This is a genomic window from Vibrio metschnikovii CIP 69.14 (genome assembly GCF_000176155.1).
Lineage (GTDB): Bacteria > Pseudomonadota > Gammaproteobacteria > Enterobacterales > Vibrionaceae > Vibrio > Vibrio metschnikovii.
Genome location: NZ_ACZO01000002.1, coordinates 1 through 113727, shown reverse-complemented (window position 1 = coordinate 113727; position 113727 = coordinate 1). Strand labels below are relative to the sequence as shown.

Sequence of the window (113727 nt, the reverse complement as noted above, 5' to 3'; positions counted from 1 at the left end):
GTATTCACGCAGCGATAAGTGCTTATGCACTTGGGTTTCCCCATTCGGAAATCGTAGACTCGAGTGGCTTTTACTGCCTCATCTACGCTTATCGCAAGTTAATACGTCCTTCATCGCCTCTGACTGCCTAGGCATCCACCGTGTACGCTTAGTCACTTAACCATACAACCCCAAAGGGTCTTTGGCTTCTTGCTTTCACGAAAGTGAAAACAAACAAGCGACCAAGTTGTCTCGCGTTTAATTTACATGAGTGCGAGACAGATTTTGCCGGACTCAATTTTGAAAAGCATCCGAAGATGTTTTTCACCAAGCACACTTGAATGTGTATTTTTGGTCTTTATCAAAAGATAAAGATTGAGAACTTTACAAGTAACCCATCAATGAAGATAAGTTACTTTGTCAGCTTTCCAAATTGTTAAAGAGCAAGATTTGTCGTTACAAAAACAACCAAACCATTTCTAAAGATTCTGTCTAAAAACCCTTAAAGATGGTGGAGCTATGCGGGATCGAACCGCAGACCTCCTGCGTGCAAGGCAGGCGCTCTCCCAGCTGAGCTATAGCCCCATCGTTAAGTGGTGGGTCTGAGTGGACTCGAACCACCGACCTCTCGCTTATCAGGCGAACGCTCTAACCACCTGAGCTACAGACCCACTATTCTCTTTTATCTAAACCAAATCAATCTGTGTGAACACTCATCAATGCACAATCTTTACGTAAGGAGGTGATCCAGCGCCAGGTTCCCCTAGCGCTACCTTGTTACGACTTCACCCCAGTCATGAACCACAAAGTGGCAAGCGTCCTCCCGAAGGTTAAACTACCTGCTTCTTTTGCAGCCCACTCCCATGGTGTGACGGGCGGTGTGTACAAGGCCCGGGAACGTATTCACCGTGGCATTCTGATCCACGATTACTAGCGATTCCGACTTCATGGAGTCGAGTTGCAGACTCCAATCCGGACTACGACGCACTTTTTGGGATTCGCTCACTATCGCTAGCTCGCCGCCCTCTGTATGCGCCATTGTAGCACGTGTGTAGCCCTACTCGTAAGGGCCATGATGACTTGACGTCGTCCCCACCTTCCTCCGGTTTATCACCGGCAGTCTCCCTGGAGTTCCCGACATTACTCGCTGGCAAACAAGGATAAGGGTTGCGCTCGTTGCGGGACTTAACCCAACATTTCACAACACGAGCTGACGACAGCCATGCAGCACCTGTCTCAGAGCTCCCGAAGGCACTCTAGCGTCTCCGCCAGATTCTCTGGATGTCAAGAGTAGGTAAGGTTCTTCGCGTTGCATCGAATTAAACCACATGCTCCACCGCTTGTGCGGGCCCCCGTCAATTCATTTGAGTTTTAATCTTGCGACCGTACTCCCCAGGCGGTCTACTTAACGCGTTAGCTCCGAAAGCCACGGCTCAAGGCCACAACCTCCAAGTAGACATCGTTTACAGCGTGGACTACCAGGGTATCTAATCCTGTTTGCTCCCCACGCTTTCGCATCTGAGTGTCAGTATCTGTCCAGGGGGCCGCCTTCGCCACCGGTATTCCTTCAGATCTCTACGCATTTCACCGCTACACCTGAAATTCTACCCCCCTCTACAGTACTCTAGCCTGCCAGTTTCAAATGCAACTCCGAGGTTGAGCCCCGGGCTTTCACATCTGACTTAACAAACCACCTGCATGCGCTTTACGCCCAGTAATTCCGATTAACGCTCGCACCCTCCGTATTACCGCGGCTGCTGGCACGGAGTTAGCCGGTGCTTCTTCTGTCGCTAACGTCAAAGAATACCGCTATTAACGATACCCCCTTCCTCACGACTGAAAGTACTTTACAACCCGAAGGCCTTCTTCATACACGCGGCATGGCTGCATCAGGCTTGCGCCCATTGTGCAATATTCCCCACTGCTGCCTCCCGTAGGAGTCTGGACCGTGTCTCAGTTCCAGTGTGGCTGATCATCCTCTCAGACCAGCTAGGGATCGTCGCCTTGGTGAGCCATTACCTCACCAACTAGCTAATCCCACCTGGGCATATCCTGACGCGAGAGGCCCGAAGGTCCCCCTCTTTGGTCCCTGTTCATTATAAACAAGGGCATCATGCGGTATTAGCCATCGTTTCCAATGGTTATCCCCCACATCAGGGCAATTTCCCAGGCATTACTCACCCGTCCGCCGCTCGTCAGCAAAGAAAGCAAGCTTCCTTCCTGTTACCGCTCGACTTGCATGTGTTAGGCCTGCCGCCAGCGTTCAATCTGAGCCATGATCAAACTCTTCAATTTAAGTTCTTTTTGGCTCAATGAATACTGACTCTAAATTACCTAGCTCCTATAAATAGAAGCGTAATTCAAAGCTATTATCGTTCCAACAGAACGATAATGAATTGACTGTGCCGATAGTGCTAAAAGCGCTATCAATTTGGTCACTCAGTTCATTGAAACCGAAGTGCTTATTGCTAAGTATTTTGATTATCATCAACGAGTGCCCACACAGATTGATTGGTTTAAATTGTTAAAGAGCTGGCTTGCGAATCTCTCGTTGAGCTTCGAAGCGGAGGTGAATTCTAGCGAGTTAATTTGAAGAGTCAAACACTTTTTCAAATTTTCTTTTTTAGAAGCTTTCCCTCAACCAACACTGCCTGAAGCCTTGCGGCATCTGCCGTGTCAGTGAGGGCGCATTATAGGGAGTTAGTTTAGCTTAGCAAGTACTTTTTTCTATTAATTTTCCGTTCGCTCAAAAAGCCATCGGATCATTAATTTTTGAATAAAATTCCAACATTTGAAGAGGGTCACAGCAATCGATTGGAAAAACTCCAAGCATAAACGTAAGATTCATGTGTCTATATTGTTAATCTTAGATACGCCTCTTACTTTCATTCTGATTAAGTAGTATTTCAATATGAGCTCGAATAAATCTACATTATTTATTGTTGCACTGGCTATCATTGGTGCACTGGTTTTTTCTCTATTATCGATTCATCCCGCGGTAAGTTTTGTTATTGGTGTTATTTCTGCCGCGATCACTCTGCAAGTTTTATCAAATCCTTCCGTAGTATCAGTGAATGCTCCATCAACCGATGAGTCATCCAGTAATACAAAAACGCTTTACGTCGGAAACCTACCCTATAAAGCTAATGAATCGGATGTGCGTGATTTGTTTGCTCAATACGGTGATGTGTTTGCGGTCCGATTAATGAAAGATAAACGCACAGGAAAACGCCGAGGGTTTGGATTTGTAGTCATTGCCACGGCCCATGCCTCTGCGGCGATTAATGCACTCAATGAAAAAGACTATATGCAGCGCACACTCAAAGTGAGAGTTGCTAATGATCCAAAACATCCAGATGAGGAAATGGACGAACAGGATTAAAGTCCATTTTAATTAAGTTCGCATTCAGAGCGCTCTCTTTCCAAGGGGGCGCACTGGCGAAAATCGTGTGCGGATGCTGATGCTTTAAGCCAGGTTCTACATCAAGCAACTGCTGTACCCGACGAGCTATCGCCTGACCAGAATCAATCAACATCACATCATCACCTAATACTTGTTGAATCTCTGCTTTAATGAGTGGGAAATGGGTGCATCCTAATACCGCAACATCTATCCGCTGAATCAGTGGACTTAAAATCGTCGCCAATTCCTCTTTATCGACTTCTTGCCCGCGCAGCTTCTCTTCCGCCATATCAACTAAACGTGTCGACCCAAGCAGTTCAACACTTTTTTTACTCGAAAAATTACGGATTAAATCATGAGTGTATTGTCTTGTGATCGTTGCGGGGGTAGCAATCAACCCAATCGCTTTATGGGCAACGAGTGAGGCTGGCTTTATCGCAGGAACCACGCCTACAACCGGAATGGATAATTTGGCACGCAGCATCGGGAGTACAATAGTACTAGCGGTATTACAAGCTATCACTACTAAATCAAAAGATTGCTGTTTGACTAATGAAATAATTAAACGCTCAACACGGTTAAGCAAAACTTCCTGCGCTAACTCGCCATAAGGATACGCTGCATTATCAAACAAATAGGTATAATCAAGCTGTGGTAATAGTGAAACTATCTCTTGATAAACTGACAATCCACCAACACCTGAGTCAAAAATTAGAACCTTATGTGACAACTGTTGCTGCATACTACACCCCAAGAAGAAAGAGTCAGTGATCATACTCCCTCTTTATCATTAGGCAACCACTCTCACTGTAATGAAATAGTAATATTATGAGTATGGTTTGTCAGATAGATCTAAAAATAAGACCGCCTTACAGCGGTCTTATTTTTTAGAACTGGTAACTGGCGTTTAGGTAAAAGGCCCGCTCTGGGGCACGATACCCGAGCGCACTTTGATACTGCTCATTAAAGAGATTTTCTATCCGACTACGAATGACCATGGTATCACTTAACCAGTAGCCTACAGACACATCCCACAGGTTAGTGGAGTGAATATAATCGTTACTGGTTGGCTCTGGTGTAGGCAAGTCTAGGCGCTTACCCGTATAGGTATAAGTTGTATTTATATCAAAGTTACCCAATTGTATGGCAGTCATCCACTTGTAGTTTTCTTTTGCCCGACGAGCCAACTGCACATGATTATCATCTTTATGATCTTTGTACTCCGCCACTAAAGTATGATTGATTGGACCAGTATCAAAGTTCACTTCCAATTCCACCCCTTTAATTCGTGCATCGGTATTCAAAGTGCATCCTCCCCAATTCACCACATCACACACGGCACCGTTAGGATCAGAATACCAGATAATCAAATTATCCACCTGGTTGTCATAAGCCGATACACTCACTCGCGCTAATGGATAAGTGATATAGAATCCTATCTCACTATTCTTAGACTTTTCTGGTTCAAGATCAGGTGCCGTTGATAAATCGGTGTAACTCGGTGCTTTAAATGCTGTGCCATAGCTGGCCCGCATACGATAATGATCGTTAACTTGATAACCGGCAGCGAAAGACCAAGTGGTGTAGTCATCATATTTATCATGCTTATCGTGACGAATATTCGCTTCAAAAACCCAATCACTCACCGTCAGTTTGCCAGAACCAAAAATACCGTAGGTATCTCGGCTTTCTCCCGCCAACACATGACGACTACCATAACTGAGCGCATCATGGTCTAATTTTTCCCAGCGGCCATCAATACCCGCTCCAAGTTTAATAATGTCATTCAGCTGATAAAGGTTCGCCCATTGCGTCTGGGTAAGAGCGATGTTCGCCTTGGTATTAGCATTATTTTTACCCTCGCTTTGGGTATAATCGAGTTTTTCTGTTTGCTGATAATTAAGCATCAACAAACTTTTTAAGCGCTTCCCTTCGTAATTCATCTTCCCAGCAAAACTCTGGTTATCGGAAAAACTGTGGTAGAGCGTACCGGAAGAATTGTATTCTACATCACTGTCAAACCAGCTAGCTGATACATACCCCAACCAGTTCTGATTGAAGCGATGTTCATAGCCTCCCATCAAATTCTGGCTTTCATAACCATAGTCCACACCTGTCTGCGAACTTTTTATATCGTAACCATCGGTTTTCTCAAAACCTGCAGAAAGTTGTAGATGCCCCAGCTCATTCACATCCGTCCTCGTGACCACTTCACCTTTACGGGATTGGTTGCTGCCAACACCAAGCGTCACTTGCTTGAGATTATTTCCACGATGAGAGCGAGTGATAATATTGATCACACCACCGATAGCATCAGATCCATACATCGCGGCACCAGAGCCACGAATCACCTCTAAACGCTCAACTAAGCCAATTGGAAAACGATTAATGGCAACCCCACCAGCGGCTGAATCAATCCGAACTCCATCCACTAAAATGAGAACATGACTGCTATTGGTACCTCGCATAAAAACAGAAGCCGTATGCCCTCGACCACCATTTTGAGCTATCTCGATTCCGGGTACTCGACGTAAAACCTCCGTCAAAGATCGCGCTTGATATTGTTCAATTTCTTGGCGTTCAATCACCGTTGTTGCCGCCAGTACCGATACCTGCTTTTGCTCAAACCGATTGGCTGTTATCACCATGGTCTCATCAACGGGTAAACTTTGGGCATAGGTAAGAGAGCAATAAGAGAGCGCTGACATCATCGCCAGGCTTAGATAAGATTTATTCATTATGTTGTTATCCTAAAACGCGTAGATTCTCCTGAGCAAAACACCACTGCTGACCCAGTTGCTGGCAGGTATTCGGACTCGAGAGCGTTAACCTAATAACTCGACTTCCCACCATTAGGCAGTGTCTTGATGAGCGTTCGTTCTCCCTTACCGCTGCGCGTCAGTTCTGGATTTACACCAGATTCCCTTTTCAGAATTTAGCCATCTAGGCAGCTAAATATCACCAGCTATAATGATACTATTGACCAATGGTGAGCTTGTCTAGTATCGCTGATGATAATCAAGTGATTTGTCATTACCTTAAACTTAGTAAATCAGCAACAAAACTGGACATGTAGGTCAGATTGAATAAAATCTGCGCTCTTTCAATAAATGCACCAGTAAAAGGTAATACCATCATGGCGACGCTTGACGTAAATCCTGAACATTATTCAGCACAACTGGCTGAGAAAATCACCCGCCTTACTGAAATGTTTCAGCCCTATCACGTCCCAAAGCTAGAAGTATTTGAATCTCCAAAGCAATATTACCGGATGCGCGCAGAATTTCGGGTTTGGCATGAAGGGGATGAAATGTATTACGTCATGTTTAATCCAACCACTCGTGAAAAGTATCGAGTTGATCAGTTCCCCGCCGCCAGCCGTTTAATTAACGACCTAATGCCACTGTTAATAGAAGCGATGCAAGGTAATAAAACATTGCGTCACAAACTGTTTCAGGTGGATTTTTTATCAACCTTGAGTGGCGAGCTATTAGTTTCTTTGATCTACCATCGTCAGCTTGATGAAGCATGGACATCTGAGGCTAAGCAACTCAAACAACGACTGAACGATGAAGGCTTTAATCTCAACGTGATCGGACGAGCTCGGAAAATGAAAATTGTCCTAGACCGAGACTACGTCGTAGAAAAACTACACGTTAACGATAAAGCTTATCTTTACCAACAAGTTGAGAATAGCTTTACCCAACCCAACGGAAAAGTTGCCGAGAAGATGCTCGAATGGGCAGTAGACTGCACGCAAGAAAGCCAAGGTGATCTACTAGAGTTGTATTGTGGCAATGGTAATTTCTCGCTCGCTCTCGCGCAAAATTTCGATCGCGTATTAGCGACAGAATTAGCGAAGCCTTCAGTAGAGTCCGCACAATACAATATTGCCGCGAATCATATAGACAATGTGCAAATTATTCGTATGTCTGCGGAAGATTTTACTCAAGCGATGGAAGGCAAACGCGAATTTAATCGCTTAAAAGAGGCTGGCATTGATCTTAAAAGTTACCGCTGTAACACCATTTTTGTTGATCCGCCGCGTGCAGGAATGGATGTTGATACCTGTAAAATGGTACAAGGGTATGAACGCATTTTGTATATTTCTTGTAATCCTGAGACCTTAAAAGAGAACCTAGATATTTTATCTACTACGCATAACATCACTCGCTTCGCTTTATTTGATCAATTCCCGTACACCCACCACATGGAAGCAGGTGTAATGCTAGAACGTAAAGCATAAAAGAAATTAACGAGCCTAGCGGCTCGTTAATTTTTGCGTCCGATAAAGCCGAGCTTTTTACCGATCCACCACAAAAGTCCTAGTACCACAATCACTGAGAACAACATTGATCCGGAGTCGGGGTATTGAGCCTTCATAAACGCCGAGTGGCCAAAAGCTCCGACAAAAAAACAGGCTAAACCAACCAACGGAATATCGTCTGCTACTGGATGACGTAAATAGTCTTGGTATAACATTTGTACCGATAACACGAGGGCAATCAGTGGAAAGAGGGAGAAAGAGACTTCGCTGATCGTCAGCCATGATAACAGTGCGTCACCGCACATGCCACTAATTAAGGCAAGTAGCAATGTTTTACTATTGGAAGTGGGTGATGTTTCGTTACTCATTACTCTATCCCATTTTTTAGTCGATTACGTTCACGCTCTTTGCGATACCAAAGCGCCCCTTTCGCCATCATACGCAACTGCATGATTAGTTGCTCTGACAATTCATCACGCGCTTGTCGTTCTAGATCTAATGCTTGTGCGCCGGAGCTAAAGACTAACGTCACTGACGCTTCAGCTTGGATGACCGCTTCTTCTCGTCCCATACCGGTATTGATCAGGTATTCGGTCAGCTCAGCAGAAAAATGTTGAATTTCACGCACTACTGCGGCGCGAAACTCAAACGAAGTGCCAGAACGTTCGCGCAACAGTAAACGAAACACATTAGGACTACTTTCAATAAATTCCATAAAGGTTTCCACTGACGTACGTATGACACTGCCCTCTTTAACAATTCTCTGCCGCGCTTGACGCATCAGTTGACGTAGCAGCAGTCCACCTTCATCAACCATGGTCAACCCTAACTCATCCATGTCTTTAAAATGTCGATAAAAAGAGGTCGGGGCAATCCCAGCTTCGCGTGCGACCTCACGTAAACTTAAATTAGAAAAGCTGCGATCCGCACTCAATTGGCTAAACGCTGCGTCAATCAATGAACGACGAGTTTTTTCTTTTTGTAGCGCGCGAATTCCGGTAGATTTCATACTGAACCTATTCTCATAGCCTTATCATCAACCGCATACTATAACGCGAAACGCACCATTGTCGATCCCAGCTTGCATAGCAGTGTCAGCATTTTCTCAACCATTCAACAACACAAAAATACCACACTTAAATTCTCCAGCCGCTATCCTATAAAATGTCGTGATCCTAAACACCCTATCGGGGAAATGAGATTTACCTAGCAACACAATCAGTTACAATCTCGCTACAGCACTGATAAGCATCGATAACAACAAGGATATCCTATGACACAGAAGCACCAGTTTGACGTTATCGTCATCGGCAGCGGACCTGGCGGAGAAGGCGCAGCAATGGGATTAGCCAAAGCTGGCATGAATGTCGCGATCATAGAAAAGGAAAGCACCGTCGGCGGCGGTTGTACACACTGGGGAACCATTCCCTCGAAAGCTTTACGTCACGCCGTCAGTCGAATCATTGAGTTCAACAGTAACCCGCTGTTTTGTAAAAACAACACCAGCATACACGCCACATTTTCATCCATTCTCGGTCATGCAAAAACCGTTATCGATAAACAAACTCGCTTACGACAAGGCTTTTATGACCGAAACCAATGTAGCTTAATTTTTGGTAGCGCCGAATTTATCGACCCTCACACTGTCGCAGTTCATAAACACGATGGCAGCATCGAGCACTATCAAGCCGATAAATTTGTGATTGCCACTGGCTCTCGACCTTACCAACCGAATGATATCGATTTTACCCATCCTCGGATCTACAACAGCGATTCGATTTTAAATTTAAAACACGATCCACAGCATATTATTATTTATGGCGCAGGGGTGATTGGTTGTGAATACGCCTCTATTTTTAGAGGGTTAGGCGTAAAGACCGATCTGATCAATACTCGCGATCGCTTATTGGCTTTTTTAGATAATGAAATTTCTGATGCGCTCTCTTACCACTTTTGGAATAGTGGCGTGGTGATTCGCAACGATGAAACCCATCAGAAAATTGAAGGTACTGATGATGGTGTAATTGTCCACTTACAATCGGGTAAAAAGATGAAAGCGGACTGCTTGTTGTACGCTAACGGTCGTACGGGTAATACCGATCAACTGAATTTATCAGCGGTTGGCCTCGCCGCCGACGCCCGTGGTCAATTAACCGTCAACCACAATTATCAAACCGATGTCGAGCACATCTATGCGGTTGGGGATGTGATTGGTTACCCAAGCCTTGCCAGTGCTGCTTACGATCAAGGCCGTTTTACCGCCCAAGCGATTACTCAGGGCCAAGCCGTGAATAAGTTGATCGAAGATATTCCAACGGGTATTTACACCATTCCAGAAATCAGTTCTGTGGGTAAAACTGAGCAAGAGCTCACCGCAGCGAAAATCCCTTACGAAGTAGGACGATCCTCATTTAAGCATTTAGCACGCGCACAGATCTCTGGTAAAGATATCGGTAGTTTAAAAATTCTCTTTCATCGCGATAGCAAAGAGATTTTGGGTATTCACTGCTTTGGGGAGCGCGCGGCAGAAATCATCCACATTGGACAAGCAATCATGGAACAAAAAGGCCCTGCTAATACCATCGACTATTTTGTCAACACGACCTTCAACTACCCCACCATGGCTGAAGCTTATCGTGTTGCCGCGCTCAATGGATTAAACCGCTTGTTTTAACCATGGTTTGTTTTAACCATGGCTTATTTTAAAAATGGTTGATGACGGCGACTTAAACAAAAGAGTCGTCGTCAGTTTAAGCTGTCTCTTCCTGAGCTAGAGAAAATCGCCTCGCTGCCACTGGCGCTTTAATACCCAACCTAAACTCAGTCCGCGCAGCGCCATAAACGTTAACATCGCTAGCCATAAAGCGTGGTTTTGCCAAGCAGAAAAAAGTATAAATACCAGAAAAAAACCACTGGCAGCAATAAACATGCTGTTACGCATCTCTCGCCCTTTCGTGGCACCAATAAATATCCCATCGAGTAAAAAACACCACATCGCCACCAGCGGCATCGCGACTAACCACGGCAGATATTCCTGAGCGGTCTGCTGTACACTTGGAATAGACGTAATTAAACCAATCAGGTTCAAGCCTGAAAACGCAAAGACGGCCGTTAGCCCAAGGCAAATTAGTAAGCTCCAAAACGTACTGCCAATAATAGAAGCTTTAAGTTGCGACGGGCTTTTCGCTCCTACCGCTTTGCCCACCATCGCCTCAATCGCGTATGCAAAACCATCCATGCCGTAAGAGATCATCATCAAGAAGCTCATCAGCACCGCATTTGCAGCGACAACTTGATCACCAAAAGCCGCGCCTTGAAAAGTCATAAAACTAAAGGCAGCCTGCAAACATAACGAACGCAAGAAAATATCACGATTTAAACGTACAAAACGACTCATCCCTTGAGTACTTTGCAATAATAAAGCCCAAGGTGATGGTAAACCTTTAGCACGCCAAAAGCGCCAGACACACCATAAACCAAAAGCCATACCAAGGTAATCGGCGATCACTGAAGCCAACGCGACGCCAGAGACTTTCCAACCAAAACCGAGCACAAACAGGACATCGAGCACAATATTGGTCAGATTGGTGATGATCACCATCCACATTGGCGCTTTAGCATTTTGCGTCCCCAATAACCAACCAAGCAGCACAAAGTTGATCAATACGGCCGGCGCACTCCAAGCTCGAATCATAAAGTACTGCTGAGCATAATGTTTCACTTGCTCACTGGCTTCACTTAAGGCAAAAACGCCTTCACCAATCAAACGGTGCAGTAACAAAAAGACCGCCGCAAATCCAAGAGACATCAGTACGCCCTGTACCCAGACTAAAGCCAACTGATTACGGTCATCAGCGCCATAGGCTTGTGCTGTTAATCCGGTCGTCGACATGCGTAAAAAGCCCAATAACCAGAAAGAAACGCTGATCAGCATGCCCCCAAGCGCGACGCCACCGAGATACCATGCGTGCTGTAAATGACCAATCACCGCCGCATCGACCAAGCCAAGTAATGGAATGGTAATGTTGGACAACACCATAGGAATGGAAAGCAGTAAGACTTGACGATGAATGGTGCGGTTGGTAAGAATTTGGACTAGCGACGCCACATAGAAACCCTCTTAAGATCGGCCATCCAGTGTACCGAAAATAATCAGCATTCCCAAGTGATGACGACGGACAGCGCTCAATGAACATCAATCCCAATAACGCCAAGACATTACCAACGAACTTGGACCACCACGGGGGTTAGGCGATGTTTGAATCCGTTGATTTTACTCACCAAACGTTGCCAAAGTTTCCAGCGATGGCAATGGCGGTCAAGGGGCGATAACAGCAAGGCGCTATGTGCCCAAGGCAAAGCATTGAGTATCGCTTGATCCGGTTTAGCAAAACCATGTTGATAATGACCAGAGCCCATTTTTTGTCCAAGACGTGTCATGGTTTTATCACCCGCCAGTACTAAACAAGCGCGAGCATTAACGAAATGCAGCCCCAACGCACGAATAAAAGAGGAAATCTGCTTTGCGTGGCAATCTAATAACGCATGTTCACATAAGATCAATACCGGAGCCGAATCAGGAATGATTAACCGCTCTAACCAGTCAAGATTATCGACACTACCGCAGCAATGCTGATAACGCTCACTACGATGAAACAGTTTTTGCCGCCATAACAAATGCTCACTCACATCGACTTCCACCCAGTGACAGCGCCCATTATCGACTCGGTAAAAACGCGTATCTAAACCAGCGCCAACATTAATGATCCAGCCATCAGGATGGGTCGCTAAAAAACGATGAATTTGCTGATCGCACAGTCGAGCCAGCGTAACATGCAATAGCTGTTTTTGCGGAATGTCGCCCGCGAGACAGTCTGGCGCAAGGTGACAACGCTGACAGGCACGAGCGGCTATCGGATCATAGACCAAGCCATCATCGACGAAACTTTCACGGCTACGCAACCAAAGCGGCTGCAGTAAACGAGTGGGTACTTGATAACGTGGTGATGAATGAGTGTACTTAGAGGGCATTATCATCTTCCTTATGTCACCATAAAAAGATGATAATGAATATCAATTAGATTGGCAAGCTAATGCGTGATATTTGAGCAGGGGTCACATCCAATCAGTATTACGGATAATACCAACGGCAATCCCTTCAATCGCTAAATCTTGACAAGTTAAGTCAACTTCAATCGGTGCAAAAGCGTCGTTCTCAGCATGCAGCCACACTTTCGCGCCTTTACGCTCTAAACGTTTGACCGTCACATCTTCTTCGACACGAGCGACAACAACTTGCCCATTACGCACATCCTGAGTTTTATGAACCGCGAGCAAATCACCATCCATAATACCAATGTCCTTCATGCTTTCCCCCTGAACACGGAGTAGAAAGTCGGCTTGAGGTCGAAACATACTCGGATCAACATGATAATGCGCTTCGATGTGCTCTTGCGCGAGGATCGGTTCACCAGCCGCGACTCGGCCGATCAAAGGTAAACCAAGATCTTGCTCAGCATCATTGGCAGCCCCTACTAAAATACGAATCCCACGTGAAGCACCGGGAACAATTTCAATCACTTGTTTACGAGCGAGAGCTTTTAAGTGCTCTTCTGCCGCATTGGCTGAACGAAAGCCCAGTTCGCGAGCGATTTCAGCGCGAGTGGGTGGCATTCCGGTTTCTTCGATCTTACTTTTAATTAGCTCGAAGACTTGTTGCTGGCGTGGCGTTAACGGCTTCATGACTCACCTGTCTTTTTATACAGTTAACTGTGAGTATATCCAGTAATTCACGAAAAGCAAAGTGGATTGCTGCTTTTTTGATTACTCCACCGCCCGTCACGGCTGGGCAGCGTTTCGAACAGGAATCATGAAACAAATCAAACCTCTAGTAAGCAATCAACTGACATGACGGAATAGTATTAAAAGGTTTGACCAGTTTCTGGTATTCTTGCGCTTCAAAAAAAGACACCGACTCAAATCGATCGCTCTCGGTTTGAGTTTTAGTACAGCATCTTGAGGCCTTGAACTCTTATGTCTTCCGGACACTCATTTTCTCGCTCTTTATTAAAATTACCGCTATCGGTAATGGTAAAAGGCACGGCGATCCCATCGAACCCGATTGATGATTTAGCCATTGATCTGCATAAACCGATTGTTTATGTCTTACCGTTTCGCTCGAATGTTGATCTACTGACGTTACAAACTCATGCGCTCAATGCGGGGCTCCCCGACCCACTGACCCCACTGACCATTAATGGTCAAACGCTAAAACGTTATGTTTTTATCGCTTCTCGTCCAGCGCTACTGCAAGACGACCATAATGTGCCTAACGAATCGATTACTACCTTTTCTGAACTGTTAGCCTTACATAAGCATGATTCTGAATTGGATGTTCAAATGATTCCTGCAAGTGTGCTATGGGGAAGACGTCCGGGTAAAGAGGGACAAGAAAAACCTTACTTACAAGCTCTAAACGGGTTACAAAAAGCCATCGCCGTGGTGATCTCTGGACGTGACTGTTTGGTCCGTTTTAGCCCTGTAGTTTCATTGCGTTACATGGCCGATGCTCACGGTACCGATAGTTCAATTGCCCATAAACTCGCACGTGTGGCACGCATTCACTTCTCTCGTCAAAAATTAGCCGCTTCCGGCCCTAATTTACCTCAGCGTCATCAGTTATTTTCAAGACTAATGACCTCCCCTGCGATAGAAAAAGCGATTGCCGATGAAGCCAACCGTAAAAACATCTCATTAGAGAAAGCTCGTAAAGAAGCGCATAATATTTTGGATGAGATCGCCGCCGACTTTTCATACTCTTTAATCAAAAAAGGGGATCATGTTCTTGGCTGGCTATGGAATCGCATTTATCAAGGGCTGAACATCAACAACGCGGCCACCGTGCGTCGACTCGCTCAAGATGGTCATGAAATTGTCTATGTTCCTTGCCATCGTAGCCATATGGATTATCTTCTACTCTCTTATGTGCTCTATCACGAAGGGTTAGTTCCTCCGCACATTGCCGCAGGCATTAATTTAAACTTTTTCCCTGCCGGACAAATATTCCGCCGTGGCGGAGCATTTTTTATCCGTCGGAGTTTTAAAGGCGATCCTCTTTATTCGACGATTTTCCGCGAATACCTGGCAGAATTGTTTGCTAAAGGCTACTCGGTAGAATATTTCAGTGAAGGTGGCCGCTCACGTACCGGACGTTTACTGCAAGCCAAAACCGGCATGTTAGCAATGACCATTCAAGCCATGCTGCGTGGCTTGAACCGTCCTGTAACCCTAGTGCCCGTCTACATTGGCTATGAACACGTGATGGAAGTGGGCACTTACGCCAAAGAGCTGCGCGGTAAACGCAAAGAAAAAGAGAATGCAGGCTTAGTGTTTCGCACGCTACGTAAACTACGTAACTTTGGCCAAGGCTACGTTAATTTCGGTGAGCCAATCCCTCTTAATCACTATCTTAATGAACATGCACCAGAGTGGACTCAAGACATTGATGCCATGGGGGGCAGCAAACCCCAATGGATGATGCCTATCGTTAACCAATTAGCGACCAAAATGATGACACACATTAACGATGCTGCTGCAGCCAATGCGATGACCTTGTGTGCGACCGCATTATTAGCCTCAAGGCAACGTGCATTAGCTCGGGACAATTTGGTCAAACAAATCGATTGTTATTTAGCGCTACTACGCAATGTTCCTTACTCGACGACCTTTACCGTACCTAGTGATAGCGCAGAGCAATTGGTCACCCATGCTGAGTCGTTAGATAAGTTTTTGGTTGAAACCGACAGTATTGGCGACATTATCTCATTAGATCGTAACCAGTCGATTTTGATGACTTATTATCGTAATAACATCATTCATTTACTGGCACTACCATCGCTAATTGCGCAGATGTTGATCCGTCAGCAATCATTATCGATCAGTGCTATCCAGCAAACCGTTGCTCAAGTCTATCCTTTCCTTAAGCAAGAGCTATTTTTAAGCTATGCCGAACATGAATTGGATGAAATTGTTGAGCGTTACCTATCCGAGCTTGAGCGCCAACACTTAGTGACGATTGAACAGCAAACGGTAACCATCAACCAAGCTCAGACACAAGTCTTGATGCTCCTTGGTCGAACGATTTCCGAAACACTGCAACGTTATGCGATTGCCTTGAATCTACTGGTTGCTAACCCAGATTTAGCCAAAACGGATCTCGAAGCTAAGAGCCAAGAGATTGCTCAACGGCTGGGACGACTGCATGGGATTAATGCGCCAGAATTTTTTGATAAAGGTGTTTTTGCGGCGCTGTTTGTCACTTTAACCGAACAAGGCTACTTAGGTCATGATGGTTATTGCCAATTGGAAAAAACTCAGCAGTTTGCCGATGCGCTTTACCTGATGCTCTATCCTGAAGTCCGTTTAACCATTCAAGAGAGTATCTGTCAGGTCGAGTGGTAACGAGTTAACGTCATCACGGTTACAGACGCTGGTTATCACTGACACAATAACACTAAGGCATCCCACGGGATGCCTTAGTCGTTGATCATCGAGTTACCACCACAGTGAGAGTATTAACCCCAGTGTAATGACCATACCGACATAGTTATTGTTCAAAAAAGCATGAAAGCAAGGCATGCGTTGTCGATGACGAATTAAATGCTGCTGATACACAAATAAACCACTGGCAATTAAAATCGCCCAGTAATAACTGGCTCCTAGCGAATAAACCCAACCCAGTGCGATCAATAAAACGATCGTCATCAGTTGCAACACACCAATGATCGCTTTATCACGACGACCAAATAAAATCGCGGTGGATTTCACTCCAATCAACAGATCGTCATCACGGTCAACCATCGCATATTGAGTATCATAAGCAATCGTCCACAGCAGGTTTACCCCAAAGACTAACCAGATGATTGGAGGCAAGGCATTGGCTTGAGCGGCCCATGCCATCGGAATCGACCAACTGAATGCTAAGCCCAGAAAAAGCTGAGGTACTTGAGTATAACGTTTCATGAAAGGATAGATGAAAGCCAGTAACACCCCGACTAAAGAGAGTTTTATTGTCAAAGGATTCATGGTTAGTACCAGTAAAAAAGACAGGATCACCAAGACTAAAAACAACCCAATCGCTTCCTTCTCACTCACTTTCCCAGTAGGTAACGGACGTTGAGCTGTGCGCTTCACATGCCCATCAACATGACGATCGGCAAAATCATTAATCACACAACCGGCGGAACGCATCGCAAACACCCCAACCACAAACACCACAAGTATGTGGAAATCCGGCATTCCTTGCGCTGCTAAAATCAGCGCCCATAACGTTGGCCATAACAGCAACAACGAACCAATAGGTCGATCCATACGCATCAGTTGCCAATAGGCATGCACTTTTGCTTGGTTCATTTACACACTCTCCTTCGCGTAAATTGGGCAATCGGGCAAAAATAATTCAGCGACTAACATCGGTTTATGATTCATCCATAATCGTGAACGTCGCGCAAGTAACGGGCCATCCGAGGTCATCGCCCAGCCAACTTGTAATCCATCCCGTCGAACATGATCACTGTTAAAGACGGTAAGGCCAAGCGGAATATCCCCTTGTTGAGTCAAATCCTCTGGCTGATCTTGCAAAGAGCTTTGAGGAATGAGTGTACGACCGAAGACCCAGGGTCTAGTATCTCCGGCTAAAATAACCTGACGTAATAGACACGTTTCTGCCGTTAACCACGTCACTTCCGTAAAATCCAGTTGTGCTGGTGCCAGCCACTGGTTATGGTGCTGAATAATACTCAGTCGCTGACAATACTGAGCCATCAGACGCGATAACGACCCTTGCTCTAATAGCCAAGATTGGGCGTTATCCGTAGGATAAGTAAAATCTTCCGGCCATTGCCAATTAACTTGGCGTAATGAAGAAAGATAGAGCGGAGTCATTCTATTCATACTAGTATTCAATATGACGCTTAATCGTCATACAATAACGCCGACATGCAGGTAAACCGAGCAGCGTTCAGACTCTATTAAGCATTTTATTTACAATCAGATGCGCTATTGTAACAAGAGTCGGGCGATTCGAATATCGTGAACAGAAGAAAGAACAGGCACAACTATGCTTAAACGTTATCTAGTCCCAATAATGCTCGCCTTTGGCCTGCTAGCCCCCTACTCTGCGATGGCGAGTACGGAGAATAGAACTCAATTCGCCTATTTTACATTAGAGCCGGAATTGACCACCAACTTCCATACCCGAGGTAATCGTCTTGGCTATATTCAGGTCAGAATTGATATTATGGTCGCCAATAGTGCCGATCTACCATTAATCGAGCTCCATCAACCACTCATTCGTGATGCGGTCATTGAGCAGCTTGGTAAACAAACCGAGGATTCCATCCGCTCTCTTGCTGGCCGAGAAAACTTACGAAAAACCCTCGTCGAGGATTTAAACAATATCTTATTGCCTGAAACCGGACGTACACTGATCGCTGATTTACTGTTTACCAAATACATTTATCAATAAAACAGAGTCAACGAATCTCTCACGGTCATCGAACTATCGCTCAATGGAACGCTTTCGATGACCGACTTGCATCGTGTAAACCCAATAACATACCGCTAACTAATCCGACCAAGTGCGCCGTATTGGCGATCGCCATAAATGGCTGAACAAATCCCAACACCAACCAAATCAGCATAAAACCAATTAACGGTTTAGGCATCTCTAAACCAAGTTGAGGCGCTCGCCAGCCCAACAGCCATAAATAACCCACCAAAGCATACACAACCCCAGATAAGCCACCAAAATTCGCGCCTTCCACCCAGTATTGTCCAGCACCAGAGAGAGCCGCAGCGATCAATGCTAGCTGGGTGAGTTTAAGACTACCAAGCCGCTTTTCAATATCACCGCCAAGCTGCCACCACCACAGTAGATTAAACGCAATATGCATGATGGAAAAATGCAGCAGCGCATGGCTAAACCAACGCCATAATTGCCATTGTTGACCCGCGAAAGCCGGAAAATGCAACGCCGCAAACACCTGACGAGCCAAACCAAGCTGTTGTAAAACAAAAATCCCGATGCAGACCATCATCACCAGTAATGTGATTGGCCCAGCTTTGCCTTTTACCAGTGATAGAAGACTCGGGGCTTGATAAGTAAACGGCGTTGGTTGAGTATTGGCTACCTGCCAAGAAGCCGCTTGATATTTACTGTCTTGAGGATAACGCAAAAAATGCTGTAGTTCGCTGTCGGTTTCTATTTGGTGCTGCTCATCGATGAGCCATAAAGAAACCTGACCACCTTCCTCTGGCTGCATCTGAATCTCGATATGCCGTGAGGCCATGTAATCAATGAAAGCTTGTGCCATCCGAGGATGAGCTAAGGTGATCAATTTTATCATTTGGGTTAACTCGTTGTTGTCGGTAAATGAGCGTGATGCCAGGCTTCAAAGCCTCCATCAATACTATACACCTGTTCAAAACCTTGGTTAACCAAGTATTGAGCCACACCTTGACTACTAATACCGTGGTAACACATGACTAAAATGGGCTGTGTGAATTCATGCTCTTTAATAAAAGCATTGAGCGTGTCATTGGTTAAATGAAACGCATCCCGAGGATGAGCTAACGCAAAAGACTGCGGATCACGGATATCAACCAGCGTGGCCTCCGTTTGTTCAAGTAACTGTTGTGCACTGATAACATCAATATGTTGAAATGGGTCCATGAAGTGATTCTCGTTAAGCCATAATTAGTTAGCACACATTGTAACCTAACCCACATTGAACAAGTACATAACGACTGTGGGGTTATGCTCAATAATCTTCACGCATTATATTGTGGATAATTCTGTGGATTGCGTTGATAAGGTATCTCAAGAGAAAATGATCCACTACATGTTGTGATGATCTTTATTTTTCTGTGTGTAAGAAAAACATATCCCCAAATAGAAAACAGCGTTCAAGCCTTGATTTATCGCCACTAATGATCATTCGTGATACTTTTCATCACAGAGTTATCCACAGAAAATCGACCCGGTGTTGATCACTGTTTTCGATCCCAATAAAAAAGCCGAGATCGATTGATCTCGGCTTTCTGCTCATTGATTGTCTAGCGGTTAAAAATCACCGACCGCCTCTTTGAGCTTTTTCATCGCATTCTTTTCTAGCTGGCGAATCCGCTCAGCAGAAACTTGATAAAGATCCGCTAATTCTTGCAAGGTCGCCTTTTGGTCATCCAGCCAACGAGAGCGCACAATATGCTGACTACGTTCATCCAAACTTGCCAAAGCTAAACTAAGGCGATGATTGGTATGATTCTCCCAGTTTTGCGCTTCGATATTTTCCGCTAAATCCGATTGCTTATCTTCCAGATACAGCACTGGCGCAGTGTAAGCATTCGGGTTGTCGTCATCTTCAGCAGAAAATTCAAACGTTGAATCGAGCGCCGCTAAACGAGATTCCATTTCTCGAACTTCAGCAGGTTCAACCCCGAGTTCACGAGCAACGGTTTCAACTTCACCGTTATTAAACCAACCGAGACGCTTTTTCGATTTACGTAGATTAAAAAACAATTTGCGTTGCGCTTTAGTGGTCGCAATTTTCACGATACGCCAGTTGCGTAACACGTATTCATGAATTTCGGCTTTGATCCAATGCACCGCAAAGGAGACCAATCTTACGCCGACCTCTGGGTTAAAGCGTTTGACCGCTTTCATTAAACCAATGTTTCCCTCTTGAACAAGATCCGCAATCGGTAACCCATAACCCGAGTAGCCACGAGCAACATGAACAACAAATCGAAGATGCGATAAGATCAACGTTTTCGCCGCTTCAATATCACCTGAGTAGTGCAACCGCTCAGCCAGTTCACGTTCCTCTTCAGCCGTTAGCATTGGGTAGCTGCTGACTGAACGGATGTAGCTATCTAAGCTATCTTGTGAAATAAGAGCCATTGGGTACGCTTGGTTAGTCATTCAAATCCTCATCAATCTGTGATTTTGAGTTAATTTTAACCTGACAATCTTGAACCGAAAATGAATTGGTTTCAAGCCTTGATTGCCGATAATTTTACTCTCAGCTCTGGGAGCCGATCAATAAGACCGCGCTATTTTATAGCGGTTCAATTTCTTTTAAATGCCGCTGCGCAGAAAGACGCGCCGCCAAACACCCCAACAGAGTTCCTAGCATCAGTAGCAATAACGACTCATCCCAATTAAGGCCAATCAATCGAAAACGGCTATCATAAAGTGTCGCTAATTCAGCCACAGCACCATTGAGGATAATGGTTACTAAAGCCGTTAACAGCCAAGCGGATAAGCTACCCAGCAAACCAAGCCACATCCCTGAATACAGGTAGGGACGTAGAATATAACTGTCCGTCGCGCCAATCAGTTTCATGGTTTGAATCTCATCTTTATTGGCTTGAACATTAAAACGCAAAGTATTACCGATGATCAAAAAGATCGATGACAACATCAGTATCGATAGACTAACCACGATGATCATCGCTAAATGTCGAATCGCATCTAACCTCGCTAACCAATCTTCATCTAATCTGACATCGGTAACGTTGGCTTGCTGACGAGCCTCCTCAGCAATCCGTTTGATTTGCTGATTGTCTTCAACACTAGGAGTAATGACGAGTACCCCTGGTAGGGCGTATTCATCCAGTAAACTAATGGCCTGATCAAACCCAGCATATTGACTGAGTTCAGCTAAACCTTGCTGTGGGGATATATAATCAACCAAAGCGATATCAGGGCGACTTTCTAACTGATCTTTTAATATCATCACCCGCGATTCAGGTGTCCCTTGTTGAAGATAAACACTCACTTGAGAAGGACTGGTGACATTCACCGCAACCGAAGCGATATTTTTCGTCAATAGATATAAGCTGGCCGGTAACGCTAGCGCCATTGAGATCACCGCTAATGTAAGCAAATTACCCAGTGGACGTTGCCATAATGCCGAAAATGCCATTTTGGCTTGCTTACTATGAGTGGTAATAAAGCTGTCTCGCGGGGCTCTGGGATAAGGCTGGCTGCGTTTTTTAGGATTGACTTTATTGCTGACCATACTCTTCCACCTCACTCAAAAAGCCTTGGTTCAACTCAAAATGACGATACTGAGGTCGAGATTGCACCAAGTTAATATCATGAGTTGCCAATAAAATCGTCACACCTGCGCGATTAAATTCTTCAAAGAGCCGTAAAATACGATTCGATAAATCAGGATCTAAGTTACCTGTCGGCTCATCCGCCAACAATAAGGTCGGCCGGTTCACTACCGCGCGAGCAATACCAACGCGTTGCTGCTCACCGCCCGATAATTGGCTAGGTAGACAACGGGCTTTGTCTAGTAAGCCGGTTTTATCTAATGCTGCTGAAACGCGCCGCTTGATATCTTGCTCTGCAATCGATTCGATACGCATGGGTAAAGCGACATTATCAAATACCGTTCTGTCCATCAGTAGGCGATGATCTTGAAACACAATTCCAATATTGCGCCGTAAAAAAGGAATGTCGCGGTTAGGAATACGAGTAATATCATGACCATTAAAACTAATTTTACCGTCACTGGGACGCTCAATCGCACAGATCAACTTAAGTAAGGTGCTCTTACCCGCTCCAGAGTGTCCGCCTAAAAAAGCCATTTCACCCCGACGCAGATGAAAATCGACTTTTTGTAACGCTTGCCGACCGCCACGATAAGCTTTACTGACTTGTTGAAACTTAATCACCCGTGATCCCTCTATGACACATAACACATCGCTGGCTAAAAATATTAACGGCGACAGGCAGGCCGGTCAGCCATGCATGATCGCCGGATTCAACACCGTAGTGGTTACTCTTCTCGGCTAAATAGCGCGTCGATAAATTCTTGGGTAACAAACGGACGCAAATCATCAATCCCCTCACCAACGCCAATATAACGGATGGGTATTTGAAATTGGTCAGCAATAGCAAAAATAACGCCGCCTTTCGCGGTGCCATCCAATTTAGTCAAAGTGATCCCGGTGAGTGGCGCGGCTTGGCTAAACAACTTGGCTTGGCTAATGGCATTTTGTCCGGTTCCCGCATCAAGGGTTAACATGATCTCGTGTGGCGCTTGCGGATCAATTTTCTTCATTACACGGACAATTTTTTTCAGCTCTTCCATTAAATTGGCTTTATTTTGTAGTCGACCTGCCGTATCAGCAATCACCACATCAATACCTCGAGCTTTAGCAGCTTCAATCGCATCATAAATCACCGAAGCGCTATCTGCTCCCGTATGTTGAGCAATAACCGGAACGTGATTACGCTCTCCCCAGACTTGCAATTGCTCAACAGCCGCGGCGCGAAACGTATCCCCTGCCGCCAGCATGACTTTTTTACCTTGCGCTTGGAATTGTTTGGCTAACTTACCAATCGTTGTGGTTTTACCGACCCCGTTAACACCGACCATTAAAATCACATAAGGCATGGTTTGGCTATCAATCTGCAACGGTTTTTCTACTTTGGCCAACATTTCTGCCATTTCTTGCTTTAATAACGCGTACAGCGCTTCACCGTCACGCAACTGCTGACGAGACGCTTTTTCGGTTAAACTGGTAATGATTTTAACCGTAGTTTCCATTCCTACATCAGCCATCAATAATTGCTCTTCAAGCTCTTCGAATAGCTGATCATCGATTTTTTTACCTTGAAACAACCCAAAAAAGCCAGCGCCGATATTTGCTTTAGTACGACTTAAACTCCGTTTAAGACGCACAAAAAAGCTTTCACTCGGTTTTTCTTGCTCTTGAATTCTAGGCGGTATTTGTTCTGTTTCTGTTTCTGTTTCTGTTTCTAAAAAAGCGTCTAAACTGGCTGCTTCTTGCTCAACGGGTAAGGTCGATGTCTCTAAAGCGGTACGCTCCGCTTCGGTTATTGACTCTGATTCTTTCTCTTCTGCTATTGTTGTTGTGTTTGGTTGTTCATCCCCAAACCCTAACCATGACAATAAGCCACGTTTCTTTTTTTCCGTCATTGGGAGCTATCCTGAATTTGACATAACGATGACTCTTTTCTTGCAAGATTATCCTTTTAAGAAAAGAAAAATGACAAAGCAGTGAAAACTTTCTCGTTCGCTTGATAAACTTTGTCATAATATTGAATTCTGCTGGCTATTTATCTCAATGTTTACATACAAGCTAAATAGATCAGTCATATAGTAACACTTAATTCACGGTCAAAAAATCTATGCTAAAACGTCGCCCGCAAACCCTATCACAAAAACGCCTCCCCAGTGGTCATGTTCGCATTATCAGTGGATTATGGCGCGGCCGAAAATTGCCCGTGCATGACGCACAGGGCTTGCGACCCACCACTGACCGAGTCAAAGAAACCGTGTTTAATTGGTTAGCGCAAGACATCGCAAAAGCAAAATGTTTAGATTTATTTGCCGGTTCAGGCAGTTTGGGATTTGAGTGCGCCTCCCGTCAAGCAAACCTAGTGACCATGCTCGAACTCAACGGGGCAGCCTATCATCAATTAAAGAGTAACATCGCTCGCTTACAAGCCAATAACATCAATGCTGTGCATGGCGATACTTTGCAGTATCTCAAACAATCCGCCAGCGCCTATGATGTCGTTTTCATTGATCCTCCTTTTCATCAAGGCTTGATCAACCACGTTGTACCGTTACTTGAATCCAACGGCTGGTTAGCAGAACAAGCGATTATTTATATTGAATGTGAAAAAGAGCTCTCATTGAATGAGCTACCTGACAACTGGCAACTGCATCGAGAAAAAACCGCTGGCCAAGTGTGCTACCGTTTATACCTCAGACAAGCGACGTCGGTATAACGTACGTCACCGACGATCGCTATCATTTAATGGTGCAAGATAAATAGCACTGATAGGGAGCGGAGCTATCCGCTCTCGATTACGCCATGCCCATGTAGCTTTTCACACCATTAAGGAACATTTGGGTCGAAATCATCACCAGTAACAAGCCCATTAAGCGTTCGACAGCTTTTAACCCCCGCTCGCCCAATACACGATGGAAAAAATTGTAGAACATTAAAATAACAAAAGTTCCTGACCAGGCAAGAATCACCGCCGCAGAGAGCTCAAGCATATGTTGGGGATGCTGAGTTGAAAGTAAAAGTAGCGCGGCAATGACAGAGGGCCCTGCAATCATAGGGATCGCCATCGGTACTAAGAATGGCTCTTCTCCTGCCGCTAAGCCTGTAATGCTACCCGCACTGGGAAAAATCATTTTAATCGCAATGATAAACAGAATAATGCCGCCAGAAATACTCAAGGTTTCAGGCTGAACATGCAAGAAACCGAGAATCGATCGCCCTGCAAACAAAAATAGCATCAGAATCACTAAGGCAAAGAATAGTTCGCGGATCAGCACTTTACGGCGACGTTTAGGATCAAGATGCTTAAGAATGGATAACACAACAGGCAGGTTACCCAGCGGATCCATGATCAAAAATAACATGGTTGCCGCCGATAAAATTTCCATAAAACCTCAATAGACACAGGGTGTGATAAATGGGTATGTCCGTGGCAAGGGAAAGGTTGAATTAAAAAAGTAAAACAACAGAAGCGACCATCAAAGATTGAGCGAGCAGATAACTCCCTGAAATCCAGTACTGTCCCCAAGGTAAAGAGTGTCGATAATCATGAATAGCCAATAATAACGCCGATAAAATAAACAGTAAGCTACCAACAAACCCTGCCAAAGATGCCAAAGAGGGGCGCTGCAGCAATACCTCACCGGACGCCCAAGCTAATTGTACCAGCACCAGCCCCATTATCGTAACCGGAAAAAGTAAAGTATCGATTTGTGGCAGAAGAAGAAAAAAAGTCACAATGCTGGTTGCAATCAATAAAGCGGGCAGCCACCACACCATATTACCGGATAATTGAATCCAAAATGCTTTGCTATAACAGAGCTGAGCAAATAGAAAGCCTAAAAAGCACAATTTAGGTCGCAAATGAAACGTATGTAATCCATCCGCCAACATAGCAATAACTAGGCCGATTGTTATCCATATTGCAGGCATAGAGCGAGAAAATAGTGGTTCAGTGATCATCGCTAGTAATAGCACTAAACTGACCATTTTAAACAATACGGCTTGCCGTCTATGATGGTTTTCCAACGCAGAAATGCTGATGAATCCCGATAATGCCACAGAAATCCAGCTCCACATGTCGATACCTCTTATCAATTCTGCCGCCAGTGTAGGCATGTCATCCATGAAGTCCAGAAGTGAACTGCAAAAATTGGATCTTGATTGCGATTCGATAGCGGTAAATTTACCATTGAAAACTTATCAGCATTTCTACCTTGTTGACTATTCTTTCACTGAATAAGCCCCGACACACAACCAACAAAACATAAAAAACATCGTTTTAAAGCAAAAAAAAGCAACCAGAAACCCATAAAAAATCAAAGTTAAAAAATAAAAACAAAATAAAATAACAATTAAAATCATACACTTAAAAAATTAAAATACAGAAAAAATTAATCTTAAACTAAAATAAAATAAAACATATTAAAATAACAACAAAAAACAAATATCGACTCATCCAACCAGAGACAAATGATAACTCATATCATTAACCTATTGGTTCATTCTTAAAAAAACATCAATTAACTGAAAAATGACAAAACTCGCCAAGTAGTCACCAAAACCAGAATAAACACATCATACAAACATTAAAATAACATTAAAAAAAACAACAAATTCAAAAACTTAAATTAAAAATGAATAATTCATTGCCAATAAGAATAAGAGACAACCAGCTCATAAACCTCGCCTTACCAAGCCAGAATCGGATAAACCATCACACTTTAAAGCCAACTTTCAAGGCTTTCAGCAAGATCCCCTTGATCAAGTCAATAAAGCAAGCTATTCTGATTACATAGATGAAACAGACAACAAAGGAGCAGTGTTATGATTTCTTCATCTCAAAAACAGGGATTGGTAATGATCGCGGTCATCGTAGGCTTAATGACACTGCCACTACTTTACTAACCCTTTGTTTAAAAAATAAAAAACACATATAAAAAAGGACACTAGGTGTCCTTTTTTATATGTGTTTTTTATTAACATGAGTAACAGATAAACCGAACGATACCGCTAGCCTTCCTTAACTTATCGATAAGGTTTATTTTTATTAATCGACAGCATAAGTCTCTAATCTAAAGCGTAAGATTCAGTCTCTGTGCTAGCTCTTGGGTAAAAAGTGGGGGAAAAACTTAGATAACTCATCCCAATGCAGGTAATAAAACGTTACCGCCGCCATCGTCATTAATAACATCAGCATCACAGCAACACGCCAAATAAAGCGCCCACTACGTGGAGCGAGTTCTTTTTCACACTGAAGGCACGCAAGTAAAAACGCTTTCCTATCCGGCAAATGAAAATGATCTTCATGAACAATTTTATTGCGAATCGTAGCGATGTATCTCAGCTTTTCAATAATATCATGCGGTAAACGCTCCTCGCAGCTAGAAATTAACTGATGTAACCCTTTACCTTGAGCATGATAATGCTGACGCAATAAGGTTTCTAATCTTCTCGTTCGTAATACGACTTGTTCTATCTCGGACATATCTGCCTCCTTGCTTATACCCTTGCTACTTGAAGCTGCAACGGTGTTGGCTACATTCGTTACCCCCAATCATAGAGTCTGTCTATGCTCATGGAGATGAACTCACTTGCTGCCTACCTGCAACTCCAAGTGGTTTGGGTATACACTACCACGATCCTATTGTTACCGATCGTCAAGCGTGGCACGACTGAATTGTCGTGCCAGAAAAAATCTCACCACCAAAATGTGAACTCAACCGAAAAATCTTGTTGTTCAATGCTGAGTTAATCACGCAATTTCGTTTCACTCCCCCTAAAGTCAACCACTTCGGTAAACTCAGTCTTCACTCTTTGTCTTTGGCTACTATCGAGCCCCGTAATGAGTTTAGCTCAGCGGTTTTTCCGGAGAATATCATGTCACCTTCTCTGTTACTTATCGTAACTATACTGGCCCTATTATTGATTGGCTTATGGTTATTTAGTCGTTTTTTTCGTCAACATTTTCAAGGTGAAAATGCCCCTGAACGTACCGCCTTCGTCACCGTTTTAGACAAACAAATCGTGATTATAGATAACCCACTTCCCGAACAAGAGGAACAAGAATATTGGATTTATGTCCAAAAGGGGACATTGGGCCCGAAACGAGAATTTCAAATTGGCCCGCATTACTACCACGCTTTAAATCCAGGCGATCAAGGCATACTAACCTACCAAGGACGAAAATTTCTCCACTTTGCTTTGAAAACTTAAGGCAGTAACCAACGAGTGGTTGTCGACCTTGATAAAGCATAACTGGTGAGTAATGCCCCCGCGCCACTCAATAATACCCAAAGTGGGATGACCCATAAGGGATGACCGTCATACCATGCGTAGGTTTTCATTGGCCATAGGAAAATCGGATGCAATAAATAAATGCCCAAACTGTGCTGGCTGATGATCACCACCCAACGCTGCACTGCACTTGGTAATCTTTCAGCTAATGAGCGACACAACACAAAGACCATGATCGCCGCAGCAACGACATTAAGCGTTTTATACGATAACCAACGCCCAACCGTATACCGTCCGTGTGTCAGACTCAATTCCAGTACCGCTTGGACCGTCATATACAGTGCAAACGAGCCTAGAATGACGACTAATAATAGGCTAAAAGACGATAGCCGCAGCTTTTGGTACAGCAGGTAACCTAGAGGCAAATAACCGCTATAGAGCCAAATCTCATGACTCCATGGCCCGTCAATACCGAATAAGTACAAGCCTGTTGTCATTAACCATATCGTCACCAAACTGTACCAAAAGCCATCATCAACTCGATTGACTAACCAATGTAAACAAGGAATAAGTAAATACAGCGGGATAAAATAGTAAAAGAACCCTAAATGGTAATAGGTCTCTTGATGAGGGCTATCGAGCAACGTTTGTTTTACTAGGTTGAGGTCAAATCCGCGAATACCCCACCCGCTTAAGTAAGCGTAAAACAGCGACCAAATAACAAAGGGAACCACCACTTTGCCTAATCTTCGCTGAAGGTAATAGCGTAACTCAAATGGCCTTGGGTCGCTCAGCATCAAGGCGCCAGAAATCATAATAAAAATCGGCACAGCCCAGCGACTAAGGCCATTAATCGTCACCGCACTGATCCATTGTGGATCAGCAATGGTCCCCATCATCGACCGATAAGGCGCTAAGACATGAATCGCAATCACTGCAACGGCAGCAACACAACGCAATAAATCAAAAAAAATCACTCGCTTAGTCATAACGTGCTCTAGAGGTGGTGAATAAGCAACAATCCCGCTCCCCCTAGAGCATAGACTGATGGACTTAGGGTTACCCAAAATAGAAAAATAACTATAACGGATGGATTTAAAAGAGAGGTAAAAATAAAGCTAATCGTCTGTCAATGGTGAGTTCATCAATCAAAGCGCAACCCAGTTCCATCGGTTTAACCTATTAAAACAATACCCACAACCCATTTTCTTAACACCTCATCGGGCGATAACATAGCTTCAACGTTTGCAAAACAGCAAAATCTTGTCATCGATTACCATCGATCGTTATAAAAATATTAATGAGGTGAGTGTATGAAAACCAATCTTATCGGCCTAGACAGTCATCAAAGCCAGCAACTCGCTGCATCCTTAAACCAGTTATTGGCTAATTACCAAGTGCTGTACATGAACACTCGTGGTTACCATTGGAATATCAAAGGCAAAGCTTTTTTTGAGTTGCACAGTAAATTTGAAGAGATCTACACCGATCTGCAAAGCAAAATTGATGAGTTAGCTGAACGCATCTTAACGCTCGGCGCTCAGCCCTTGCACAGTTTTAGCGCCTATTTACACGCCACGGAAATTGAAGAACACACTAACGCCACCGATGGTCAAACGACCATGCAAGGGCTGGTGAACGGCTTTGGTGCATTAATTACTCAGCAACGCGCGATCCTCGCTTTTGCCGCTGAAGTCGGCGATGAAGGCACCAGCGCACAAATGGGTGACTACATTCGCGAGCAAGAAAAACTGGTCTGGATGCTTAACGCTTGGCTGCAATAAACCGAAGTCACCGTTTAAACAGATCACGATTACTGAATCATTAAACCATCCATAAATAATCACCACCCTTTTGACCGGCGCGTATTCCCTCCCCAAAGACAAGGATGAATAAGCGCACGGTCTTTTTTATTGGCGGAACAAATTCATTAACACAGTGAATGGGCACAGCACCAATATTGTCATGCCTTTAATACAAACGATTTGGCGTTGCAGGTAGGCATTGCAATTCTGGTTGACTGGCTTATGCTAGCCAAGTCGGTCCTTTGCAGACGGCACCTCATCATCCATAGATTAGATAAGCGCATGCAAAACTCTTATACTCAAGAAGCCCAATTTCAATACGCGATGCAGCACGATATCGCACAATATTGGCAATCTCGTCAGCAAGGTTATCACTTGACGTTGGATAATAAACGGCTCTATTGGTGCTCGCTTACCGCGGCGCAGCATAATAAAGTCATTGTCATTGTTAATGGCCGTATTGAGTCAGCGTATAAGTATCAAGAACTGTTTTATGACTTATTTCGCCAAGGGTATGATATTTACTCTTTTGATCATCGAGGACAAGGACTGTCAGAGCGACTGCTTGCTGACCCACAAATGGGCTATGTCGCGCAGTTTGATGATTATGTGCGTGATATGGATGAACTTATCACTAGGTTTCCACTACAAAACTACGCGCGACGCTATCTGTTGGCTCACTCAATGGGCGGCGCCATTACCACACGCTACCTAGAAAGTTATCCAAACCAGCCTTTTGATGCGGTTGTACTTAGCGCCCCCATGCTGGGGATCAATATGCCTTGGCAGTTGCGGCCAATCGCCTTCACTCTGACCAAGCTGCTCAGTGCTACCTATGCGACTCCCCATTACGCTCCCGGCTATGGCGCTTATCTGCCAAAACCTTTTGCCACTAACCAACTTACCCACAGCGCTGTTCGCTACCAATGGTTTCGTGAGCTGTATGAACAACAGCCACAACTAAAATTGGGGGGACCAAGTGCACATTGGGTTTGGCAAAGCCTACTGGCGATTAAACGTTGCTTTACAGAGATGAAAAGTATTCGTCTCCCCTTGTTATTGCTGCAAGCAGGACAAGATACGATTGTCAGTAATCACGCTCAAACTCGCTTCATGACGCAATTAGCACGCACCAACCCTCAAGCCAAGATCGAGATTATTGATGGCGCAAGGCATGAGTTACTGTTTGAAAGCGATCATTACCGCACTCCCGTGTTAGATAAAATCCTGGCTTTTTTTGCACAGCATTCCCAATAATGACCACGCCTTGCCAATAGAGGAAAAGAACCCGTTCTAGGTTTACCCTCTTTTGGACAATCATTTTCACTTACACTAGTCTGCCACAGTTATGCCTTGGCATTTTAGCAGTACAACGAGGGTTTTATGACCACTGAACAAACAACACCGGTACGTATTGTCGCTTCCGATCTCGATGGCACCTTGTTAGCGCCTAACCATCAATTAAGTGAAATCACCAAGCAGACGCTGCACGCTCTTCATCAACAAGGTTTTACTTTCGTATTTGCTACCGGACGACATCATATTGATGTTGCTGGCATTCGTGAAATTGCTGGCATCCCTGCCTATATGATCACCTCAAATGGCGCTCGTGTGCATGATCAGCATGACAAAGAACTGTACAGTAAAAATGTACCTGCAGAGTTAGTCCAAGCGATCATCGATCTGGTCAAACACGATGACGATATTTATGTGCATATTTATCGCGATGACGACTGGTTACTCAATCGTGAAGATGAAGTACTGCGCCATTTCCACGAAGACTCCGGCTTTACTTATCAAGTCTTTGACGTCAATGCAGCCCCGAATCAAGGCGTCGCTAAAATCTTCTTCACTAATACCAAACAAGATCATGAGCAGCTCGTCCACTACGAAAACTTAATTAACCAACATTTCGCCGGACAGCTGAGTGTCGCTTTCTCAACCCCTTGGTGTTTAGAAGTGATGGGAGCGGAGGTATCGAAAGGCGAAGCGCTACAAGCGATTGCTCAATCTCTAGGCTTAACACTTGAACACTGTATCGCGTTTGGTGATGGCATGAACGATGTGGAAATGCTTTCAATGGCAGGTAAAGGATTAGTGATGGGAACGGCACATGAAAAAGTATTTCGCGCCTTACCCAATAACACCGTTATCGGCAGTCACGCCGACGACGCCGTCGCTCATTACCTACAGCAGCACTTACTGGGTCATAACCAACAATAGCTGTCAACAAACCACGTGAAGTCAAACAAAAGGGGATAATCACGCCTAACTCTGGTTGTGTTCATCCCCTTTATAACTCGCTCCAAAAGAAAGCAATAAACAATATCAACCCTTCACCCCTTCTTGGGCGATGATCGCTTGCCACTCTGACTCGCTGAGTGGCATCACCGATAACCGATTCCCCTTTTTCACCAAAGGCAATGCCGCCAGTTCCTGCAGTAGTTTTAGCTCTGACAGTGGGATCAAACGTTGAGTTTTACGTACAAACTCAACATCAACCATCAACCAACGCGGTGACTCTGGGCTCGATTTAGGGTCGAAATACGCGCTGTTGGCATCAAATGCAAAATGATCAACATAAGCTTCCCGTACCACTTGCGCAATGCCCGCCACACCAATATTCTGACAAGATGAATGATAAATCAGCACCTTATCACCTTCTTTGACAGCATCGCGTAGCCAATTTCTTGCCTGATAATTGCGTACCCCTTCCCAAGGCGAAACCTTTTGTGTTCGTAAAGTGTCAATAGAGAAGGTATCCGGTTCAGTTTTAAACAACCAATATGCCATAATGAAGCCCTATATTTTTGTATGTTCTGCCACGAGGAAGAGAGAACATGAAGCAGCTAACCACACTAGCCGCCCTTTTTGCGCTGCTTGCTATCCAAGCGTGTTCATCACCACCACCTGAGCAATCAGCAGTGGCGCCAAGTTCGGAGCCGATCCCTGCGACTCTCGATAACCCTGCCAGTGTAAAAATGCAAACCTTTATCCTGCGTGGCGAAGTCGTTCTCGGCCCAGATGTCAGCTCATTAACCCCTTGTGATAGCAATAACCAGTATTGGTTAGACTTATCACCGGAACTCAAACAACAAGCGAGAGCAGTGGCTCATCAACCTTATCAAGCTCTCTATGGTGAGGTCATCGGTTATCTGATGCCACCGAGTCAAACGGGATTTAATGGTGATTATACCGCACGCTTTGTCGTCCAGCAGATCAACCAGCTGAGCGCAGAAAACCCTCAGCGCTGCCAGCATCCCTCACGTCCGACCCGCGCTTTTGGTACGGAGCCGTTTTGGTCCATTCAATTCACGCCTCAAGGGCTAGAATTTCAGCCTTTAGGCGGCGATAAACAGCATTTTATGATTGAGAATAGCCAACTGTCGACTCAGCAACGTCATTATCAGTTTCCAGAAGGCCAGCTCAGTTTAGTGCGTGCCGTTTGCTCCGATAACATGAGTGACACGCTTTACAGTTGGCGATCAACCTTAACTTTATCCGCAACCACTTATCAAGGCTGTGCAACATTGAGCAACGTCGATACCACGCAAACTTGGGCGGGTACCTATTTTGCAAGTGCCAGTGATCAACGCGGCTTTGGCGTTACGCTAGAGCTGAACGCTGATCACAGTGCCATCACACGCTATCGTTATTTGAGTGGCGAACGGGAACTGGTTGAAAAAGGTTATTGGCAACAGCTCAATCCTAAGCAAGTGCAAGTAGTCATGACCCACCATCAACAGCAATACTTATTATCAGAACGGATTTACACCCGTGATGGCTTCCAGTTGCATGCTGATAAAGAAAAAATTGGCCACCAAGTCTATCCGATTAGTGAAGGGGGCCTGACGCTCTTTCAAGCCAAAAGCGTCACTGACGAGCAAGCGACCTTCCATCGACCAACCTTAAATGACCGTCCGCAGTCTATCCCCTCTCGCGGTGATTATGATGAGCAAGTCGACCAAGCGATCAAACGCTATTTTGCTCTGCACAAGACCGACCCAAGTCATGTCCATTATCGCTGGTTGAAGTACGACTTAAATGGCAACCAAACACCAGAGTTGCTCGTTCAACTGGACTGGTGTCAGCAAGATCAATGCACCTTACTGATTTTCGAGCAAAAAGCCGGTGAGTGGCGTTTTAACAGCCGTATCAATCAGGTCGCCACGCCTTTTCAACTCGGTAAGCTCGCTCATCATGGCTGGCAAGATCTGATTTTACCTCTCAGACGTGATCAGCAAACCCAGCATTATCAATTAGCCTATAATGGCATCAGCTATCCGGTCACCACTCGCGGCGCTCAACCGGCACAAACAACACAGATCAGCGGTGTCACGCTGTTTGCCGATGGATTAGCACCCAAAAGTGGAGTGAAATTATAATGGCTTGCTTAGAATGTGGTCTCAAATGGCAATGTCTTTGCTCTGCGGTTCCATCGCTCACCGGCCCATTAGCCCTCTCGTTACTGATGCATGAAAATGAATATCAACGTGAGACCAATACGGGTCGCTGGCTGGTTAAAGCCTTGCCCGATTGCGCAGACTATCTCTGGCAGCGACGCACGCCGCCCCCTGCCTTGCTCGAACGCCTCAATGATCCAGGCTATTACTCGCTGTTAATTTATCCCAGTGAGCACAGTGAACCTGTCGAGCAGCATCTGCAACATGCACAAGATAACGGGCAAATCCCTCACTTTATTGTCTTAGATGGCACTTGGCAGGAAGCGAAAAAAATGCTGCGTAAAAGTGCATGGTTAACGCTACCGCATGCCCATTTAACGACCATGCAAACCTCTCACTACCAGCTAAGACGTAACCAGCAAACGGGACATTTATGCACCTTAGAGGTAGCCAGTGAATTGCTCAAGCACATCCACCAACCTCAGCAAGCGCAGGCATTGACCGATTTTCTCGACACATTTATGAAAACCCTACAGGCCGACAAAAGTGGCCATCGATTACGCGAGCACTCGCTGACGTAAGCGCACAGGCTGACCTAAGTAAAAACCTTGCAGGTAATCAACCCCCATGTCTTCGCTTATCTGACAGACGGTTTGGTTATGGACAAATTCAGCCACCGTTTTGGCATTCAAAACTTGGCAAAGTTTGATCAATTGCTGAGCAATTTTACGCTGCTTAATATCTTGATCGATATTACAAATTAAGCTGCCATCTAGCTTAATGACTTGCGGCTCTAATTTAATAATCTCGTCAATATTCGAGTAACCACTGCCAAAATCGTCAACAATAATTCGCACGCCTAAACGCTTAAAGTGCTCACATACTTCAATCATCTGGCCATAATCTTTAATCTGTTCATTTTCGAGCACTTCTAACCCCACTCGCGATGGATCAGCCAGCGATTTCACGGCTTCCTCAAGACGCAGTAGCGTGCGTTCACTCATTAAATCTTGCGGAGAGAGATTAATAGAAAATGCTTCATGACGATCACGCATGATATCAAAGGTGCTTTTTATCATTTGCCGACTTAAGCGCGTGTAAAGATGACTGCCTTCGATGATCGGCAAAAATCGTCCCGGTAGAATAATCTCCCCGTCGTCTTCAATGCGCACCAAACACTCATAAGAAGCCAGTTGATGAGAATGAGTATGTACGATCGGCTGGCCGTACACCAACACATTATTATCCAAAACCGCCCGGCTCACACAGGATAACCAGCCCAATCGTTTTTGACGTAATTCATCTTGAGCACGTAATCGCGTCGCACTGCAAAAATGCCGATTACGCTGAAAGGCATGTCGACGTGCTTCAATCGCGCGTAGCAATAAATCATCCGCATCTTCAGCCGGAAATTCTTTACGGCTGACTAATCCCGCGCACAACGAAACAGAAACATAATCCACTTCCGGTAAACCATAAGGTTCAAAATTGACATGCTCAAGCTGCTCAACAAATTGCGAAAACAGACGATGAATCTCTTCTTCATCGCGATCAGCGCTAAACACCGTCGCCCACTCGCCAACACCAATCGCATACAGTGAACTTAGGCCTAGCAGATGTTCAGTCAGGTAATCTTGGAAATGGCCGGTTAAATCAACCAATAACTGATCACCAACTTGATAACCGTATTTTTCATTAATCTGATGGAAGTTGGTCAATTTTAGCGCGAGTAAATGTTCACCATTCACCATCTGTAATAGCCGTTCACGCAGCACCACTCGATTAGGTAAACCAGTACGTCGATCGACTCGATAGCTCGCGGTAAGCAAGGAAGCTTGATCTTGAATCTTCTGGGTCAAATCACGATTCATCTCGTCCAGATCATCTAACGCATTACGAATCAGACTGAATAACGGGGCAATTTCATCGTGTTTGGTGACATAGGCAGGGCTTAACGTAGTCTGAGCTGGCGTGCCTTCACGCAGAGCGAGATAGGTCATACTGTGATGAAGCATGCGTTGTGATTGTCCGTCATGCCACCACTCACCCGCTAAATAGCCACCATGAGTGGCCGCTTGGTTTTGTAAAGGCAGCAGTTCTTGGTTACCAGCAATAAAGTCCAAACGTGAAGTACAACTGTAAATCACGATTTGCTCGGCTTGGAATTCACGTAGTCGCTCAGCACCGATCGAGATTTGTTCCAAGGTTATCGATGGATGATCAAAACAAAACCGCACCTCATCCCCTACCGCTAATGGCGCATTAAAAAGTAAGCTCCCATCTTGTTCGGCAAGCGGCATGTATACGTCTTGTAAAGTGGCCTCACCTTTCATTAGCGGGAAATGGCTCAATCTCTCCAGCGGTACCGATTGACCATTGCCCAAGTAACGGTCATACAATTGACGAATCGGTATATCATCGATACGTTGTACCATGCAGCCATTGGCAGCCGTGACCCGAAAGGTTCGCCCAACCGGATTCCACTCCGTATAAGCCCCAGTTTGAACGTGTAAGCTCTCGCTATGCAAAGCAACACTCACCATCGCTTGATGATATAACTGTCGCCCGAGCAACACCCATTGCCCTTGTTTCGTTTCGGTGGCTAACCCCCCAGCGACGACAATCCCCGGAGCAAAGGTATTCAAGGCATGAAAACGCGCCTTATCATCAATGTGAGTTTGACTGACAAAACACACCATTAGCTGAGAGTCGGGCTGTAACATTAAGCCATCAATTAACGCTTGGGTGTCTTTTCTTCCAGAGTGGGAAAGCGCTTGCGCGGAGCAGGTAAGTTGAGTCTTAGCAAAGTGGCTGAAGATCAATAACGTACCGTCGTGGTACAACTGACCATCATGAATCATCGGTTCAGCGCTCAAACCAATCACCTTGGCCTCAGGATATAGGGTCAATAATCTATCAACCCATGCTTGAACTTTCTCTATCGATTCACTGGACATTAATTGGATCAGTAATTGACCCGCCTTGGCCAAGGCGTGATGAATAGGTAATTCAGGAACCTCAGATTGTGCCGGAAAAAATAACGATGTTGTGAACATACTCTCACTAACTCAGACTGCGAATACAACTTGTATCATTTGTGCAACTACGTTAATGATTAACCATATAGATCACAATGTTTATTCAAGAAATCAATTGATTAAGTTGCTCTAGTCGATGAATTTCAACATCAGGCAAAACCGTTGCACGAGAGTTTTCACGCAAAGTGAGACCTTGATCATTATACCAACACGATTGGAAACCATTTTGCTTCGCCCCTTGCACGTCGGTGACCAAGTGATCGCCAACATGCAAAATCATTCTGGCCGGAAGCGCTAACCTGTGACTCGCTTTCTCAAAAAGATCCGCATAAGGTTTAGCTCGCCCATCGGGACCGGCCTTCAGTACGCTCTGAAAGTAGCCACTTAACCCAATTTGCTCAACATCAACATTACCATTGGTGATCGCAATCAACGGCAGCTTTTCCGCTAGAGAACTCAATACCTGATGTGTCATTGGTGGTACATCAACCAAATTACGTAAGCGTAAGACTTCATGGATCGTTTCTTCTGCGACTTGTTGCGCCAAAGATGCAGAGTAGCCTAACTGCAACAATCCTTGTCTTACCTGCTCAAAACGCCACTGGGTAACATCGTGGCGCAACCAAGGATCTTGCACTGCAATCTGCCGCTTGAGGCTTACCCACCATGCGTTAGGTTGGCTAGCGGTCAATGGATGCTGCTGATGCAACCATTGCGTCACCTGCTGTTCTAAACGCTCAATCACTGGATGGTTATCGTACAAGGTGTCATCCAAATCAAAGCTCATCGCTCGAATCGGTCCTAACTGACGGTAAAACAGCATCAACTACTCCTTGGTTTTCTTTTTGGCTCGTGGATGAGCTTGGTCATACACCTCAGCAAGATGTTGAAAATCAAGGTGAGTATAAATTTGCGTAGTTGAAATGTTCTCATGGCCAAGTAATTCTTGTACGGCACGCAAATTATTACTCGATTCCAACACATGAGTGGCAAACGAATGACGCAGTTTATGAGGACTGATATGACTGGCCACCGACTGCTTGTGCCCCCACTCTGCCATGCGTTTTTGTACGCTGCGATGCGAGATTCGACCACCGAGCTTAGAAATAAATAACGCCACTTCCTCGCCTTTCAATAGCGAATCACGCACCTTCAACCATTTACCCACCCACTCTTTGGCTTGCCCTGAAAACGGTACTTTCCGTTCTTTATCGCCTTTACCAATCACTCGAATCTCGCCGCGGCTAAAGCTGAGATCTTTAAGATTAATCGCCACCAGCTCTGCCAAACGCAAACCAGCGCCATACATTAACTCCATCATCGCTCGATCACGAATCGACAAGGGGTCATTGTCGGTCACCTCAAGCAACTGGGCCATCTCATCAACATCCAGGTTTTTCGGCAGTGGCCGCTGTTTTCGTGGCGCAGAAACTCCTTTGGCAGGATTGGCGCTCAACTCACCCCGTAAAATTAAAAAATCAAAGAAGCTACGTAAAGAAGATAAACGCGTCGCTAAGCTGCTGGCTTTCATTCCATCGCGCATCCCTTTACTGGCTAGCTGACGAACCCAAGCCGCATCGACGTGTTGCCATTCACTCACACCGAGATGATGAAGATGACCAGCCATCGCTTGTAACTGCTGCTGATAATTACGCTGAGTATGTAAACTCAAACCTTTCTCACTGCGCAAATACTCATAAAAGCGCAATAGCGGCTGAGCTAATCCGCTCGGTAATACCGACGTTTCTTCACTCATGGCGATCACATTGCCAAGGTAACACGGTGATCAAGTGGCTCAGCAACAGCGCCAAATGACGTAAAAAAAGCGTATCCATGCAAGGTTGAAAATGGCCACCATCGGGGCTGGAAAAGGCCAGAATCCCTTGTGCGGCATTCTGACCAAGAGGCAATACGACATAAGAGCCCATTTCGGGTGCCGCGCACTGATCGCCAAATAATAACCCGCGATCGGCTTGCCGTAATCGACCTAAATAGGCTTGTTTGCCATTAAAATGATTGGTTGAGAAACGCTGCAACGACTCTTGGTTGATGCGGTATTCCGCCAGCGTTGTATCAACTAAGCGCAGATAAGCCATTAGCCCAAGTCGCTGCGCGGTCGCTTCAATCGCTCGACATACGGCAGGTAAACTCGAACACTTTAATAACTGTTCTTGTAAATCCATAAATTCATGGAAAGTGCGATCATTATTGGCGGCAAGAGACATTAAAGCGGTGATCTCTTCTTCCAACTCTTCAATCCGCTGCCGTTGACGGGCCATTTGAACATGAACCAGAGAAACGGCCCCTGCCTGTGGATGTGGCAGGGACAAGCGTTCCACCAATTGAGACCGGTGCTGGAAAAAATCGGGATGATCGGTTAAATATTCGGCCACGACCTCTGCGGTCAGAGCCTCTACCTGTGGTTGTAACAAAACACATCCTTACTTTAGCAAGAGAGTTGACCATCAAACACGTGAGTTGCCGGTCCTGTCATATACAAAGGCTGCCCTGGGCCTTGCCAACTGATCTCCAAACGACCACCGGGCAAATTAACCGTAACGGTATCATCCAACAAATCTTGTAAAATGCCGACCGCAACAGCGGCACAAGCACCGCTACCGCAGGCCTGAGTTTCACCAGCACCACGTTCGTAAACCCGCAGATTAATTTGCTGACGATTGACAACCTGCATAAAGCCAGCATTAACACGCTCAGGGAAACGTTCATGCGACTCTAATAAAGGACCGATTCGTTCAACCTCAGCGGTAGCGATATCCTCTACCACGGTCACCACATGGGGATTACCCATACTGACGGCGCCACAAAATAGCGTCTGTTCATCGACGCGCATAATGTACGTTTTTTCCGCTTGCTTAGCGCGAAACGGAATTTTACTCGGTTCGAATTCAGGGACGCCCATGTTCACGCACACCTGATCATCCTCTTCAATGCTCAGAATGATTTTGCCTTTTTTGGTGCTGACACTCAGGCTGTACTTATTGGTTAAGCCTTTCATGCGCACAAAGCGCGCAAAGCAGCGTGCGCCATTGCCACACTGCTCCACTTCACTGCCATCAGCATTAAAAATCCGATAGTGAAAATCGGTTTCTGGATCATACGGCGCTTCAACCACCAAGAGCTGATCAAAACCGACCCCAGTATGACGATTGGCTAAACGGCGAATCAGCTCCGGAGAAAAGAACACGTTTTGGGTAATACAATCAACGACCATAAAATCATTGCCCAAACCGTGCATTTTAGAAAAATGGAAATGCATAAATGGTCACTTTACTCCGGCAAAATAGTTTCTAACGCCCAAAGACTCGCTAGCGCTTCACGTTGACGAACAAGATGAATCTTATCGCCATCCACCATCACTTCTGCCGCTCGGGTCCGAGTATTGTAGTTGGATGACATCACAAAACCATACGCGCCCGCAGAACGAACTGCCAACAAATCGCCTTGCTCTAGCACCAACGCGCGATCTTTACCTAAGAAGTCGCCCGTTTCACACACCGGGCCAACCAAGTCATAAGTCACGGCTTCACCGGCACGCGGCGCGACTGGCACAATATCCTGCCAAGCTTGATACAACGCTGGACGCATCAAATCGTTCATTGCCGCATCAATAATCGCAAAGTTTTTATGCTCAGTGTGTTTTAAGAACTCAACTCGCGTTAATAACACCCCAGCATTGGCAGCAATGGCACGACCTGGTTCAAAAATCAGCTCTAAATGTGGATGATTGTGCAAACGAGCCAACAGGGCTTTCGCGTAATCTCCCGGCTGAGGTGGACGCTCATCACGATAGACAACACCCAGACCACCACCGACATCCAAATGCGCGATGGCGATCCCTTCGGCGTGCAATTGGTCAATCAACGCCAGTAGACGATCGGTAGCATCAATGAATGGCTCGAGCGCCGTCAATTGAGATCCAATATGGCAATCAATACCGCGCACATTGATGTGCTCCAGACTGTTAGCCAGACGATACACTTCTGGCGCACGTTCAAAGGCAATGCCAAATTTATTATCGCGCAGGCCTGTCGAAATATAGGGATGAGTATGCGCATCGACATCTGGATTGATCCGCAACGAGACCGGCGCTGTCACGCCAAGCTCACCCGCCACTTGATTTAATAACAGTAGCTCAGGTTCCGACTCAACATTAAAGCACTTAATCTGCAATGTCAGTGCACGTTTCATCTCAGCCGCCGTTTTTCCTACTCCAGAAAAAACCACTTTACTTGGGTTACCTCCCGCAGCCAGTACACGCTCTAATTCGCCACCAGAGACAATGTCAAACCCTGATCCCAAACGAGCTAACGTATTTAACACGCCTAAATTAGAATTGGCTTTCACCGCATAGCAGACTAAATGTGGGTGTGCGCCAACGGATTGATCAAAGGCATGCCAATGGCGCTCAAGCGTGGCTCTTGAATAAACGTATAACGGGGTGCCGAATTGCTCAGCTAACTGCGCGAGAGAGACGTTTTCTGCCCAAAGCTGACCATCTTCCTGATAATTAAAGTAATCCAAAATAATGTCCCTTAATCTAATGTCTTGAATTTACTGATTCTGTTCACTCGGTTGAGCACGATCAGGCGGATATAGCGGACCCGTTTGTCCACACCCTGCTAACGCAAGAGCAGATAACAAAAATAGGGCTGTTATAGTTTTTTTCATTGTGCATATCGTAATTATTGACTCAATGCTCTCTATAATCGCACCACAATCAGGAAAAGCAATAGCATAGACAGGATGAACGACGCTGAATTTTATCCACGGGTTGGCAGTTAATTCGAATACATCAGACAAATAAGGGGGGAATCATCATCGAATATTTCGCGCAACGCAGCCAAGCTGTCGGCTGGCTGGTGGCATATCAAAACACCATACCTCACCAAAATGAGGTGGTTCGATAGCCGTCGAGAATCAATCACAGGCTGCGATAAACTCAAACGATGTAAAATGGCAGAGAGGAAACAGCCTAAATCAGGCATCACGCCACTAGGGTCTGTTGACCTTAGGCATTGATCACTTTTGAAGGGCGAGAATAAACCGAGGAATCATTACGATAAGGCACCACGTAGCTCTCTCCTTCCTCAGGATGAATAATTTGGTAATACTGGGGCAGATTAAAGTTAATTAATTTAGCAGCAATCTGATTATCATCTTTTACTGACGTATAGAAGCTGTTAACACTGGTGATCATCTCATCTTTTTCACCGCTACACTGATGATACACCTCGATCCGATTCGCTTCATCGAGCACGTAAATGTTAAAGCCCTGCTCAGTATCCTCAAAAAAGAACTGCACTAAACCTTCACTGGCAAAACCATCAACCACATCCGGCAGTTGATAATCTTGCTCGCGATCCAACATCAGTAATGGGGAGCCTTTGAGTTTATTACTCGAAATGCTGCGATAAAAATCGACGGAATTTTCTAAGCGTTGTACCGAGACCCCTCGTCGCTCAAAAAACAGGCCATACATCTGTTTGCCAATCCGCATCGCTTTAAACCGACGCCGCTTCTCTTGCTCAACAGGCTTCAAACGCAAATCAATACACTCTGCAAGCAATTGATAAATCAAATTACGCATCACGCCACGCAAATGTTTGCTGTAGCAAAATACATCCACCGACTCAGGAGGAATCGCATCTTGGTGCATCTTACCTAATACCGTTTTCAGCGCATCCAATATCGCAGTTTCGCCTTTAAAGTGCAGGGTACGCACTTCTTGCCAAGAATTGCGATACACCAGATCAACACTGCCGACTAGGCATTGCTGCTGCTCAGAAAAACTAAAAATGTCCAAACGCTTAACGTCAACCTTAAGCGATTTGCCCGTGAGTTGGGTAGTTGGATCATTTTCAAAATTAATGAACATCGCCAGTTGGCTGATTTCGCAAGGGCTAGCGAGCGCGGCCATCGTCGGGCGACGTTTATGTAACGAGAAGGTATTTCTTAGATCACTGACCATTTGATAAAACTTATCGAGGTCGAGATGCGCATCACGCACAATAGAATGTAAATGCGTCGATTCGGTGATTAAGCCATTAAAGAAGGCCCACGCGACAAGTTTACTTAAATATTCGTGATGATCTAAACAGCGCTGACCGATCATGCGCTCTGCCCGTGGCGGCTGCTTATACAAATACCACCCTGGAGGGTTGCTTCGTCCCGGACGAACTTCAATAAAAGTCAGATCCGGTTCATGCAAATCTGGGGAGATTTGTGGATTAAGCAGCGTCACTTTGCCGGGCAGCACTTCAAACGCGGCATACAATTTACGCGCGAGAATAGAAATGTCTTGAGGGCTGATCGCCGAAGTGATGTCATGCCGACGCGCAAATTGAATCAAGTTACGATAACTGAGCATTAACGCATCCAATAAAGCATGATGAACAGTTTTTACTTGCTCTACTTTCCAATGACGGCGGTTATCTAGCTGCTCAATTGTTGCTGCATCCCACTGCCAATCTTGAACCATTTCAGTTAAGGCTTCACGCCGCCACGCAACTGACCCCGCGCTTGGATCTCGCGATAATTTCTCATGGGTTTTAAGATAAAAACAGCGGCGAACTAAATCGAGTCGTGAATAGTCACCAATTCGCTCTAAGTAGCGAGTGACTTTTTTCAGCATCAAATAGTACGCGTCCATCCCATAGAGATCGGGCTCATGGGCAAAAAAGCGTCGTTTAGTATCAATGCTGAGTAATTGAGTATGGGGATATTCCCAAGAGTAAGCTTCTAATAAGGTCGCTTTTAAGACCGATTTATAAGGCGAGTCAATACTTTTATACAATTGCCATAAATTGGCACCAAAATACTCTTCGGCAGGAATTCGATTTAGGCGTCCAAAATCAATCCATTCACTGCAATCAATGTAGTGATTAGCACACAACACATTGACGTATTCATCGTAGCACTCTTCCATTTCAGGCGGTACGATTTGCCACAATAAGCGCTTACCGGCCAAGCGAACCGCAGAACGATAGAACTCATCCAACAACAAAAGGTGTTGAGAAGAACCGCAGTTCTCACCGGTCATTTGATCCGATTGATTATGACGAAAACGTTGTTCATCCATAATAAAGAAATTGGCTTCGACACCTTGGCTTTTTGCCCAATCGGTGATCAGCAAACATTTATTGCTTAAGCGTTCACGCTGTTCGCAGCTCATACTGGCCGCCACACATACCCAAATATCTAAATCACTTGAGGTACTTTGGCCAATCGATGACGTGCTTCCCATCGTGTATAAACCTAAAATACTCAGCTGACTAGGAACCGGCAGCGTTTCTCCTAAAGCCAATTGCGTATCATCGATTAATTGTTGCTGAATCGGATCTAGGCTAAAACACTCAATACCGTGTGGCACTTGCTGTTCAAAATAGCCGGGGATCAAAGGATGGTTGTAGTGCAGCAAAGCGGGGATCAGATGAAAAACACGCTGACCTTGTAAATCCATAAGCGCCAGCGCACGCTCAGTGCGTTGCCGGTTAAGATTATCTAATCGCTGAATTAAGGTTTTTGTGTAAGCCTGCAAGGTTGGTTCCTTGGTTGAAACATTAACGCCCGCTTTGGATATGTTTTGTACGACAGACTAAACAAAACGTGATCAATTTAACACTTTAAATCCGCTGGGTAAAGTCATCTGCACTCTCTATCATACTAAAGTCGTAATTGATTGAGCAAATGACGACTCTAAAACACAAACGCGGCAGTACTGCTCATTTACTGTCTATTTTACTCGATATCGCCACAAACACCACTCAACTTGCTGGCTTACTTCGTCAAGCGAAGAGCGGTTTAGGGGGATACCAACGAGAAGCTCATCACACTATTTTCACTAAAAATCATCAATTTAGTCACAAATGAGCTTCATCGCCATCTAGTATTAAAACTTTCCTGCGCACAATGTTAGGATGTCAGTATTGTTGACTGTTTATCGGGATTATCATGACTTCCACGCCTCCAATTCGTATTGCCACTCGGCAAAGCCCGCTCGCTTTATGGCAAGCACATTTTGTAAAAGATGCCTTACAAGCTGCTCATCCACACTTAGCGGTAGAGCTGGTGACTATGGTTACTCGTGGTGATGTGCTATTGGATACGCCTCTCGCCAAAGTCGGCGGAAAAGGCCTGTTTGTGAAAGAATTGGAAGTCGCGATGCTGGAAGGACGCGCCGATTTAGCCGTCCATTCGATGAAAGATGTGCCGGTAGATTTTCCAGACGGATTAGGATTAGTCACGATTTGCGAACGTGAAGATCCCCGTGATGCTTTTGTCTCTAATACCTACCACTCCCTTGAAGCGCTGCCTCATGGTGCCATTGTCGGTACTTGCAGTCTCCGCCGCCAATGCCAAATTAAAGCAGCGCGCCCTGATATTATCATTAAAGAATTACGCGGCAATGTAGGAACGCGCCTAGCAAAATTGGATGCTGGGGAGTTTGATGCCATTGTCCTTGCCGCGGCAGGATTAAAACGCTTGAAACTGGAACAGCGCATCGCCAGCTTTATATCTCCAGAACAATCGCTCCCAGCGGTCGGTCAAGGCGCTGTCGGTATTGAGTGTCGCTTAGATGACCAACGTCTCCTCACCTTACTCGAACCCTTAAATCATGCCGATACTTATGATCGCGTGATCTGCGAACGAGCAATGAACCTGACCTTACAAGGTGGCTGCCAAGTGCCTATCGGTAGTTACACCGAATTAGACGGTGAGCAGATCTGGTTACGTGCTTTGGTTGGCGAGCCAGATGGCTCACGGATCATCCGTGGTGAGATTCGAGGCCCACGCCAACAAGCCGAACGCCTAGGCGTTGAATTAGCCCAGCAACTGCTTGACCAAGGTGCGCGTGATATCCTCAATAAACTCTACGCTGATCACGAGTAAACCATGGCGATCTTGGTCACTCGCCCAGAGCCACAAGGCGAAGCACTGTGCCAATTACTCCAGCAACATGGACATCACGCACTGCATCATCCATTAATCCGTATCGACGCCGGAATGGACTTAGCCTTACTCCGCTCAGAACTCTCCAGCTATGAGGTGATTGTTGTCGCCAGCCAACATGCGGTTAGTTGGGTTAAACACACGCTCCAAGCGGAGCGACTCTCGTGGCCAACCAGTGCGATTTATGTTGCCATTGGTCAAAAAACCGCACAGGTTTTAAGCAAAGCCAGCCAACAACTCGTACACTACCCCGAGATCAGTGATAGTGAACATCTTTTGGCGTTGCCAGCGCTACAATCGGTAGCCGGAAAACGAGTGGTCATCTGGCGTGGTAATGGCGGGCGAGAGTTAATTTACCAAACACTGCAGCAACGAGGAGCCAACGTTGACTACCGTGAAATGTATCAGCGACGCCCCTTGCCTTTTGACGGTGAAACGGCGTTAGCACGTTGGCAAGCAGCCAACGTCGATACCTTAATCATTACCAGCGGTGAGCAGCTGGCGTTTTTTTGTTCACAACTGCCTCGCAAAGCTCAAGCTTGGACGAGAACATTACGCTTATTGATCCCCAGTCAACGTATCGCTGAACAAGCACGAGAATTGGGGTTTCAGCATACAGTGATAACAGGAAGTGCGGCAAACCGCGATTTAGTGGCGGCTGTTTAGCCTTAACCCAGGATTTAGCCATGACAGATAATAACCAACCCTCTCCACAAAAACCGCAGCAAACTTCACCTCAATCCGGCGATCCGGTCGATAAGAGTGACCAGGCAAAAACCAAACAAACCGAGCGTAAGGCAGACTCAACAAGCCATGCCAATTCGCCGAAAACCGTCAATCCGCCAACGACCACCTCCGTCAGTAGTTCGGTAAGCGGTGGCAGTAAACTCGCCAGCATTGCGATTGTGTTAACGGTGTTGTTTAGTGGCGGCCTCACTTTACATATGCAGCAGCAGCGTGCCGACCATCAAGCGCAAATAGGCGCGCTACGAGCAGAACTCAATCAAGCTCGCAGCACCATCAATACTCAGCTTGGCGAAGCGAAAGAACAAGCGATTACCGCTACTCGTGATATAGCGACTCAAGCTGAACTGTTGCTTAATCAGCAAAAACAGAGCGTCGATAGCTTGCATCTCGCACTTGCTGAAATTCAAGGTCGACGCCCCAATGACTGGCTATTGGCAGAAGCGGATTACTTAGTCAAACTCGCGGGACGTAAACTGTATTTAGAGCGTGATATCGAGACCGCAACTCAATTAGTCCAAGAAGCCGATTTACGTGTTGCTGAGCTCAATGATCCAAGCTTAACTTCACTGCGTCGCGCACTACGCCATGATATCGCTCAGTTACAAGCGATGCCGATCATCGATAGAGATGGCTTAGTGCTGCGCTTGATGAGTCTGCAGCAGCGTATCGACCAACTACCGCTCGCCAATGCACTATTGCCAGAGGAAGCTCAACCTACCCAACCAACCGTTTCAGAGGATATTGCTGATTGGAAAACCAATCTCCGTACTTCTTTGCAAGCCTTTGCCGATAATTTTATTACCTTTCGCGTAAGAGATGGACAAGCGATACCGCTATTATCACCACAGCAACATCTTTACCTTCGTGAAAACCTTAAAGCCAAATTAGATACTGCGATTAAAGCCGTCTATAGCGAACAACAAGACATTTACATGCTCTCCCTCAGTATGGCCCTAGAATGGTCAAACGATTATTTCAATCGATACGATCAGCAGGTCAAAGCCTTTACTCATAGCCTTGAGCAACTGGCCGAACAACACATTCAGCTTGATACACCTCAGCTCACAGCTCAACAGCCACTCGCTGATGTGATTCGTGAACGGTTACGTCGCTCTGTAGCACCAATAATGACGGAGGGACAACAATGATTCGTTTACTGTTTTTACTGGTTGTACTCGGCCTTGGTTTATTTGTGGGAACCCAATACGCCGGCCAACAAGGCTATGTTTTGATCTCCATCGCCAACACCAGTATCGAAATGAGCGTCACCACACTGATCATCATGATGGTCGCTTTACTGGCGGGACTATTTTTCCTGGAATATCTGATAAAAAAAATCCTTCGTGCCAGTAGCAGCACATGGAACTGGTTTACGATTCGTAAGCAACGCCGTTCCCGCCGTTACACCGATGAAGGCATGATTAAGCTACTTGAAGGGGATTGGAAACAAGCCGAGAAAAAAGTCACTCGCTGGGCGAATCATCATGATATGCCGCTACTCTGTTATTTAGCCGCGGCAGAAGCGGCTCACGAACAAGGCGATCAACGTAAACGAGACGACTATTTGACGTTAGCCGCTAAACAACCGAATGCCACCCTAGCGGTTGAATTGACTCGCGCCAAACAGTTATTGAGCGACCAAGCATGGCAGGCAGCGGTTGATATTCTGACCCCGTTAGCGCAGGCTTATCCTGATAATATTTTGGTTTTAAAGCGATTAAAACAAGCTTATCTCGCCTTAGAGCAATGGCAACCTCTCCTGGCCTTAATTCCAAAATTGACTAAAGCTCAATTACTCACCCCATCACAGGCCGATGCGCTGACCTTACAAGCTCAACAAGCAATGCTCAGCATTGTGGCAACTCAAGGTGGTAGCGAAGGATTACTGACCTATTGGCAATCGCTACCCAAAACCCTTAAAAACGAAACCCGTTTAATGGTTGAAGTGATTGAACAGTTATTACAGCGTCAAGCCGACCTAGCGGCGTTTAAATTACTCAAAGAGTGGCTAAATAAGCAGCCTACGACTGAGTTATATCGCTTTCTGCCTAAGTTAACGCTAAAAGATAAACAGCCACTTATCGCCTTACTGCAAGACAAGCTACGTCGCGATAAAAATAATGCCGAAGCCCACAGCGCGCTAGGCCAAATTCTGCTCGACGAGAAACAGTGGGCACAATCGCAACAGCACCTTGAACAGGCTTTATCACTTCGAGTGAATATTGAAGATTACGCCTGTTTAGCTCAAGCATTAGAGCAGCAAGATCGCCCGCAAGCGGCACACGATGTCAGTCGTAAAGCCTTATCCTTACTCACCACCGATTAATGGAAAAAGCGGTCCCTCTGTACGATGGACCGCTTTTTATACTCTTCTTATGCTCTTCCCAATCGTCGTGAGCGATCACGATATCAGGTATGATACGTGAGATTAGATAACCCGAGAAAACTGCTGCTGACGGGCGCGCTGACGTAAATACTTGTCAAAACACATGCAAATATTGCGGATCAATAATCTGCCACGTAAGGTGACGCGGATAAAACGAGAATCCACTTCAACCAATTGATCATCAATAAAGGTTTGCAATAACGCGAGGTCTTGTTGGAAATAGTCATTAAAACGCAGCTTAAAATGCTGTTCTATTGCCTGTTTATCCAACTGAAAATTACAAATAAGTTGTTTAATGACTTCACGGCGTAGCAGATCATCACTGTCTAATGACACCCCTTTCCATAGCGCGTGACGCATCTCATCCACTTGCTGATAATAGCGTTTCAGATCTTTTTGATTTTGGGCATACACATCGCCGACCATCGAAATAGCGGAAACACCAAATCCCAGTAAATCACAATCGCCCTGCGTGGTATAACCTTGGAAGTTGCGATGTAAAACACCGTTACGCTGCGCCACCGCTAACTCGTCATCGGGTAACGCAAAATGGTCCATGCCAATAAACTGATACCCCGCTCCCGTTAAGGTGCTAATGGTATCTTGTAAGATGGCCATTTTTTCCTCTATCGAGGGCAAAAAGTCAGATTTGATTTTACGCTGTGCGGCAAACAACTCAGGCATATGCGCATAGTTAAACACTGACAAACGCCCCGGACGCATCTCAATCACTTGTTGTAAAGTGGCATGGAAACTGGCGACCGTCTGCTTGGGTAAACCATAAATTAAATCTAGATTGGTCGAACGAAAACCCAGTTGCTTGGCGCGCGCTACTAAATCAACAATAAACTGTTCATCTTGTTCACGATTAACGTACTGCTGAACTTGTTTATCAAAATCCTGCACTCCGATACTGATGCGATTAAAACCTTCACTCCGCAAATGATCGAGTACCGAGAGTTCAATCTCACGCGGATCGACTTCAATGCTGATCTCCGCATCGGGCTGAAAATTAAACTCCGCCCGTAATAACGTCATTAAACGACTCATTTGAGCGTTGGTTAAAAACGTCGGTGTACCACCACCAAAATGCAATTGAGTCACTGGACGCGAAAGCAGCAATGGTGCGCGTTGACGAATTTCGTGTTCCAGAACATCTAAATACTCATCCGCTTTATGTGAATGGCGAGTGATGATTTTGTTGCAGCCACAGTAGTAGCAAAGCTTGTGACAAAAAGGAATATGGATATACAGGGATACCGGTCGCTGTGGATAACGCGCACAAGCCATATCAAATTCGGCAATCGTGAACGCTTCGTGAAATTCCACCGCGGTTGGATAGGAAGTGTAACGCGGCCCCGAGTAGTTGTACTTGTCTAAAATGGTTTGATCCCAAACAATCTGCTGACTGGGTACGACTGGCGACAACATAGTGACTCTTCCGTTATTGAACGTGGACTGATTATTTTGCCACACCAGAGACATAGCGTCGGGCAGCAAAAGAAGATTTACCGATAAAATAGTCTAAATTGCTAGCCGGATCACTTCTTATTACCCGTTAAACAAGGGCAATCAGACTCGTCTGCGTGTTGGCATTGCAACGGCTTTCGAGGTATAACGCGACAAGCGTACACCATCGAAAGCATTCACTGAAAACCGGATGAATAGATTAAACGAATTGAATAGGAATTTGTTGATTCAACGGCCGAATACGCTGTTGTAAGGCTTTTAGCTCAACAACAATCGCATCATTAAGACGCACTTCTGCTTTCTGACGCGTCAGGTTATGGCGCATTCTTTCTTGCTTTGGCATCGCTTGTCGAGCGTCGCCACGAGGCATATCTTTAACAATGTGGTACAGCTCAGCGGTGGCTGGATAGTCACGATCAAAGTCTACCCGTTGTTCACCCTGCACATAATCCATAATGCAGTAAACTCGAATGGCGATTTCTGATAAATCACACTGACCTTGAATACCGGCCAAACAGAGTGTATTCACACTATCAAAAATATTGGCGTTACGTTTTTCTATTGCCAGTGTTTGATGTTGCTGCTGTAACTGAGTTTGTTTTTTCACTTGCAATAACAAGTAAACGGCATAGCTTGCCAAACCAAGAATGATCAGTCCACCAACCATCACCAACAAAAGCGTATTCATACCATTGCCCTACTGTTTGTATCCATCCACATCTAGATTTTCAAATTGCGCCAACAACTCATCATCGGATTGAACTTTACGTACCTTAGATTGAGTAGCTTGTGGGATAGAAAAATCATCTTCAAGCTCATCGTCTTGATCAGCAGCATCATCGAACAACCCAAGTTGCTTCATCAATACTTCGATGCGATCGAGTTTTTCGTCGACGTATTTTTGTAAACCCGCACCCAGATTTTCACCACTATCAATTCTATCGAGCAAAACGTTCAACTGAGCATCATTTTCCAGCATCGCTAACTCTTGTTCAGCATCTAAACGGCGCTGCTGCTTACTGGCTTTTTTACCCGTTTCCACGATCAATGGAATTTTTTTCTTGCTTCCCAAGCGCGGATCGCGAGCTTGCTCAGCAGTACGTTGACTTTGCTCACCGCCATCGGAATGGCGACTACCACTTTTCAGTCCTTTGCGTTTTTTCAATTTTTTGCGCTCACGGCTTTCTACATCAGCCTCACTACGATTACGTTTACGAGCAACAATCAGTTCACCGTTAAAGCCGGTTTTTGCTTTCTTTGTACGAGACATTACTGGGGTTTCCTCAGTAAAATTACATCATTTCCGATAAATTCAAGTTCGAGCTTATCCCGCTCGGCCAGAAACTGAAAGGTATCACGACTAAAAAAACTCACATGAGTAAGATCATTTTTATAGTGCCATCCAGCAAACGCATCCACGTTTTTCACTAGTTTGGTCATGATACCAATCCAGCCTCCTGGCTTAACTAAATTCAGCCATTGCTGCCAAATACGGTGAGGATCATGTAAATGCTCAATCACTTCACTGGCAGTCATAAAATCATAGTCCCTTTGTAGGACTTCTTGCTGTCGATAATAAAAGAAGTCATACAATGCGACGTCGTGTCCAGCTTCTTCAAGCATGACCGACAAGGTCGGGCCTGGGCCACAGCCAAAATCCAATCCCTTCGATTGAGGATCAAGTCTCTCAAGCATTGGCTGAGAAAGACGCGATAAAAAACGGCGATAGCCCAGATCGTTGGGATTATTGTCGTGCAAATCGTAGAAACTTTTCTCACGTTCAGCGCTCAATCGATCAACCGGAGGCACAAAGACCAATCGACAAACCGAACACTCTCTATAAGCACGATGATTATCGGCAAAATAAGCGTGGGTTTGAACGCTGTGGCACAAAGGACAAGTATGCATTGTCGCCTCCTGATTGGGGGATGCGCAACATACCAGAAACTGGCGATAGTGTGGAGCCTCTTTGTTCAAAAACAGAGCAATTATTGTAAAAAGATCATCAATCCATTCATCACACGACAAAAAGGCCCGACCGCCGCGAATAAGCGATGCGCCATGCTTAACCTAAAAATCAACAACGGCTCTTCATCGCCCAGCGAAGAAGACAACATCCTTGGCGAGGTAACTCATTAATATAAAAAACTAAAACGTAATTTAAGACGAGCGGATGACTTTCTTCCCATCCGCTTGTTGATAATTGTCCAGCTTACCCAAGCACTCATGGTACAATCATCGGTCTTGTACCGAGTACGATTCTTCGACTAAGTTTTTATAAAAGCAATCAATCGACTACGCAAAGTCGAGATGGAGTTAACATTGAGCGTAAAAATTCACTATCAAAACACGCATTTCATTACCAGTGCGCCAGACATTCGCCATCTTCCCGCCGATGACGGTATCGAAATTGCGTTTGCCGGACGTTCAAATGCTGGCAAATCAAGCGCTCTCAATCGCTTAACCAACCAAAAAAGCTTGGCGAAAACCAGTAAAACCCCTGGAAGAACTCAGTTAATTAATCTATTTAAAGTCACCGATGGTTGCCATATCGTTGATTTACCGGGTTATGGCTTTGCACAAGTACCATTAGAAATGAAAAAGAAGTGGCAAAAATCACTGGGTGAGTATCTGCAACAGCGCTCTAGCCTAAAAGGCTTGGTGGTGTTAATGGATATCCGCCATCCAATGAAAGATCTCGACCAGCAATTGGTCTTGTGGGCGGTTGAATGTGCCATTCCGGTGCAAGTGCTACTGACGAAAGCGGACAAATTGAAAAGTGGTGCCCGTAAAGCCCAGCTCAACAAGATCAGAGAAGAGTCATTATCGTTCGGTGGTGATGTCAGTGTCGATGTGTACTCGTCGCTAAACGGTTTAGGGGTTGATACCTTACGCAGTAAACTCGATAGTTGGTTTATGCCAGAAGTATTGCGTCGTACCGAGCAACCGTTATCAACCGACGAGCCACCTGTCGCTTAGTCATCATTCGTTTGTTGATTTATCTCCAAGCAATAAAAATCCCCACCATCCTGGTGGGGCAACGGGAGAGAAATAGGAAGTCATTATTGTTATAGCGCTAGCATTCCTCAATCCCGCAAAAATTACAAGACGCTACCACCGACAATCTTGCTTCAACACCACAAAACATATCGCCATTTTTAATTTATTAATCAATAAATTAAATCAAAAAAACCACCATCCTATAGACTTGATTTTTCGCTAAAAAGAATCGAAAGTGTGAATGACGTTTAATGACAATATTGATCAAAAACCATCGTCAATCAGCTTTACATTGACGGGCCACTTAGCCGAAATCATCGACCAGATTTCAGCCACGAAGATCGATGATACGCTAGATAAAAAGATGGGAAGCGCACAATAAAAAACGCCCCAGTCAATAATCGACTGGGGCGGCTGAATCAGCCTAATCCAATAACGTGAAACAAAAGGTCTGAAAGATAGAACATCTTACCTCTGTACCGGCTTTGTTGCTTAATTCAGAGAAAAGGCATACCAGCCCATAATGCTTCATTTTTAAACAACATACTGAGTTTCAGGCATACCTAGCCCCGTAAGCTTGTTCAGCGCTTTGATCATTGCGTAAGTCTCGCCAACCTGAGCGTTGTAATTTCTTAGGCTTAATTTCCCACCTAACAACTGTTTCACTCGATGCATGGCTGTCTCTGATAGAGAGCGCTTATGATAACCATACCGCTTTTTCCACTTTTTGTTTGAGCCGTAGAGCTTCTGACAACCTACCGCCAAATTGCGAGGATGTCCTTGCTCCCAGAAAGCTGCCCCTTCTCGTGGCGGGATGAGCGGAACTGCTCGCTTGATTCGTATAGCTTCATGGCAGCTTCTTGTGTCATAAGCTCCATCACCTGATACTTCAATGATTTTACGACGTGTCTGCTTAAGTAAGTTGGGAAGCACTTCAGCATCGGTTACGTTAGAGAAACTCAGTTCTGCTGCGACTATTTCGTGAGTGCTGGCATCTACTGCAATATGCAGTTTACGCCAAACTCTACGCTTCCCGTCAGTACCATGCTTCTTAACCTTCCATTCACCTTCGCCATAAACCTTGAGACCAGTGGAATCAATGGCTAGATGTTGTATCGCTCCTCTGGTTTTAGTTTTAAATGAAACATCAACTTCCTTAGCTCGACGACTTATGCAGGTGTAATGCGGACAAAATAGCGGGATATTAGCCAGTTTAAATACTGAGTCTATAAATCCTTGCAGCGCTCTCAATGGCATAGAGAATACTCGTTTCACCATTAATGCAGTCGTAATGGCTAAATCACTGAATTGGCGTGGTCTACCACGCTTGCCTTGTTTGCTTTGCTTCCACTCAGCTATCGCTTCCTCATCAACCCAAAAGGTCAGTGAACCACGATTAATTAAGGCTTTATTGTACTGCTTCCAGTTGGTTGTTTTGTAACGAGGTTTAGGCATTAGGCTACGACGATTAATGGATGTAGCCGATCAGATCGTAGCTTCTTGATTTAGTTCCATCGATTTAAGCAACAAAGCCCTCTGTACCCTACGGAATTAAATCTACAGCAACTGGTCATAAATGAAAATAGTTTTTGTAGTTTTTTTTCATTAAAATTTTATTAAAATACATAAATACTTGAAAATCACTCAATTTTTTTCGATTAATCGAGTAGGAGGCGGGATCACTCCCGCCGTCCTCTCACACCACCGTACAAGCGTGGATCGCATACGGCGGTTCCGAATAGATTTTCAATGTTTCATACCCTTCCAACAATGAGTATAACCCCAACTCTTCCAACCGTTTGTTGGGTAAAGCCTGATTGACTTGGGGCGTCCGTGAGAGTTTCCACCATCCTTTATCTGAACCTGCGACTTTCCATGCATTAGGTTTGGCGACTCCTAAACTAATCAGCCACATCGCTATGCTGTATTTCCGCTTTTTCTGTTTTAGACGGTAGCACCGCAGTCGGCGTCTTATCCAACTGTCTAGGTGACTCATCGATGACGGCCTTAAGCCCAGTTTAAAGTAGTTCTGCCAACCTCGTAGATACGTCGATAGTTCCTTGATGATTGCCGGGAACGTTCGTCCTCTATTTCGTTTGGTGACTTGTCGCACTCGTTTCTTCATTTGATGCATGGCGTCATCACTGATACCTATCACACCATCATCGTTGAAGCGGTGTCCCAAGTAGCTACGCTCACTCACTCTGGTCGCCGCACTTTTCTCACGGTTTACCCGTAATTTAAGCGTCTGCTCCAAGAACTCCGTAACCGAGGTTTTCACCCGTTGCGCTGCTGCTTCACTACCTACGTAGATTTGGCAATCGTCTGCGTATCGGCAGAACTTATGACCTCTACGTTCTAACTCTTTATCAAGCTCATCCAATACGATATTAGAGAGCAGCGGCGACAGAGGACCTCCTTGTGGGGTTCCTCTTTGTCTTCGCTCTATCACTCCATTTCGCATCAGACCACTTTGTAGATATTTCCTGATCAGTTTCAGCACCCGTTTATCCGCGATATCTTGAGACAGCCGATACATCAGTCTGTCGTGATTGACGGTATCGAAGTACTTCTCCAGATCTATATCGACTACATATCCCCGCCCTTCTCGAATGTATTCACTCGCTTTCGACAAAGCATGATGAGCACTCCTTCTTGGTCTGAACCCGAAGCTGCTCTTTGAGAACTTCGGCTCATACAACTGTGTCAGGAGCTGTGCCATCGCTTGTTGTACGATGCGATCCTGAACGGTTGGGATACCCAGTTGGCGTACTCCACCTTTTGGCTTGGGGATTTCTACACCCAGAACGGGAGACGGTTGGTAACTTCCATCCAGTAAAGACTGGCGAAGTTGCTGCCCATTATCCAACTGGCGAAGCTTTTCCAAGGTCGCTGTGATCGTCAGTCTATCTACCCCACCGCACCCCTTGTTGCGCTTCACCTGTTTGGTCGCAGCGTTTAAATTACCCGGACTGAACATCTGTTCGAGTAATCGAGTGGTGTCCATCAAGACTCGTCCTTCTTTCTATGCCAAATCAGCTTGTTACGCTTCGTTTCCGTCAGTTCCACTTTTGGCTTCACCAATCGGAACGTAGAGATGGGTCGCATCGTTACTGTTACTCCACTGATTTGAATATCTGGCGACTGCTTCTTGACCTATTCAGTTCCGGCCTTCCCTTAAGTTGTACTTCCTCAAGGTACTATGCCTTCTGCTGACTCCTTATTACCCATCAGCATCCATCACTGGCTGCTTAGTTTCGTCCGAAACAGATAATAAGATCTCCCGAGGTAAGACGTTGTTCTTTCTCGTGGTCATGCCTGATTTACTGCATCGCACTTCTCGTCGAGTCGTTGGGCTATTCTATCTATTGCTAGGTTACCCAAGTCGACACAGCCTACTATCAGATTTCTGTTCGTCATCACCACGTTTTGCCATTTGCTTCCTTCAGATTTCACCTCACGATGAACACCCTTGCATAGGCTAACGGTTCCCGCTCGACTGAGCCCGTAGAGGACTTTCACCTCCTAGATCAACGCCATGCTCGGCGCACAAAAAAAGCCAGCGATAAGACGCTGGCTAGAATAATTGATTGATTTTATGCTAAATCGACGTTAATGGGCTTCATCCCAGTTATTTCCATGGCCAGCATCAGCCACTAACGGCACGTTAAGTTGGGCAGCAGATTCCATCAATTCTTGTACTTTACTTTCAATTTCGGATAAAGCTGACTCTTGTACTTCAAAAACCAGTTCATCGTGTACTTGCATTAACAATTTTACGCGTCCTTGCCCCTCTGTCTCGATCCAATTATCCACTAATAACATCGCTTTTTTAATGATATCAGCAGCAGTGCCTTGCATCGGTGCATTGATCGCCGCCCGCTCAGCGGCTTTACGACGCATGCCATTCCGTGATTGAATTTCAGGTAAATGCAAACGACGACCAAAGAGCGTTTCCACATACCCTTGCTCTGCCGCCATACTGCGCGTCTCTTCCATATAACGCAGCACACCCGGATAACGTTCAAAATATTTGTCCATGTAATGCTGTGCTTCAGAACGCGGAATACCGAGTTGCTTAGCAAGACCAAAGGCGCTCATGCCATAAATAAGGCCAAAGTTGACCGCTTTGGCGCGGCGACGCTGCTCACTGGTTACCTGATCAATACTCACGCCAATGATTTCTGCTGCCGTCGCGGTATGGATATCCTTGCCTTGCTGGAAAGCGTCCAGTAACGCAGGATCGCCAGACAAATGAGCCATGATTCGTAACTCAATCTGTGAATAGTCGACCGCCATGATTTTCCATCCCGATGGCGCAATAAAAGCCTGACGAATACGGCGTCCTTCTTGATTGCGGATCGGAATATTTTGTAAATTAGGATCCGTCGATGATAAACGTCCTGTCGCCGTCACCGCTTGATGATAAGAAGTGTGCACCCTACCAGTCGTTGGGTTGATCATCTTTGGTAGCTTGTCTGTGTAGGTCGACTTTAATTTAGCCAATCCACGGTATTCAAGGATCACCGCTGGTAACGGATAATCTAACGCCAATTCTTGCAGCACTTCTTCGTTGGTCGATGGGGTACCTGATGGCGTTTTTTTCACCACAGGTAACTTCATCTGCTCAAACAAAATCGTTTGTAATTGCTTTGGTGAACTTAAATTAAATTCTTGATCAGCCAGCTCATAGGCTTTGCGCTCTAGCTCAACCAAGCGCTGGGCAATTTCTTGAGATTGAATCGCCAGTAATTGATCGTCAATCAATACGCCAGTACGCTCCATGCGTGATAACACCGGCACTAATGGCACCTCAATATCACGATAAACACCGAATAGCGGCGCATCCGCCTCAAGCAAGGCTTGTAAACGATGGTGTAGCCTTAGTGTCACATCAGCATCTTCCGCGGCGTATGGCGCAGCCTGTTCAAGATCGATTTGATTGAAGGTCAGTTGATTTTTTCCCTTACCAGCCACTTGCTCAAAAGAAATGCAGCTATGTTGTAAAAAGCGTAGCGCTAAGCTATCCATATCCTGCTTACCACCGACGCTGTTATAGACATAAGAAGCCAGCATCGTATCATGAGCAATGCCACGCATCGTTATCCCATAACGCGCCACAACACTGGCGTCGTATTTCAGATTTTGACCAACTTTAGCCAATTGAGGATTTTCTAATAACGGTTTTAGCTGCGCCAGTACCCAATCACGGTCCAGTTGCTGAGGCGCATCAAGATAGTCATGCCCAACGGGCACATACGCCGCCTCTCCTTCTGCCACGGCGAACGAGAGACCCACCAAATTAGCGACCATATAATCGAGACTGTCTGTTTCCGTATCAAACGCAAACACTTCGGCTTGTTTGAGCTTGGCTAACCATATCGCAAAACTCTGTTCATCAAGGATCGTTTGGTACTGACTGCGATCAATCGTTACCGCTGAGTGCTCACTCATCACCGTGTGCGCTTGGCCAGAGGCCACTTCTCGCTGGGTGATAGGCTCACGGGCTTCGACGACGCCATTACCGCCGTCTAATAGTTCCGTTAACCAAGATTTAAACGCCATTTTCCCATACAGCGCAATTAAGGCGTCGCAGTCGGGAGTGGTTTTCAATAAAGACTGCGGCGTGTGATCCAATTCGACATCGAGCTTAATCGTGGCTAACTGATAAGATAACCAAGCATTGTCACGATTTTCTTCCAGCTTCTTCGCCATGGTTTTTGAACCACGGAAGCCTAACTCAGCAATTTTATCTAAATTGGCATATAACGCCTCAAGGCCACCAATCCCTTGTAACAAGGCGGTGGCGGTTTTATCACCCACACCGGGGACGCCAGGAATGTTATCGACTTTATCGCCCATCAAAGCGAGATAATCGATGATCAACTCAGGCGGAATACCAAATTTTTCAATCACCCCTTCGCGATCCATGACGACATTGGTCATGGTGTTAATCAAAGTGACATGATCGTTGACTAATTGCGCCATATCTTTATCGCCGGTACTGATCAGCACTGGCATTCCCGCTTGCGATGCTTGCGCCGCTAAGGTGCCGATCACATCATCCGCTTCCACACCTTCAATCGAAATCAGCGGTAAACCCATTGCACGAATAATCTGATGCAAAGGTTCAATTTGACACCTTAGGTCATCCGGCATCGGAGGGCGATGAGCTTTATACTGATCGTACATGTCATCACGAAAGGTTTTACCCTTCGCATCGAAAATCACGGCCATGCGCTCTGAAGCAAATTGACGCATCATGGCACGCAACATATTGACGACCCCATACACCGCATTGGTCGGGATCTCACCATTGGTCATGGTGCCTGGATAGGCGTGAAACGCGCGGTATAAATAAGAGGAGCCATCGATCAAAATGAGGGGGTTATCAGGGATACGAGCCATAGTTTTGCTATCCGATCAGAAACAATAAGCGCCTAGGATGCCATGACTGCTGCTTGGTTTCCATGCTGATCAAGCTGACTCGTTGCCTAAGCGTGCACCGAGATCGGTTCTGCTCACCCTTCATCTGTGGATAAGTCTGTTCATAGATTTTATCCACACCTCCATTACTCTCTTTTTACTACTGCCAATCAAAATAAAAGTGACTGATATTTAAGGGTTTTAATCTAGATCGACAAAGACAACAATGATCCTTTAACGATCATCCATTGTGGAAAAGATACTTGCTGTCCTTTTGCTCACGCTGAGATCCCGCTCGAAATTAGCTGATTACAATTGCAACAGTCTCACCCAATCTTGCTGACGTCATTGAGTAAAATCTACTCATATGACAGATTGACTTGCCGAACTCATAGCATAAAAAAAGCGACACCCGAAGATGTCGCCTAGCCGTATGCTGGTGAAGCTAATGGTAAAATCAACTCCCCAAAAAGCTAAATATTACACTGGAAGCAATGTGAGCAATGTCGTGTCAAAAAGAATCTGTGTTACCCAATAACCTCTGCTTATCCGCTAGCAATAGATAAAGCTAACATAATCAGCAGGTCTGTTGTTGAACTCGACTTATCCCCTAAGACAAGGTTAATAATAATCGTTCTCATCTTAATGTCAACACTCAAATGAGAAAAAATCTCATTTGTTGATCTAACCCACTTTTATTGTGGGGTGGTTTTTATTGTGAGTGTGAGGTAGCTTTTATTTTGAGGTAGTTTTCTGACGCAAATGCTTCGCCGCTTGAGCGTGATCATCGGCTAACCATTCGGCGACTTGTTTAGCAAAATAGGTCAAAATACCGTCGGCTCCAGCACGCTTAAAGCACAATAGTGACTCCATAACGGTTTCACGTTCTTTAAGCCAACCATTTAAGATCGCCGCTTTATGCATCGCATATTCACCCGATACTTGATAAGCAAAAGTGGGAACTTGCAACTCGCTTTTAACTCGGCGCACCACATCAAGATAGGGCATACCGGGCTTAACCATCACCATATCCGCGCCTTCGTTAATATCCATCGCGACTTCATGCAATGCTTCATCGCTATTCGCCGGGTCCATCTGATAGTTTTTCTTATTGCCCCCTTTGAGATTACTTGCCGAGCCGACCGCATCACGAAACGGTCCATAGTAACAAGACGCATATTTCGCCGAATAAGCCATGATCTGAGTATGAATATGCCCCGCCTCTTCAAGTGCTTGACGAATTTTACCGATTCGCCCATCCATCATGTCTGATGGTGCGACAACATCCGCGCCGGCTTGAGCATGGGACAACGCCTGCTTAATCAACACCTCGGTCGTTGCTTCGTTGAGCACATAGCCACTTTCATCAATGATTCCATCTTGGCCATGCGTGGTAAAAGGATCTAAAGCCACGTCGGTAATCACGCCCATTTGAGGGACATGCGCTTTCAGTAATTTGACTGCACGCTGCACTAATCCATCCGGATTATAGGCTTCTGCAGCATCGAGACTTTTTGCATCTGGAGTCACGACCGGAAACAGGGCGATGGCTGGAATTCCTAATTGCGCTAAATATTGCGCTTCTTCTAACATCAAATCGATAGATAGCCGTTCAACACCGGGCATCGATTCTACCGCTTCACGACGATCTTTACCCATTAAGATAAACATCGGATAGATCAAGTCATTCACCGAGACACTGTGCTCTGCGACTAAGCGACGACTAAAATCATGTTTGCGTAAACGGCGTAAACGACGGCCAGGGAACTGACCTTGGATTGATACAGACACTCGACTCTCCTTAGTTGTCGAACCGCACAGCAGTGATAGGACCACCCGCGGTCGTGATTGGAACGTGTAGTCGTGAAATCATATCACTCTAATAACTTGGCGCTAGGATCAATCCAAGAAAAGGCGAAAAATGATCTCCGTGGCCCACTCGCGTATACTGCTTCTTTATCGAATATCATCCCGCAGACGATAGTTCGGAAGCGTCAACAGCCACTAACCATAAAGAGATTACGATGATTGATACCCATGCCCATGTTTACGCCAGTGAATTTGATCACGATCGCGAGCAAGTGATACAACGCGCGATTGAACAAGGTATTGAGCACATTTTGTTACCCAATATCGATCTCGACTCTATCGCTCCTATGCTCGCTACCGAAGCGGCTTACCCTGATTTGTGCCGATCGATGATGGGCCTGCATCCTTGCTATGTAAACGCCGACGTCAAACAAACGCTCGAGCAGATAGAATACTGGTTTACGCAACGCGAGTTTATTGCCGTAGGTGAAATCGGCATTGATTTGTACTGGGACAAAACCTATCAAGCCGAACAAGAGATGGCATTCATTACCCAACTGAACTGGGCAAAAAGTCTTAACTTACCGGTCGTCATTCATACTCGTGATTCCATCGATCAAACCTTAGCCCTACTCAAGCAAGAGCAAAATGGTCAATTACGCGGTGTTTTCCATTGTTTTGGCGGAACGGTTGAACAAGCCAAAGCGATCAATGATCTTGGCTTTCACTTAGGTTTAGGGGGAGTATCAACGTTTAAAAATGGCGGAATGGATAAAGTAATTCCGGCGCTCGATTTGAACTATCTGGTATTAGAAACCGATTGTCCTTACCTTGCGCCAGTGCCGCATCGCGGTAAACGAAATGAGCCAGCGTACACTCGATTAGTCGCAGAGCGAATTGCAGAGTTACGCGGCCTAAGCACTGAGTACGTCGACCAATTCACCACTAACAATGCTAAAGCCTTATTTAAGTTATAACCAACGACGACCAAGGCATCGCGATATCGCGATTACTCTTGCGCCTCACGCGGCTCTCGCTGGCCGTAAAAGCGCGCAAAAAACAGCCCTACTTCAAATAACAAGCACATAGGTATGGCTAATAGGGTTTGAGAAATAATATCCGGTGGCGTGAGTAGCATGCCAATCACAAAAGCGGCGACCACAATATAGGGCCGCTTTTGACCAAGCGCTTTCGGTGTTGTCGCGCCAGTCCAACACAGCAAAATAATCGCCACGGGAACCTCAAACGCAATACCAAACGCCAAAAAGAGCGACAACACAAAGTCTAAATAACTAGCGATATCGGTAGCAAATTGTACGCCCCCCAGCGAAATAGCAGTAAAAAAGCCAAACACTAACGGAAACACCACAAAGTAAGCAAAGGCAACACCACAATAAAACAGCAAAGAACTGGAAACCAACAGTGGAAAAATCAACCGACGCTCATGTTTGTACAAACCAGGGGCAACAAACGCCCAGACTTGATACAAGATATACGGCACCGATAAAAAGATAGCGACAATTAACGTCAGTTTCAGGGGCGTAAAAAATGGCGAAGCGACATCAGTAGCAATCATCGTCGCACCAGCAGGCAAACGCTCAACCAAAGGCCGCGAAACAAACTCGTAAATCGTATTTGAAAAATAAATCAAACCAATAAAAACGACGATCACCGCCGCAATACTGCGTAATAAACGGTCACGTAATTCAAGTAAATGGGCGATGAGCGGCTGGGTTTGTTCAGCGGATGACATAACAACCTCGGTTAATATGGAGTACAAGTAATCAGTATCAGCTGATGACGGTTTCATCACAGAAAGAGACTATCGCTGTCGTGGCGCGATACTACGCCAACTCAATCACCGTTTTTATAAAGCCGAACCGTTCGGCTTACTCTGGCGCTTTGTTGGGTGTTTTTTTCGTCACAGCTAAGTCTGCTGTCGGGTTTGTTGGTTTCAGCGCAGAAACCGAGTCTGGCTCGACAATGTTCTCAGCATTAGCACCATAAGAACGCTGCACATCCTGTGCTGCTTTTTTTAGTGTATCGACCGATTCTTGTAGCTCTGGCGATAAATTTTTCATCCCCATTTGCTCAGCTTTACGTAATTGCTCTTGCAGTTCCTGCACTTTTAGCTCTTGGGCTAACTCTTCTTTGACGCTATTTGCCATCCCTTTGGCAGTAGCAACAAACTTAGCCACACTGCGTATTGCATGAGGTAAACGCTCTGGGCCCAGCACAACCAGTGCAACCACCGAGATCAATACCAGCTCCCAAAAACCGATATCAAACACAGCTTACACCTTCTCTTGGTCTTTTTTGGCTTCCGCCGTACTTTCCGTTTTCTGCTGCTGTAGATTTTTCTGCTCAAAATCGGCATCTTTTTTCGTCGGGTCTTCTTCTTCAGCCATCGCCTTTTTGAAGCCTTTCACCGCACTGCCTAAGTCACTGCCTATGCCACGTAGTTTCTTAGTGCCAAATAATAAAACAACGATCACCGCAATAATAAGCAGTTGCCAAATACTGATACCACCCATTTTCTCTACCTCGGGTTATGTGTTACACAATGATGAATTCTTCAGTGAATCCAAGTTATCGACGATACGCTCGCCAGCTTAACCACCAGCTAATTGCACCCGCCATCACCGCTCCCAGCGCTAATGAAGGGTAGTCGGTTAATAATAAAGCAGAGCATACGACTAAAGTGGCGCCAACACCAAATAAAAACTGCCCGGTCGATTGCTGCCGCTTCGATGTACAGTAGCCTTGATAAAACTGCTCCATACGCAGATTGAGGTTTTTCCCCTGTTTTAAGCTGTCATAGAGTAGCTCGGGTAACTCTGGGAGTTTCTCTGCCCAAAATGGCGCTTTCTCTTTGACCGCGTTAATCACCGCCTGAGGACCAACCTGATTACGCATCCATTTTTCTAAAAAGGGTTTTGCGGTCTGCCATAAATCTAATTGCGGATAAAGCTGACGACCTAATCCCTCAACGTACAACAACGTTTTTTGCAGTAATACCAGTTGGGGCTGCACTTCCATTTCAAACCGTCTGGCGGTATTAAACAGGTTCAATAACACGTGACCAAACGATATTTCACACAAAGGCTTGGCAAAAATCGGCTCACAAACAATGCGAATCGCGACTTCAAACTCATCGATATTGGTATCGTAGGGCACCCATCCTGAGTCAACATGCAACTGTGCCACTTTACGGTAATCACGATTAAAAAATGCTAAAAAATTCTCTGCCAAATAACGCTTATCTTCAGCATTCAACGTGCCGACGATCCCGCAATCTAAACCAATCCATTGCGGATTTTCTGGATGTTCAGGATTAACAAATACGTTACCCGGATGCATATCCGCATGGAAAAAACTATCGCGAAATACTTGGGTAAAAAACACCGTCACTCCACGCTCGGCCAACAGTTTCATATTGGTACCGTTGGCTTTTAACCCTGCCAAATCTGACACTTGAATACCATAAATTCGTTCAGAGACCATGACCGTTTTATTGCTAAAATCGGTGATGATTTCTGGTACGTACAGTTCTTCGCTGTTTTCAAAATTACGACGCAGTTGGATTGCATTGGCGGCTTCTCGTCGTAGATCCAGTTCATCGAGTAAGGTTTTTTCATACTCACGTACCACTTCAACCGGTTTTAAACGACGTGCTTCTGGCGTCATTTTGGCAATAATACGCGCTAAGCGGTACATCAGTTTTAGATCCGCATCAATAACGGGGCGAATATCGGGACGGATCACTTTCAAGACAATATCGCGACCATTAGATTTGAGTTTCGCGGTATGCACTTGGGCAATGGACGCCGAAGCTAAAGGCTCAATATCAAACTCATCAAACCAAGTATCTAATGGCCCGCCGAGCGCTTGCTCCATATGTTGCTGCGCTAAAGCACCATCAAACGGAGCAACTTTGTCTTGTAACATCGCCAATTGATCAGCGATATGCGGTGGGAATAAATCTCGTCGAGTTGACATCATCTGGCCAAATTTAATCCACACTGGACCAAGTTCTTGTAACGCAAGGCGCAGCCGTTCACCCAGTGGCTTATCGGAATGTTGATTACGAATCCAAAACAACATTTTACGTGCCAGTAATGGCGCTTTGCTTAATTGGTGTTGTGGGATCAGCTCATCTAAACCATATTCAAGCTGAACTTTGATGATGCGATATAAACGCTTAACTTCTGCAGGAGTCATACTTTTCCCAGTAACTGATGCAATTTGGCTTCTAAACGAGCGGCATGGCTTTTTACTTCATCCACTTGATCACAAAAATCCGCGATTTCGAGTGGCGGAGGAGCAATACGCCACTCTTCAGTAAGGACTTGGGCGACATAATGTTGCTGTTTGGCAAAATGGCTGGTCACTTGCTGATGCACATCCTTAATGCCTTGCACCACAGTATGAGCGACCACATCGCCAGTAATACGTGATAACCACTCTTCAAGATCGGGCTTACAATCCGTCAATAATTGAGCAAACTTTTGTGCTAGCTGAATATCGCCTTGTAACACCAGTTTGTCTTGTTTAATCAGTTGCGTGATATTGGCCTGCTCACGCAACTCAGGCAAAATAGTCAATGATAACGACAAGTAGCAATCGGGCTGAGCTTCATAAGCACCAAGCACATCAATTTGCTGACTGAATACAAAGGTAAAGGTTTGATCGATCTCTTTAATATGCAGCTGTATCACTTGCCCTTTCAAACGAGTAAGTCGACGGTGCAGTTGTGGATCATCCTCAATTAAGGTATTGAGCGTGGTTTCCATCACCGCAGTGATCAAAGATTGAAACGGCATAAGACCCCTTAGAATTTGTAACCACGGTGTAAAGCGACAATACCGCCAGTGAGGTTATAGTAAGTGGTTTGTTCAAAGCCTGCGCGCTCCATCATGCCTTTTAACGTCTCTTGATCGGGATGCATGCGAATCGATTCAGCCAGATAACGATAACTTTCTGCATCATTAGCAATCAACTGGCCCATTTTCGGCAGCAGATGAAACGAGTAGGCATCGTATATTTTGGAGAGTGGTTCAAGGACAGGTTTAGAGAATTCGAGCACGAGTAAACGACCACCCGGTTTTAATACTCGATACATCGAGCGTAGCGCTTGATCTTTATCGGTCACATTACGCAAACAAAAACTGATCGTGATGCAGTCAAAGTAGTTATCGGGAAACGGCAATTCTTCAGCATTAGCTTGCACATAGTGCACATTACCGACAATGCCTCGATCGCGCAGCTTATCACGGCCCACATTGAGCATTGAATTATTAATGTCCGCTAAGATCACATGGCCTTTTTCACCGACAATACGCGAAAACTTGGCGGTTAAATCCCCCGTACCACCGCCGAGATCAAGAATTTTCTGTCCAGGACGCGCACCCGCACAATCAATCGTAAAACGCTTCCATAAGCGATGAATACCACCAGACATCATGTCATTCATGATGTCGTATTTGGCAGCGACAGAATGAAATACTTGCGCCACTTTGGTGACTTTTTCGTCTTTGGCGACGGTAGTAAAACCGAAATGGGTGGTTTCTTGATTGTCTACTGTTGTATTGGTTTGCACGCTGATATCCGTCATTGTTATTCCTCTTGGGCAGTCTTACACCTAAACTGCAACTGCGGACGATTAGTTTACTTTATCCTCAGTGGGATGTCTTTCTAGTAAAGGCGCAAAATCAGGATCCGATTCACGCTGCGCTTGTTCAACCAACTCACTCGCTATCGAACGTTTAATCTCCACCCCAAGCTGCTTAAAACTTTCCGCTTGACGTATCGCATTACCGCGCCCTGTCGCCAGTTTATTCATCGCCGATTGATAGCTCTGATTAGCGCGATCCAGTGCACCGCCTAAACCTTGCATATCTTCTACGAACAAACGCAGCTTATCGTACAATTTACTGGCTCGTTCTGCGATCTCTTGCGCATTTTGATTTTGACGTTCATAACGCCAGAGGTTATCAATGGTACGTAGCGCTACTAATAAAGTGGTTGGGCTAACTAAGATAATATTTTGCTCAAGGGCATCTTTGACTAGGCTTGGATCGGCTTGAATCGCCACCTGAAAGGCCGGTTCGACCGGAATGAACATCAGCACATAATCTAAACTGTGTAGCCCTTTCAACTGGTGATAATCTTTTTGACTCAAGCCTTTCAGGTGATTACGTAGCGCCGCTAAGTGATCATGCAGAGCGCGATCGCGTTCACTATCGGTCTCAGCATTAAAGTAGCGCTCGTAAGCCACCAGTGCCATTTTTGAATCAATCACCACTTGTTTGTCGCGTGGTAAATGGACGATCACATCCGGTTGATAGCGTTTCCCCGCGGCATTTTGTAAGCTGACTTGGGTGTGATATTCATGCCCTTCGCGCAAACCTGATTCTGCCAATACCCGAGCGAGAACCACTTCACCCCAATTGCCCTGTTGTTTATTATCCCCTTTTAACGCTTGGGTGAGGTTAAGCGCTTCTTTGGCCATTTGCTCATTCAATTGCTGTAAATTACGCAGCTCATGTACTAAAGTATGCCGCTCTTTCGCTTCTTGGTTAAAACTGTCATTGACCTGTTTTTTAAACCCTTCGAGCTGCTCTTTCAGTGGATTAAGCAGCCCAGCTAAACTCTGTTGGTTTTGCGCATCAACTTTGGCAGTTTTGTGTTCAAAGACCTGATTAGCCAGTTGCTCAAATTGCTGCTTTAAACGCTCTTCAGCTCGCTCAAGCAATTGCAGCTTATCTTGACTGGCCGCGAGTTGCTGCTCATGTCGGGCTTGCTGCTCATGGAGTTGCACTTCCAATTGAGTTTTGAGATCGCGCATCTGGTTCAATTGCTCAGCATAAGCCAAACGCTCTTGTTTGATCGCTTCAAAATGACGCAATTTTTCCATCACCGCCATCATCTTGCCATGAGCTTGTTTTAACTCAAATTCCGCTTTATCACGCTGCTGATCAAGCTCATCTAACTCTTGCTGAGCTTGTTGTAACGACTGTTCTAACTGCGTCGTTTGCTGCTGATGCCAACGTGCCTCACTCGCCAATTGCTGCTCTAGTAGTTGCAGTGAGAACTGCATTTTCTGCTTTACCCACCAGCCAGTGGCGATACCCGCAACGCCTGCAGCAGAGAGCGCCGCCAACCAGGTGGCTGCCTGTTCAATGATCCATTGCATATCAAGCACTTCATCAATTATCACTTTAATTAAAAATGGTATGGTGATACTGGATAAATGTCCAGTTTACTGACTGGTTTTTCCACCGTAGATTAGCACTTTGCACAAAGTAACCACACAATGACGTGTCACAGTGCGAGCTGCCAATCAAGGTCGCTAACCATTAGCAAGGAGTAGAAGCATGAATGAGCGCCGAGCGCTTGGACTGGCGTTATCCGCCGTGTTACTTTGGTCAACGGTCGCGACCGCGTTCAAACTCACCTTAGCCGAGCTGACCCCAATTCAAATGCTGACCATGGCGAGCATCGTCTCGGCCTGTACCTTAGCCATCATTTGTGGCCTACAAGGTAAACTGGCACAGCTTCTCCCGACCTTTATCGCCAATCCGTTTTACTATTGCTTGCTCGGTTTGATTAATCCGCTCGCCTATTATTTATTGCTCTTTAAAGCCTACGCTTTACTGCCCGCCTCTCAAGCACAAGCGATTAACTACAGTTGGGCGATTACACTCACGTTAATGGCTGCGCTATTTCTAGGCCAAACGATCCGCAAGCAAGATTGGCTCGCCTGCGTCGCAAGTTATTTTGGCGTACTGGTGATTGCCACTCAAGGCAACTTACTGGAATTACAATTTGAAAGCCCACTTGGCGTCACTCTGGCTTTATGCTCAACGTTATTATGGGCAGGATATTGGATTTTAAATACCAAGAACCAAGCGGATCCGGTGGTTGGCCTACTGCTCGGCTTTCTGGTTGCTATTCCCTGCGCGATGGGTTTAAGCCTTTATGAGGGAGCATCATGGCTAACTATTTCGTGGCAAGGCTGGCTGGCGGTGAGCTATGTTGGCTTATTTGAGATGGGAATTACCTTTGTGCTCTGGCTGAGCGCTTTGAAAAGTACTCAAAATACCGCGCGGATCAGTAATCTTATTTTTGCCTCGCCATTTATCTCTTTGATTTTATTGGCGACCATTATCGGTGAGCGCATTCATCCCACCACCATTATCGGTTTAGTGTTTATTATTAGCGGATTAGTGATTCAGCAAATGAAATTCTCAGCCCGCACTAAGCCAAGGAAAGCACGGCCATAAAACCCACCAGCGCAGCGGGTCAGGTGTTTGTGAAGAGACAATAAAGTTTGCCCGTAAGCGCTGAATGTGGCAATACGGTTTGCCCGTAGCACTCTATCGCCAAAACTTTAAAAGTTCAGAGAAATAATAAATTAGTTGTAAAGTTTTACATCAGACAAGTTTCGCTTTACAGAAGTAATCTATTAGCTAAATGAGTAAGTCCGTGTTTAAGAATATACTCTAATGAATGAAATAAGTAACAGACAACACAAGAAATACCACATCTGATTTTAAGACTACCCAAGCGTGGCGAAAGAAATAAAGTAGCCCTAGCATCTCCCTAAAATGACAAACATCAACTTCTTTCAAATTTATCTGATTCTCCAAGACTAGAACTGACTAATTATCTTGAGATAAACCTAGACATGTATGATCATGAGTGCATGTAATACATCGCACATATCAAAGGGAGATAGATTTGTTAGAAGATTCACAATCATTACGCCTCTTTATAGCGGAGATCTTACCAAGCTTCAGAATTGACGACGTTGTAAAAAAGAAGTCTGGACAAAGAGTCGTATACTTTGGAATGGTTGATAAACCATCTGATGAACTACCAGTTGATTCCCATCAATGGGGAGAAGTGGTACTAAAAATCTCTGAAATGAACACACGAGCAGCAATCGCGTACGTTCAAAAAGAAACAGAAATATTGTCACAGCTAAACAGCACCTCCTATCCAAAATCACTCTATAGCGAAGTCGTAACTCATGACCCATTCACCGAGGAAGCTCTCTCCCCACTAATTTACATCAGTATAGAAGAGAAAATCAAAGGTGTCCCTCTTACTGAGATTATTCATAATTACAACACAAACTCAAAAGTTATCGACTTCCTTCTTCAGTGTACCAATGCCTTAAAAAGCTTGTGGCTCCACCCTCAAAAGCTCGTTCATAGAGATCTAAAACCAGATAACATTCTTATAAAAAACGACAATAGCATATCCATCATTGATCTTGGTCTATTAAGGGAACAAGGTGGTAAAGGCGTGACAAATAGCTTCGCAGCTTTTGGACCTTGTACTCCAGCGTATGGTAGCCCGGAACAAATCCTCAACGAAAAACGAAATATCTCCTTCAAAAGTGACATGTTTTCACTAGGAATCATTGCTTATGAAATGCTTTCTGGGTGCAACCCATTTATTGAACCTGAAGGAAGTAATTTGATAGATGAGATTTTTGAACGAGTATGCTCACATAATCCAGCACACTTATCAACAAAAGGTATTCCACTAAAACTAGCTAATACCATTGAAAAAATGATTAGCAAAGAACCGTATAAAAGGCATAGAACACCTCAACTTTTGATTGACGAACTATTAGATATAAAGGAGAAATCATGGCCATAAACTTACTACATCAAGCAGGACACAATTCCAATTGGAATAGAGAGTCTTTCACAAAAGACAATGTTGGAGATGGCATCATTTACAGCCCAGTTCATGATAATTTTAATAGAATTAATAGTTTCAACAAAAAATTAAAGGCTACATCTATTTTTGACCCTCAATTCTACTTACCAAACTCCGCAAAGCCCAAATTTAAAACTTATAATTTCTTTCCGAACACTATTATGAATGAGCACCTAGGTAGCGGGTTTTCAACGGTTGATTATTCAATAGTAGCTCTAGAATCAGCAAGAAGGTGTGTGAAATTTCAACTGGAACAAGGTTTTGGAAAGTTAATTATTCCAACAAGAGCATTCGAACACTTTGACCCTAATTACATAGAAAGTCAATCTGAATCTTTTGTGAATCCATTCCTTACTGCCATGAAAGAGAATAATGCAATTGGAAAAAAAGAAATCTTTCTTACAGTTCCAATCACATCACACATGCTTAATATTGATGGGTATAAAAATAATATCCTTAACTGGATAACGAGTTATCCAGAAATTGATGGAATATATCTCATCTGCCAACATGATAGAAAAACAAAACAAATTATTGACACTTCATTTCTTGTGAATTACATGAAAATAATTAAATCAACATGTGATGCAGGATTAAAAGTAATTGTTGGGTATACGAATACTGAATCGTTGTTGTATTCATTATGTGGTGAGATATCTCTAACTGTGGGTGCATTTGAAAACACAAGGATATTTTCATTAGATAAATTTGTCGTATCTGATGAAGGAAAGCGAGGACCAAAGCCAAGAATCTATATACCAAAACTAATGAACTGGATTCTTTTTGAAGAAGCTAAACTAATTAAAGAATATGATGGAAATTTATGGAAAGATATCTATACAGAAACAAAATATTCAAAAGATGCGTTCTCAAAAACAAAAGATCCTGCATTTAATACACCTACACTGTATAAGCACTACTTTATAACATTCAGTGAACAAATAACTAGTTTAAGCAAGCTTACGATAGACCAAAGAAATCTAACCATCAATAATTGGCTAGATAATGCCAACAACTATTATGGAAGAATTAATGACATATTAATTCTTGACAATCACAGCTCAGAAAAACATGTCCTTCCATGGAAGAATTCGATTAAATTATTTAATAAATAAAAGAAAATAACAGGCCATTGTTATTGCAATGGCTGTTTCAATTAATTATTCTTTGAGCCAAAATAGTATTAGCTTTCCAATAAGCGATCTCTGATTTATGGATGTCCCTTCTAGGCTTAAAAAACACTTCATAACAGGTATCTGTAGAAAATGTCGCTAAACCAATATTAAACTTTTTAAAAACATCTATATTTTCTAATGCTGGTTTTACATTTTTTCTATCGAGTAAAACCCAAGATTCATGAGAAAAAGTCTTATACCGACTAGCCTGCCAAAGAGCACGTTTCCAATTTTTCAATTTAGCTTCTATAGCAACTATCTTGTTACTTACAGGTTTAGGTTGCTTTACCTTAACAAAAATATTATCTTTTTTTTCTACACAATAACCCGCATCAACAAATTGCTTTAATGCCACTTTTGCAGCTTGTATTGATGCACCAGAGATCTCAACAATATCCTCCAGAGAGAAATTTTTTCTGTAAGGCAATGATTTTAAGGTATAAGCCCAACTTGGATTGATCTGGGATAAGTTATACACCTCGACATCTCGATACTTAAAAAGTACAGCATCAGCGATCCCAAACCCACAGTCAAACTCTAGCTCTAACTTTAAATTCCTTGATCCGTTTGACAAAATAAGCTCTTCAAAGCCTTTGACTAGCTCGAATTCACTTTCAAACGGCTCTGTATGATTAATGTTCGCTATGTTCATCGTGGCATTTAAGTTATTGACGAAAATTGTATGTGTTCTATTATAGTGGATACATAAGAAAATTACTACGGAATTGTTAAAAATGAATAAAACAAACAAGTCATATAATATAAATATGTATAACTTTTTTAATAGAAATCATTTAGGGAATGACTATTTTGTTGGTGACATCCATGGGGAATATGAATTACTAATCTTACTTTTAAGTCATATTAATTTTGACATCAAAAAAGATAGATTGTTTTCTGTTGGAGACTTATGTGATAGAGGCCCAAAATCAATAGAGTGCATTGAGCTAGCAAAAAGAAATTGGTTTTTCCCTGTTATAGGTAATCATGAGTCATTCATTCTAGATTTTAATAATGAAAATATTTATGCCAAAAAAAATTGGATCATGAATGGCGGAAGTTGGTGGTTTGACTTAGGAGAAGATAAACAACAAGAGTTAAAAAATATAATTAATGAAAACTTTACTCTCTCTCTTGAAGTAAAAACCAAATTTGGTAATGTAGGGTTAGTCCATTCTTATTACCCATATTTAAAATGGCCTATAACAAAAATAGAAACAAGCCAAATAGACACTAAAAAAATATTATGGAACAGACACTTAGATCAAAGAAAAATAGCTGAACTAGACTTATTAATTACTGGTCACACACCTCTAAACATACCTAATTACAATGGATTTAACCTAAATATCGACACCGGAAGCGGGCATCAACCAAGTGACAAAATTTATAAACCATCATTAACAATTTGTACCTTAAGTGATAGTGAATTCAATTTTTTCTCAGCTTGTTGTGGAGATATTTCCGAGCACACACTGAAAGTAAAATAAAATTTAACCATTAACACTTTGACTCTTTCTAGAATTACATTCTTCGCATTGACAACTACTTAATCAAGAATTCTACAGGACTCCATGGCAAAGAATTGCAATGATTGAATTTATACCCTTGTGCACTCATAATTTTGACTAGTGAAGATGAATCCAAAATAAAATTTTGGCAAACATTGAACTCATCAATCTCTTGGTAATTATCTTGACTAACAAGGCATTCATGGGAATTATGGCACTTATCACAGCTAAAATTATTGGGAACCATAATCATTTCATAAATTTGTCCTCTAAATCCTATTGGTTGACAAATAATCCTCATATTTTCTAGGAGGTAACCTGATAAAATATCAATATCGTCACTGAAAGATTTAACAAATATTTCCCATTGTCCTAGGCTAAAGGCTCGCCGACTTCCCTCTTTATATGCATCTTGCAATGCTCCAGCTAGAACAAGCCAATCAACCTCATTGTATTCAGGTGTAATAGCTTCAAGTTCAAAAGCGGATTCACGAATAAACCAGCCAAAGTCATTGAGAGTGCAAAGTGTTGGCTTGACAGGAAAAATAACACCTTGTCCCACTCTTTCTATGGGGTATTCAATCGTATTAGCATCGGTAAAGTCACCAACGAATCGACCTCTCAGAATACTATTTATTTGTGCTATGGCATTGGTTCTACCTTGAACCTCTAACCGAGTTAAAGGAGATGAATGCTTTTCACAAAAAACACTCGAAATCCAATCTCGATGAAAGTACCCAAAGCCAAAAACAGCGATATATTCTTTAATACATTTCTGACAAAATCTAATCGACATTTTGCGCGATAACTGACCGTGATACTTTCGACCATAAAAAGTTTTGTCTAGATCTCCATAAAGCCAATTATAAGTATAAACCAGTGAATCATTCTCAATTCTAATCATGCCACTTTGAAAAAGCTTAGTAATTAGAAAATCGTCCGGTATACCATCAAACAAAAAACTAATTTCTTTGGGTATACAAGGAGCTTTATACCAACAACCATCAGAAGAAATGAGACCACTGTACGAGCTAGCCTCCAGCCCCCACAGTGCGAGTCTCCTAAATATAAAACTATGTAGTGATTCATCTTGTAAGTAATCCATTTAACTACAACCTCAAAGCTAGACAATCAACCCACTTGTATAAAACAATAAATCTGAAAAATTACTTAACGTAATTTAAAAACGTAAAAATCATAATAAGCCTTTAGTGTTAATGGTAATTTATTTTTTTTAGATGTAAGCCAACCGTGAGCACCCAACATCTTATCGAGTTCTGTTCGAGAAAGAATTCTCTCTGACCTCTCCAGAATTGAAGTTACCTTCTGCGACAGTAGGGCATCTCTTTCCTTCCAATTAACTCTATCTACATGCTGAGTTTTTCTAGCTTCAGGAAGAAACTTTTCCAGCCAATTAGGACAATGTGAATATAACCAGAAAAATGCGGCTCCACATGATTCTTTGATTTGTTGCCGGTTTGAATCAGGATGAGACTGGAGGTATCTTAATATTTGACATTGATGGCGTCGTCTTAAAGAATCAGATTTACACTTTTTCCTCCATTCAACTAACTTATCTGTAGTCGATATGATCTGCTCAACGCTACCAGATGAGATATCCATGCATTTAGCGATAGCTGTGCGATTAAAACCTTTGTATGCCATTTTTACAATTTTTTCTTTAACTTCCATTGTTAATTTTTTTGGTTTCAGGTTTACATGAATAGCGTACTTGAGTGCAACAGACTTTACGTAGCATCTGCTTTTACCTATTTCTCGACTAACTTGCGCCATAGACAAACCACGTAACAGTAGATTACAACAACGAGTTTCTATATCGATATAAAGATTTTCACTTATATTAAAGGTTGTATAATCCTGCTTACTATACGTAGAGGGAATAATCTTATTTAGGAAAAACTCCATCAACAGGTGTTTAAACGGATGAACTGTATACATTCCATCTATTAATGAGGAGATATACCTAAAGTCTTGTCGAGACTTTGTACTTAAAGGGTGATTTTTCGGCAGAATTTTATCTGTTAATTCATGAAGATCAGCCATCAATTTGATGCGTTTGACTCTTCTAGATCGAGTCAAAATCCCTTTATCTACAAACAAAGATTTATATTTTACAATCTCAGGCTTGCGTAAATGGCTTTCTTGAATAAATCGTAACTTACTCTCTGCAAATTGAGCAAACTGTAATGCAACTATTCCACATTCGTAGAAATTATCTTTTGGCGTTGGCAATAACATGTCCCTAATATGCTCTCTCTCACTAAAGACATAATGTGAAAGCCAGACTCCATGAATGAAACAAGCTTCAACACCAGGCATTTGATGAGCACAATGCCAATAAGAGACACCAAAATTGCGTATATCATCACAGGCACACAACGGACAAAATTTTACAGACAGTGTTTCTGATTCTCTGAAAGTTGAAATTTGACAAGCCCGAATCAGTTGATTAGTCCTAATTGAGTAGTCCAAAATAATCTCTCGATACTTAGGAAAATAATATCCGAATAATGGCCTTAGCGTTTGTATCTGGCTTAACTCATGAGCCGACTCACTAGTAAATCTACTTATAGACATGAGATCTGCTGTAAGATAAGGATGAATTACAGCACGGCGCTCACCTACCAATTTAATTAGGAACTGATCTTTACGAAGGCCAGATGATGACAGATAACGGACAATACGACTAAATAGAGTTTCATCTGGCAACACATTAGGCAATTGCATAAAATCCCTCTCATAACTAGATGTTTCATCAGCAAAATAATTCTGAGAGTGGATTACTAAGGATCACACCTTTCATCTTTAAAAATGAAATTGGATTACCAGTTTCGCCAGCCTGTTGAAATAGGTCTGGTTCATCTATCTTACTTGCTAAATCAATTTCATTTAGAAGTCTTATAATTTTATTAGCGAACTCAGGATGCTGAGGCTTCGTTATATCTCCCGTTTTATCCACCATTGAACTTACAGAACTTGGTATCGTTCTACGCTCTCTACCTTGCGGTAACACAACGCTTCTTTTTAAGCTTACAACTTCTTCTGTTTGTCGCGATAGTCCACATGCAATAGCATTACCAATCTCAAGTGTCTGGACTGTAATTCGTTCATCTACACTGCCTATAACCAATCTCTGTGCTTCTCTGTATGTTCTACTCGCCATATCAATATTCCCAACAGAGAGCCGATGTAGGGCGACACTCAACTCATCCGTAAGTTCTGTATAAATATTCGTCCACTGGTAATTCCATAATTGGTTGATAAATGCATTCCAAGACAAACTATCTCTAGAAAGAACTGACATGGTTTTATGGTAACCACTTTCTGCTCGTCGAGCTGCTTTTAGCTCTTTAGTTAAACTTTCATCGAAAGGAGGGTTGGCTACGAAAAAAAGAGGAACCCCCAGCTTGTTTACTAATCTGTGTAAAAAGCGAAGTAGGTTATTCTCACCACCAGTTCGCTTAAACTGCAAGTTTTGCATTTCATCAATCACAAGCATTCCGAGAAAACTAGCTTTGATATTTTGTTCTAACTGTCTTACTAATGCGCCAATTGTCGCTGCTGGCTTAGTTTTCATTCGGTCTAGAGCAATATCTAATGCCCCAAGAATCTCTTCACATAAATCTCTAACACTTGAGTTACTTGGGCAATCAACTTTAATCCAAACTACTTGCTTTTTAAATTCCAACGGTTTCCCATAATAATCATCATGTTCAATCACATTCGGAAAATAATTTAACACTTGTTCTAACATGCAAGTTTTACCAACTCCGCTTTCTCCAATTAGAGTTAATCCTTCTCCTTTGGGAGAGAAATAACCTGTCCTTGGTTCAATTTCTGGCTGCTCGTCTATAGGATAATGCAAATATTGGGCAGTAGTTGGGCTAAATGGATTTTTCGATGAATAGCCTTTTTTTAAAGCCCTTTCTATCGCTCTAAAACAGTCCATATAATCAACCAATGGTTGCCTTAATTCATCAATACGATTTAAGTATTCATCTCTAACTAAAGGATCAGGATCTTCTGCGATATGTTCAGAATAATCAGGGTAGTTACTTAATTCTTCTAATATTTCTTCCCAAGATCTTTTCGGCCTCAGAGCTTCAATTAATGGATTTCCTTGATGCTCAGGAAGTATTGCTGCGTTATATATGGCTTTTTCAATAATCATGATTTTTCCCTTTAACGCTCTTCCTTTCCCTTCCTTTCGGTAACACTACCACTGTATTTACGTTTTTAGCTGGTTCAGGGGGAGAACTTGACAATGGGCCAGAATGCTCTTCAGATATAATATTCGTAGTAGCATAAAGCTCATCTCTACGACGTTGACGTACATTCCTCGTTCTTTCTATGAAAGTTGATTTGTTTGAATTTTTACTGCGCTTTTTAGCTTCGAGAGTAAGTTGGTTTTGCGCCTTGTGATCTTCAATAGAAGCAATACTTATTGGAGATGTTTCTTTTTGAGAATCTAGCCAATCTTGGACAAAGTCAGCCTCTACCATAAATTTATTAGCAAACATTCTGCTTCTGGGTAAAAGTTCACATCTGGTAAACCCTTTATTCTTATCTAGTCTGATGTATATATAGTTTGTCGTATTCTCATCAACTCTAACTTCAAGACGCCACTGTCCTGACGTTCTTGCGATTGAAGCTAGATTCCTTTCTTCAACCTCAGGACAAGAATAATATAATCCATTGTAAAATATACCACTACGAGTCACGCTTGCTTCGGAAGGAGGCAGTAAACGTGCAATAATCTCATCGTGATTAGCTGTTCTTAAATCGTGCCGATGCTTAGCAATATGAATTTTCCAGTAGTTTAGAGGAGTTGGTGGAAGATCATGATTGATTAATAATGGGCTAGAAAAAGCGAGATTACTCAATATAGTACGATTGTGAGCTAATACGGTTTTTATGATCTCAATTGTGACTTCTTTCAAAGTATAGATTGCATCTTTTCTCGGGTCTCTATGCCCCCGAATTACTTGCCCACCTTTAGTCGTACCCAATAAATGGTGTAAAACTTCATTATTAAGAATATTAAATCGTTGCTCGACAACACCTTTACAGTCGGGTCGATATGGCGGGGTAAAAGATAATTGTGTCATAGGAGATAAAGCCTCATTAGGTTTGATCCCTATCATTTCGCCATTATCACAAACTAATTCTTTAGGTATATGGGCGCAAGGCCATTCTGAATCATCAATATCAATACCAAACTCTTTGCAGTAATCAGATTTAGGCAGGAAACTATTAGTTAACGCTTGTCGCGCCGCTCTCCACGATGCATGGTAAAGAGAAACATGCATTCCTACGATCATGCGACTGGCTCGATCAACAACAATGTAAATCGTAGGTCGACCAAGCACAAATTGAGAACCCAATTCAGATACAATATGAATATCAGCTACTGTGGCGTCAATTTCAAAGTAAGTACCGGGTAAGAAGCTATCTTGGGTAACCCCTTTAAGAATTTGGCGCTTGTTTCTAAGATAATCGCCTTCTGAAGACCTTCTTCTAACAATCTCATCCTCAGTAAGCAATTTTTTACTCCAATACGAAAACTGCTTTTTTGACGGTAATATCGGTGCTCTAGCATTTGCTTCTGCCAAACGAATCTCATTTTCATAACTATCTTTTAAAAGATTTCTGTAAGTTTTTACTAAGGATATCCCTGACTCCTTAAGATAGTATTTTTTTAGTGCTTTCATGAAATTGCATTTATCAATGTCAGAAACAATAAATTTATCAGCTCTTCCAAGAGCTAATGTTCTTGTTCTTTTTGGAGCTCCTAACGGCTTATCTGACGGTATACGATCAACTCCAAATCCACCACTATGCGCGAATGCAGGAATAAGAGCCATTTTAGTTTGACCATAACGCCAGTATCGGGTCAGTAGACGCGCAATAGTTTTTCTATCAACATCAACCTTGTTAGCATATTCGGACAATTGAGGGACCCGCTTCTTCGTTGCATAATCGAATATAAAAAGTTTATCGGAGATAAGTCCACTAACTAATTGATAATTTTTGTCTCGACGTACCGCATGCTCTTCTGAAACCGCATCTTCTGCTATCAGTAAGTAATCTGGCAACTGAAATCTCGAGGGTTTTAGCTTGTTTGATTTAACGAGCTCTATAAAATTGGCTATTGATATCGCTAAGGGGCGAACAGTTGAAGAGTTGTTATCCAGAGTGAAAAGAATTACTGTCTCAGCATTAAGCAGCACATCTAAAATTCGATAGGCGCCAGCTAGTAGATCTTCGCATCCTGCAGACTCCCATACACTGTTTCTAGGAAGCTCCATTTACTATACCTCGTTGTTGGATTAGTTGGATTTCCTCAATCCCGAGTATCCCAGATTCAGCAATGTTGTAAGATAAATCAACTTCAATATATTTCTCAGCAATCAAAAAACGTATCAGCAGTGATGAATCATCGTGAGATGCAATGCCTGTAGCAATAAAGCTATTACAGACATCATCGATGAAACACTGGCCTCGTTTTAGTATTGAAAGCGCATATTCAATTTGCTCATTTGAGAAATGGTAAGAGATTTCCCTAAATGCTGCCGTAGCCCACGAGATGTTACGACTCTGAGTTCGAGTTAAGTCATTGCCTACATAATAGCTAAATTTGACCCCCAATAATTCCCAACAAACTCTTTCGATATCTATTTTTTCTAGAACTCGTTGTTTGTCGGATTCGCTCTCCGGTTTGACAGATACAGCGTGATATGACAGGTTTTCTCGATTTTTAATTGTCAGTAACTGATCTGTCGTTATGATGATGGGCTCTCTTGATACTGGATGCGTAGGATGCTTTACACCAAGGGTTTTAGCTACTTTTTGTGTATAACCTAGAGGAAGGATAGGAAATTGTTCTCGTATGTCTGTTACTGAATCTGTAAACTCTGCTAAATAGAAAAAATCACTCTCAATAGAAGACAACATGTGGTGAATGCGTTGTGTTTTTATGCCTTGGATTAATGACCGAGTACCATTTGATTTGACGTCCTGAATCCTAAGCCAAGGCTTGTAGTCCCTCCCTGAACCAAGACCATATTTATTTTTAAGAGCACGTTGGTAATCTTGTAAAGAATCCAGCTTTCGTCCTCGCGCCATAGCATATCCAAGTAATTCATTATGAATATAACGTATCGTTGAAATGCCATATGGGCAAATTTTATTGTCTCAAAATCTCCTTACGGGCAATCTTTTTTGCTTGTGGGCAAACTTTTTTGTCTCTGCACAGTGTTACACCCATTGACCCGCAACATAGCCGCTTGACCAAGCCCATTGGAAATTATACCCACCGAGCCAGCCTGTCACGTCCATCACTTCACCGATAAAAAATAGGCCGGGTACGGTTTTACACTCCATGGTCTTAGAAGACAGCCAGTCGGTATCCACCCCACCTAAGGTAACTTCAGCAGTGCGATAACCTTCCGTTCCATTAGGGACAATTTGCCACTCTTGCAACACTTGCGCCGTTTGTTTGAGTGCGCTGGGGGGTAACTGCTTCATCGGTTTATCGACCAATAAACCACGCTCAATGAGCACTTCAACCAAGCGCTTAGGTAATAAACGCGACAAAGTGGTTTTTAACGTTTGATTAGGGTGTTGTTCACGGGCCTCGGCTAAGGCATCATCGACATCCACATTGGGCAATAAATTAATCGTCAACGTTTGCCCAGGCTGCCAATAAGAGGAAATTTGCAGCACCGCCGGCCCTGATAGGCCGCGATGAGTAAATAATAATGCTTCTTTAAAACTGGTGCCACAGGGAGCGTGGATCTCAACCGGCAGCGCAATACCCGACAGCTCAGCCAAGGCTTCTTTATCGGCAACATGCAGGGTAAATGGCACCAGCCCAGCACAAGTCGGTAATACGGGAATCGCAAATTGCTCCGCCACTTTATAGCCAAACGGGGTAGCCCCTAATTTAGGCATTGACAATCCTCCAGTGGCAATCACCAGCGATTGACACTGCCAAGTACCTTGTGAGGTTTGCAGTACAAAGCCGTCCTCGGTTTGACTAATGGTTTGGATATCAACTTGATAGCGCTGCTTCAGCGTTGGCTGATCGCACTCGGCCAGTAATAGGTTAACAATCTCTTTCGCTGAATCGACACAAAACAGCTGGCCATGTTCACGCTCTTCAAATTCAACCCCATGTTTACTGACCAGTGAGATAAAATCCCAGTTGCTGTACTGGGATAACGCTGATTTTACGAAATGTGGATTACGGCACAAGTAGTTCGCTGCCGAGACATCGTAATTGGTAAAATTACATCGCCCGCCACCGGAAATTAAAATTTTCCGGCCCGGTTTTTTAGCGTGATCCATCACCAATACTTGACGACCACGCTGCGCCGCTTGCGCCGCGCACATTAACCCAGCGGCACCAGCACCAATGACAATCACGTCTACTTGTTCACTCATCCACTACTCTCACGCGAATAAAAAAAGGATGTGCGACCAGCACATCCTTACTAGGGTGACTATTCTAACGATAAACGTCTGGCTTGCCAATCCATCCCCTTAGAGAACAAAAGCCGCCAATGAGGTCACCATAACTAAAGCGCAGCACAACACAAAGAGCTCTCTTACTCGGGAACATTTTCCGGTAAAGACGGGATCATGATGGTGGTGATACTCTTTGCTCTTCAGGTAATGATACAAACGTACTTGCTTGGTCACGTTACCTTGAGTACTAAAGAATCCTCGTCCGTCCACTTGTTGGTACAACAATGGATGAGCTTCACGCATGATATAAATGAGCGAACGTAACGCCGTTAAGTACCTAGCGATATTAATGCCCGTCACTATCATGAGCCCAAGTAAAATAGTATCTCCACTGATCATCTTTTCCTCCCTACATCTCATGTAAGCATGCCCAGAAAAAAAGACGACCACTTGCGCTTCAGTTTTTCTTTTTGCTGAGGTTACTCAGCAGGGGCACCCATTACCGACGATGAGCTTGCTTTGGCTAATGCTGCTAGATCTTTATCGATAAAGAACAACGCTTTTCCATCTTCGCCGACCAGTTCTAGCTTGTCTAAAATCCCTTTAAACAACTTCTCTTCTTCATGTTGCTCCGCCACATACCACTGAAGGAAGTTAAACGTTGAGTAATCTTGTGCGGTAAACGCAACATGAGCCAGTTTGTTGATCTTTTGGGTAATCATCTGTTCGTGTTCATAAGTTTCACGAAACACTTCCCCTAAGCTGGCAAAATCATGTTTCGGTGCAGCAATCGCACCAAGGATTGGCATTGCGCCAGTTTCACTCACGTAAGTGAACAGACGCTGCATATGCTGCATTTCTTCTACGGCATGAACCCGTAAAAATTCAGCGGCACCTTCAAATCCTTTGTCTTCGCACCAAGCACTCATTTGTAAGTATAGATTGGATGAAAAAAATTCGAGATTAATTTGCTCATTCAAATGATCAATCATGGCAGGTGAAAGCATTGATGACTCCTAATGGTTTGGTCTATGACTCTGATCACTATACCATGATCCCGCTTTATTGCGCTTTTACCATTACGAGTGACGATAGATATGAGATCACTTTAGCAAAAATGTCTGGCTCAAAGTGCTAACCTAATCATGTCATCAGCAAGGAGAGAGCATAATGAGTTATCAACATATTTTGGTTGCGGTCGATCTGTCGGAAGACAGCAAACTCTTGATCGATAAAGCCGTGGCACTGGCCAAGCCGCTGAATGCGGAGATCTCTTTTATTCATATCGATGTCAATTATGCTGAACTGTATACGGGATTGATTGATATTAACTTAGCGGAAACTCAGCACCACTCGATGGAAACAGCACAAAAACAGTTACAAGAATTGGCTACTTACGCCAATTACCCGATTAAGCACACCTTAGTCGGTAGTGGCGATTTGAGTAATGAGCTGTGTGATACCATTGGTGAGTTCAATATTGATCTCGTGGTGTGTGGTCATCATCAAGACTTCTGGAGTAAGATCCTCTCCTCCACTCGTCAGCTGATCAACTGCTCACCCGTGGACATGTTGGTAGTACCACTCAACGACTGACGAGCCTTAAAAACTCCGCTACACTGCAGACACGTTTTATCCATGATTACATCTTATGCTTTACTTATCTGCGGTGACCCTACTTTGGGCCTTCTCATTCAGCTTGATTGGCGTTTATCTTGCCGGTCAAGTCGACGCTTGGTTTTCCGTTTGGATGCGAGTGGCCCTTGCTAGTCTTGTTTTTTTACCTTTTTTAAAAATCAAACAGGTGCCATGGCCTCTGATCGCCAAGTTAATGGCGATTGGTGGCATTCAACTAGGTTTAATGTACTGCTTTTACTACCAGTCCTTTTTATTACTTTCTGTCCCTGAAGTACTGCTGTTTACCATCTTTACTCCGATTTATGTCACGCTCATTTATGACGGGTTGAAAGGACGCTTCTCTCCTTGGTATTTATTAACCGCCGCGATTGCCGTGCTCGGTACGGCATTTATTCAATTCTCAGGGATCAATGAACATTTTTTAAGTGGCTTTTTAGTCGTGCAAGGGGCCAACCTATGTTTTGCACTGGGCCAAGTTGGCTATAAATATGTCATGGAAAAAGAGCCCGTTCAGTTATCACAACATACAGTATTTGGTTATTTTTATCTCGGCGCGTTGGTGGTAGCAAGCGTAGCTTTCTTACTCTTAGGAAATACGGAGAAACTCCCCACCAACACATTGCAGTGGAGTGTCCTGATTTATCTTGGTCTTATCGCTTCAGGGCTTGGCTATTTTGCTTGGAACAAAGGTGCTTGTCTGGTGAATGCTGGTGCATTAGCGATCATGAATAACGCGTTAGTGCCCGCAGGATTAGTGGTGAATATCGTGATTTGGAACCGAGAGGCGGATCTGTTGCGCTTATCGGTGGGCGGCGCGATTATTTTGCTGTCATTATGGGTAAACGAAACTTGGGTGAAACGTCGTGTCGCGACACAATATGCGACCACTCTCAGCAAATAAACCGCAAAAAGCGCAGAGCAAACCTGTCAGTCTGCGCTAATCAATACGGCGGGAAACCTGCCAGATAGAAGGTTTAATGAACTTGAGCCAGATGAAGCGATGGATTAGCTGGATGAACCGATAACTGAGCAAATTTTGCGTTTATGGCATGTTGTTTTTTGAGTAATTTACGCTGCTTTTTTAATACTTTGGCTAATTTTTTCTGATATTTTTTCTGCTTTTTCAGCGTTTTTTTATTCGGTGTTAAAACCGTATTTTCAACCTGACCGGATACCGACGCCGCTACGGTTTGACTCTGCTTAACCGTTTTTAGTAATGGCTGTGGCTTGCACAAAGCCCCTTTTTCAGCAGAGCTACGAGCGCACGAACCACAAACGTAATTGGTTTGCGCCACTAAACGATGAATGTCTCCCAGTGAAGCACGAATATCATGACGATTTAATTTACATAAGCGCTTTACCATAAGAAACACAACTCCGACTAATAATGCTAATAATTCGCAGTTAGATATACCGCGAACCATTGACGAAGGCAAGGCGATTTTTTCTCCAATCTACCGATTATTTGCTTGCATGGCGGCAAGTACATAAACATCAAAGCGATTTTTTTTGGTTTCAATCGCCATACTCGGTTTTTGTTCCGCTAACCAAGGTGCGTAATCCGGCCGTTTGACCACTACCCGCTGACTGGCTAATTGCAATGCGGGAGCCAGTAGCCCATCAGCATCATGATCCGCGCCAACCAGAGATTGAAAAACTCGCATCTCTTTTTTAACGAGTGCGGTTTTTTTCTTATGTTCTGGATGTGGATACATAGGATCGAGATACACCACATCCGGTTGCTCAAACTGACTGTCGAGAGCTAAATGCTGCAAAGCCGCATGACTCGATGCATGGAGCAGCGTTACCCGCTGACTGACCCACGGACCAATTTCATGGTCTTGTTTGGCGCGGGCTAACCCATCGTCAAGCAAAGCCGCCACCACAGGATGACGCTCGACCATTTGTACTCGACAACCTAATGAAGCGAGAACGAACGCATCTCGACCTAAGCCAGCGGTTGCATCTAATACCGTCGGGACCATACCTTTATTTAACCCAACCGCTTTGGCTATCGACTGCCCTTTACCGCCACCAAACTTACGTCGATGAGCGACAGCACCGGTTACCCAATCGACGTAGATCGCGCCCAACTTTGGCTCATCCGTTTTACGTAGCTCTAAACGCTGCTCGGTCAACACCAAGGCAAAGACACTTTCGTTACTATGGGTCAGTTGCCAGCGCTGCGCCAGTTGCTCAAGCTCTGACGAGCGCTGTGGGGCTTCACATATCAGTTGTAGCTGCAAAGGGTCACTCCAGAGAGAAAAAACAGCGCTCAGTGTAGCGAATTTTCAACGGAACCGCGATATTTTCACAAGTCCGCTCGTTCCGCTTAAGGCGTTGAATCAAACCACAGTTGGCAGCAACGGTAAATAATGCTATATCCAACAGAGCTGATGCTGTAGGCCAACCTATTTAGCTCATACAATAAGTCGGATAATCATAGCGCTACCGCTTCAACCCAAAGGGTCTATCAACGGCAGATGGCCCATCGCCTAACGCTGAATTTAGGAATGGATATGCAAACCGCTTCAACAAAATTAGATGATTTAGATCGCGCCATTTTAAAAATTTTAATGGATGACGCACGCACCCCTTACGCTGAGATGGCCAAACAATTTTCGGTCAGTCCCGCCACGATTCATGTGCGAATCGAGAAAATGAAAGCGGCCGAGGTTATCCAAGGCACTGAAGTAGTAGTCAATACCAAAAAACTCGGTTACGACGTGTGTTGTTTCATTGGCATTAATCTTAACGCTGCTCGTGATTATCACTCTGCGCTGGCTAAGTTGAATGCGTTAGAAGAAGTGGTTGAAGCTTACTACACGACGGGCGCTTACAATATTTTTGTCAAATTAATGTGTAAATCGATTGAAGAGCTACAGTATGTATTGATCGATAAGCTACAAGCGATTGATGAAGTGCAATCGACCGAAACCTTAATCTCGTTGCAAAACCCGATTAACCGCAACGTCAATCCCTAAAACGCAATCACCCCAACCTGAACGATTGGGGTGATTGATGATAAACGGTGCTGATGTTTATTTATTGAGGTAGTTCAACAGATCTTGAGCAGAAATGCCTTGCTCAGAAAGTTGCTTGGCCAGCAATTCCACTTGCTCCCCTTTGCGAGCTTCGATGACTTGTTCAAATTGATAAACCAAGTCACGCAATACAGGAACCGGTACTTGCTTAGCTGCACTACGAATACGTTCACTACTTTGGTTACCCAGTTCATTGAGCAACTTGCCAAACATCACTTTTTCCGGTGATTCATCCAGCTGTTCCCAAATGCGAGCCATTTCATAAGTGGTCATTGACATCGTATCGTATTCCAAAAATATCGTTCAAAAGTAAGAGTGAACAATATACACATCTTCCACCCTTTAGAAAATAGCTAACCCGTCTATTTTCAGGCCAAACATGGCATGTTCTGAGCGCCTATGTTTTAGCGTATCCGATAACTATTAAGAATTGAGCGCCCATTGATGCCAACGACGACCAACTTTTGAAAACAAAATAATCAGTGCCGGAGCCACCAACCACATATGCAAAGCTATCAAGATTTGTGGTTCAAAACTTAAACGTTGTAATGTACCAACCAGTAAACCTGAACCACTCATTTGGAATAATCCTAATAAAGCGGCAGCGGTACCCGCTCGGTCACCAAACGGAGCTAACGCTTTGCCCGCTGCTGCACCGAGAATCCATGCAAAGCCTATTGATGAAATAAAGATTGGTAACATAAATGCTAATGCAGTGGCAACCTCAGCTAACATCACCATCACGCTACCACCCACCAGCAGGGCGATAATTCCCAACACTAACGTGCGGTGTGTGCCAACCCGATCCATCATTTTCGGAGCCGACAAACAAGCGACGATATTCACTAACGCGTTAATTCCAAACCAAAAAGTAAACTGGTTCATACTCAGACCTAAGCGATCCATCAGTATTAAAGGCGCAGAAACGACGTAAGCAAGGATCACTGCCATCGCTAACATACATAACGAAGCATGAAACAGAAACGAAGGCGTTTTTAATACTGACCAGTAACGAGACCAAGCAAAGTAAGCTTGCTTCTCGGTCGTGGGGTTGGTTTCTTTCATACTAAACAGGATCAGCAACCCAATCGTCATCGCAAAACCCGCCATAAAACTAAAATTAGCGCGCCAGCCGAATTGCTGGGTTAACCAACTGCCCAAAATAGGCGCCAGTGCCGGGATAAAACAGATCGCACCATTTAAATAGCTGATCATTTTTCCACTGCGCTCTGGGCCAAAAAGATCGCGAACTGTTGCAAAGGCTGCTACCGATGTCGCGCACGCACCTAAGCCTTGTAACAACCGAGCAATCAGCATCCATTCAATACTTTGTGCACTCCACGCCAATAAAGCGCTCAAGGCATAAATGCTGATTCCAACTAATGCAACAGTTCGACGTCCATATTTATCTGCGAGTGGTCCAGCGAACAGTTGTCCGACGCCCATCGCAAATAAAAACCAAGTGATCGTATCTTGTGCTAATGCATGTTCCACGTGAAACGTTTGGGCAATTTTCGGTAAAGCAGGTAAATAAATATCAATCGCCAAAGGGCTAAACAGCACTAACAGTGTCAGTAGCACCATTTGCAAACGACTTGGTGTCGGTAAAGCAGTCACGTTCACGGAATTATTCCACATCAATAAGGGTATAAATTAAGAGGTACCTATCATAGCGGCAAACAGATATGAATAGAAATGGCGTATACTCATCAGCATTATTCCCAAATGGAAAAATAGATGAAGATTGAAAGCTTAGCGCGCCTTGACCTCAATTTATTGGTTTGCTTAAAAGTATTGATCGAAGAGCTCAGCGTGACCCGTACCGCAAGTCGACTCTGTCTTAGTCAATCGGCGGTCAGTAAATCACTGGCCAAATTGCGTATTCAATTTGATGATCCGTTGTTTATTCGTCACTCATATGGATTAAAACCCACACCTAAAGCCTTATTTCTTAAACCTAAACTGGATATTTTGGTCAATCAGTTAGAGTTAATTAACCAGCCGGAAGTGTTTGCTCCCCAATCGAGTGAATATCGCTTTCACATTGCCGCTGTGGAAAGTGTGTACTCGCTGATTCTGCCACACTTTTTACCGGCTATTTTTAGCCAGGGGCCAAAACTGAATATCAGTACTCATGCCTGGAGTGATCAAACCTTCAAAAAATTACAGCTCGGCGAATTAGATCTGGGGATCACCGGCAAAGACATTGATATTAATGATGCACGGCTAACCATGCTGCCTCCGAAAGACATTTGCGAACAAGAAGTCTTCAGAGACACTCAAATGTGTGCCGTTCGCCAAGATCATCCGGTATTAGAACGCACATGGAATTTAGAAAGCTACCTCTCTTTACGCCACGTTCAAGTGCGCTGTGATGGCAACGATCGTTGGTTACTCGACTATCGACTCGCTGATATCGGCTTAGAACGAGATATTGCTATCACAGTGCCTGATTTTAATAGTGCTGCCAGCTTATGTACCTATACCGACTTTGTGTTTACCGCCCCGCGACACTTTACTTACATGATTGCTCGGCAGATGAATCTGGTGGTTTTACCTATCCCATTGGAATTTCCACCGATGGCCTACACGCTATTTTGGCACCGCGATCGAGAAGACGACCCTGCGCTCAGTTGGCTACGACAAATTATCGACAGCAAAACCACGCATCTTCGCCAACACGGTTATGGTGTTGAATAGAAAATTAAGACAAGCTCAGTAAACGCATCAATTAAGGCTTATCTACTGAGCCAAATCAGACAGATTTGCACCCCTATAGCAAAAGAGGTAGCTTATATTATCTCTGGCTTACCACTGCCATGAGCCTTTATCAAGGACCGTTAACAAGGATTACCCTCATGTCACACCCCATTGCTCAACGTATTACTGAACTGCGCCATTGGCTGATTCAACAAGGCTTAGATGCCCTAATTGTTCCTCATGAAGATGAGTATCTCGGGGAATACGTACCGATTCAAAACGAACGCTTAGAGTGGGTTACTGGCTTTACTGGCTCGGCCGGTGCTGCCGTGATCACCAGCGATAACGCCGCTATCTTTGCTGATGGTCGCTACACGGTGCAGGTGCCGAAGCAAGTACCTAGCGACATTTTCCAGTATCGTCATTTAATTGAAGAGCCTTATCTACAATGGATCACCGAACAGCTCCCTAAAGGCAGTAAAATCGGTTATGACCCAAGAATGCACCGAGCTAGCTGGTTAACCAACGCTCAACAGCTATTCGCTGGTGAATACTCACTGGTGGCCATCACTGAAAACCCGATTGACCTATTATGGCAAGACCGCCCAGCGCCAGTGACCTCGGCGATGAGACTGATGCCTGTTGAACAAGTGGGCGTCGATTGCCACACTAAACGTGCAACCATAGCTAATCTATTACAGGCTAAAAAAGCCGACTGCGCGATTCTCACTGAACTGGATTCTATTTGCTGGCTATTAAATATTCGTGGGCTCGATGTGGCTCGCCTGCCAGTTTTGCTCTCACACGCGATCATTCATGCTGATGCGAGCGTCGACTTTTTCTTCGAACCATCGCGCTTAGCAACCGGTTTTGAGCAGCACGTAGGCGCGGGAGTACGTGTTTATCACCCCGAGCAATTACAATCCAGATTAGAACAACTTACTGGCCGCACAGTGATGCTCGACCCAGCGACCAGTAATGCGTGGTTTACGCTGGTATTACAAAATGCTGGCGCCAAGCTGATCAATGATAGCGATCCATGCTTACTGCCCAAAGCGGCCAAAAACCCAACGGAAGTGGCAGGAATGAAAGCCTGTCATATCCGTGATGGCGTGGCGATGAGTAAATTTCTCTCTTGGCTAGACCATGAGGTCGCCGCTGGTCGTCTCTACAATGAAGCCCAGTTAGCTGACCAACTTTACGCTTTCCGTGCTCAAGACCCAACACTGGCCGATCTTAGCTTTGATACGATTTCTGCCGCTGGCAGTAATGCGGCAATGTGTCACTATAATCACCTCAATCAGCCGCAGCCCGGTGAGCTTAGTTTAAATAGTTTGTACTTAGTTGATTCAGGCGGTCAATATCTCGACGGTACTACCGATATCACGCGTACCATTGCGATTGGTCAGCCAAGCGCAGAGATGAAACACCAGTTTACGCTCGTGCTTAAAGGGCATATCGCCTTAGCTCAAGCTCGCTTTCCAGCAGGGACTTGCGGCCATCAATTGGATGCGCTTGCACGCCAATATTTATGGGCCGAAGGCTACGATTACGATCACGGTACAGGCCATGGTGTCGGACACTTTTTAAGTGTCCATGAAGGGCCACAACGGATCAGCAAAGTCCATAACCCCGTCGCTTTACGTCCTGGTATGGTGCTGTCTAACGAGCCTGGTTATTACCGAGCTGACGAGTTTGGCATTCGGATTGAAAATCTTGAGTTAGTGGTTGAGATCCCAACCCAAGGGGATAAAAACATGCTTGGCTTTGAAGCGCTGACTCGTTGCCCAATCGATACCAGAGTGATTGATTTTAGCCTGTTAGCCGCGTATGAGATTGCTTGGCTTAATGACTACCACCAGAAGGTGTGGCGCGACATTAGCCCACTGGTCGAGAGCGAGGTGAAACTCTGGTTAGAAAAAGCCACTCAGCCAATCACTCTATAAGCGGATAAATCCGAGTGTAAACCAGTCTGCACGCTGAAACCAACCACTCTGGTTACACCGATTTGCTTCGTGTTCTATTCTCTCGGCTAAGCTTTCATTTTAATCCCTTAACCTCTTGGTTAAGGGATTTTTTATACCCAACTCATCTCTTATCTATCGCCAAACAACGTGGAGTACAGTTTCAAGTAGGATGGATATAAACACTTCAATAGACTAAAACACCTCTAATTATTAATAAAAATTCAACAATCAAAAAAATAAAATAACCATTTGATTTAAAGGTAAAAATAAAACCAACACTTACCAAATCCTCATGCAAAACAAAAATAATAGTTTGAGATCTAACGATTATTTGAGTAAAGTTATTGTTAACTAATCGTTCAATTAAAGATAACAGGGAGTGTTAATGCCTAAGATTGGAATGCCTGACATACGAAAACCACAACTCGTACAGGCCACCATGACGGTGATTGAACAAGTTGGATTACACGCTGCTAGCATTGCCTTGATCAGCCGCCAAGCTGGGGTATCAACCGGGATCATTAATCATTATTTTGGTGGTAAGCACGGCTTATTAGAAGAAACCATGCGCGTTATCCTTCGTGAGCACTCACTCACCGTGACGAATGCGTTAAGCAAACTCAAAAAGGACGCTCATCAAGCGCGAATTAATGCCATAGTGCAAGCCAATTTCGCCGGCTTTCAAACCCAAAGTCACGTCGTCAAAACTTGGTTAGCTTTCTGGTCATATTCAATGCATGACCCACAACTCAACCGTTTACAACGGGTGAATGAAAAACGGCTAATTTCTCATTTACACATTGAACTCAAAGCATTACTCCCCAAAGCTCATGCCCAACGAGTTGCGCAGGGCATCGCCGCTCTAATCGATGGTTTCTGGCTACGTGGTGCGCTTAATCCCAACGGGATTAATGCCGACCAAGCCCAGCACTTAATTAACGATTACTTACAACAACAACTCGCTCAACATGCAGCACTTACTCAATAGGTCTTTATATGGAAATCGCTTCACTTTATATCGATGGCGCGCTTTGCTATGCGTCATCGGGAGAAACTTTCACCAGCTACAACCCCGCAACCGGAGAGCCACTGGCCATTTTAGGTCAAGCTAGCACCAGCGACGTGCAAGCGGCGATTGATTCCGCTCAACGAGGATTTGCGATTTGGTCAGCCATGACCGCGACTGAGCGTAGCCGAATTTTGTTAAAAGCGGTCGCGATACTCCGTGAGCGTAATGATGAGTTAGCCAAACTCGAAGTCCAAGACACCGGCAAACCGATTCAAGAAGCACTTACCGTTGATATCACCACGGGCGCCGATGTGATCGAGTACTTTGCCGGCCTAGCCCCAACGCTGCAGGGTGAGCAGCAACCACTCTCAAACAGCCAATTCTTTTATACCCGCAAAGAGCCGCTGGGCATTTGCGCAGGGATTGGCGCCTGGAACTATCCTATCCAAATTGCGATGTGGAAATCAGCCCCCGCTTTAGCAGCGGGTAATGCCATGATTTTTAAACCATCAGAAGAAACGCCGCTCAGCGTACTCAAACTGGCAGAAATTTTTACACAAGCAGGTTTACCGGATGGCGTGTTCAACGTAGTGCAAGGAGATGCCCGAGTAGGACAAATGCTCACCGCTCACCCTGAGATAGCAAAAGTATCTTTCACTGGGGAAAGTGGAACCGGTAAAGCGGTGATGGCCGATAGCGCGAAAACGTTAAAATCAGTGACCATGGAGCTGGGCGGTAAATCACCCTTGATCATTTTTGATGATGCTAAGCTCGCCCAAGCCGTCTCAGCGGCGATGACCGCTAATTTCTATACCCAAGGCGAAGTGTGTACTCACGGCACTCGGGTATTTGTTCATCAATCCATTTATCCAGCATTTATTGAACAACTTAAAGCGCGCACGGAAGCTCTCGTTGTTGGCGATCCGATGGATCCAAATACTCAAGTAGGCTCGCTGATCTCTCAACAACATTTTGACAAAGTGCTGTCAGCGATAGATAACGCCAAACAAAGTGGAGCCACCCTGCTCACCGGTGGAAAAGCGGTCACAGAAGGTTCATGCGCCAACGGTTACTTTGTTGCCCCTACTGTGTTTATCGATTGTGACGATGAAATGGCCTTTGTCCAACAGGAGATCTTTGGCCCAGTAATGGCGGTACTGAGCTTTGTGGATGAACAAGAAGTTATTCAACGGGCTAATAACACCGATTACGGCTTAGCCGCTGGGGTGTTTACCCAAAACCTTTCTCGCGCTCATCGTGTTATCCACCAGCTACAAGCCGGTATTTGCTGGATCAATACATGGGGAGACTCTCCAGCGCAAATGCCTGTCGGTGGTTACAAACTATCGGGCGTAGGAAGAGAAAATGGTATCGAAACCTTAGCTCACTATACCCAAACCAAAAGTGTGTTAATCGAACTCGATGACTTCGTCGGCCCTTATGCTTAAGGAGTGATCATGAAACAGCATTATGACTATATTATTATCGGTGCCGGATCAGCAGGATGTGTGTTAGCGGATCGATTAAGTGAACATCCAGATAACTCGGTGTTATTACTTGAAGCCGGCGGCAGTGATAAAAGCATTTTTATCCAAATGCCAACCGCCCTGTCTTACCCGATGAACAGCGCTAAATACGCTTGGCAATTTGAATCTCTCGCCGAACCTGGACTTGATGGCCGACAACTGCATTGTCCACGCGGCAAGGTCTTAGGGGGCAGCTCTTCCATCAACGGCATGGTTTATGTCAGAGGCCATGCTTGCGACTTTGATGAGTGGCAACAGCACGGTGCACAAGGCTGGGATTACGCCTCATGTTTACCCTACTTCAAACGTGCCGAATCATGGAGTCAAGGAGCGGATACCTATCGAGGCGGTGACGGTCCAGTGGCGACCTGCAACGGTAACGAGATGACGCTCAACCCACTTTACCAAGCCTTCATCGATGCTGGCGAACAAGCTGGCTACCCGAAAACCGATGATTACAATGGCTACCAACAAGAAGGTTTTGGGCCAATGCACATGACGGTTAATAACGGAGTGCGCGCTTCAACCGCCAATGCCTATTTAAAACGTGCTTTAGCTCGACCTAACTTAACCCTGCTTAAAGGCGTACTGACGCGTAAAGTGCTACTCAAAGATAAACGCGCGATTGGCGTCGAATTTGAAAAAGGCGGCCAAACCCAAGTGGCGTTTGCTAATCAAGAGGTCATTTCCAGCGCTGGCTCAATTGGTTCCGTACAATTACTGCAATTATCGGGGATTGGCCCTAGTGATGTATTAGAGAGTGCTGGCATTAAAGTGCAACACCAACTACCCGGCGTGGGTGAAAACCTGCAAGATCACTTAGAAGTTTATTTTCAGTATCGCTGCCAACAACCGATCACGTTAAACAGCAAACTCGGTTTAATCAGCAAAGGGATGATCGGCACCCAGTGGATCTTGACTAAACAAGGCCTAGGGGCAACCAACCATTTTGAATCTTGTGGCTTTATTCGCTCACGCGCCGGACTCAAATGGCCAAATATTCAATACCACTTTTTACCAGCCGCGATGCGTTACGATGGCCAAACCGCGTTTGATGGTCATGGCTTTCAAGTGCATGTTGGTCCCAATAAACCACACAGTCGCGGCCGGGTTTGGATTCGCTCCAGCGATCCAAAGCAAAAGCCAGCGATTCTGTTCCGTTATTTATCACACCAACAAGATATTCAAGATTGGCGAGACTGCATTCGCTTAACTCGTGAGTTACTCGCGCAGCCCGCATTAGATGACTATCGTGGTGAAGAAATTCAACCCGGCTTATCCATTAGCAGCGATGAAGCGATTGATAATTGGGTTAAACAAAATGTTGAGAGTGCTTATCACCCCTCTTGTAGCTGCAAAATGGGCTCAGCCGATGATGCCATGGCCGTCGTGGATCACCAGTGTCGAGTGTTTGGTATTCAAGGGTTACGGATTGTCGATTCCTCCATTTTCCCCACCATACCCAACGGTAACCTAAATGCTCCAACAATCATGGTTGCCGAACGTGCCGCTGATATGATCCTCAATAAATCGCTGTTACCTGCTGAACCTGCCCCAGTGTGGATTGCAGACAGTTGGCATAATAAACAGCGTAGCCGAGCAGCCATTCGACCAATGGAACGCTCAACTTCTCAGGAAAATAGTTCAATGACAAGGAAACATTATGCTTAAAATGACCACCTATCTCTCCGTCGCTGCATTATCATTCAATGCTTATGCTAACCAATGTCAAACGGTTCGCTTTGCCGATGTCGGCTGGACAGATATTACCGCCACCACCGCCGTAGCAAGTGAAATCCTGCAAGGACTTGGTTATCAGACTCGCACTCAATTACTCTCCGTACCCGTGACCTACTCTTCGATGGCTAATGGAGATATTGACGTATTCCTTGGCAACTGGATGCCAACCATGGAAGCGGATATCGCCCGTTACCGTGAAGCAGGGACCGTTGAAACCGTACGTGCTAACCTAGAAGGCGCAAAGTATACCCTAGCCGTCCCTCAGTATGTCTATGATGCAGGTATTACCTCTTTTGCCGATCTCGCCAAACACAGTGATAAATTTCGCAATCGAATCCTTGGCTTAGAGCCTGGCAATGACGGCAACCGCGCCCTGCTGTCTATGATTGAAGATGACGCCTATGGCCTCGGTGAGTTTTCGATTGTTGAATCGAGCGAAGCGGGCATGCTCTCACAGGTTCAACGCTCTGTACGTCGTCAACAATGGGTGGCTTTTCTTGGCTGGGAACCACATCCAATGAATACTATGGTTGATATGGTTTATTTAAGTGGTGGTGATGATTACTTTGGTCCTAATTACGGTGGCGCTAGTGTTCACACTAACGTGCGTCAAAACTACCTTAATGAATGTGAAAACGTTGGTAATTTCTTAACTAACCTCGTCTTTAGCTTAGAAAGTGAGAATGAGTTAATGGATGCTATCCTCAACCAAAATCAATCCCCTGAACAAGCGGCTCAGCAATGGCTACAAGCGAATCCTGAAACGCTAAGCCGCTGGCTCAACAATGTAACCACCATTGACGGCCAACCAGCTCTTGCCGCTGTAAACCTATATTTATCTCGCTAATTTTTACCCCTCGCGTGGCGATAGCTTCACCGGCCATCGCCAAGTGAATAAGGAACTATGCTTATGATTACTGAACACAAAATTCCTCTCGGACAATGGATGGAGTCGTTTGTTGACTGGCTGACTATTCATGGAGAACGATTTTTTGATGTGATCGCTTTTGTATTAGAAAGTAGTATTTTATTGTTAATTGATCTATTTAAAGCCATGCCACCAGCCGCTCCCATTTTGATCACGGCCGCTTTGGCTTGGTGGCTACATCGCAGCTTCTCTCTGGTCATTTTCATCATTGCTTCATTACTACTGATTCTTAACCTTGGCTACTGGCAAGAAATGCTGGAAACCTTTGTTTTGGTGTTTGCCGCAACAACGATTTCCGTATTAATTGGCGTACCAATTGGTATTATGGCTGCTCATCGAGCTTGGCTATACACCCTATTGAGACCGATTCTTGATTTGATGCAAACCGTACCAACGTTTGTCTACCTGATCCCGACCCTAGTTTTATTCGGTCTTGGCATTGTTCCGGGGCTAATCTCAACGATTATTTTTGCCATTGCCGCCCCGATTCGTCTGACCTATTTAGGGGTAACCCGAGTTCCAGAAGAGCTGCTTGAAGCAGGGAAAGCTTTTGGCGCTAGCAAAATGAAGCTGTTGTTTAAAGTCGAACTTCCCGCCGCTTTACCCAGTATCATGGCCGGTATCACCCAATGTATTATGCTTTCGCTCTCAATGGTGGTCATCGCAGCCTTAGTCGGTGCCGATGGTCTTGGTAAACCCGTCATTCGCGCCCTCAATACGGTTAATATTTCCCAAGGCTTTGAAGCCGGTCTCGCCATTGTATTGGTTGCCATCATTCTTGACCGTTTATGTAAAACGCCGCAACGTAAGGAAAACAGCTAATGAATGCGATCACGATACGTAACCTTGATGTCGTCTTTGGCGACAATCCCCAACCTGCATTGGATTTACTCGATCAAGGCAAGTCACGCCAAGAAATTAATGCTGCAACCGGCACTGTGGTTGGCGTGAATAACGTGAGCCTTGATGTTGAACAAGGTGAAATTTGCGTACTCATGGGGCTGTCCGGTTCCGGTAAATCAAGCTTGCTACGCGCTATTAATGGCTTAAATTCGGTGTCTCGCGGTTCACTACTGGTTCAAGATGGCCAGGATTCAATTAATCTGGCCGATTGTAATCAAACCACACTCCGTCAACTGAGAATGCATAAAGTCTCGATGGTATTTCAAAAGTTCGCCTTAATGCCATGGTTAACCGTGCTGGATAACGTCGCTTTTGGTTTAGAAATGCAGGGCGTTGGTAAAAAACAACGTCGCCAGCAAGCCAGAGAAAAGCTACAAATGGTTGATCTACAAGAGTGGGAAGATAAATACCCACATGAACTCTCAGGCGGAATGCAGCAAAGGGTTGGACTCGCCCGAGCCTTTGCCATGGACAGCGACATACTATTAATGGATGAGCCTTTCTCTGCTCTTGATCCTTTAATTCGTAGTCAGCTACAAGATGAGCTATTAAGCTTACAGAAGAAACTCAATAAAACCATTGTCTTTGTCAGCCACGATCTCGATGAAGCGTTAAAAATCGGCACCCATATTGCCATAATGGAATCAGGAGAGCTGATCCAACATGGTACACCGGAAGAGATTGTGTTAACCCCTACCAATCAATACGTCAAAGACTTTGTCGCTCATACCAATCCATTGAATGTACTGAAAGGTCGTTCGTTAATGAAAGACTCATCCTCTTTCAGTCAAGATCAACAACGCTGGCAAGTTTGTTCGCAACGTGATTTATGGTTAGAACATAAGGAACAAGGTTGGCAGTTAACTGGCACTAATCATCAGCCACCCTCATTACAGCTGATGGCTTGGCAATCGGGCATGTCAACCACGGAACTAAACTCGACCACTTTAGTGATGACCAGTCCTGAAATCAGTATGCGCGATGCGATAGAGATCCGTTACAAAACCGGCCTGCCAATCCTACTCATCGATAAGCAGCAACTTGTTGGCACGCTAAATGACGATGATTTTTATCACGCGCTATTAGGTAAATATCATCAAGCCGCTTAATCGCTTTGTGACTCATCGCTATCCGTTAACAGGCTTACTTATCTAATAAATGAAAAAAGCACCAAGAAAGTTATTCATTACCTTGGTGCTTTATCTCAACAACTTAATAAGCTTCGTTTGAGAATTGCTTTTAGCTTAAAAGACACATATTAACTAAGTTTTAAGTTAACTAAGCTTCAAGTGTCAAAGCATCCGTTAAAGTGATGACAAACTCTTACTGGTTAATGTTTCACGTGAAACATACCCTCCAGAATACACCGAGTGCCAGTCTTGCCATACCGGAGCAAGTCCACGAGCTTCAATAATAGTCGCCACCTCTGCCGCGCTTCGCTGATCACTGATCGTAAATTGCTCCAATTCTGGTTTATTATCCGCATACCCTCCCGGTTGGGTTTTCGACGCTGCCGACATACTAGTGATACCAAGCAACATAGCATGATCGCGAAATTCAGCCGATTCACGAGTAGAGAGCGATAACTCAACCTGCGAATTAAATAAACGAAAAGCACAAATAAGCTGCACCAGCTGTTTATCTGTCATCAGTGACTTGGGAGGCACCCCTCCCGTACAAGGCCGTAAGCGCGGAAAAGAAATTGAATAGCGACTTTGCCAATAGGTCTTCTCTAAATAATCGAGATGTGTTGCGACATAAAAACTGTCCGTACGCCAATCATCCAGACCAATTAAAGCCCCTAAACCGATTTTATCAATCCCAGCTTTGGCAAGGCGATCTGGAGTCGCTAACCTAAATTCAAAATCGGTTTTCTTGCCACGTAAATGATGCTGAGCATAAGTAGAAGGATGATACGTCTCCTGATAAACCATCACCGCATCTAAACCTAAGCTTTTTAATTCTGCATACTCCGCTTGTGCTAACGGCTGTACTTCCATTGCGACACGATGAAAAGCGGACTTTATTAACGGTAACATTTGCCGAAAATAATTCATGCCGACTTTAGTTTCATGCTCACCCGTCACCAATAACACACTATCAAAGTTCATTGCTTTAATAGCGGCTATTTCTTGCTGCACTTCATCAACATCAAGAGTTTTCCGCTTAATGCGATTTTCCATTGAAAAACCGCAATAGGTGCAACTATTGGCGCACAAGTTCGATAAATACAGCGGCACGTACAAGCCCATGGTGTGGCCGAAGCGTTGGCGAGTAGCAGCATAAGACAGCTGAGCCATCTGCTCAAGGTATGGCTCAGCGGCTGGTGATAGCAAGGCCTGGAAATCGGTTAATGTCCTAACTGGCTTGGCTAACGCCCGCTCGACATCTGTAGTTGTCTTGCTGTATATGGACAGCTTAATATCATCCCAATTAAGCTCAGCAAAGCGATTTAGAAAGCTCATAGTATCAATCCAAAAAAGCGGTCAACGGACTTGAGGCCACCGCTTGTTGACCACGAGCGGCTAATCCTGCTTGATAAGCTAAGCGTCCGGTTTCGACCGCTTGCTTAAAAGCCTGCCCCATCAAAACGGGATCAGCGGCAGTCGCAATCGCAGTATTGACTAATACCGCATCCGCGCCCATTTCCATCGCTAACATCGCATCAGAAGGGGCACCAATGCCGGCATCAATAATTACTGGCACATTGGCTTGTTCAATGATGATCTTTAGAAAGTCTTGCGTTCTTAACCCCTGATTACTGCCTATCGGCGCTCCTAATGGCATGACCGCCGCGCAGCCCACCTCTTCCAAGCGTTTACATAACACAGGGTCGGCGTGGCAATAAGGTAAAACAATAAAGCCATCTTTCACTAATTGTTCAGCGGCCAGTAAAGTTTCTATCGGATCGGGCATTAAATATTTCGGGTCTGGGTGGATTTCCAGTTTAAGCCAATTCGTTTGCAGCGCCTCTCGAGCAAGATGGGCAGCATAAATCGCTTCACGGGCAGTTTTCGCTCCCGAAGTATTGGGCAATAGCTGAACACCAGCAGCGATCAAGGGCGCGAGAATGTCATCCTCACGATGCTGTAAATCGACTCGCTTTAAAGCCATCGTCACCAGCTGGGATTTGCTAGCGGCTATCGCTGCTGCCATGGTGTGGCGATTGGCAAACTTGCCAGTGCCAGTTAATAGTCGTGATTGAAACTGAGTTCCTGCAATAGTTAACATCATTAACCTCCTGCGATGGCTTGAAATATGGCAATCGTGTCACCGTCGTTAACTATGGTTTGCTCCCATAAACCTTGGGGAATAATGCCATCATTAAGCGCAAATACACTGCCCACGGTGGGTAACTGTAATTGCTGTTGTAATTCAGCAATGGTGATCGGTTGTGCTAATTGCTGCAGCTGTTGATTAATAGTCACAGAGATGGTCATTAGGTAATCTCCTCTTGGTGAAAATGATCAGCAAAAGATGACGTTGCTGTTGAAGATGCTGAATGACACACCGGACAGTCAGGATCAGCCGCTAGTCGCCATTGCTGCCAACTTAACTTGTGTCCATCAAAATAGTGCAGCTGTTGATATTTAACCGGATCAATATCGAGCAAGACTTGTAAAGTCATTAAGGCTTGTAGATTACCTATCATCCCTACTACCGGTCCAATTACCCCACTATCACTGCAATTACGCGCTGAGTTATGCTCAGCCACTAGACAACGATAGCAAGCGGTATGTGGCTGACGAAAATTAAACGCGATACATTGACCTTGCCAGCCAATCGCTGAGCCAGAAATAAGTACAGCACCATGCTGGTGACAAACTTGGTTTATCGCAAAGCGCGTGACACTATTATCACTACAGTCGACAACAACATCGGCCATCGGTACTTCTAAATTTAATAGCGCCTCATCCATCCGCCGATTGACGCAACGGATGCGTACTTCAGGGTTTAAGCGCTGTAGAGATTGCTGTAAAGCAGAGACTTTCGACATGCCTACTTGTTGAGTTTGAAAAGCGATTTGCCGAGATAAGTTAGAGACTTCTACCGTATCGTCATCAGCTAGGATCAGTTTGCCAACCCCTGCAGCGGCAAGATATTGGCCTACCGCATTGCCTAAACCGCCACAACCAATAATCAACACCTTGCTTGCGAGCAATGTGATTTGCCCTTGCTCAGCAATATCAGGCAAACAAATCTGACGTTGATAACGTAAAAATTGCTTATCCGTTAACATCGGCCACCTCCTGAGTTGATAGCTTTTGCTCCTGCGGCTTACTGGCTAGTTGAGCTTGGAGATGCTTAACTGCGGCGTGTACATCATCGGCCTCAGTAATGGCACGCACGACGGCAACACTGGCAACGCCACATTCCACTACCGATTGAATATTGGTTAAATCAATACCCCCGATCGCTACCGTTGGTAACTCTCCCTTAATGGTACTGTCTCGTTCTATAGTGAGTTGTTGATCGAGAGCTGAGGCTGGCACTAAATATCGATAGTCGGTACTGCTATCTACTAACTGCTGGTATAGCGCCAAACGTACCAACCCCTGAGGACGTGAAGGCATTTGCTTGGTTGTGGTAGGAAAGATATGCCCTAATGCGATATAACTCGGCCTGATTTTTAACGCGGTCAGTAATTCAAAGTAACCATGGGTTGATAACCCTAAGTGGATGTTAGCCTTAGCTAAAGCATCAAGATCCGCTGATTGTAAATCTTCTTGGCCTAAATGAACGCCAAATGCACCATGCTTAAGCGCCAATGGCCAATAATCATTAATAAAGACTTGAGCTTGATATTGACGGCCCAATTCAATCGCACGAACAATTTGCTGTTCTAAATCCACTTGCTGAGGATTTTTTATCCGTAGCTGAAGTGTGTTTATGCCGAGCTTAAGCAAGGATTCTACCCAAGCGATATTATCCACCACCGGATAAAGACCTAAGCTCTGTTTAGCCAGTGAGGGAAAGCTGATCGCTCTAGTTTCATCGACCAGGCAAGATTGCACAGCAGGGAAATAAGCATAATCCTTTGGCCATGTTTCACGTGAAACATTCAGCGCAGCCCTAGCGATGCATAAAGCATCTTCAAGGGCAAACTCCAAACATAGTGCCGCGACCAACCACGCTAAATGATGCCAAGCCTGGGCTGGAGATAACATCGCCCCCGATAGGAACATTAATTCACCATCGGTGTGACGCCAAATATCCCTTTGCTGACCTTTATAAGCAGCGCCAATCAGTAAGGTGGCTGAGTCTAGGTTATCAATATCACTATCGCTCTTACGCGACTGATAGCCAAAGGCAATAGATGCCAAGTTTTGCCGTGATGGCTCTGAGCCTGAGAAAGAAGGAAAGAGATCCGTCTGCAACGAGTAACGATGCTGGCCAAGCAGCTGCATCGATTGGGTTGGACTAACGCCCAATTCAATCGATTCGATCGCAAAACCTTGCTGCTTAGCAAGTAGTAAGACTTGCTGAACGGCTCCCGTTAACTCAATACAATGAGCAGGGATTAATAGTTTCACGCTTTACTCCCCCGCTGTCACCGCTGGATGATACAACTGCGAACCGGAGGCACGAAACTCTTGCGATTTTTGCTGCATGCCTTGTAAAGGACTTTCCAGCATAGTCACCGAAATAGCCTGATCCGCCGCCACTTGCTGTACATCGTTAGCGTACTCTCTCACTTCTTGAGAGATCTTCATCGAGCAAAATTTAGGACCACACATTGAGCAGAAATGAGCAACTTTGCCAGATTCTTGCGGTAAGGTTTCATCATGAAAAGCTTTAGCAGTGATCGGATCAAGCGATAAGTTAAACTGGTCTTGCCAACGAAATTCAAAACGAGCCTTCGATAACGCATTATCTCTTACCTGAGCACCGGGATGACCTTTCGCTAAATCCGCCGCATGAGCTGCCAACTTATAGGTAATTAAGCCGGTTTTTACGTCTTCTTTATTCGGTAAGCCTAAATGCTCTTTGGGCGTCACATAGCACAGCATGGCGCAACCAAACCAGCCTATCATCGCCGCACCAATTCCTGACGTGATATGATCATAACCCGGTGCAATATCGGTGGTTAACGGGCCTAAAGTATAAAAAGGCGCTTCATGACAATGCTTAAGTTGCTCGTCCATATTGGCTTTAATCATATGCATGGGTACATGGCCAGGCCCTTCGATCATCACCTGAACATCATACTCCCAAGCAATTTTAGTTAACTCACCAAGGGTCCTTAGTTCGGCAAACTGCGCCTCATCATTGGCATCAGCAATCGATCCAGGACGTAAACCGTCACCAAGCGATAAGGAAATATCATATTGAGCACAAATCTCGCAAATCTCACGAAAATGGGTGTATAAGAAATTTTCTTGGTGATGGGCAAGGCACCATTTAGCAATGATAGAGCCGCCACGGGAGACAATCCCAGTAACACGTTTTGCGGTCATCGGTACATAACGCAACAGCACGCCTGCATGAATGGTAAAATAGTCAACGCCCTGCTCCGCTTGCTCTAACAAGGTATCGCGCATCACCTGCCAGGTCAGATTTTCAGCAACGCCGTTAACCTTTTCTAACGCTTGATACATAGGAACAGTGCCTATAGGTACTGGGCTATTACGTAAAATCCACTCCCGAGTTTCATGAATGTTACGTCCAGTGGATAAATCCATTACCGTATCTGCCCCCCAACGGGTGGCCCAAACCAACTTCTCCACCTCTTCTTCAATAGAAGAGCTCACTGAAGAATTACCGATATTCGCGTTCACTTTGACTAAAAAGTTGCGGCCGATGATCATGGGTTCAGATTCAGGATGATTGATATTACAAGGAATGATCGCTCGTCCAGCCGCGACCTCTTGACGGACAAATTCAGCGCTAATCTCAGCAGGTAAATGGGCACCAAAGTTTTCACCTGGGTGCTGATGATTAAGCTGCTGATCTTGATACTCTCGCCGTCCCATATTTTCACGTAAGGCGATAAACTCCATCTCAGGAGTAATGATGCCTTGTTTGGCATAATGTAACTGAGTGACTCGTCTACCCGCTTTAGCTCGTCGAATGTCAGGTAACTGGCCATATCTCAGCTCATCGAGAGTTTCATCGGCTAAGCGCTGACGGGCAAACTCTGAACTCATCACCGGTAGCGTTTCAGTATCACCACGCTCTGCAATCCATGAATCACGCAGCTTAGGCAAGCCATGCTTTAAATTGATCGTATAGTTTGGATCGGTATACACACCTGAGGTGTCATAAACAGGGATCGGTTGATTTGCTGAATAGATCGGTGCTTGTTTAGTGCCACCAATCAAGCTGTCAGCCAAAGTAATTTCGCGCATTGGTACGCGAATCTCTGGTTTCGAGCCTTGAATATAAACTTTATTAGAATTGGGGTAAGGTTGAACTGAAAGTGAATCAATAAACTGTTTTGCTTCCAGTCTCGCTTGTTTACGAATCGACATAGCATTTTCCTGTGTTATTCATTAGGGATAATGCTTGACGGAAAGATGCAACAAGAGGGGATCAACAGATCAGTGGTGTGTAGATAGGGTTACAATAAGACACCACAAATTGTCTTCTCTTGTTCCCTTCGCAGGTATTAGCCTGATCAGGTTCAACGGATCCCGAATAAACGGTCTCAGCCATATGGCACTCCGACAAGTGAAAACTAGCATACAAGATTATATAAATTTAGCAATCTAGTGATAACAGCAAAATAGTTAACAGTTATTGCTTATTCTTTTTACTCGCCATCGCCTGAGCGACGGTTTGGTCTATTTTAGGTGGTTGATAAGGAGAAATGCGTTTAGCCACCGCAATACGTTGTGAACCATAAATACCACTATGACCACTGGCGTAATAAGCAATAAAACAAACTAAAGCAAAGTAGATCAGATGATCAGCCCCAAACAATTCAACCCCCATAATAATGCAAGCTAGAGGAGTATTGGCTGCTGCAGCAAACACCGCTAAAAAGCCTAGCGCAGCGAACAGCTCAACCGGTGCCCCCATTACCCATGCGAGGAAATTACCTAATGTGGCTCCAATAAAGAACAAGGGGGTAACTTCGCCACCTTTAAAGCCAGCTGCTAAAGTTATCGCCGTTAAAATCAATTTTAATATCCAGCTATTCCATTCAGCGCCACCGGCCTCAAATGCAGAAGTGATACTCACTCCACCTTCACGTATAGGATAAACACCAATACCAATATAGTCATAGTTACCAATTAACTTAACGATAGCAATCACTAACAAACCACCACAAAATACAATTAAATAAGGATTGCGTAACCTACGTAGAAACCAAGCTTTCAAGCCTGATGTTAGTTCACTAAACAGTAAACCCACTAAGCCAAATATCACGCCAGCAATCAATATCTTGCCAGTTAAAATAAAATCAATCGATATAGGATGCTCAAACAAACTATTGAACTGGGCAAAGCCGATATTGTAGTGCGTATGATGAGCCCCTACCGCACTGCATACCACATCCGCTAAAACCGCAGCAATCAATGCCGGTAGTAATGCTTGATATTTAATCCTACCGACTGACAGGACTTCCACGGCAAAAATAGCTCCCGCAATCGGGGTGCCAAACACCGAACCAAACCCCGCGGCAATTCCTGCAACCAATATAGAGCGTTGATCAGATTCATCCAGTTTAAACACGCGACTAAACCAAGCTGATACCGCGCCGCCAATTTGCACCGCCGTACCTTCCCGTCCCGCAGAGCCACCAAATAGATGAGTAACTACCGTCGCAACGAGTACAAAAACACTCATCCGAAAAGGAATTTTCTCATTCGATTGATGAATTTGGTCGATAATCAGATTATTACCACGCTCGGAAATACCTCCCCACTGGCGATAAAAAAATACTAATCCTAAACCAGAAATAGGAAGCCCATAAATTAAATGCGGGTTATCGACACGAGTCTGAGTCGCAAATTCCAAAGCCCATAAGAAAAAAGCATTCATCAAGCCGACTAAAATTGCTAATGGGGTAACTAGCAATGTCCAACGTAATGTTTGTAGTACAACGTGAGGTAAATGATCCAGAGATTTGATAGACAAAATTTATGCTCCCAATGATGTACAAATCATTTAATAATGATTTGCTTCACTTCCACCGATCATCATTCAATAACGAGATTCAGCGCTAACTAAATAGATAACAGGCATAATAATAGTCGTGATTAATGTAAATAACGTAGCGAAACACTAATTAAGCGTCTTTAAAAAGCGTTAACTTTATAATACTGAATAATAAGCAATAAACGGTGTGAGGATAAAATTGGTTCTTTGAGGTGTGCATCATTGCTTCACTCTTAACAAAAGGGATAAAACGCAATGATTCTGTGATGAGCCAAATGAGCTGTACACAGACACAACAAGAACTTATCTTGTTATCTCATTGCATGTACAGACGTCATCAGCTTGAAAAGCGGTTTAGCATAACTGCTAGGTGGAACATCATCACCTAGCCGCATTTTACCTAACCAACAGCATTAAACAATACTTAGAATAAGGTTTATTTTGGGACTCTATCAGTGGAGCGGACGGGACTCCCTGCCGTTGAACAACCAGCGCGACCCCCGGCGTGACAGGCCGGTATTCTATTTAATTAAACTTATCCGCTGTCTGCTTTTCTTTCGTATTAATAACGAACAATAAAAAATCCCCAGCATTACTGCTAGGGACTCTTATCAGTGGCGGAGCGGACGGGACTCGAACCCGCGACCCCCGGCGTGACAGGCCGGTATTCTAACCAACTGAACTACCGCTCCACATTGTCTTGTTACTCGATAAAGTCTGATTGGCTGCTTTATTGAGTTTCTGTCTTCAGACCTTAGGTCTAAAAACCAGTATTAAAGCCTGGCGATGTTCTACTCTCACATGGGGAGACCCCACACTACCATCGACGCTGTTTCGTTTCACTTCTGAGTTCGGCATGGAGTCAGGTGGGTCCAAAACGCTATGGTCGCCAAGCAAATTTGGTTAATTCGGAAAGCTGTTTTTCATTCTCTACACATTCAATGCACTTCTTTGAGTCCACCAAAACCCCTTGGGTGTTGTATGGTTAAGCCTCACGGGCAATTAGTACAGGTTAGCTCAACGCCTCACAGCGCTTACACACCCTGCCTATCAACGTTCTAGTCTCGAACAACCCTTTAGGACACTTATAGTGCCAGGGAGAACTCATCTCAGGGCTCGCTTCGCGCTTAGATGCTTTCAGCGCTTATCAATTCCGAACTTAGCTACCGGGCAATGCCACTGGCGTGACAACCCGAACACCAGAGGTTCGTCCACTCCGGTCCTCTCGTACTAGGAGCAGCCCCCTTCAATTCTCCAACGCCCACGGCAGATAGGGACCGAACTGTCTCACGACGTTCTAAACCCAGCTCGCGTACCACTTTAAATGGCGAACAGCCATACCCTTGGGACCGACTTCAGCCCCAGGATGTGATGAGCCGACATCGAGGTGCCAAACACCGCCGTCGATATGAACTCTTGGGCGGTATCAGCCTGTTATCCCCGGAGTACCTTTTATCCGTTGAGCGATGGCCCTTCCATTCAGAACCACCGGATCACTATGACCTGCTTTCGCACCTGCTCGAACCGTCATTCTCGCAGTTAAGCGGGCTTATGCCATTGCACTAACCTCACGATGTCCAACCGTGATTAGCCCACCTTCGTGCTCCTCCGTTACTCTTTGGGAGGAGACCGCCCCAGTCAAACTACCCACCAGGCACTGTCCGCAACCCCGATTAGGGGCCAACGTTAGAACATCAAAACTACAAGGGTGGTATTTCAAGGTCGACTCCACGCAATCTAGCGACTGCGCTTCAAAGTCTCCCACCTATCCTACACATGTAGGTTCAATGTTCAGTGCCAAGCTGTAGTAAAGGTTCACGGGGTCTTTCCGTCTAGCCGCGGGTACACTGCATCTTCACAGCGATTTCAATTTCACTGAGTCTCGGGTGGAGACAGCGTGGCCATCATTACGCCATTCGTGCAGGTCGGAACTTACCCGACAAGGAATTTCGCTACCTTAGGACCGTTATAGTTACGGCCGCCGTTTACCGGGGCTTCGATCAAGAGCTTCGACTTGCGTCTAACCCCATCAATTAACCTTCCGGCACCGGGCAGGCGTCACACCGTATACGTCATCTTGCGATTTTGCACAGTGCTGTGTTTTTAATAAACAGTTGCAGCCACCTGGTATCTGCGACTCTCAATAGCTCCATCCGCAAGGGACTTCACCGTCAAGAGCGTACCTTCTCCCGAAGTTACGGTACCATTTTGCCTAGTTCCTTCACCCGAGTTCTCTCAAGCGCCTTGGTATTCTCTACCCGACCACCTGTGTCGGTTTGGGGTACGATTTCTTATGAACTGAAGCTTAGAGGCTTTTCCTGGAAGCAGGGCATCAATGACTTCACTGCCGTAGCAGCTCGACGTCGTGTCTCAGCCTAACAAGAAACCGGATTTACCTAGTCTCTTAGCCTACGCACTTGAACCTGGACAACCGTCGCCTGGCCCACCTAGCCTTCTCCGTCCCCCCATCGCATTCATAAGAAGTACGGGAATATTAACCCGTTTCCCATCGACTACGCCTTTCGGCCTCGCCTTAGGGGTCGACTTACCCTGCCCCGATTAACGTTGGACAGGAACCCTTGGTCTTCCGGCGGGGAGGTTTTTCACCCCCCTTGTCGTTACTCATGTCAGCATTCGCACTTCTGATACCTCCAGCAAACCTTACAGTTCACCTTCAACGGCTTACAGAACGCTCCCCTACCCAATACGATAAATCGCATTGCCGCAGCTTCGGTGTATTGCTTAGCCCCGTTACATCTTCCGCGCAGGCCGACTCGACTAGTGAGCTATTACGCTTTCTTTAAATGATGGCTGCTTCTAAGCCAACATCCTAGCTGTCTAAGCCTTCCCACATCGTTTCCCACTTAGCAATACTTTGGGACCTTAGCTGGCGGTCTGGGTTGTTTCCCTCTTCACGACGGACGTTAGCACCCGCCGTGTGTCTCCCGGATAGTACTTACTGGTATTCGGAGTTTGCAAAGGGTTGGTAAGTCGGGATGACCCCCTAGCCTTAACAGTGCTCTACCCCCAGTAGTATTCGTCCGAGGCGCTACCTAAATAGCTTTCGGGGAGAACCAGCTATCTCCGAGTTTGATTGGCCTTTCACCCCTAGCCACAAGTCATCCGCTAATTTTTCAACATTAGTCGGTTCGGTCCTCCAGTTGATGTTACTCAACCTTCAACCTGCCCATGGCTAGATCACCCGGTTTCGGGTCTATATCCAGAGACTGAACGCCCAGTTAAGACTCGGTTTCCCTACGGCTCCCCTATTTGGTTAACCTTGCCACTGAATATAAGTCGCTGACCCATTATACAAAAGGTACGCAGTCACCCCATTAAAGAGGCTCCTACTGCTTGTACGTACACGGTTTCAGGTTCTATTTCACTCCCCTCACAGGGGTTCTTTTCGCCTTTCCCTCACGGTACTGGTTCACTATCGGTCAGTCAGGAGTATTTAGCCTTGGAGGATGGTCCCCCCATATTCAGACAGGATATCACGTGTCCCGCCCTACTCGATTTCACTTTACTGGCGTTAACGGCTACGGGGCTATCACCCGGTATCGCGTGCCTTTCCAGAGCACTTCGCCTGACACCAATAAAGCTTAAGGGCTAATCCAATTTCGCTCGCCGCTACTTTCGGAATCTCGGTTGATTTCTTCTCCTCGGGGTACTTAGATGTTTCAGTTCCCCCGGTTTGCCTCGCTGCGCTATGTATTCACGCAGCGATAAGTGCTTATGCACTTGGGTTTCCCCATTCGGAAATCGTAGACTCGAGTGGCTTTTACTGCCTCATCTACGCTTATCGCAAGTTAATACGTCCTTCATCGCCTCTGACTGCCTAGGCATCCACCGTGTACGCTTAGTCACTTAACCATACAACCCCAAAGGGTCTTTGGCTTCTTGCTTTCACGAAAGTGAAAACAAACAAGCGACCAAGTTGTCTCGCGTTTAATTTACATGAGTGCGAGACAGATTTTGCCGGACTCAATTTTGAAAAGCATCCGAAGATGTTTTTCACCAAGCACACTTGAATGTGTATTTTTGGTCTTTATCAAAAGATAAAGATTGAGAACTTTACAAGTAACTCATCAATGAAGATAAGTTACTTTGTCAGCTTTCCAAATTGTTAAAGAGCTAGATTTATCGCTTTAAAACGAGTAAACCATCTTAAAAAACACTGCTTAGCAATGCGCTTTAAGATGGTATCCCGTAGGGGAGTCGAACCCCTGTTACCGCCGTGAAAGGGCGGTGTCCTAGGCCTCTAGACGAACGGGACACTAAGATACTCTCTTTACTACTTAAACCAATTCAATCTGTGTGAACACTCATCAATGCACAATCTTTACGTAAGGAGGTGATCCAGCGCCAGGTTCCCCTAGCGCTACCTTGTTACGACTTCACCCCAGTCATGAACCACAAAGTGGCAAGCGTCCTCCCGAAGGTTAAACTACCTGCTTCTTTTGCAGCCCACTCCCATGGTGTGACGGGCGGTGTGTACAAGGCCCGGGAACGTATTCACCGTGGCATTCTGATCCACGATTACTAGCGATTCCGACTTCATGGAGTCGAGTTGCAGACTCCAATCCGGACTACGACGCACTTTTTGGGATTCGCTCACTATCGCTAGCTTGCAGCCCTCTGTATGCGCCATTGTAGCACGTGTGTAGCCCTACTCGTAAGGGCCATGATGACTTGACGTCGTCCCCACCTTCCTCCGGTTTATCACCGGCAGTCTCCCTGGAGTTCCCGACATTACTCGCTGGCAAACAAGGATAAGGGTTGCGCTCGTTGCGGGACTTAACCCAACATTTCACAACACGAGCTGACGACAGCCATGCAGCACCTGTCTTACAGTTCCCGAAGGCACTCCCGCGTCTCCGCAGGATCCTGTAGATGTCAAGAGTAGGTAAGGTTCTTCGCGTTGCATCGAATTAAACCACATGCTCCACCGCTTGTGCGGGCCCCCGTCAATTCATTTGAGTTTTAATCTTGCGACCGTACTCCCCAGGCGGTCTACTTAACGCGTTAGCTCCGAAAGCCACGGCTCAAGGCCACAACCTCCAAGTAGACATCGTTTACAGCGTGGACTACCAGGGTATCTAATCCTGTTTGCTCCCCACGCTTTCGCATCTGAGTGTCAGTATCTGTCCAGGGGGCCGCCTTCGCCACCGGTATTCCTTCAGATCTCTACGCATTTCACCGCTACACCTGAAATTCTACCCCCCTCTACAGTACTCTAGCCTGCCAGTTTCAAATGCAACTCCGAGGTTGAGCCCCGGGCTTTCACATCTGACTTAACAAACCACCTGCATGCGCTTTACGCCCAGTAATTCCGATTAACGCTCGCACCCTCCGTATTACCGCGGCTGCTGGCACGGAGTTAGCCGGTGCTTCTTCTGTCGCTAACGTCAAAGAATACCGCTATTAACGATACCCCCTTCCTCACGACTGAAAGTACTTTACAACCCGAAGGCCTTCTTCATACACGCGGCATGGCTGCATCAGGCTTGCGCCCATTGTGCAATATTCCCCACTGCTGCCTCCCGTAGGAGTCTGGACCGTGTCTCAGTTCCAGTGTGGCTGATCATCCTCTCAGACCAGCTAGGGATCGTCGCCTTGGTGAGCCATTACCTCACCAACTAGCTAATCCCACCTGGGCATATCCTGACGCGAGAGGCCCGAAGGTCCCCCTCTTTGGCCCGTAGGCATCATGCGGTATTAGCCATCGTTTCCAATGGTTATCCCCCACATCAGGGCAATTTCCCAGGCATTACTCACCCGTCCGCCGCTCGTCAGCAAAGAAAGCAAGCTTCCTTCCTGTTACCGCTCGACTTGCATGTGTTAGGCCTGCCGCCAGCGTTCAATCTGAGCCATGATCAAACTCTTCAATTTAAGTTCTTTTTGGCTCAATGAATACTGACTCTAAATTACCTAGCTCCTATTAATAGAAGCGTAATTCAAAGCTATTATCGTTCCAACAGAACGATAATGAATTGACTGTGCCGATAGCGCTTCGAAAAGCCCTATCAATTTGGTCACTCAGTTCATTGAAACCGAAGTGCTTATTGCTAAGCATTTTGATTATCATCAACGAGTGCCCACACAGATTGATTGGTTTAAATTGTTAAAGAGCTGGCTTGCGAATCTCTCGTTGAGCTTCGAAGCGGAGGTGAATTCTAGCGAGTTAATTTGAAGAGTCAA

General features: G+C 44.8%; 98 protein-coding genes, 4 tRNA genes, 5 rRNA genes and 3 riboswitches. Of the genes, 34 read left to right on the top strand and 73 right to left on the bottom strand.

Annotated features, from left to right (window positions below):
* The 4 genes from VIB_RS00580 to VIB_RS00565 all read right to left on the bottom strand — a co-directional run.
* Nucleotides 1-162 (bottom strand): 23S ribosomal RNA (locus VIB_RS00580); the annotation flags it as partial.
* Nucleotides 163-488: 326 nt separating this feature from the next.
* Nucleotides 489-564, bottom strand: a tRNA-Ala gene (locus VIB_RS00575).
* A gap of 9 nt (nt 565-573) precedes the next feature.
* Nucleotides 574-650, bottom strand: a tRNA-Ile gene (locus VIB_RS00570).
* A 64-nt stretch (nt 651-714) separates the two neighbouring features.
* Nucleotides 715-2274, bottom strand: a 16S ribosomal RNA gene (locus VIB_RS00565).
* Between the two features lie 616 nt (nt 2275-2890).
* On the opposite strand from VIB_RS00565, the gene VIB_RS00560 reads away from it, so the two are divergent.
* Nucleotides 2891-3361 (top strand): RNA recognition motif domain-containing protein, encoded by a 471-nt coding sequence (locus tag VIB_RS00560; RefSeq protein ID WP_040903608.1) that lies wholly within the window; start codon nt 2891-2893, stop codon nt 3359-3361.
* On the opposite strand, the gene murI is transcribed toward VIB_RS00560, so the two are convergent.
* Nucleotides 3315-4124 (bottom strand): glutamate racemase, encoded by an 810-nt coding sequence (murI, locus tag VIB_RS00555; protein WP_004393957.1) that lies wholly within the window; start codon nt 4122-4124, stop codon nt 3315-3317. The two genes, VIB_RS00560 and murI, sit on opposite strands and share 47 nt — an antisense overlap.
* A 145-nt stretch (nt 4125-4269) precedes the next feature.
* Complete coding sequence (locus tag VIB_RS00550) at nt 4270-6120, bottom strand: TonB-dependent receptor domain-containing protein (protein WP_004393956.1); 1851 nt, start codon at nt 6118-6120, stop codon at nt 4270-4272.
* A gap of 46 nt (nt 6121-6166) precedes the next feature.
* Nucleotides 6167-6363, bottom strand: a riboswitch (cobalamin riboswitch).
* 155 nt (nt 6364-6518) lie between these two features.
* Here VIB_RS00550 and trmA point away from each other — a divergent pair.
* Nucleotides 6519-7628 carry a tRNA (uridine(54)-C5)-methyltransferase TrmA gene (gene trmA, locus VIB_RS00545; protein WP_004393952.1) on the top strand — a complete coding sequence of 370 codons (1110 nt, stop codon included), beginning with the start codon at nt 6519-6521 and terminating at the stop codon, nt 7626-7628.
* 26 nt (nt 7629-7654) lie between these two features.
* On the opposite strand, the gene VIB_RS00540 is transcribed toward trmA, so the two are convergent.
* Both VIB_RS00540 and fabR read right to left on the bottom strand, forming a co-directional pair.
* Nucleotides 7655-8017, bottom strand: a complete 363-nt coding sequence (locus VIB_RS00540) for a YijD family membrane protein (RefSeq protein WP_040903607.1) — start codon at nt 8015-8017, stop codon at nt 7655-7657.
* On the bottom strand, nt 8017-8658 hold the full coding sequence (gene fabR / locus VIB_RS00535; protein ID WP_004393951.1) for an HTH-type transcriptional repressor FabR: 642 nt from the start codon (nt 8656-8658) through the stop codon (nt 8017-8019). The genes VIB_RS00540 and fabR overlap by 1 nt, the downstream gene beginning before the upstream one ends.
* A 264-nt stretch (nt 8659-8922) precedes the next feature.
* Here fabR and sthA point away from each other — a divergent pair, with 264 nt between their 5' ends.
* Nucleotides 8923-10323 (top strand): Si-specific NAD(P)(+) transhydrogenase, encoded by a 1401-nt coding sequence (gene sthA, locus VIB_RS00530; protein WP_040903606.1) that lies wholly within the window; start codon nt 8923-8925, stop codon nt 10321-10323.
* A 96-nt stretch (nt 10324-10419) separates the two neighbouring features.
* On the opposite strand, the gene dinF is transcribed toward sthA, so the two are convergent.
* The 3 genes from dinF to lexA all read right to left on the bottom strand — a co-directional run bounded on the left by dinF (nt 10420) and on the right by lexA (nt 13391).
* The gene (gene dinF / locus VIB_RS00525) at nt 10420-11757 is read right to left on the bottom strand and encodes an MATE family efflux transporter DinF (RefSeq protein ID WP_004393948.1); all 1338 of its coding nucleotides are present in this window, start codon (nt 11755-11757) and stop codon (nt 10420-10422) included.
* Nucleotides 11758-11867: 110 nt separating this feature from the next.
* Nucleotides 11868-12686 carry a class I SAM-dependent methyltransferase gene (locus VIB_RS00520; RefSeq protein WP_115152674.1) on the bottom strand — a complete coding sequence of 273 codons (819 nt, stop codon included), beginning with the start codon at nt 12684-12686 and terminating at the stop codon, nt 11868-11870.
* Nucleotides 12687-12764: 78 nt separating this feature from the next.
* The gene (gene lexA / locus VIB_RS00515) at nt 12765-13391 is read right to left on the bottom strand and encodes a transcriptional repressor LexA (RefSeq protein ID WP_004393945.1); all 627 of its coding nucleotides are present in this window, start codon (nt 13389-13391) and stop codon (nt 12765-12767) included.
* A 291-nt stretch (nt 13392-13682) separates the two neighbouring features.
* On the opposite strand from lexA, the gene plsB reads away from it, so the two are divergent.
* Nucleotides 13683-16109 carry a glycerol-3-phosphate 1-O-acyltransferase PlsB gene (gene plsB, locus VIB_RS00510; RefSeq protein ID WP_040903604.1) on the top strand — a complete coding sequence of 809 codons (2427 nt, stop codon included), beginning with the start codon at nt 13683-13685 and terminating at the stop codon, nt 16107-16109.
* 93 nt (nt 16110-16202) lie between these two features.
* Here the strand turns inward: plsB and ubiA are convergent, their stop codons facing one another.
* Nucleotides 16203-17060: a 4-hydroxybenzoate octaprenyltransferase gene (gene ubiA, locus VIB_RS00505; protein ID WP_004393943.1), complete on the bottom strand. Its 858-nt coding sequence runs from the start codon at nt 17058-17060 to the stop codon at nt 16203-16205.
* Nucleotides 17061-17600, bottom strand: a complete 540-nt coding sequence (locus VIB_RS00500) for a chorismate lyase (RefSeq protein WP_040903602.1) — start codon at nt 17598-17600, stop codon at nt 17061-17063.
* A gap of 166 nt (nt 17601-17766) precedes the next feature.
* Here VIB_RS00500 and VIB_RS00495 point away from each other — a divergent pair, with 166 nt between their 5' ends.
* A complete protein-coding gene (locus VIB_RS00495) occupies nt 17767-18174 on the top strand; it encodes a flagellar basal body-associated protein FliL (RefSeq protein ID WP_040903599.1) in 408 nt (135 codons plus the stop codon).
* A 40-nt stretch (nt 18175-18214) separates the two neighbouring features.
* On the opposite strand, the gene glpG is transcribed toward VIB_RS00495, so the two are convergent.
* The 6 genes from glpG to ftsY form a co-directional block, all read right to left on the bottom strand.
* The gene (gene glpG / locus VIB_RS00490; RefSeq protein WP_004393941.1) at nt 18215-19054 is read right to left on the bottom strand and encodes a rhomboid family intramembrane serine protease GlpG; all 840 of its coding nucleotides are present in this window, start codon (nt 19052-19054) and stop codon (nt 18215-18217) included.
* Between the two features lie 5 nt (nt 19055-19059).
* Nucleotides 19060-19380: a thiosulfate sulfurtransferase GlpE gene (gene glpE, locus VIB_RS00485; RefSeq protein WP_004393940.1), complete on the bottom strand. Its 321-nt coding sequence runs from the start codon at nt 19378-19380 to the stop codon at nt 19060-19062.
* Nucleotides 19381-19770: 390 nt separating this feature from the next.
* A complete protein-coding gene (gene rpoH / locus VIB_RS00480; protein ID WP_004393939.1) occupies nt 19771-20628 on the bottom strand; it encodes an RNA polymerase sigma factor RpoH in 858 nt (285 codons plus the stop codon).
* A gap of 136 nt (nt 20629-20764) precedes the next feature.
* Nucleotides 20765-21730 (bottom strand): permease-like cell division protein FtsX, encoded by a 966-nt coding sequence (ftsX, locus tag VIB_RS00475; RefSeq protein WP_004393938.1) that lies wholly within the window; start codon nt 21728-21730, stop codon nt 20765-20767.
* Nucleotides 21717-22394, bottom strand: coding sequence for a cell division ATP-binding protein FtsE (ftsE, locus tag VIB_RS00470; protein ID WP_004393937.1), 678 nt, complete (start codon nt 22392-22394; stop codon nt 21717-21719). The genes ftsX and ftsE overlap by 14 nt, the downstream gene beginning before the upstream one ends.
* A 104-nt stretch (nt 22395-22498) precedes the next feature.
* Nucleotides 22499-23665, bottom strand: a complete 1167-nt coding sequence (ftsY, locus tag VIB_RS00465; protein ID WP_004393936.1) for a signal recognition particle-docking protein FtsY — start codon at nt 23663-23665, stop codon at nt 22499-22501.
* A gap of 212 nt (nt 23666-23877) precedes the next feature.
* Here ftsY and rsmD point away from each other — a divergent pair, with 212 nt between their 5' ends.
* A complete protein-coding gene (gene rsmD / locus VIB_RS00460; RefSeq protein ID WP_004393934.1) occupies nt 23878-24483 on the top strand; it encodes a 16S rRNA (guanine(966)-N(2))-methyltransferase RsmD in 606 nt (201 codons plus the stop codon).
* A 79-nt stretch (nt 24484-24562) separates the two neighbouring features.
* Here rsmD and VIB_RS00455 read toward each other — a convergent pair whose 3' ends face one another.
* The 3 genes from VIB_RS00455 to VIB_RS00445 all read right to left on the bottom strand — a co-directional run bounded on the left by VIB_RS00455 (nt 24563) and on the right by VIB_RS00445 (nt 27252).
* On the bottom strand, nt 24563-25153 hold the full coding sequence (locus VIB_RS00455) for a YhgN family NAAT transporter (RefSeq protein WP_004393933.1): 591 nt from the start codon (nt 25151-25153) through the stop codon (nt 24563-24565).
* Between the two features lie 61 nt (nt 25154-25214).
* Nucleotides 25215-25850: a lysoplasmalogenase gene (locus VIB_RS00450; RefSeq protein ID WP_224214358.1), complete on the bottom strand. Its 636-nt coding sequence runs from the start codon at nt 25848-25850 to the stop codon at nt 25215-25217.
* Between the two features lie 1015 nt (nt 25851-26865).
* Entirely contained in the window at nt 26866-27252 is a 387-nt protein-coding gene (locus tag VIB_RS00445; protein ID WP_040903595.1) for a hypothetical protein, read from the bottom strand.
* Between the two features lie 392 nt (nt 27253-27644).
* On the opposite strand from VIB_RS00445, the gene VIB_RS00440 reads away from it, so the two are divergent.
* The gene (locus tag VIB_RS00440; RefSeq protein ID WP_040903622.1) at nt 27645-27980 is read left to right on the top strand and encodes a DUF2500 domain-containing protein; all 336 of its coding nucleotides are present in this window, start codon (nt 27645-27647) and stop codon (nt 27978-27980) included.
* Here VIB_RS00440 and VIB_RS00435 read toward each other — a convergent pair.
* On the bottom strand, nt 27977-28990 hold the full coding sequence (locus VIB_RS00435) for an acyltransferase (RefSeq protein ID WP_004393931.1): 1014 nt from the start codon (nt 28988-28990) through the stop codon (nt 27977-27979). The two genes, VIB_RS00440 and VIB_RS00435, sit on opposite strands and share 4 nt — an antisense overlap.
* Before the next feature lie 324 nt (nt 28991-29314).
* On the opposite strand from VIB_RS00435, the gene VIB_RS00430 reads away from it, so the two are divergent.
* The 3 genes from VIB_RS00430 to VIB_RS00420 all read left to right on the top strand — a co-directional run bounded on the left by VIB_RS00430 (nt 29315) and on the right by VIB_RS00420 (nt 32029).
* The gene (locus VIB_RS00430) at nt 29315-29785 is read left to right on the top strand and encodes a Dps family protein (protein ID WP_004393930.1); all 471 of its coding nucleotides are present in this window, start codon (nt 29315-29317) and stop codon (nt 29783-29785) included.
* Nucleotides 29786-30088: 303 nt separating this feature from the next.
* Nucleotides 30089-31063, top strand: a complete 975-nt coding sequence (locus VIB_RS00425; RefSeq protein ID WP_040903592.1) for an alpha/beta fold hydrolase — start codon at nt 30089-30091, stop codon at nt 31061-31063.
* Between the two features lie 126 nt (nt 31064-31189).
* Nucleotides 31190-32029 (top strand): Cof-type HAD-IIB family hydrolase, encoded by an 840-nt coding sequence (locus VIB_RS00420; protein ID WP_004393928.1) that lies wholly within the window; start codon nt 31190-31192, stop codon nt 32027-32029.
* A gap of 105 nt (nt 32030-32134) precedes the next feature.
* Here the strand turns inward: VIB_RS00420 and VIB_RS00415 are convergent, their stop codons facing one another.
* Nucleotides 32135-32599, bottom strand: coding sequence for an EVE domain-containing protein (locus VIB_RS00415; protein ID WP_040903590.1), 465 nt, complete (start codon nt 32597-32599; stop codon nt 32135-32137).
* A 47-nt stretch (nt 32600-32646) separates the two neighbouring features.
* Here VIB_RS00415 and VIB_RS00410 point away from each other — a divergent pair, with 47 nt between their 5' ends.
* Nucleotides 32647-34191: a COG3650 family protein gene (locus tag VIB_RS00410; protein ID WP_004393926.1), complete on the top strand. Its 1545-nt coding sequence runs from the start codon at nt 32647-32649 to the stop codon at nt 34189-34191.
* Nucleotides 34185-34790 carry a tRNA-uridine aminocarboxypropyltransferase gene (locus VIB_RS00405; protein WP_115152672.1) on the top strand — a complete coding sequence of 202 codons (606 nt, stop codon included), beginning with the start codon at nt 34185-34187 and terminating at the stop codon, nt 34788-34790. The genes VIB_RS00410 and VIB_RS00405 overlap by 7 nt, the downstream gene beginning before the upstream one ends.
* On the opposite strand, the gene VIB_RS00400 is transcribed toward VIB_RS00405, so the two are convergent.
* The 8 genes from VIB_RS00400 to VIB_RS00370 all read right to left on the bottom strand — a co-directional run bounded on the left by VIB_RS00400 (nt 34767) and on the right by VIB_RS00370 (nt 44805).
* Nucleotides 34767-37265, bottom strand: a complete 2499-nt coding sequence (locus VIB_RS00400) for a bifunctional diguanylate cyclase/phosphodiesterase (protein WP_004393924.1) — start codon at nt 37263-37265, stop codon at nt 34767-34769. The two genes, VIB_RS00405 and VIB_RS00400, sit on opposite strands and share 24 nt — an antisense overlap.
* Nucleotides 37266-37350: 85 nt before the next feature.
* Complete coding sequence (yigB, locus tag VIB_RS00395; RefSeq protein WP_004393923.1) at nt 37351-38070, bottom strand: 5-amino-6-(5-phospho-D-ribitylamino)uracil phosphatase YigB; 720 nt, start codon at nt 38068-38070, stop codon at nt 37351-37353.
* Nucleotides 38071-38073: 3 nt separating this feature from the next.
* Nucleotides 38074-39003, bottom strand: a complete 930-nt coding sequence (gene xerC, locus VIB_RS00390) for a tyrosine recombinase XerC (RefSeq protein ID WP_004393922.1) — start codon at nt 39001-39003, stop codon at nt 38074-38076.
* A complete protein-coding gene (locus tag VIB_RS00385) occupies nt 38996-39679 on the bottom strand; it encodes a DUF484 family protein (protein ID WP_004393921.1) in 684 nt (227 codons plus the stop codon). The genes xerC and VIB_RS00385 overlap by 8 nt, the downstream gene beginning before the upstream one ends.
* Nucleotides 39680-39693: 14 nt before the next feature.
* The gene (gene dapF, locus VIB_RS00380; protein WP_040903588.1) at nt 39694-40524 is read right to left on the bottom strand and encodes a diaminopimelate epimerase; all 831 of its coding nucleotides are present in this window, start codon (nt 40522-40524) and stop codon (nt 39694-39696) included.
* An 11-nt stretch (nt 40525-40535) separates the two neighbouring features.
* Nucleotides 40536-41789, bottom strand: coding sequence for a diaminopimelate decarboxylase (gene lysA / locus VIB_RS00375; RefSeq protein WP_040903587.1), 1254 nt, complete (start codon nt 41787-41789; stop codon nt 40536-40538).
* A 30-nt stretch (nt 41790-41819) separates the two neighbouring features.
* Nucleotides 41820-41936, bottom strand: a complete 117-nt coding sequence (lptM, locus tag VIB_RS18295) for an LPS translocon maturation chaperone LptM (protein WP_411847833.1) — start codon at nt 41934-41936, stop codon at nt 41820-41822.
* 340 nt (nt 41937-42276) lie between these two features.
* Nucleotides 42277-44805 (bottom strand): class I adenylate cyclase, encoded by a 2529-nt coding sequence (locus VIB_RS00370; protein ID WP_004393918.1) that lies wholly within the window; start codon nt 44803-44805, stop codon nt 42277-42279.
* A gap of 149 nt (nt 44806-44954) precedes the next feature.
* On the opposite strand from VIB_RS00370, the gene VIB_RS00365 reads away from it, so the two are divergent.
* The 5 genes from VIB_RS00365 to VIB_RS00345 all read left to right on the top strand — a co-directional run bounded on the left by VIB_RS00365 (nt 44955) and on the right by VIB_RS00345 (nt 49290).
* On the top strand, nt 44955-45137 hold the full coding sequence (locus VIB_RS00365; RefSeq protein WP_004393917.1) for a hypothetical protein: 183 nt from the start codon (nt 44955-44957) through the stop codon (nt 45135-45137).
* Nucleotides 45138-45218: 81 nt separating this feature from the next.
* Nucleotides 45219-46157, top strand: coding sequence for a hydroxymethylbilane synthase (hemC, locus tag VIB_RS00360; protein ID WP_004393916.1), 939 nt, complete (start codon nt 45219-45221; stop codon nt 46155-46157).
* A gap of 3 nt (nt 46158-46160) precedes the next feature.
* Nucleotides 46161-46883: a uroporphyrinogen-III synthase gene (locus VIB_RS00355; RefSeq protein ID WP_004393915.1), complete on the top strand. Its 723-nt coding sequence runs from the start codon at nt 46161-46163 to the stop codon at nt 46881-46883.
* 20 nt (nt 46884-46903) lie between these two features.
* A complete protein-coding gene (locus VIB_RS00350) occupies nt 46904-48112 on the top strand; it encodes a uroporphyrinogen-III C-methyltransferase (protein ID WP_004393914.1) in 1209 nt (402 codons plus the stop codon).
* A complete protein-coding gene (locus tag VIB_RS00345) occupies nt 48109-49290 on the top strand; it encodes a heme biosynthesis protein HemY (RefSeq protein ID WP_004393913.1) in 1182 nt (393 codons plus the stop codon). Before VIB_RS00350 ends, VIB_RS00345 begins: the two co-directional genes overlap by 4 nt.
* Before the next feature lie 102 nt (nt 49291-49392).
* Here the strand turns inward: VIB_RS00345 and hemN are convergent, their stop codons facing one another.
* From hemN to VIB_RS00325, 4 genes are all read right to left on the bottom strand, one after another.
* Nucleotides 49393-50781, bottom strand: a complete 1389-nt coding sequence (gene hemN / locus VIB_RS00340) for an oxygen-independent coproporphyrinogen III oxidase (protein ID WP_004393912.1) — start codon at nt 50779-50781, stop codon at nt 49393-49395.
* Between the two features lie 238 nt (nt 50782-51019).
* The gene (locus tag VIB_RS00335; RefSeq protein ID WP_004393911.1) at nt 51020-51508 is read right to left on the bottom strand and encodes a DUF2489 domain-containing protein; all 489 of its coding nucleotides are present in this window, start codon (nt 51506-51508) and stop codon (nt 51020-51022) included.
* Nucleotides 51509-51517: 9 nt separating this feature from the next.
* The gene (yihI, locus tag VIB_RS00330) at nt 51518-52090 is read right to left on the bottom strand and encodes a Der GTPase-activating protein YihI (RefSeq protein ID WP_004393910.1); all 573 of its coding nucleotides are present in this window, start codon (nt 52088-52090) and stop codon (nt 51518-51520) included.
* Nucleotides 52090-52728: a class I SAM-dependent methyltransferase gene (locus VIB_RS00325; protein WP_004393908.1), complete on the bottom strand. Its 639-nt coding sequence runs from the start codon at nt 52726-52728 to the stop codon at nt 52090-52092. Before VIB_RS00325 ends, yihI begins: the two co-directional genes overlap by 1 nt.
* Nucleotides 52729-53142: 414 nt before the next feature.
* Here VIB_RS00325 and yihA point away from each other — a divergent pair, with 414 nt between their 5' ends.
* Nucleotides 53143-53799, top strand: a complete 657-nt coding sequence (yihA, locus tag VIB_RS00320) for a ribosome biogenesis GTP-binding protein YihA/YsxC (protein WP_004393907.1) — start codon at nt 53143-53145, stop codon at nt 53797-53799.
* Nucleotides 53800-54239: 440 nt separating this feature from the next.
* Here yihA and spfP read toward each other — a convergent pair whose 3' ends face one another.
* The 5 genes from spfP to hemB form a co-directional block, all read right to left on the bottom strand.
* Nucleotides 54240-54287: a small protein SpfP gene (gene spfP / locus VIB_RS18375; RefSeq protein ID WP_438356636.1), complete on the bottom strand. Its 48-nt coding sequence runs from the start codon at nt 54285-54287 to the stop codon at nt 54240-54242.
* Between the two features lie 67 nt (nt 54288-54354).
* Complete coding sequence (locus VIB_RS00315; RefSeq protein ID WP_004393905.1) at nt 54355-55275, bottom strand: IS5 family transposase; 921 nt, start codon at nt 55273-55275, stop codon at nt 54355-54357.
* A gap of 241 nt (nt 55276-55516) precedes the next feature.
* Nucleotides 55517-56827, bottom strand: coding sequence for a group II intron reverse transcriptase/maturase (ltrA, locus tag VIB_RS00310; protein WP_000381813.1), 1311 nt, complete (start codon nt 56825-56827; stop codon nt 55517-55519).
* 605 nt (nt 56828-57432) lie between these two features.
* Nucleotides 57433-60228 (bottom strand): DNA polymerase I, encoded by a 2796-nt coding sequence (polA, locus tag VIB_RS00300; RefSeq protein WP_040903579.1) that lies wholly within the window; start codon nt 60226-60228, stop codon nt 57433-57435.
* A gap of 753 nt (nt 60229-60981) precedes the next feature.
* Nucleotides 60982-62037 (bottom strand): porphobilinogen synthase, encoded by a 1056-nt coding sequence (gene hemB, locus VIB_RS00295; RefSeq protein ID WP_004393903.1) that lies wholly within the window; start codon nt 62035-62037, stop codon nt 60982-60984.
* A 233-nt stretch (nt 62038-62270) separates the two neighbouring features.
* On the opposite strand from hemB, the gene VIB_RS00290 reads away from it, so the two are divergent.
* Nucleotides 62271-63032 carry a TatD family hydrolase gene (locus tag VIB_RS00290; RefSeq protein ID WP_004393902.1) on the top strand — a complete coding sequence of 254 codons (762 nt, stop codon included), beginning with the start codon at nt 62271-62273 and terminating at the stop codon, nt 63030-63032.
* A 32-nt stretch (nt 63033-63064) separates the two neighbouring features.
* On the opposite strand, the gene tatC is transcribed toward VIB_RS00290, so the two are convergent.
* The 7 genes from tatC to rmuC all read right to left on the bottom strand — a co-directional run bounded on the left by tatC (nt 63065) and on the right by rmuC (nt 69250).
* On the bottom strand, nt 63065-63808 hold the full coding sequence (tatC, locus tag VIB_RS00285; RefSeq protein ID WP_004393901.1) for a twin-arginine translocase subunit TatC: 744 nt from the start codon (nt 63806-63808) through the stop codon (nt 63065-63067).
* 136 nt (nt 63809-63944) lie between these two features.
* A complete protein-coding gene (gene tatB / locus VIB_RS00280) occupies nt 63945-64346 on the bottom strand; it encodes a Sec-independent protein translocase protein TatB (protein ID WP_004393900.1) in 402 nt (133 codons plus the stop codon).
* Between the two features lie 3 nt (nt 64347-64349).
* Complete coding sequence (gene tatA / locus VIB_RS00275; RefSeq protein ID WP_004393899.1) at nt 64350-64589, bottom strand: Sec-independent protein translocase subunit TatA; 240 nt, start codon at nt 64587-64589, stop codon at nt 64350-64352.
* A 55-nt stretch (nt 64590-64644) separates the two neighbouring features.
* Nucleotides 64645-66276, bottom strand: coding sequence for a ubiquinone biosynthesis regulatory protein kinase UbiB (gene ubiB, locus VIB_RS00270; RefSeq protein ID WP_004393898.1), 1632 nt, complete (start codon nt 66274-66276; stop codon nt 64645-64647).
* On the bottom strand, nt 66273-66878 hold the full coding sequence (locus tag VIB_RS00265) for a ubiquinone biosynthesis accessory factor UbiJ (protein ID WP_004393897.1): 606 nt from the start codon (nt 66876-66878) through the stop codon (nt 66273-66275). Before VIB_RS00265 ends, ubiB begins: the two co-directional genes overlap by 4 nt.
* Nucleotides 66879-66886: 8 nt before the next feature.
* Entirely contained in the window at nt 66887-67669 is a 783-nt protein-coding gene (ubiE, locus tag VIB_RS00260; protein ID WP_004393896.1) for a bifunctional demethylmenaquinone methyltransferase/2-methoxy-6-polyprenyl-1,4-benzoquinol methylase UbiE, read from the bottom strand.
* Between the two features lie 48 nt (nt 67670-67717).
* Nucleotides 67718-69250, bottom strand: coding sequence for a DNA recombination protein RmuC (rmuC, locus tag VIB_RS00255; RefSeq protein WP_004393895.1), 1533 nt, complete (start codon nt 69248-69250; stop codon nt 67718-67720).
* Between the two features lie 181 nt (nt 69251-69431).
* Between rmuC and VIB_RS00250 the strand changes: the two genes are divergently transcribed.
* From VIB_RS00250 to VIB_RS00240, 3 genes are all read left to right on the top strand, one after another.
* A complete protein-coding gene (locus tag VIB_RS00250; protein ID WP_004393894.1) occupies nt 69432-70340 on the top strand; it encodes a DMT family transporter in 909 nt (302 codons plus the stop codon).
* A 457-nt stretch (nt 70341-70797) separates the two neighbouring features.
* Nucleotides 70798-71727, top strand: coding sequence for a serine/threonine protein kinase (locus VIB_RS00245; RefSeq protein ID WP_004393893.1), 930 nt, complete (start codon nt 70798-70800; stop codon nt 71725-71727).
* Nucleotides 71718-72905, top strand: a complete 1188-nt coding sequence (locus VIB_RS00240) for a hypothetical protein (RefSeq protein ID WP_004393892.1) — start codon at nt 71718-71720, stop codon at nt 72903-72905. Before VIB_RS00245 ends, VIB_RS00240 begins: the two co-directional genes overlap by 10 nt.
* A gap of 37 nt (nt 72906-72942) precedes the next feature.
* Here VIB_RS00240 and VIB_RS00235 read toward each other — a convergent pair whose 3' ends face one another.
* A complete protein-coding gene (locus VIB_RS00235) occupies nt 72943-73617 on the bottom strand; it encodes a hypothetical protein (protein WP_040903575.1) in 675 nt (224 codons plus the stop codon).
* Between the two features lie 82 nt (nt 73618-73699).
* Here VIB_RS00235 and VIB_RS00230 point away from each other — a divergent pair, with 82 nt between their 5' ends.
* On the top strand, nt 73700-74455 hold the full coding sequence (locus VIB_RS00230) for a metallophosphoesterase (protein WP_004393888.1): 756 nt from the start codon (nt 73700-73702) through the stop codon (nt 74453-74455).
* 55 nt (nt 74456-74510) lie between these two features.
* Here VIB_RS00230 and VIB_RS00225 read toward each other — a convergent pair whose 3' ends face one another.
* The 8 genes from VIB_RS00225 to ftnA form a co-directional block, all read right to left on the bottom strand.
* The gene (locus VIB_RS00225) at nt 74511-75581 is read right to left on the bottom strand and encodes a hypothetical protein (protein ID WP_004393886.1); all 1071 of its coding nucleotides are present in this window, start codon (nt 75579-75581) and stop codon (nt 74511-74513) included.
* A 65-nt stretch (nt 75582-75646) separates the two neighbouring features.
* Nucleotides 75647-77224: a TnsD family Tn7-like transposition protein gene (locus VIB_RS00220; protein ID WP_004393883.1), complete on the bottom strand. Its 1578-nt coding sequence runs from the start codon at nt 77222-77224 to the stop codon at nt 75647-75649.
* 28 nt (nt 77225-77252) lie between these two features.
* A complete protein-coding gene (locus tag VIB_RS00215; RefSeq protein WP_004393881.1) occupies nt 77253-78668 on the bottom strand; it encodes an ATP-binding protein in 1416 nt (471 codons plus the stop codon).
* Entirely contained in the window at nt 78658-80805 is a 2148-nt protein-coding gene (locus VIB_RS00210; RefSeq protein ID WP_004393880.1) for a DDE-type integrase/transposase/recombinase, read from the bottom strand. The genes VIB_RS00215 and VIB_RS00210 overlap by 11 nt, the downstream gene beginning before the upstream one ends.
* A complete protein-coding gene (locus tag VIB_RS00205; protein ID WP_004393879.1) occupies nt 80792-81622 on the bottom strand; it encodes a TnsA endonuclease N-terminal domain-containing protein in 831 nt (276 codons plus the stop codon). Before VIB_RS00205 ends, VIB_RS00210 begins: the two co-directional genes overlap by 14 nt.
* A gap of 132 nt (nt 81623-81754) precedes the next feature.
* Nucleotides 81755-82942: a BaiN/RdsA family NAD(P)/FAD-dependent oxidoreductase gene (locus tag VIB_RS00200; RefSeq protein WP_004393877.1), complete on the bottom strand. Its 1188-nt coding sequence runs from the start codon at nt 82940-82942 to the stop codon at nt 81755-81757.
* Between the two features lie 99 nt (nt 82943-83041).
* The gene (uspB, locus tag VIB_RS00195) at nt 83042-83365 is read right to left on the bottom strand and encodes a universal stress protein UspB (protein WP_040903572.1); all 324 of its coding nucleotides are present in this window, start codon (nt 83363-83365) and stop codon (nt 83042-83044) included.
* Nucleotides 83366-83445: 80 nt separating this feature from the next.
* Entirely contained in the window at nt 83446-83973 is a 528-nt protein-coding gene (gene ftnA / locus VIB_RS00190; RefSeq protein ID WP_040903570.1) for a non-heme ferritin, read from the bottom strand.
* Between the two features lie 163 nt (nt 83974-84136).
* On the opposite strand from ftnA, the gene uspA reads away from it, so the two are divergent.
* A complete protein-coding gene (gene uspA, locus VIB_RS00185; protein WP_004393869.1) occupies nt 84137-84562 on the top strand; it encodes a universal stress protein UspA in 426 nt (141 codons plus the stop codon).
* A gap of 55 nt (nt 84563-84617) precedes the next feature.
* Nucleotides 84618-85505 carry a DMT family transporter gene (locus VIB_RS00180; RefSeq protein ID WP_004393867.1) on the top strand — a complete coding sequence of 296 codons (888 nt, stop codon included), beginning with the start codon at nt 84618-84620 and terminating at the stop codon, nt 85503-85505.
* A 73-nt stretch (nt 85506-85578) separates the two neighbouring features.
* Here VIB_RS00180 and VIB_RS00175 read toward each other — a convergent pair whose 3' ends face one another.
* Nucleotides 85579-85968 (bottom strand): hypothetical protein, encoded by a 390-nt coding sequence (locus VIB_RS00175; RefSeq protein WP_004393864.1) that lies wholly within the window; start codon nt 85966-85968, stop codon nt 85579-85581.
* A 90-nt stretch (nt 85969-86058) separates the two neighbouring features.
* Entirely contained in the window at nt 86059-86850 is a 792-nt protein-coding gene (locus VIB_RS00170; protein WP_004393861.1) for a class I SAM-dependent methyltransferase, read from the bottom strand.
* A gap of 273 nt (nt 86851-87123) precedes the next feature.
* Here VIB_RS00170 and asnC point away from each other — a divergent pair, with 273 nt between their 5' ends.
* Nucleotides 87124-87588, top strand: a complete 465-nt coding sequence (gene asnC, locus VIB_RS00165) for a transcriptional regulator AsnC (protein WP_004393858.1) — start codon at nt 87124-87126, stop codon at nt 87586-87588.
* Between the two features lie 57 nt (nt 87589-87645).
* Here the strand turns inward: asnC and tsrA are convergent, their stop codons facing one another.
* Nucleotides 87646-87927: an H-NS-like global regulator TsrA gene (tsrA, locus tag VIB_RS00160; protein ID WP_004393857.1), complete on the bottom strand. Its 282-nt coding sequence runs from the start codon at nt 87925-87927 to the stop codon at nt 87646-87648.
* Nucleotides 87928-88071: 144 nt separating this feature from the next.
* Nucleotides 88072-89286, bottom strand: coding sequence for a multidrug effflux MFS transporter (locus VIB_RS00155; RefSeq protein WP_050782697.1), 1215 nt, complete (start codon nt 89284-89286; stop codon nt 88072-88074).
* A gap of 99 nt (nt 89287-89385) precedes the next feature.
* Here VIB_RS00155 and VIB_RS00150 point away from each other — a divergent pair, with 99 nt between their 5' ends.
* From VIB_RS00150 to choV, 8 genes are all read left to right on the top strand, one after another.
* Nucleotides 89386-90348 carry a LysR substrate-binding domain-containing protein gene (locus VIB_RS00150; RefSeq protein WP_004393852.1) on the top strand — a complete coding sequence of 321 codons (963 nt, stop codon included), beginning with the start codon at nt 89386-89388 and terminating at the stop codon, nt 90346-90348.
* Between the two features lie 158 nt (nt 90349-90506).
* A complete protein-coding gene (locus tag VIB_RS00145) occupies nt 90507-92294 on the top strand; it encodes an aminopeptidase P family protein (RefSeq protein WP_004393849.1) in 1788 nt (595 codons plus the stop codon).
* A gap of 406 nt (nt 92295-92700) precedes the next feature.
* Nucleotides 92701-93303, top strand: coding sequence for a transcriptional regulator BetI (gene betI / locus VIB_RS00140; RefSeq protein WP_040903566.1), 603 nt, complete (start codon nt 92701-92703; stop codon nt 93301-93303).
* Between the two features lie 8 nt (nt 93304-93311).
* Nucleotides 93312-94772 (top strand): betaine-aldehyde dehydrogenase, encoded by a 1461-nt coding sequence (gene betB, locus VIB_RS00135; protein ID WP_040903564.1) that lies wholly within the window; start codon nt 93312-93314, stop codon nt 94770-94772.
* 9 nt (nt 94773-94781) lie between these two features.
* Nucleotides 94782-96521, top strand: coding sequence for a choline dehydrogenase (gene betA / locus VIB_RS00130; RefSeq protein WP_004393842.1), 1740 nt, complete (start codon nt 94782-94784; stop codon nt 96519-96521).
* Nucleotides 96514-97437: a choline ABC transporter substrate-binding protein gene (locus tag VIB_RS00125; RefSeq protein WP_040903562.1), complete on the top strand. Its 924-nt coding sequence runs from the start codon at nt 96514-96516 to the stop codon at nt 97435-97437. The genes betA and VIB_RS00125 overlap by 8 nt, the downstream gene beginning before the upstream one ends.
* A 57-nt stretch (nt 97438-97494) precedes the next feature.
* Nucleotides 97495-98340: a choline ABC transporter permease subunit gene (gene choW, locus VIB_RS00120; protein WP_040903560.1), complete on the top strand. Its 846-nt coding sequence runs from the start codon at nt 97495-97497 to the stop codon at nt 98338-98340.
* Nucleotides 98340-99530 (top strand): choline ABC transporter ATP-binding protein, encoded by a 1191-nt coding sequence (gene choV, locus VIB_RS00115; protein ID WP_004393838.1) that lies wholly within the window; start codon nt 98340-98342, stop codon nt 99528-99530. Before choW ends, choV begins: the two co-directional genes overlap by 1 nt.
* 195 nt (nt 99531-99725) lie before the next feature.
* On the opposite strand, the gene thiH is transcribed toward choV, so the two are convergent.
* The 12 genes from thiH to VIB_RS00055 form a co-directional block, all read right to left on the bottom strand.
* Entirely contained in the window at nt 99726-100886 is a 1161-nt protein-coding gene (gene thiH / locus VIB_RS00110) for a 2-iminoacetate synthase ThiH (protein WP_004393836.1), read from the bottom strand.
* 4 nt (nt 100887-100890) lie between these two features.
* The gene (locus VIB_RS00105) at nt 100891-101652 is read right to left on the bottom strand and encodes a thiazole synthase (RefSeq protein ID WP_040903558.1); all 762 of its coding nucleotides are present in this window, start codon (nt 101650-101652) and stop codon (nt 100891-100893) included.
* Between the two features lie 2 nt (nt 101653-101654).
* On the bottom strand, nt 101655-101861 hold the full coding sequence (thiS, locus tag VIB_RS00100; RefSeq protein WP_004393834.1) for a sulfur carrier protein ThiS: 207 nt from the start codon (nt 101859-101861) through the stop codon (nt 101655-101657).
* A complete protein-coding gene (locus VIB_RS00095; protein ID WP_004393827.1) occupies nt 101861-102661 on the bottom strand; it encodes a HesA/MoeB/ThiF family protein in 801 nt (266 codons plus the stop codon). Before VIB_RS00095 ends, thiS begins: the two co-directional genes overlap by 1 nt.
* Nucleotides 102648-103955, bottom strand: a complete 1308-nt coding sequence (gene thiE, locus VIB_RS00090) for a thiamine phosphate synthase (protein WP_004393826.1) — start codon at nt 103953-103955, stop codon at nt 102648-102650. The genes VIB_RS00095 and thiE overlap by 14 nt, the downstream gene beginning before the upstream one ends.
* A 3-nt stretch (nt 103956-103958) precedes the next feature.
* Entirely contained in the window at nt 103959-105893 is a 1935-nt protein-coding gene (thiC, locus tag VIB_RS00085; RefSeq protein ID WP_004393824.1) for a phosphomethylpyrimidine synthase ThiC, read from the bottom strand.
* 106 nt (nt 105894-105999) lie between these two features.
* Nucleotides 106000-106098, bottom strand: a riboswitch (TPP riboswitch).
* Nucleotides 106099-106158: 60 nt separating this feature from the next.
* A complete protein-coding gene (locus VIB_RS00080; RefSeq protein ID WP_004393820.1) occupies nt 106159-107505 on the bottom strand; it encodes a voltage-gated chloride channel family protein in 1347 nt (448 codons plus the stop codon).
* A 342-nt stretch (nt 107506-107847) separates the two neighbouring features.
* A riboswitch (Fluoride riboswitch) is annotated at nt 107848-107921 on the bottom strand.
* A gap of 220 nt (nt 107922-108141) precedes the next feature.
* Nucleotides 108142-108218 (bottom strand) — tRNA-Asp (locus VIB_RS00075).
* An 86-nt stretch (nt 108219-108304) separates the two neighbouring features.
* Nucleotides 108305-108420, bottom strand: a 5S ribosomal RNA gene (gene rrf / locus VIB_RS00070).
* A gap of 87 nt (nt 108421-108507) precedes the next feature.
* A 23S ribosomal RNA gene (locus VIB_RS00065) occupies nt 108508-111399 on the bottom strand.
* Nucleotides 111400-111726: 327 nt separating this feature from the next.
* A tRNA-Glu gene (locus VIB_RS00060) sits at nt 111727-111802 on the bottom strand.
* A gap of 71 nt (nt 111803-111873) precedes the next feature.
* Nucleotides 111874-113418: ribosomal RNA gene (locus VIB_RS00055) — 16S ribosomal RNA — on the bottom strand.
* Nucleotides 113419-113727: the final 309 nt, after the last annotated feature.

What these genes read in the sequence shown, in the direction of transcription:
- rpoH (WP_004393939.1), bottom strand. Translation starts at nt 20,628, where the DNA reads ATGACTAACCAAGCGTACCCAATGGCTCTTATTTCACAAGATAGCTTA.
- VIB_RS00250 (WP_004393894.1), top strand. Translation starts at nt 69,432, where the DNA reads ATGAATGAGCGCCGAGCGCTTGGACTGGCGTTATCCGCCGTGTTACTT.
- VIB_RS00240 (WP_004393892.1), top strand. Translation starts at nt 71,718, where the DNA reads ATGGCCATAAACTTACTACATCAAGCAGGACACAATTCCAATTGGAAT.
- fabR (WP_004393951.1), bottom strand. Translation starts at nt 8,658, where the DNA reads ATGAAATCTACCGGAATTCGCGCGCTACAAAAAGAAAAAACTCGTCGT.
- VIB_RS00235 (WP_040903575.1), bottom strand. Translation starts at nt 73,617, where the DNA reads ATGAACATAGCGAACATTAATCATACAGAGCCGTTTGAAAGTGAATTC.
- plsB (WP_040903604.1), top strand. Translation starts at nt 13,683, where the DNA reads ATGTCTTCCGGACACTCATTTTCTCGCTCTTTATTAAAATTACCGCTA.
- hemN (WP_004393912.1), bottom strand. Translation starts at nt 50,781, where the DNA reads ATGTTGTCGCCAGTCGTACCCAGTCAGCAGATTGTTTGGGATCAAACC.
- VIB_RS00355 (WP_004393915.1), top strand. Translation starts at nt 46,161, where the DNA reads ATGGCGATCTTGGTCACTCGCCCAGAGCCACAAGGCGAAGCACTGTGC.
- asnC (WP_004393858.1), top strand. Translation starts at nt 87,124, where the DNA reads ATGCAAACCGCTTCAACAAAATTAGATGATTTAGATCGCGCCATTTTA.
- lptM (WP_411847833.1), bottom strand. Translation starts at nt 41,936, where the DNA reads ATGAAAAAAACTATAACAGCCCTATTTTTGTTATCTGCTCTTGCGTTA.
- choV (WP_004393838.1), top strand. Translation starts at nt 98,340, where the DNA reads ATGAATGCGATCACGATACGTAACCTTGATGTCGTCTTTGGCGACAAT.
- trmA (WP_004393952.1), top strand. Translation starts at nt 6,519, where the DNA reads ATGGCGACGCTTGACGTAAATCCTGAACATTATTCAGCACAACTGGCT.
- murI (WP_004393957.1), bottom strand. Translation starts at nt 4,124, where the DNA reads ATGCAGCAACAGTTGTCACATAAGGTTCTAATTTTTGACTCAGGTGTT.
- VIB_RS00095 (WP_004393827.1), bottom strand. Translation starts at nt 102,661, where the DNA reads ATGTTAACGGATAAGCAATTTTTACGTTATCAACGTCAGATTTGTTTG.
- VIB_RS00420 (WP_004393928.1), top strand. Translation starts at nt 31,190, where the DNA reads ATGACCACTGAACAAACAACACCGGTACGTATTGTCGCTTCCGATCTC.
- dapF (WP_040903588.1), bottom strand. Translation starts at nt 40,524, where the DNA reads ATGCATTTCCATTTTTCTAAAATGCACGGTTTGGGCAATGATTTTATG.
- VIB_RS00445 (WP_040903595.1), bottom strand. Translation starts at nt 27,252, where the DNA reads ATGTCCGAGATAGAACAAGTCGTATTACGAACGAGAAGATTAGAAACC.
- VIB_RS00345 (WP_004393913.1), top strand. Translation starts at nt 48,109, where the DNA reads ATGATTCGTTTACTGTTTTTACTGGTTGTACTCGGCCTTGGTTTATTT.
- tsrA (WP_004393857.1), bottom strand. Translation starts at nt 87,927, where the DNA reads ATGTCAATGACCACTTATGAAATGGCTCGCATTTGGGAACAGCTGGAT.
- VIB_RS00495 (WP_040903599.1), top strand. Translation starts at nt 17,767, where the DNA reads ATGCTTAAACGTTATCTAGTCCCAATAATGCTCGCCTTTGGCCTGCTA.
- VIB_RS00550 (WP_004393956.1), bottom strand. Translation starts at nt 6,120, where the DNA reads ATGAATAAATCTTATCTAAGCCTGGCGATGATGTCAGCGCTCTCTTAT.
- betB (WP_040903564.1), top strand. Translation starts at nt 93,312, where the DNA reads ATGGAAATCGCTTCACTTTATATCGATGGCGCGCTTTGCTATGCGTCA.
- xerC (WP_004393922.1), bottom strand. Translation starts at nt 39,003, where the DNA reads ATGAGTGAAGAAACGTCGGTATTACCGAGCGGATTAGCTCAGCCGCTA.
- VIB_RS00145 (WP_004393849.1), top strand. Translation starts at nt 90,507, where the DNA reads ATGTCACACCCCATTGCTCAACGTATTACTGAACTGCGCCATTGGCTG.
- tatC (WP_004393901.1), bottom strand. Translation starts at nt 63,808, where the DNA reads ATGTCATCCGCTGAACAAACCCAGCCGCTCATCGCCCATTTACTTGAA.
- VIB_RS00155 (WP_050782697.1), bottom strand. Translation starts at nt 89,286, where the DNA reads ATGTGGAATAATTCCGTGAACGTGACTGCTTTACCGACACCAAGTCGT.
- betA (WP_004393842.1), top strand. Translation starts at nt 94,782, where the DNA reads ATGAAACAGCATTATGACTATATTATTATCGGTGCCGGATCAGCAGGA.
- VIB_RS00430 (WP_004393930.1), top strand. Translation starts at nt 29,315, where the DNA reads ATGAAAACCAATCTTATCGGCCTAGACAGTCATCAAAGCCAGCAACTC.
- lexA (WP_004393945.1), bottom strand. Translation starts at nt 13,391, where the DNA reads ATGAAGCCGTTAACGCCACGCCAGCAACAAGTCTTCGAGCTAATTAAA.
- glpG (WP_004393941.1), bottom strand. Translation starts at nt 19,054, where the DNA reads ATGATAAAATTGATCACCTTAGCTCATCCTCGGATGGCACAAGCTTTC.
- VIB_RS00315 (WP_004393905.1), bottom strand. Translation starts at nt 55,275, where the DNA reads ATGCCTAAACCTCGTTACAAAACAACCAACTGGAAGCAGTACAATAAA.
- VIB_RS00455 (WP_004393933.1), bottom strand. Translation starts at nt 25,153, where the DNA reads ATGGAAATTTTATCGGCGGCAACCATGTTATTTTTGATCATGGATCCG.
- VIB_RS00220 (WP_004393883.1), bottom strand. Translation starts at nt 77,224, where the DNA reads ATGCAATTGCCTAATGTGTTGCCAGATGAAACTCTATTTAGTCGTATT.
- ftsY (WP_004393936.1), bottom strand. Translation starts at nt 23,665, where the DNA reads ATGACGGAAAAAAAGAAACGTGGCTTATTGTCATGGTTAGGGTTTGGG.
- betI (WP_040903566.1), top strand. Translation starts at nt 92,701, where the DNA reads ATGCCTAAGATTGGAATGCCTGACATACGAAAACCACAACTCGTACAG.
- yihI (WP_004393910.1), bottom strand. Translation starts at nt 52,090, where the DNA reads ATGTCTCGTACAAAGAAAGCAAAAACCGGCTTTAACGGTGAACTGATT.
- yigB (WP_004393923.1), bottom strand. Translation starts at nt 38,070, where the DNA reads ATGCTGTTTTACCGTCAGTTAGGACCGATTCGAGCGATGAGCTTTGAT.
- VIB_RS00435 (WP_004393931.1), bottom strand. Translation starts at nt 28,990, where the DNA reads ATGACTAAGCGAGTGATTTTTTTTGATTTATTGCGTTGTGTTGCTGCC.
- VIB_RS00150 (WP_004393852.1), top strand. Translation starts at nt 89,386, where the DNA reads ATGAAGATTGAAAGCTTAGCGCGCCTTGACCTCAATTTATTGGTTTGC.
- VIB_RS00400 (WP_004393924.1), bottom strand. Translation starts at nt 37,265, where the DNA reads ATGTTCACAACATCGTTATTTTTTCCGGCACAATCTGAGGTTCCTGAA.
- ftnA (WP_040903570.1), bottom strand. Translation starts at nt 83,973, where the DNA reads ATGCTTTCACCTGCCATGATTGATCATTTGAATGAGCAAATTAATCTC.
- VIB_RS00290 (WP_004393902.1), top strand. Translation starts at nt 62,271, where the DNA reads ATGATTGATACCCATGCCCATGTTTACGCCAGTGAATTTGATCACGAT.
- thiH (WP_004393836.1), bottom strand. Translation starts at nt 100,886, where the DNA reads ATGAGCTTTCTAAATCGCTTTGCTGAGCTTAATTGGGATGATATTAAG.
- ubiB (WP_004393898.1), bottom strand. Translation starts at nt 66,276, where the DNA reads ATGACTCCTGCAGAAGTTAAGCGTTTATATCGCATCATCAAAGTTCAG.
- VIB_RS00520 (WP_115152674.1), bottom strand. Translation starts at nt 12,686, where the DNA reads ATGATAATGCCCTCTAAGTACACTCATTCATCACCACGTTATCAAGTA.
- VIB_RS00230 (WP_004393888.1), top strand. Translation starts at nt 73,700, where the DNA reads ATGAATAAAACAAACAAGTCATATAATATAAATATGTATAACTTTTTT.
- rsmD (WP_004393934.1), top strand. Translation starts at nt 23,878, where the DNA reads ATGCTAAAACGTCGCCCGCAAACCCTATCACAAAAACGCCTCCCCAGT.
- ubiE (WP_004393896.1), bottom strand. Translation starts at nt 67,669, where the DNA reads ATGACGGATATCAGCGTGCAAACCAATACAACAGTAGACAATCAAGAA.
- VIB_RS00200 (WP_004393877.1), bottom strand. Translation starts at nt 82,942, where the DNA reads ATGAGTGAACAAGTAGACGTGATTGTCATTGGTGCTGGTGCCGCTGGG.
- rmuC (WP_004393895.1), bottom strand. Translation starts at nt 69,250, where the DNA reads ATGCAATGGATCATTGAACAGGCAGCCACCTGGTTGGCGGCGCTCTCT.
- VIB_RS00500 (WP_040903602.1), bottom strand. Translation starts at nt 17,600, where the DNA reads ATGAATAGAATGACTCCGCTCTATCTTTCTTCATTACGCCAAGTTAAT.
- tatA (WP_004393899.1), bottom strand. Translation starts at nt 64,589, where the DNA reads ATGGGTGGTATCAGTATTTGGCAACTGCTTATTATTGCGGTGATCGTT.
- VIB_RS00210 (WP_004393880.1), bottom strand. Translation starts at nt 80,805, where the DNA reads ATGGAGCTTCCTAGAAACAGTGTATGGGAGTCTGCAGGATGCGAAGAT.
- ubiA (WP_004393943.1), bottom strand. Translation starts at nt 17,060, where the DNA reads ATGAACCAAGCAAAAGTGCATGCCTATTGGCAACTGATGCGTATGGAT.
- VIB_RS00410 (WP_004393926.1), top strand. Translation starts at nt 32,647, where the DNA reads ATGAAGCAGCTAACCACACTAGCCGCCCTTTTTGCGCTGCTTGCTATC.
- uspA (WP_004393869.1), top strand. Translation starts at nt 84,137, where the DNA reads ATGAGTTATCAACATATTTTGGTTGCGGTCGATCTGTCGGAAGACAGC.
- choW (WP_040903560.1), top strand. Translation starts at nt 97,495, where the DNA reads ATGCTTATGATTACTGAACACAAAATTCCTCTCGGACAATGGATGGAG.
- VIB_RS00215 (WP_004393881.1), bottom strand. Translation starts at nt 78,668, where the DNA reads ATGATTATTGAAAAAGCCATATATAACGCAGCAATACTTCCTGAGCAT.
- glpE (WP_004393940.1), bottom strand. Translation starts at nt 19,380, where the DNA reads ATGGACCCATTTCAACATATTGATGTTATCAGTGCACAACAGTTACTT.
- VIB_RS00425 (WP_040903592.1), top strand. Translation starts at nt 30,089, where the DNA reads ATGCAAAACTCTTATACTCAAGAAGCCCAATTTCAATACGCGATGCAG.
- VIB_RS00265 (WP_004393897.1), bottom strand. Translation starts at nt 66,878, where the DNA reads ATGCCGTTTCAATCTTTGATCACTGCGGTGATGGAAACCACGCTCAAT.
- thiS (WP_004393834.1), bottom strand. Translation starts at nt 101,861, where the DNA reads ATGACCATCTCTGTGACTATTAATCAACAGCTGCAGCAATTAGCACAA.
- VIB_RS00125 (WP_040903562.1), top strand. Translation starts at nt 96,514, where the DNA reads ATGCTTAAAATGACCACCTATCTCTCCGTCGCTGCATTATCATTCAAT.
- VIB_RS00175 (WP_004393864.1), bottom strand. Translation starts at nt 85,968, where the DNA reads ATGGTAAAGCGCTTATGTAAATTAAATCGTCATGATATTCGTGCTTCA.
- hemC (WP_004393916.1), top strand. Translation starts at nt 45,219, where the DNA reads ATGACTTCCACGCCTCCAATTCGTATTGCCACTCGGCAAAGCCCGCTC.
- polA (WP_040903579.1), bottom strand. Translation starts at nt 60,228, where the DNA reads ATGGCTCGTATCCCTGATAACCCCCTCATTTTGATCGATGGCTCCTCT.
- VIB_RS00325 (WP_004393908.1), bottom strand. Translation starts at nt 52,728, where the DNA reads ATGCATACTTGTCCTTTGTGCCACAGCGTTCAAACCCACGCTTATTTT.
- VIB_RS00225 (WP_004393886.1), bottom strand. Translation starts at nt 75,581, where the DNA reads ATGGATTACTTACAAGATGAATCACTACATAGTTTTATATTTAGGAGA.
- VIB_RS00180 (WP_004393867.1), top strand. Translation starts at nt 84,618, where the DNA reads ATGCTTTACTTATCTGCGGTGACCCTACTTTGGGCCTTCTCATTCAGC.
- VIB_RS00365 (WP_004393917.1), top strand. Translation starts at nt 44,955, where the DNA reads ATGACGACTCTAAAACACAAACGCGGCAGTACTGCTCATTTACTGTCT.
- VIB_RS00560 (WP_040903608.1), top strand. Translation starts at nt 2,891, where the DNA reads ATGAGCTCGAATAAATCTACATTATTTATTGTTGCACTGGCTATCATT.
- thiC (WP_004393824.1), bottom strand. Translation starts at nt 105,893, where the DNA reads ATGTCGATTCGTAAACAAGCGAGACTGGAAGCAAAACAGTTTATTGAT.
- VIB_RS00105 (WP_040903558.1), bottom strand. Translation starts at nt 101,652, where the DNA reads ATGTTAACTATTGCAGGAACTCAGTTTCAATCACGACTATTAACTGGC.
- VIB_RS00440 (WP_040903622.1), top strand. Translation starts at nt 27,645, where the DNA reads ATGTCACCTTCTCTGTTACTTATCGTAACTATACTGGCCCTATTATTG.
- VIB_RS00205 (WP_004393879.1), bottom strand. Translation starts at nt 81,622, where the DNA reads ATGGCGCGAGGACGAAAGCTGGATTCTTTACAAGATTACCAACGTGCT.
- ftsX (WP_004393938.1), bottom strand. Translation starts at nt 21,730, where the DNA reads ATGGTCAGCAATAAAGTCAATCCTAAAAAACGCAGCCAGCCTTATCCC.
- VIB_RS00350 (WP_004393914.1), top strand. Translation starts at nt 46,904, where the DNA reads ATGACAGATAATAACCAACCCTCTCCACAAAAACCGCAGCAAACTTCA.
- sthA (WP_040903606.1), top strand. Translation starts at nt 8,923, where the DNA reads ATGACACAGAAGCACCAGTTTGACGTTATCGTCATCGGCAGCGGACCT.
- VIB_RS00540 (WP_040903607.1), bottom strand. Translation starts at nt 8,017, where the DNA reads ATGAGTAACGAAACATCACCCACTTCCAATAGTAAAACATTGCTACTT.
- uspB (WP_040903572.1), bottom strand. Translation starts at nt 83,365, where the DNA reads ATGATCAGTGGAGATACTATTTTACTTGGGCTCATGATAGTGACGGGC.
- VIB_RS00335 (WP_004393911.1), bottom strand. Translation starts at nt 51,508, where the DNA reads ATGAATACGCTTTTGTTGGTGATGGTTGGTGGACTGATCATTCTTGGT.
- VIB_RS00415 (WP_040903590.1), bottom strand. Translation starts at nt 32,599, where the DNA reads ATGGCATATTGGTTGTTTAAAACTGAACCGGATACCTTCTCTATTGAC.
- ltrA (WP_000381813.1), bottom strand. Translation starts at nt 56,827, where the DNA reads ATGGACACCACTCGATTACTCGAACAGATGTTCAGTCCGGGTAATTTA.